Raw genomic sequence first — 114,900 nt, forward strand, 5'->3', positions numbered from 1 at the left:
TGGCGTAATTCTGCCGGGCCTGCGTGAGGGATAGATCGGCATTCGGCCCACCTCGCACCTGGTCAGCATATGGGTCATCTTGTCCATCGTCTTCCCAAAAGCAGACTGGGCAGATTTCGTAACCTGCTCGCTCATGAAGGGTGAGGCACCTGCAGCAAGGGCACCGGTAGCTGACCGTTTCGCGGTATGGTTCGTGAATTATCGGATAGTCGAGGTATTCAATTTCGGCCTGAACGGCTGCACTCAGGTCTGCCCAATTGTCATGAGCGGCCTGCATATTCATCCAGATTGCGGCGCCATCGCCAAAAAAAGCACCGAGTTTTTCGGCAATTTCGGGAGTGATTGCCGCCTCTTCTTTCAGTATGCTTTCCAGTTCGGTTGCGGATATGCTGATGAGCTGAGATAGCTCAGAAATTGTTTTACCCGTTTCTGGCAAAACATCTGCCAGAAGTGCGCCGGGATGGGATGGGCGACGGGTCAAATTACACCTATCTCTCGCTGAGTGTAGTGCCGATTGCATCCAGCGCATCTTGCGCATGAACGCCAAGCCTAAAGAGCGCGGGGTCACCAAGGATCACGGGGTTTTGCATAAGAAATGTCTTGAGAGTTTCCGCGAGAATCTCTGTGGCCTGTTGTGCTTGGTAGTGGTTTGCTGAGTTCAGGGCGCAATCGCTCGCTTGTATCGGACCGTTGAAATCTTCGTATGTTTCCAACGCTTCTAGCCGCTTTTTTTCGGGACTATCCATCTTGGTAATTTTCATTCTACTCTCTAGTCGTTGCTGGGCTAGCTCGTGAGAAAGAGCTCATTGCTCTTTTTCCACAATCGGCTCGTCAAAATCAGCCATCAAAAGCTCATGTTCTTCTTTGAGGCCCTTGGTCAATTCCATGGATTCCGTAAGAATTTTATCGAAATCTTCGTCTGCTTTGACGTTATTGGCAATCCCCGTCAGCATCCTTAGCAATAGTGTTGACGACATCGCTGTTGCTAGCGTCTTAATGAGCGCATGGGAGACCTTCCGTTCAAGAAGGCTGGCACTGCCCTTCTCTGCAATCTCTCTTGCGGCCGGTATGCCCTTAATCGCCTCATTCAATATGGCAGCATGGGAAGATAGTACTTCCTTCCGGTGATCGTCAAAGGTCAGACCCACATGGCACAGCCTACGGATAGCTTCCCCTCTGGACCTGATTCTATTCTTGAACGACCAGTCATCTAACGCCTGCACTTCCGACTCTGTCATCATTATCGGAATGCGCTGGTCTTTAAGCTCTTTTTTCTTTGACATATCAACACCCTCGAAATTTTGTACAAGTTGCACAACTTTCTGGTTGACGCAATTAAAATCCTCATCTTAATAAGTTGTGCAACTTGCGTAACTTTGATGATTGGATTCGTAAGATCATGAAGGAAAAGAAATCGGAAAGAGTTCCGGTCATGCTTGAACCCGGACTGCTCAAACAGATCGATGAATACAGCTTTGAAAACCGTATCCGGACACGAGCGGCAACGATTCGGAAACTGATTCTCGAAGGGATGAATGTTTCAACGGAAAAAGCCGACGCACCTCGAGCCTCGTAAACTCGTGCGCCGGCTTTTTTAAACCCAACGAAAGGTTATGTCATGAAACCTACACTGCAGAATGCTGCTAACGCAAGTGTCGCAAGCGAGGGTTCGCTTTACACGATGGCGAATGATATCTGCCATTTGTCTTACAATCTCACCTGCATGCTGGAAATACTGCAGGAAAAGGCGGACCTTGTCCTTTTTCCCGGAACAACCGCAGAGGGGATCATAGACGGTCCTGTTGCGCAGAATTTCAACCTTATTCGGCCTGAAGAAAAGCGCTCCATCGCCTTCGTGCTGGGTGACTGCCTGAAACGTGCTGAAGAGTTGGATATGGCGGTGGATAAAATGTCCGTGGTGACGGTGCAGTTGGACCGTCCACCGACAAACAAAACTGTGAGCGTGGCTAGTGAAGAATTGGAAAGCGTTATTGCCACATGGCGGGCTGCTCACGAAAAGTGGCGCGAGCGGCTTAGCATAGGGGATGAAGGCGATGGGCCGGAATCCAAATCTGAGGATGTTGCTGCCGAAGCTCTGCTTTCTTTCCAATGCCGCACCCATGCGGATGTCCAGCGTAAGGTATCACTTTTTGCAGGGAGCGATCATTTGGCATCGCTCGGCTTCAGCTATAGCGATTTGTTCCTTCCCAGTCTGATTGTTGCAGAAAGCCAGCCAAACTGAACGCTCTGAGGGGCGGCAGATTTTGCCGCTTTTCCGCTTTGTCATCTGGAAAGAGCGAACTATGAAAAACGAAAAAGACACGCATCTTGGCGTGAAAGAGATTGCCGTTGAACTCGGTTGTTCAACAAAGACCGTTCGGCGCTATCACGCCCTTGGTGTGATCCCCAGCTACCAGCCGCTAGGCAAATTTAGCGCCATCAAAATGACCCGCGTAGACCTGCGCAACTTCATCAACAGGAAGAAGAGGGAACGGCGCTGATGACGAACGCGATGCTCAATATTCGCGTCATCCAGCCCCGAATGCTTTCCCTGAAAATGGCTGCGGATTACCTCGGTATTCCGCAGAAGCGCTTTCCGGTCACCTGCCCCGTGACGCCCATTGCCATGCCGGGCGATGTGAAGCTGTACGATGTGCGTGATCTGGATAAGTGGCTTGATGAACTCAAGGGCGGCGCAGATGCCGCCGATGATGACATTATCGGCAAGCTGGGCGGTACGCGCTTATGACCAAGACGCGCGAAAAACGGGTAAACAAATACGCCGGTTGGAAAATCCAGCGCGACAAGAAGCCTCCGTTTCGTTGGCGTGCTTATCATCGTGCGACCGGACACAAAGTCGATTGCCAGAAATTCGAGGTCTATAGCCTCGCCTTCGACATGGAAGTGCACCGTATCAACAAGCTGTATGAGGTGAAGGCAGCAAAGCCGGGAACGCTCGGCATGCTCATCAAAAAGTATCGCGCTAGCCCGAAGTTTCAGAAGCGAGCGCCGCGCACTCAGTCCGATTACCAGAAGGTTTTCGACTGGCTCCAGCCGATTGAGGACCAGCCCCTTGATTGGTTCACGCGGGGCCGTGTCGCTAAAATTCGCGATCAGGCCGAACAGCAGCATAAGTTTCGCTTCGCAAACTACGTCCGTTCCGTCCTGTCCATCATCTTCGCTTGGGGCATGGAGTACGAGTACGTGAAGGAAAACCCGGTTGAACACGTCAGCCTAGCGGAGCGCCCGAAAGACCTTCCCGATGCAAACCGGCCTTGGACGGATGCGGAGCGTGAGGCCGTCTTGGCAGCGCTGCCGCCTCATATGCTCCTGCCGTTCAGCCTCATGATGTTCTACGGCCTTGATCCGCAGGACGCTTTGGCGCTGCCGAAGACAGCTATTTCAAGCGCGGGAATCGACACCCGCCGCAATAAGACCGGCCAGCCGGTTTACCTCCCGTTGTTTGCGCCAGTCAGAGAGGCGCTGGACGCTTCCCCAGTCCACAGCGCCATTACTCTCTGCGCCAGCAGCCGGGGCCAGCCGTGGACGTACAACGGTTTCAGCACGAATTGGGACCGGATCAAGAAGAAGCTCGAAGAGGCTAGCACCATTCAGCCTGGACTAACCCTCAAGGGGCTTCGTCACACAGTCGGGACGATCCTTGCCGAAATGGGACGCGACAACGCGACTATCGCCCTCGTCTTGGGTCACGCGACCGAAGCCATGGCGAAGCACTATTCCCGCCGTGCCGACAGGTCGAAACAGGCACAGAGTGCGGTGGCCGATTTCGAGGCCGAACTGAACAAACGGAAAACCAAGTCTGTCAAACTTTGAGAAAAAGTTTGTCAAACTGATGCAGAACAGAAAGCGGCAGATGATGGAAAAAGATAGACATAGTAAGGGCTTAGAATGGTGCCCGGAGGCGGATTTGAACCACCGACACGCGGATTTTCAATCCGCTGCTCTACCAACTGAGCTATCCGGGCACTGCAGGTCCTTGAAGAACCTCCGCTTTTGGCGGTCAGGGCTGTTTGGCGCCCCGAAAGTGAGCGGGGTTATAACATCTTGTTCGGACATGGCAAGCGCCATCGCGAAGTTTTTTGACAGTTTTTTCACGGTGCCTGTGGATGGCTGAAATGTGTGCCCTGCAAAGGCCGGATTGCAAGGGAAAATCCGCTATCGGGCATCCGCCGCACCTCACGTATCCGCCCGCAGCCGGGTTCGGGCAAGGCCGATCCGGCCGAACTAGCGCCCGCGTCGGTGGCGGCTATGCCCCTTCGCTGCGCCGGATGGCGAGGCCAAGCGCGAACGGCACCACGGCCACCAGCGCCGCCATCATAGGCGAGGACGCGAAGATGCGGCTTGCGAGCGATGTGACGGCAACGGAGCGCACCACGGTCATCAGGCGGGAATTCTCGCGGTCGCGTTCATGCTGCGGCTGTGCGGGCCTGTGGCCGGAATGCCGGGCAGCCTCCAGCCGTTTGACATCGCGGCGAATCCTGTCGACCTCTTTGCGAAGTTCATCCAGTTCGGCGCGCAGCTTCGGGTCGATGGCATCGGCAGCACGCGTTCTCTTTGCTGCGGGTTTTTCCGCCTTTGCTTCCGCAGTCCTTGCCTCAGCCTCTTCGTCCAGTTCGGCCAGATGGTCATCGAGGTCCGAGGGCTTGTCGAAACCGTGGGATCGCAGTGGTGCTTTCATCGCTGTCTCCTGAGGCGTGCTGATTGCGTGGCGGCAGGCGTTTTGCCCGGTCACGCTTTTCAACGCCTCAGCCCGGCAAAGGATGCACGAAAAGCGATGGCATCCGCATAATAAAACAGGCCCCGAAGGGCCTGTTCCATGGTCCGCCTTGGTGTCTTATGCCGCTTTCGCGGCGCTGGCATAGGGGTCGAAACGACCGTAGAAGGTCTCGCCCTTTGCGGCCATGTCCTTCAGCAGCGGTGTAGGCTTGAAGCGTGGGCCGTAGGCTTCGCTGAGCTTCTCGGCCAGCGCGACGAAGTTCTTCACGCCCATGCCGTCAATGTAGGACAGCGCACCGCCGGTATAGGGCGCGAAGCCGAAACCGAGGATGGAGCCGACATCCGCCTCGCGTGGATCGGTAACGATGCCTTCTTCCACCGTACGGGCGGCTTCCAGCGCCACGGTGACGAGGAAGCGCTGTTTCAGCACCTCCATATCCACGTCCTCAGGCTTCTGCTGGGGATAGAGATCCTTCAGGCCGGGCCAGAGGGATTTCTTGGCGGGCTTTGGCGGGTAATCGTAAAAGCCCTTGGCGTTCTTGCGACCAAAACGGCCCTCGCCTTCCACCAGCTTCTTCACCAGCTCCATATGGCGCGGATCGACAGCCTTTTCGCCGAGATCGGCGACGGTGGCTTTCAGGATCTTGTAGGAAAGATCGATCGCCACCTCGTCATTCAGCGCCAGCGGGCCAACCGGCATGCCGGCGAATTTCGCGGCATTTTCGATCATCGCGGCGGGCACGCCTTCGATCAGCATGTCGTAGCTTTCCGCCATGTAACGTAGCACGCAGCGATTGACGAAGAAGCCGCGCGTATCGTTGACGACGATCGGCGTCTTCTTGATCTTCGCGACATAATCCAGCGCGACGGCGAGTGCCTTGTCGCCGGTTTCCTTGCCGAGGATCACTTCCGTCAGCATCATCTTCTCGACCGGCGAGAAGAAGTGGATGCCGATGAAATCGGTCGGACGCTTGGAGTTCTTCGCCAGCCCGGTGATGGGCAAAGTGGAGGTGTTGGAGGCGAAGATCGCCCCTTCCGGCAGCACGGCTTCCACGGCCTCGATGACCGCCTTCTTCACGTCGCGGTCCTCGAAGACCGCTTCGATGACGAGATCGGCATCGGCGAGCGCCTTGTAATCCGCCGTCGGGGTGACGAGGTCGAGCAAGGCCTTGCCCTCATCCTGCGTCAGCCTGCCCTTGCCGATGGCGGCCTTGACGCTTTCCTCGCAATGGCCCTTGCCCTTGTCGGCCGCTTCCTGATCGCGATCCACCAGCGTGACGGGGATGCCAGCTGCGGCGGTGACATAAGCGACGGCAGCACCCATGAAGCCCGCGCCAACGACGCCGACCTTCCTGAACTCCGTCTTCGGCTGGCCGGCCGGGCGGCGCGCGCCCTTGCCCAGTTCCTGCATGGAAATGAACAGTGAGCGGATCATGCCGAAGGCTTCCTTCGAGCGAAGGATTTCGGTGAAATAACGCTGCTCCACCTTCAGCGCCGTATCGAAGGGCAATTGCAGGCCTTCATAGACGCATTTGAGGATGGCAAGTGCAGCCGGATAGTTGCCGGCGCTTTCACGGCGCAGGATGGCGGGGGCGGCCGGCCAGAGCTGGGCTGCGGCCGGCGTCCAGATGCCGCCACCGGGGGCCTTGAAGCCCTTTTCATCCCAGGGCGCGACCGGCTTCAGGCCGTCCTTGATCATCTGCTTTGCGGTCGCGACCAGCTGATCCGGCTCCACCACCTGATGCACCAGCCCCATGGCCTTGGCACGCGCGCCAGTCAGCGACTGGCCGGTGGTCATCATCTGCAAGGCGGATTGAGCATCCGTCAGGCGCGACACGCGCTGGGTGCCGCCGGCGCCAGGGAAGATGCCGACCTTGACTTCCGGCAGGGCGATCTTGAGGCTCTTGGCGCTGGAGGCCACGCGGCCGTGGCAGGCGAGCGAAAGCTCAAACGCACCGCCCATGCAGGTGCCGTTGATCGCCGAGACCCAAGGCTTGCCATTGGTCTCGATCTTACGGAACAGGCCCGTCATGCGGCCGACCAGTTCGAACAGCTTTGCCGCCGCCTGATCCGGGTTCTTCGCCTTCTCGTCATTGTAGAAGGAGAACATCGACTTGATCATCGAAAGATCGGCGCCGCCGGAAAACGTGCTCTTGCCGGAAGTGAAGACGACGCCCTTGACGGCGCTATCAGCGACAGTCGCGTCAACAATGGCGTTCAGCTCGTCCATCACCCCTGACGTGAAGACGTTCATGGATTTTTCCGGCATGTCCCAGGTGACAAGCGCAATGCCGTCTGCATCCGTCTCGATGGTGAAATTGGTGTAAGTGCTCATTTGGGATTCCTCTTCCCTGAATTTCGCGACGCGGCGAACTCTACCTTTACGTCATGGTCGGGCTTGACCCGACCATCCAGCACCTCTGGCATGGATCCTCGGGTCAAGCCCGAGGATGACGGAAGCGGGAGTGTTGCCGCTGCCTTAAACGCGCTCGATAACCGTCGCCGTGCCCATGCCCGCGCCGATGCAGAGCGTGACGAGCGCGGTGTTGAGATCGCGCCGCTCCAGCTCGTCCAGCACCGTGCCGAGGATCATCGCGCCGGTTGCACCGAGCGGATGGCCCATGGCGATGGCGCCGCCATTGACGTTCATCTTGCCATGGTCGATGTCGAAGGCCTGCATGTAACGCAGCACGACGGCCGCAAAGGCCTCGTTGAGTTCGAAAAGATCGATATCGGCAATCGACATTCCGGTCTTTTTCAGAAGCTTTTCGGTGACGTCCACCGGGCCGGTCAGCATCAGCGCCGGATCGGAGCCGATATTGGCGAAAGCCCTGATACGAGCACGCGGTTTGACACCCATCGCCTCGCCGCCAGCCCTGGAGCCGACCAGCACGGCGGCAGCACCATCAACGATGCCGGAGGAGTTGCCGGCATGGTGCACGTAGTTGATCCGCTCCACTTCCGGATGTGCCATGATGCCGACAGCTTCGAAGCCGCCCATTTCGCCCGGCATCTGGAAGGAGGGGTTGAGAGAAGCCAGCGCCTGCATGTCCGTGCCGGGACGCATATGTTCGTCGCGGTCCAGGATGGTCAGGCCGTTCTGGTCCTTCACCGGAACGACTGATTTGTTGAAATAGCCCTTGTCCCAGGCATGCGCCGCGCGCTTCTGGCTTTCGACGGCATAGGCGTCCACATCGTCGCGGGAGAAACCATATTTGGTGGCGATGAGATCGGCCGACACGCCCTGCGGCATGAAGAAGGCCGGGAAGTTGACCGAGGGGTCCATGTACCAGGCGCCACCCGACATGCCCATGCCGACGCGCGACATGCTTTCCACGCCGCCGGCGATGACGATATCGTCCGAACCGGCCTTGACCTTGCCGGCCGCGAAGTTGATGGCATCGAGACCCGAGGCGCAGAAACGCGAGATCTGCATGCCCGGCGCCCTGTTGGAATAACCGGCCTCGAAGGCGGCCGCCTTCGGGATCACCGCGCCGGCATCCATGACAGGATCGACGCAGCCCATGATGATGTCATCGACAGCAGAGGTGTCGAGCCCGTTGCGGTCGCGGATGGCTTCCAGCGTCTTGGCGGCAAGGCGAACGGAAGGCACCTCATGCAGGCTGCCATCCTTCTTGCCGCGTCCGCGCGGGGTGCGGACATGGTCGTAGATAAATACGTCGGTCATAAACTCTCTCCCTGTGGCGCTATGAACGCCAGATGTCTCAGAATGCTTCCGCAGCCAGTTCCATCATGGTGTCCGCGCCGGTTTCGATGCGGGCCTTGCGCAGCGCCGTTTCCGGCATGATGCGCTCCATATAAAACTTCGCCGTGACAAGCTTGGTCTTGAGGTAATCCTCGTCCGAAGCGCTGCCTGCCGCAAGCGCCTCACTCGCGGCTTTCGCCATGCGCGCCTGCATGTAACCCAGCACCACGATGCCAAAGAGGTGCATGTAGTCGGTCGAGCCGGCGCCGGCATTGTCGGGCTTGGCCATGGCGTTCTGCATGAACCACATGGTTGCGGCCTGCAGGTCGTTCAAGCCCTTCTTCAAGCCCTTGGTGTAAAGGCTGAGCTTTTCGTCGGCACGGTTCTCCTCGCAGAAATCGCCGATTTCCTTGAACAGCGCCATGACGGCGCGGCCGCCATTCATGCCGAGCTTGCGGCCGACCAGATCGAGCGCCTGAATGCCGTTCGCACCTTCATAGATCATGGTGATACGCGCATCGCGGACATATTGGCTCATGCCATGTTCCTCGATGTAGCCATGGCCGCCGAAGACCTGCTGCGCCATCACGGCATGGTCGAAGCCCTTGTCGGTCAAGACACCTTTCAGGATCGGCGTGACGAGGCCGAGCAGGTCATCCGCCGCCTGCCGCTGTTTCTCGTCAGCGGCACGGTGGGCGATATCGGATTGCAGCGCGGTCCACAGAAGGAAGGCGCGGCCGGCCTCATTGTAGGCCTTGATGGTCATCAGCGTGCGGCGGATATCGGGGTGCACGATGATCGGATCGGCCTTCTTGTCCGGGAACTTGGCACCGGACAGCGAGCGGCCCTGAATACGCTCGCGGGCATATTCGACGGCGTTCTGATAGGCGATCTCGCCTACCGAAAGCCCCTGCAGGCCGACACCGAGGCGGGCCTCGTTCATCATCACGAACATGGCCGAGAGGCCCTTGTTCTCCGCGCCGAGCAGATAACCCGTCGCCTCATCGTAGTTCATGACGCAGGTGGCATTGCCATGAATACCCATCTTGTGTTCGATGGCACCACAGGTAACGCCGTTGCGTTCACCGGGGGTGCCGTCTTCCTTGACGAGGAATTTCGGCACGATGAACAGCGAAATGCCCTTGGTGCCTTCAGGCGCGCCCTCGATGCGGGCGATCACCAGATGGACGATATTTTCCGTCATGGAATGTTCACCGGCGGAGATGAAGATTTTCTGTCCGGAAATTTTGTAGCTGCCGTCAGCCTGCGGCACCGCCTTGGTGCGCAGAAGGCCGAGATCGGTACCACAATGGGGTTCGGTAAGGTTCATGGTGCCGGACCAGGTGCCTCCCACCATCTTCGGCAGGTAGGTGTCCTTCTGCGCCTGCGTGCCGTGCACGAGAATGGCGGCAATCGCACCCTGCGTCAGGCCGGGATACATCATCAGCGACAGGTTCGCAGAAGACATATATTCGCCGATAGCGGCATGCAGCGTATAGGGCAGCCCCTGCCCGCCGAATTCCGGCGGAACGGCAAGGCCGATCCAGCCGCCTTCGCAATAGGCGTCATACGCATCCTTGAAACCATCGGGAACGGAGACGGAGCCGTCATCGGCGCGCTTGCAGCCCTCTTGGTCGCCGGAAAGGTTGAGCGGGAAAAGCCGCTCTTCGGCAAGCTTCGCTGCCTCGCCGGTGATGGCCTCGATCATATCGGGGGTTGCATCTTCGAAGCCGGGCAGGTTGTTATACCGCTCCAGGCCGAGAACGTCGTTCAGGATAAAAAGCGTGTCTTTGACTGGGGCCTTGTAAACAGGCATTACCGATGTTCCTCCGCATCGTGGGCGCCGGAGCCAATCCGGCCGATATGGCATGACAATATTTGACGTGCGCGTAAACGTCAAACAAATTTCCGCGGAATATCGCCCTCCCTTTTTGGCAAAACCAATGCCCGGCCCGGCGCCAACTCGGTCCCCGCCATAAAAGTTAAAAAATTCCGACCATAGTTAACCACTTCTTTACCACGTTTCGTGAATTCTCCCGACAAGAGGTAACTGCTTCGTACTCCGGCGCATTTTCCTCAATGGGGGCAAATGGCGGCTCTGGAATTGCTGCATGTTGCGGCGACGGCGTGTCCAGACAGGCAACGTCGCGACAGATAACCGGGCACGGCGGGCGGAAGCGAAGCGAGCGAAAAGATGAACGGATTGCGATCGAAAACCCAACAGCCAAGCGACAGATCGTCTCTTGATGCTCTCAATCGCACCATTGAAGGCCTTGAAGCCCGTATCGAAGGGCTGATGAGCCAGAAGTTTCCGCGCGACCCGCGGGCCGCAAGCACCCAGCCGGAAGCGAAAAGCGAGGCCTATGCCGCGCCGCGTGAACCCCGCGCCGCCGTCACGCCGCCGCAGCTCGACCCCGTCAACGAAATCCGTCAGCGCCAGCGCCTGCTCGAAGCAAGTTTCCAGCGCCCGCAGGAACCCGCCACCCGACCGGAACGGACGATTACCCGGCCGCTCGCGCCGGAATATCGCCAGAGAGAGCCTCAGCAGGCCGCCGCTCCCGCGCCGCGTGCCCGCGCCATTCCGCCCTATCAGGAACAGCAGCGCAATGACGCAGCCCTGCAGGAGATCGCGCAGGCGCTCGTCAATCTGCGTCATGAGCTGAAGCACGACATTGCCGAGGGCGTTGCCCGCGAAGCGCAGGGCCTGCGCGCCGAAATACGCAATATCCGCGCGGTGGCGGAAGACCAGCAATTCATCGGCGACCTGCGCGATGACATCGCACGGCTTGCCGGCAGCATCGACCAGCTCGGCAATCTGGCATCTCCTGACGCCTATGGGCTGCGCAACGAATTCGAGGACCTGCGCCTCACCATCGACCAACTTGCGCGCGAAGACAGCGTGCACCGGATCGAAAGCCGCTGGAACAATGTGGAAGACACGCTGCGCGGTTTCGACGCGGCCTCCTTGCAGGATGAGATCGTTTCGCTCGCCTATCGTCTCGATGACATCAAGACGCAGCTCGGCGGCATGAGCAACAATCCCGCCGTGCGCGTGCTCGAGGAAAAGCTCATCACCATTGCCAGCGCCGTGGAGCAGCTCGGCAAGCATATGCAGCCCAACGAAGCCGCCTTTACCGAGCAGTTTTCCGGCCTCGACCAGCGGCTGGACGAAATCAGCCGTGCCATTGCCGCAACCGGCACGCGCGCCAATGCACAGGCAACGGATAATGCGCTGGCGCAGCGGCTAGAAAACCGGCTGAACGGCCTTGCCGAACAGCTCGGCGACATCAATCGCCTCGCTGCCGCCAAGCCGGAACCGGCGCTCGATCTCACCACCCGCCTCGAAGCGCTCTCCGGCAAGATCGATGAGCTCAGCACCGCCCGCGACGCCGCCCAGTTGCACGACCGGCTGGACCAGCTGTCATTGCTGCTGGAGCGCTCGCAGCGCCCCACCCAGCAGGCGGAGCTGACGTCCTTCCTCAGCGATATCTCCCGCAAGATCGATGCGCTGGATCACGGTGCCGTCAATGACGGTCTGGCCGAACGGCTCGACCTGCTCTCCCGGCGGATCGAAGACCTCGATTATCGTTACAGCCAGCCGCAATCGGCTTCGGGCCTGAGTGAAAGCGCCTTTTCCCGTCTGGAAGAGCGGCTCGGCACTATCGCCGCCCGTCTGGACGAAACCGCCCATGCCGCACCAGCCGACAGCCATGCGCTGGCAAGCCTCGAAAACCAGATCGCCCATCTGTCCACGCTGATCAGCCAGCCGGTGCAGATGCAGGCAGCCGGCATGTCGCCGGAACTCGACGCGCGCATGGCGGCGATCGAAGACTATATGGCGTCGAACGACGAATATATCATCGAAGCGGCGCGGCAGGCAGCCGAGGCCGTTCTCGACGCCTATACCCGTAATAATCTCTCGGCCGGCGCAAACCTCGCCGACATGACGATGCTGACCGATCTTGCGACCGATCTGCGCAGCCTCGAAGCCTTGAGCCGCAACACCGAAGAGCGCACGCACCGCACCTTCGAGGCGCTGCATGAGACGCTGGTGCAGATTGCCGGCCGTCTGGACAATCTCGACAGCGCGCCTGCCTACCGCCAGGACGCTTCCCGCAACGTCGCGCAGCACACGGTTGCCGCCAGCCGTGAAGACGTGACCATGCCGGCCGCCGTTTTCCCGGAAGAAGGCTATATCGCCGAAGAGCAGGCCATTCTCGATGATGTCAGCGAAAACGACGCGACCGCGATCGTACCGCCGGCTGCTGCCAAGCCAGCAAAGGCGGAAAAAAAGAGCCTGCTCGCCGGCCTGACGAAACGTTTCAAGACAAGCACGGCGAAGCCCGCAAAGGCCAAGGAAGAACCCGTATCGGCCTCCTCCGCCCGCACGCAGGTGGAACCCGCCCCTTCGCTCGATCCGATCGATGTTCTGCCGGCTGGCCAGGAGAACGAACTTCTGGAGCCTGGTTCGGGTGCACCCGATATCAAGAAAATCCTCGAACGCGTGCGCGCCAGCCAGGTCGCCGCCACCGGCAAGGCCGCGGATGCGGAAGGACGGACGGATTTCATCGCCGCCGCCCGCCGCGCCGCCCAGGCCGCCGCCATGGAAACATCGCCGGAGAAGCTGGACACCGGCAAGAAGAGCCGCAAGGCCGATACGTCGGCGCTTTCGCGCTATCGTCGCCCGCTGCTGCTCGGTATCGGCGCCATTCTTCTGGCGATGATGGCCATGCCGCTCGTCAAGACGCTGATCGGCGGCGCGGAAGCCCCCGCGCCGGTCATCGAGCACAAGATGGAGAATGGCCCGGTTTCCGCTCTTCCCGAAACCGGCAACAAGGCCGTGACCGTTCCGTCCGATCTTGCCATCGAGCCGGAACAGGCCGCATCGGCAGACAGCATTGAAAACGCCGCGCCGGCGCAAAACACCATCGACAACCGCACCATCGGCGGTGCGCCGCTGCCGGATGAGCCACCGGTTGCCGATGTTCCCGCCGTGGACCCCGCAAAGTCCGACACGGTCGCGCAGACTGAACTGCCGAAACCGGCTGCGGTTGCCACCACGACTATTCCTGCGCAGGACGCCATTGCGGTTCCCGCCGGTATCGAACCCGCATCGCTTGCCGAAGCGGCCGCCAAGGGCGACACCCAGGCGCTGTTCGAGATCGCGGCACGCTACACTGACGGCCGCGGTGTTACCGCCGACCGTGCGGAAGCGGCAAAGTGGTACAAGCTGGCGGCCGATCGTGGCCTTGCCCCCGCGCAATATCGTCTCGCCAACCTTTATGAGAAGGCGAACGGCGTTGAGCGCAACCTTACGGAAGCGAAGCGCTATTACACGCTGGCTGCCGAGCAGGGCAATGCCGGCGCCATGCACAATCTCGCGGTCCTGCTCGCCTCCGACGCGGCCGGCCAGCCGGATTTCACCGCCGCCGCCCAATGGTTCATCAAGGCATCCGAACTCGGCGTTCGTGACAGCCAGTTCAACCTCGCCATCCTCTACGCCCGCGGCAGCGGCGTGAAGCAGGACATCGAGGAATCCTACAAGTGGTTCGCCATCGCCGCCAAGGATGGCGATGCGGACGCCGCCCAGAAGCGCGACGAGGTTGCGGGAGCAATGAACCCGCAGCAGCTTCAGAGCGCCAAGGCCAAGGTGGACAGCTGGAAGGTCAAGTCGCTTTCGGAAGACGCCAACAGCGTCAATCCGCCTGAGGAATGGGCCGGCAAGGAGGGCGTGAAGACCGCCTCCGTGGATATGGAAAAGGCGATCCGCAACATTCAGGCGATCCTGAACAAGAACGGTTTCGATGCCGGCCAGCCGGATGGCAAGCTTGGCAAGAACACTGTTACGGCCATCAAGGACTTCCAGAAGTCCGTGGGCCAGACGCCGGACGGGCGCATCACCAACGAGCTGGTGACCGCGCTGCTCTCCCGCAACAAATAAGCCTTGAAGAACCGGTGAAGCGGCCCCCTGGCCGCTTTTGCCCTACCCGCCGCAGGAATGTGGCTGGTTGCCGACACACGGCCGCTATCTTTCCAAATTATCAACGTATTTACCGTTGAATGTTGACAGGTCAGGCCCTCGCGGGCATGACGGATGAAGGCCGGGGATATCCGGTCTTTTCAGACAGAAAGTGTAAATCGCGGCGCGGCCCCCTCACCCGGACAGGCCCTGTCGCCCGGAACCATTTGCCCGAGGTCCGAGCCGTGACTGTCTATCTGCCGATCGCAGAACTGTCGGTGAATATTTTCATCATTCTCGGCATGGGCGCGGCCGTCGGTTTTCTGTCTGGCATGTTCGGTGTGGGCGGTGGCTTTCTGATCACCCCGCTTTTGATCTTCTACAATATTCCGCCCGTAGTCGCCGTGGCAACCGGCGCGAACCAGGTGGTTGCCTCCTCCGTTTCCGGCTCGATCACGCATTTCCGGCGCGGCACGCTGGACGTCAAGCTGGGCAGCGTGCTGCTTGTCGGCGGTCTGGTCGGGGCGACGGTCGGCGTGTGGATATTCTCCTTCCTGCGCAGCATCGGCCAGCTCGATCTCATCGTTTCACTGCTCTATGTCATCCTGCTCGGCACCGTTGGCGGGCTGATGCTGAAGGAGAGCATTTCGGCGCTGCGCCGCGCCGCACGCAATGAAACGGTGACGCTGCGCCGGCCGGGTCACCACAACTGGGTGCATCGTCTGCCGCTGAAAATGCGGTTCAAGAAATCGAAGATCTATCTCAGCATCATCCCCATCGTCGCCCTCGGCTTCGGCATTGGCATCCTCACCTCGATCATGGGTGTCGGCGGCGGCTTCATCATGGTGCCGGCGATGATCTATCTGCTGCGCATCCCCACCAGCGTGGTTGTCGGCACCTCGCTGTTCCAGATCATCTTCGTGACCGCCTATACGACCGTCGTTCAGGCCGCGACCAACTATTCCGTCGATGTGGTGCTGGCCTTCATCCTGATGGTGGCGGGCGTCATCGGTGCGCAATATGGCGTGCGCGTCGGACAGAAACTGCGCGGCGAACAGCTGCGCGCGCTGCTTGCCCTTCTCGTCCTCGCCGTCGCGCTTCGCCTTGCCGTATCGCTGGTGGTGCGGCCGGAGGACCTGTTTTCCGTGGCCGTAGGGGGGCTCGGCTATTGACCTTCCGCCCGCTGCTTGCCGCGCTTCTTCTGCTGCCCTTCCTTGCCCTTGGCGAAACAGCCTCGGCGCAGACACCGCCGCTTGCCCTGCCGCCCGGTCCGCAACAACGGCCATTGCAGGAAAACATTGAAATCGGCGCATCGACGACCGAAATTCCCATCGCATCTGATTTTCGCGGGGCGGATTTCACCCTCTTCGGCGCGCTCAACAATACCGATCAGCTACTGCTGGCCATCGGGCAGTATGATATCGTCGTGACGCTGGAAGGGCCAAGCGACTATATGACCGTGCGCAAGAAAGAGCGTGTGGCAGGCATCTGGATCAATACCAGCGCCATCACCTTCACGCCGCTGCCGGAATCCTATTCCATGGCCAGCACGCGCAATATCAGCGACATAGCCTCCCCCGGAACACTGCGCGCCATGGGGCTCGGCGTTGACCATCTTTCGCTCAAGAGCGCGGTTTTCTCCGGCGTGCCCGACAATGTCTTCGATTTTCAGGAAGCCTATCGTCGGCTCAAGCTCTCAAGCGGCATCTATCGCAATGATACAACCGGGGTGCGGCTGGAACGCACCGGCCTGTTCTGGGCGACGCTTCGCCTGCCCGCCAACGTGCCGAACGGCGTGCACACCGCCCGCGCCTATCTCTTCAAGAGCGGCAAATTCATCGCCCAGCGCGAATTGAAACTGCGCGTCGTCAAGACCGGCATGGAGCAGGCGATCACCGATGCGGCGCATCAGACACCGCTTGCCTATGGCGCGCTCTGCGTTCTGCTCGCCGTTGTGACCGGCTGGGGCGCCAGCATCATCTTCCGCAAGGACTGATCGTTTTCATCCCGCAAAATCGGGCGCAGGCCGTCCTTCCCGCCAAAGATAGCATTCGCTTCCGTCATCGCTTTGCGGTAAAATTCAAGGCGTTACAATCACGCACGCAGGTTATGGCGGTAGGTGCGATTGTAACCGGGATGAAAAGGAGAAATGTCATGTTCAAGCACATTCTCATTCCCACCGATGGCTCGCCGCTGGCGCAGATCGCAATCGACCAAGGGTTCGCTCTCGCCAAGGAGGCAGGCGCAAAAGTGACCGTCGTGACGGTATCGGAACCCTTTCACGTAATTGCCAGCGATGTCGAGGACATTGCCGCCATTGCCGAAGAAGAATTCCACCGCTGCGAGGAAGCGGAACATCTGCTGCGGGATACGCAGGCGCAGGCAACGTCCATGGGGCTGGATTGCGAAGCGCTGCTGGCGCGGGCGGGAAGGCCCGACGAGGCGATCATCGAAGCCGCCAACAGGAGCGGTTGCGATCTCATCGCCATGGCCTCACACCGGCGCCGGAGCTTCGTGGAAATGCTGCTCGGCAGCGTCACGGCCAAGGTGTTGAAGAATTCGAAGATACCGGTGCTGGTCTACCGGCAATAGAGCATTTCCAGTAAAAGTGCGTCGCGGTTTTACGTCCGGACAATGCGTAAAACGAAGAGACAACAGCGTCGACGCGCTCAGCCGAGCAGATTTGCAAACCGCACCGAATAGATGCGGTCCCTCCCCATCAGATGCGCGACGAGAGCGGCATGATCGAACAGGCCACGCATGGCCTTATGCCGCAGATCCAGGCCTCCGCTCATCACTCCGAATGCCGGCATCAAGAGGCGCGAACCATCCGTGGCGAAACAGGGGCGCCGCACCGTCTTTTCGCGCCGCCGCACGGTGGCGGAGGGATGGAGATGCCCGGCGATTTCCCCGGCGGCATCGCCCAGCTTCGGCTCGTGGCGGAAAACGAGATTGCCATAAAACATTTCATCCACCGACGAGCCCGGCAGATCGACCGTACCGTCGGGATCATGGTTGCCGTTGATCCATATCCATTCGCGGCCACGGGCCATCTCGCGGATGAGTTCACGCAGCGGCAGCGGCAGGTGCTCGGAGCCGACGCGATCGTGGAAATTGTCGCCGAGGCTGACGACGATCTTCGGGTCATAACGGCTGATGAGGGAGGAGAGAATCTTGAGGGTGGCGATGGTGTCGTAGGGCGGCAGCATGCGCCCGCGCCGGGCAAAGGCCGCGCCCTTTTCCAGATGCAGATCGGAGACGACGAGCAGTGACAGGTCCGGCAGGTAGAGCCCGCCCAAAGGATCGCACCAGCCGGCAACGCCATTGATGGCGGTTTCGCTGCCAAGGCATTCGAAGCCATTTGAAAATCGGTCGCTCAATGTCAGCCGGCTCAGCACTTTTGTGATCGTTCCTTCATTGCGTATCTCAGGACATGGCCTCGGCGATCAGCTCGTCGGCAGCTTCGGCCAGCACATCGTCCATCGCCTCGCCCGCCACCGTCTCGCGGCCGATTTCCAGCATCACCGGAACGGCAAGCGGCGAGACATGCTCAAGCGCGCGGTGGGTGGTGTGGCCCTTGATTCGTTTCAGCATATCGCCAAGACGGCCAATGTCCAAAAGTCCCGCCGCCGCGTCGCGCCGCGTGGCCTCAAGCAGAATATGGTCCGGCTCATGGCTGCGAAGAACGTCATAAATAAGATCGGCGGAGACCGTGACCTGCCGGCCGGTCTTTTCCTTGCCGGGATGACGGCGTTCGATCAGCCCGGAAATGACGGCGCAGTTGCGGAAGGTGCGTTTCAGCATGAAGGATTCGTCGAGCCACGCTTCCAGATCGTCGCCCAGCATGTCCTCATCGAGAAGGTCGGCCAGCGACAGGCGTCGGGATTTCAGCCGCATGCCGATATCCTCCATGGCCCAGATGGCGAGTGAATAATCGGTGGCGACGAAACCCATCGGCTTGGCGCCCGCCCGTTCCAGCCGCCGCGTCAAAAGCATACCGAGCGTCTGGTGCGCCAGCCGTCCCTCGAAGGGATACATGACCATGAAGAAGCGTTTACGGAAGGGAAAGGTCTCGACCAGCAGCTCTTCACGCTTGGGAATGATCGACTTTTCCTTCTGGATCGCCAGCCAGTCGCGGACCTGATCCGGCAGCGCATGCCAGCGGGCAGGATCGGAAAGCATCGAGCGCACCTGATCCGCGAGGTAGGTGGACAGCGGAAACTTGCCGCCGGCATAGGAGGGTATCTTCGGGTCCATGGAGAAGGCCTGCGACACCAGACATTCATTCTCTCTGATGCCTTCGAACCGCAGTACCTTGCCGGCGAATAGAAACGTATCACCCTGCACCAGCTGCTCGAGGAAATATTCCTCGACCTTGCCGAGCGACATGCCGCCACGCCCGACCGTGCCCTTGGCATTACGCTTGACCATGCGGACATTCAGTTCCGCCGCCTCGACGATGGTGCCGAGGTTGAGGCGATATTGCTGCGCGACCGCGGGATTGGAGACACGCCAGCGGCCATCCTTCATCTGGCGGATGCGGGCATAACGTTCATAGGTGCGCAGCGCATAACCGCCTGTCGCGGTAAAATCTACCACCCGGTCGAAAGTGGCGCGCGGCAGGTCGGCATAGGGCGAGGCGCTCGTTACTTCACGATAAAGCTCATCCGCATCGAAGGGTTCGGCACAGGCCATGCCAAGCACATGCTGGGCGAGAACATCGAGCGCGCCTTCGGCAATCGGCGGGGTATCCTGCGCGCCGATGTAATTGGCATCCAGCGCTGCCCGACACTCCATCACCTCGAACCGGTTGGCGGGAACGAGGATCGCCTTTGACGGCTCGTCCATGCGGTGGTTGGCGCGACCGATGCGCTGTGCAAGGCGGCTTGCGCCCTTCGGCGCGCCGACATGCGCAACCAGATCGACATCGCCCCAGTCTATGCCGAGATCGAGCGTGGAGGTGGCGACGACGGCGCGTAGCCGGTTTTCGGCCATGGCCGCCTCGACCCGGCGGCGTTGGGCCGTGTCCAGTGAGCCATGATGCAGCGCGATCGGCAAATTGTCGTCATTGATGGTCCAGAGTTCCTGAAAGATCAGCTCCGCCTGGGAGCGGGTGTTGACGAAGATCAGCGTTGTCTGATGCTCCTTCAACGCCACGTATAAATCCTTCATGGCGTAACGCGCCGAATGGCCGGACCATGGAATTCGTTCTTCCGTATGCAGGATGGAAATATCCGGCTTTGCCCCGCCTTCGACCGTGATAAGCCCGGCGGCCGGCTCGCCCTGCCCCTGCGGCGCCAGATAACGGCGTAGATCCATCGGCTCCGCCACCGTGGCCGAAAGGCCGATGAAGCGCACGTGCGGAGCGTGCCGGCGCACCCGGGCAAGCGCCAGCGACAGCAGATGGCCGCGCTTGGAGGTGACGAGCGAATGCAATTCGTCGAGCACCACATATTTCAGGTCGCGGAAAAACCGTTCGGCCTCCCTGTTGGCGAGCAGCAAGGAAACCTGCTCCGGCGTCGTCAGGAGAATATCCGGCGGCTTGATCTTCTGTCGCTGGCGTTTGCCCTGCGGCGTATCGCCTGTCCGGGTTTCGATGGAAATCGGCAGGCCCATTTCGGAAACGGGTCTGGTGAGATTGCGTTCGATATCCACCGCCAGCGCCTTCAAAGGCGAGATATAGAGCGTGTGCAAGCCGACAAAACCGGAACCGGGCGGAACCTTGCCGCGTTCGGCAAGATCGGTAAGCGAGGCCATGAAACCGCCCAACGTCTTGCCGGCGCCCGTCGGCGCAATCAGCAGCATGTTCTCACCGCCGCGCACCCGGGCCATCAGCTCCAGCTGATGGGCGCGCGGAGACCATCCCTTTTCTGCAAACCATTTCTGGAATGGAAGGGGCAGGGTGCCGACATGCGTGCCGGAAGTTGGGGATTCGGCGTGTTTCACCCCTGCAAGGTAGTGAAAAACCTGCGAAAAAGAAGAGCGTAACGCCTCCGCTTGACAGGAAAACAGAATCGTGGATAAATAATATCCACGATAGTCAGGCAATAGCGTGGGAAAGACCGATGAAACTCGGAGACGGCGTTGAACAGGCCATTCACAGCGTGGGCATGCTGGCGGGGCTTTCCGAAGGTGGTGTGCTGTCGGCAGCAGCGCTCGCGGAATTCCACGGCGTTTCCACGAGCTATCTTCTGAAGCACCTGCAGTCGCTGTCCAATGCCGGGATTGTCGCCACCGTGCCGGGGCCGAAGGGCGGTTACCGTCTGGCCCGGGCGACCGACAGGATCACCCTGCTTGATATCGTGCTGGCTGTGGAAGGGCCGCAGCCTGCCTTCCGCTGCGCCGAAATCCGCCAGCGCGGGCCGAACCCCTTGCCGGGGCGTTATTTCACCAAGCCCTGCGGCATCAATGCCGCGATGCTGAAGGCGGAAAAGGCCTATCGCGCCGAACTTGCCAAAGCCACCATCGCCGACATTCTGAGCGATCTTGCCGCCAACGACGATGGCGGAATTGCCGCGCGCGGCTGCGCCTTTCTGGAGATGAACGAGCGCAAGACGACGGCGCGCTAAAGACCGCAGAACGACCTATCGAAACACCGGAAAGCAGGACAGCTTTCCGGAGCGACCACCCGTGACTTGAAACAGACCTGACCGAAGGAGAAACCCATGAAAACCCGTCTCAACTATGCCAAGGCATCCCCCGAAGCCTTCAAGGCCGTTATGGCGCTTGAAAACTATGTTCAGGGCAGCGGCCTTGAGCGCCGCTTCATTCACCTCATCAAGCTGCGCGCCTCGATCATCAACGGCTGCGCTTTCTGCGTGGACATGCATGTGAAAGAAAGCCGTCATGACGGGCTTTCTGAACAGTGGATCAACCTGATGAGTGTGTGGCGCGAATCCCCCGTTTATACCGAGCAGGAACGGGCGCTGCTCGGCTGGGTGGATGCGGTGACGAAAATTGCCGAAACCGGCGCGCCGGATGACGCCTTCGAGACCCTGAAGGCGCATTTTTCCGAGGAAGACATCGTGAAGATCACGGTTGCGATCGGCACGATCAACACCTGGAACCGCATCGCCGTTGGTTTCCGTTCGCAGCATCCGGTCGAAGCCGCCGCAAAGGCAGCCTGAACCAGCTTGACCACATCGAACGACCGCTACATGGCGATGTAGCGGTCGTTTCTATGATTGACGGCGAGCGTGAGGTTCATGACCAGCGCGCCGAGAATGGAGCAGAGGATAATGAAAGGCGTCGCGACGAAGAAGGAGCAGGCCAGCACCATGCCATCAAAGGCAAGCTGCACGAGGCCGGCGCGCCAGCCGAAACGATCCTGAAGATAAAGCGCCAATATGCCGAAGCCGCCGAGGCTGGTGCGATGGCGAAACAGCGCCAGCATGCCGGCGGCGACCGTCAATCCGCCGAAGAGTGCAGCGGCAATCGGATTGATGCTCTCAAAAGCGAAAAAGCCCGGCATATATTCCGACAGCAGCGCCGTCATGGCGATGGCGCAGAAGGTCTTCACCGTAAAGGCAAGGCCGAGACGGCGGAAGGCGAGATAATAAAACGGCAGGTTGGTGAGAAAAAACACCGCGCCGAAGCTGAAGCCAGTGGCGTAATGCGCCAGAAACGCGAGCCCCACCACACCGCCGGTGAGAAGGCCTGCTGCGGAAAACAGCGTGACACCGAGTGAAATCAGCATGCTGCCCGCCAGAATGGCCTGCGCATCTTCCAGTAGCGAATGGCGATCTGGCGCGGACGTCCAAAGGTTCAATCGCCTGCGCGCAGTGGTGTCGTCCATGCATTTTCCCCTGACTTTCGATCTGCCCAGCTATTGCGCCGAAGCCCGACGAATTTCAAGCGCTCAAACTTAACGCAGGACGATGTATCTGTCCGAGCGGTGGTTGATGGCGAGGAACATGTTGAGGACAAAAGCGCCGACAATCGAATAGACGACCGTGGCGGGATCGATGACGAGGAAGGCACAGAGCATGACAAAGGCGTCGAAAGCCAGCTGGATAAGGCCGGCGCGAATGCCGAAACGATCCTGAATATAGATGGCGAGAATACCGATGCCGCCAAGGCTGGCGCGGTGGCGATAAAGCGCCAGCAACCCATAACCCAGAAGCAGACCACCGAGCAGCGCCGCCCAGAGCGGATTGATGCTGTCGATGACCATCCAGCGCGCCTCCACTTCCGTCAGCACTGACACGAGGCCGATGGCGATGAAGGTCTTGAAGGAAAAGGCGAGACCGAGGCGACGGAACGACAGATAATAGAAGGGCAGATTGACGAGGAAGAACAGCAGGCCAAAGCTGATGCCGAAGGCATAATGAAGGAGAAAGGCGACACCGGCCGTGCCGCCGGTCAAAAGGCCGACCTTGTTCAGAAGATAAAAGCCGAGCGCCGAGACGATGGCACCGGTGACGATGCCCTGTACGTCTTCCACCGGCGCATGCCTGGCCGGATCGGAACTCCACATGCCGTAAACGCTTCTCGTTGTGCTCACGCTTTTTCCCTCAGGTTTCCGGCATATTTTGCACTGCAAAAAACAGCCGATCAAGATGGATACGTAAGCAAGCCTGACCTATCGTGAAAAAGGCAAGAAACGGAATGTTCAGGCTTTGGCGCGGGCAAGAAAGAGAATGCCGGAAAGGGGTTTTCCGGCATCCTTGCGAATGGTGGTTTTGCGGATTTCGATGGGAGAAAAGCCCGTCCGCTCAAGAAGATCGATCACGTAGCTTTTGGAGTGTGCGTAACGAAGGGATTCCCGCAACACGAAACCTTCCTCGTCCCCCGCATCCTCCACCGAAAAGGCAAAGAAGCCTGATGGCGCGAGCAGGGCAGAAACAAGCGGCATGACGGTTTCAAGGCTGCCGAGATACATCATCACATCGGCAGCGGCGACGAGATCGGCACGGTGTTCCGCCAGCGCCGGGGTGAACAGTCCCGAGGCCTCCGCCTCCAGCGAAAGATCGGCCTGGCCGAGATGGTCGTAGAGACCCTTTTCGTCGGCCTTGGCCAGCATGTTCTGGGAGATATCGAAACCCTCGAGCCGTTTTGCCAGAGAGCGGATTTCGATGCCAAGGAGACCGGTGCCGCAGCCAATATCGACGATGGTGTCGAAGGCGCCGCCTGTAGCCGCCTTGGCGATCAGCTCCGCCAGCTTTTGCGGCACGCTGTAATCCAGCTTCTCGACAAGCGAGGTTTCGAAACGATCGGCATAATCGTCGAACAACCCTTCCACGTAGCGGCTCGGCGGCTGTTCCGGTGTTTCCGCGGCGCCGAGAACCGCGAGCTTCAGTTCGGCTGCAAACAGTCCTTCCGCATCCAGCTCGGCGACTTTCTCGTAAGCCGTCACTGCCTTTGCGGTCTCCCCCGCCTTTTCGTGGTATTCTCCGAAGCGAAACCAGCCCGCCGTCCACCGTGGCGCAAGTTCAAGCGCCTGCTCCATGAGTTCGGCGGCGGCGGGATAGTCACCGCCTTCCGCCAACATGCGGGCATAGTCCGCCCGGCGGTCGGCAATGACGTCACCGGAAGAAAACTGGTTTGGGGCCATTCATGATTTCCTGAGAAGATGCTGGCTGTCATTTATCAAGCCATAAAAAAACTCAAGTCCTATTTCATGGCCCCTGCGTGGAATTGGCGAATATGGCGCGATATAGTGCGTGAAAACTTGCATCACGGCGGTGCGCCCCATATGTCAGGACAAAACAGGAGACTTGCTGATGGCCGGTGAGGTCAATAAAATGCTGGGTGATACGGTGGCCCGCACCGTGGTGAAGCTGCTCGTCGTTTCATTGCTCGTCGGCTTTCTGATGGCGATCTTCGGGCTGACGCCGTGGAACATCATCTATGGCGCACGCGATTTCATCGTCGATCTGTGGCGCAGCGGTTTCCATGCGCTGGGCGCCATCGGTGACTATCTGATCCTGGGCGCCACGATCGTCATTCCCGTTTTCATCATCCTGCGCCTCCTGAGCTATCGCCGCTGACATGACCGACACTTCACTTCAGACGCTTACCCGGCGCGGCTTCGTGCTGATTTCCGCCGGTTCCGTCCTTTCCGCCTGCGTTTCCATGCCCACCAACAAGGGTCTGCCTTCAGGCACCCGAGACGAGACGACAGCGGCGCTTCCGATGGTCAACGATCTGCGCCGCTCAAAGGGGCTTTCGCCGCTTTCCATCAATGGGGCGGCAAGCGGTGCCGCCGCCTATCAGGCCGGCCGCATGGTCAAGGCGCAGAAGATGGCGCATCTGATAGGTTTGACCGATAGTTTCCTCATCCGCATGAAGGACGGCAATGTGCCGCTTCCGGCAGCGGAAAACGTGGCGGCCGGGCAGGACAGCGTGGAGCGTGTCGTCAAGGCCTGGATCGGCTCGCAGCACCATCTCGAAAACATGCTCGGGCCTTATAACGGCCTTGGCGTCGCTGTCGCCTATGATGCCGCCAGCCGCAACCGGCCCTATTGGGCGATGGTGCTCTGCGCCTGAGATAGAAGGGGTGGGAAACCACCCGCCTCCCTCATTCCTGTGACGAGCACGGGATGAGGATAGAGAGCCCTGACGGGCACGCTGCCTAGACCTCCGGGTCGCACTCAGCCGAGCGCGCGATCCGCCCAGCGGTCCACTGTACTGTCACGCAGGTCACGGATGGAGTCGGCACCCTCGCGGGCGACCAGCTTCGACAGGCCCTTGACGATGGCCGATGGCAGGCCGGGGCCTTCATAGACCATGCAGGAATAAAGCTGCACGAGATCGGCCCCTGCCCTCACCTTTTCCAAAGCCGTTTCCGCAGATGAAACGCCACCAACGCCGATGATCGGCAAATTGGCGCCGACGCGACGGCGCATCTTGGCGAGAACCGTGGTGGAAAGCTCGAAGAGCGGCTTGCCCGACAGCCCGCCGGCCTCACCTTTGTGCGGACCGGGCCGCAGACCCTCGCGCGAAAGCGTGGTGTTGGAGACGATCAGACCATCGAGATCGTGGGCGAGCGCTTCTTCGGCAACATCGTCCAGCCCTTCTTCCGTCAGATCGGGCGCGATCTTGAGGAAGACGGGGATGCGTTTGCCGAGGCGCTCCGCTTCCGCCTTGCGGCGTTCCAGCACGGCCGACAGGAGTGCGGCAAGGCTTTCACGTGCCTGCAGGTCACGGAGGCCGGGCGTGTTGGGCGATGAAATATTGACGGTGAAATAGGATGCGACCGAATAAAACGCCTCGATGCCCTGCACATAATCGGCGATGCGGTCTTCGCTATCCTTGTTGGCGCCGATATTGACGCCGACGATGCCACGCAGACGCGCCTGCTTAAGGCGCTCCAGCGCCGCGGCATGGCCTTCATTGTTGAAACCGAGGCGATTGATGACGCCCTCATCCTCAACCAGGCGGAAGATGCGCGGCTTGGGATTGCCGGATTGCGCCCGCGGCGTGACGGTGCCGATTTCGGTAAAGCCGAAACCGAGCCTCAGAAGCGGGCCCGGCACTTCCGCATTCTTGTCATACCCCGCCGCCATGCCGAGCGGATTGGGGAAGACAAGGCCCGCCACCGTCTGCTGCAGGCGCGGATCGTGCGGCACCATGCAGGTGGGCAGGAAACCGCTTTTCAGCGCCGCGACGGAGAGCCCATGCGCCTTTTCCGGATCGATGAGAAACAGGCCCTTGCGGCCAACAGAGGAAAATAATCCGTTCATCACAAAATCTCCGGAAACTGGTGCTGGCCATCATGATCGAGTGAGAGCGGCGTTTCCCAAAGCACGGCGCTTAAGGGAAGCGGGGCGTAGAGATGCGGAAAAAGATCGCCGCCCCTGGATGGTTCATAGACCAGCTTGTCGCCAAGCGCTGCGCCGTCGACGGCGATCAGAAGCAGATCGACCTGGCCGGAAAAATGCCGCGCGGCGGTCTCTGCCACCTGTTTTGCCGTCGAGAAATGAATGAAACCGTCGGTCAGATCGATGGCCGCGCCTTCGAAGACACCTTTTGCCCTGGCGGCACTCCACAACGTCTCCGGCACGATTTTATAGATGATCGCGGGCGTTTCCTGCATGGCGTTCTCCAAGGCTTTCCAGCGCTTTCCTGTCCGGGCGGTTTGCCGCAAAGCTTGAAGATTGTCCACAGTTTCCACGGCATTTTTATTGCGGAAGCCCTGAAAGGCCGCCTGTCCACAAGCTTTTCCTTGTAATGCCGGAGCGATTGGCGCAACCTTCGGCGGAGGAGCCGGCCGTGTTTCGACCACCGGCAAGGGAGTGAGCCAATCGCTGAAAAAGAACCGCATAACGCCCTTGGGAGGGGGCCAGAATGTCGGAACTTGTCATTATCATCGCAGATGACCACCCGCTTTTTCGCGGTGCCCTGAAACAGGCCGTATCCGGTCTCGACGGGCAACAGACCATCATCGAGGCCGGGGATTTCGAGGCTGCCCGACGTGCAGCCGCAGCGCGCAACGACGCCGATCTCATGCTTCTCGATCTCGCCATGCCGGGGGTCAGCGGATTTTCAGGCCTGATGGCGCTGAGAGCGGAATTTTCCAGCCTGCCGATCGTCATCGTTTCGGCCACGGATGATGCCACCACCGTGCGCCGGTCGATCGAACTCGGCGCTTCCGGTTTCGTCTCGAAATCATCGGGCATTGACGATATTCGCGACGGCATTCGTGCGGTTATGGAAGGTGATGTCTGGATACCGGCGGGTCACCATGGCGAGAAGGAGCAGGATCCCGACGTGGCCGACCTCATCGGCCGGCTCAGAACGCTGACACCGCAGCAGAGCCGGGTGCTCGGCATGCTGGCCGAAGGGCTGCTGAACAAGCAGATCGCCTATGAACTCAATGTTTCCGAGGCCACCATCAAGGCACATGTCTCGGCTATCCTGCTGAAGCTCAAGGTCGACAGCCGCACGCAGGCGGTCATCCAGCTCGCCAAGATAAATACATCGGCCATGGTGGCTTAGGGCAAGGATTTTATTCCTTTCATTCCTTTACTCCTGACCGGATTTGGGCTAGATTGCGGTCAGTAAACGACAGGAGCTTTCCGCTATCGGCTCCATTTGCGGGCTTTCTATCATGCTGTCACACGAGACGATCTGGAGCGCCATCGATACGCTTGCCGAACGCCATCAGCTGACGCCTTCGGCATTGGCGAAGCGCGCCGGCCTCGATCCCACCTCGTTCAATAAATCGAAACGCTTCGGGCCGGATGGCCGCAAACGTTGGCCCTCGACGGAATCCGTCTCCAAGGTGCTGGAGGCGACGGGAGCCAGTGTCGACCAGTTTTTCGGTTATGCTTTCAGCAGGGCGCAGACGATGCAACCTTCCGGTGTGGACAATGCCATTCCCCTGCTTGGTTTTGCGCAGGCCGGTTCCGGCGGCTTTTTCGATGATGGCGGTTTTCCGGCGGGTCAAGGCTGGGATGTGGTGGAGTTTCCCTCTTCTCCCGAACGCAAGCAGGGCGTCTACGCGCTGGAAGTGCAGGGCGAGAGCATGATGCCGCTTTACCGCGATGGTGACATCCTCATCGTGGAGCCCGGTGCGCAGGTGCGGCGCGGTGACCGCGTGGTGTTGAAAAGCCGCGATGGCGAAGTGATGGCCAAGGTACTGGCGCGGCAAAGCCCCAAAAACATCGAGCTTCTTTCGCTCAACCCCGAACATCCCAATCGCAGCTTCGACATGGCCGATGTGGAATGGATCGCCCGCATCATCTGGGCCAGCCAGTAGCCCGCAATCGCGGGCATGGGTTTCCCGGCATCGCTCGGGCAAGGCGCGCCGAGACCATTGCTTTAAAGGCCGAATGTCCTTGCGGCGGCATCGACCGTCATGATCTTCGCACCGCCAGACACCGCTTTGCGGACGAGGCCCTCAAATCGGCCTTCCGGGCAACCGTAGAAGCTTGGTGTCTGCGAAACATCATGGGTGAAGATGATGAGCCAGCCGCCCTTTTGCAAAACATCCTCAAGCCAGTGGTCGGCGGCGTCGAGGTAGTTTTGATCCGCACGCAACTCGACGGCCGCAAGATTATACGGATCGACGCTGCCGCGATTGATGCCCGGCATGATGCCGCGCGCGGTTCTGAACCGGCGCCGCAAGAGCGGCTGCATGAGCGGTGAGGCCATGCCGAAGGGAACGGAGAAATTCCGCCCGTGACGGCTTCCATCAAAGGATCCCAGCACGCTGTCATTACGATCGAGATCCGCCTCAAGCCCCCGTCGTGAAAAACTCGAGAGTTTGCGATGGGAAAAGGTGTGGCAGGCAAGCTCATGACCGGCCGCCGCCAGTTCCGAGCAACCTTTCGCGGAAATCATCTCCTGCTGTTCATCATATTTGTCGATGAACACGCCGGCGATGTAAAACGTCCCGCAAACGCCCTCCTTTTCCAGAATGCGCGCACCCTCTGTCCAGGCGGTTGCCGGCACATCGTCGAATGTGAAGGACACGATCGGTTCGGACGTTTCGATCCGCGCCTGCGGTCCCGGAAAATACCGCACCAGCCGGTTATTGATCCGGTCTGCAAAAGTCCCGATTTTTTGTGTCATACAAAGCCCCCCGGCCTGTCTGCAAATTACTGCCCCTGTTCAAGTATGTCGTAGGCCTGATGCCTCAAACAATAGACTGCGATCAGCAGAGAAGACCAAATAGGCCCGGTTCCGGTAAAGAAATTACTCTCAAGACACGAAGAAAGCAGCGCATACACCCAAATTCGTGCAAAAAGTCGGGTCAGCCCCGGATCCGTGCCCTTGACCACCGCCGTACGGAAATCATTTGCCGGTATGATGACCAACCACAGAACGGTAAGAATGAAGGCCGGCAAGCCGCCATTCAGCAGGCTTTCGACATAGCCATTATGGGCATGGAAAGCGGTGACCGCCCAGGTGCCGGCAATATCGGCCTGCGACAGCAAACGGTCGCTCGTCCAGAAAGCCTGAAACCCCTGCCCGAAGATCGGCGATTGCGCGAAGGTGTCGAAGGATAGGCGCCATATGTCCGTCCGCCCGGTGAAGGTGGAATCGATGCCTAGGCTTTCGACAAAATTCTGTATGCTCGGAAAATAGGTGGAGCCAACCGCGACGATGTTGAGGAAGGCCAGAAGACCGCCGATCATCAGCAAGGTGCGGTGGGCATGCCGTTCCATGATCCAGACCAGCGCCAGGGTGACGGGCAAAAGCATGGCCGCCGTTTTTCCGTTAGTCTTCCAGAGAAAGAACCCGGCCAGCAGCGTAATCGCAATGCCGCCCAGCACCGACCAGGCGTTGCGCAGGTAAAGCCCGATCATGAAAAGAATGATCATGGCCGGAGCGGCTGCGTTCTTGTGATTGAAGATGCCACGCCAATCGCCGGCGAGCGCCTTCTCATCAAGGTCGTAGGGCTGGTGGATCGAGCGCGAACTCAGGAAGATCACGCCGAGATAGCAAAGCGCCAGCAAAATGAGGGCGAAGATGGCCATCATCCGGTCGAACTGCCGCCGGTCGCGCGGCATGACGACCAGAACGCTGGTGATGAAACATAAAAGTGCGGTGAAGATCAGGCGTTGCAGCGACGTGCCGGGTTCAGCACCCAGCACCGAGCAGATGACCAGCCAGAAAAACAGCAGGAGAATGGGCAAGCGGGGCCGCAGGAGAAGGCCAGTCAGCCGGTGGCGCAGCGCAAAAACCCCCAGCATGCCCGCAATCATCAGCCCGGTCAGCTGGTTTGCTGCTGCGTGAGGCACGGGGGGAGCGGCAAGATTTTCGAAGGGGGCTACGGAAATCCAGATATAGAGCATGGTGACGACGAAAAAAATCGCGTCGCGACGGCCACCCGACAGGGAGATGGCGCTGCTCTCGGAAGCAATGGACCGCGTATCAGCCAAACGCGGCATGGTCGCGTGCACCGGAACTGGACAATCGGATCATGGGCCTGCCTTGTGACGAACAACGAAACCCTTCTAAAACAGGGCCATGTCCAAATAACCATAAACAGTCATTATCATCATTATTGTGCAATTGCTTTAACCCTCTCTTACCTCAAGAAGGCTAAGACAGGAGAAACTGTCATTCATTCGGGTTATCGGTGTCGGATTATTGCCCGGTCGCCGGCCTTTCAGTTCGTCACATTTCAAAACAGGACAGTTCCTTTTTGAATTCGCCCGGTAATGCCGGAAAAAATGGAGAATGAGGTGTCGTTCAATACGCCGCGGCTCGGCCATCTAGTCAGATTGGGATTGACCTATATGGCATCCGGCGGGGCGCTCCTCATGTCAAGCGCCGCCCAGCTTCTGACCTTTGCACTGCTTGCCCGCCATCTCGGTGTCGAACAATTCGCGCTTTACGCCTCCATTACCGCCGTCACCAATCTCGGCGTCCAGATCTGCGGCATCGGTTCGCAGGAATCGCTGATCCGCCGTGTTGCGCAGGATCGCAGCATGTTTCCCGTCATGCTCGGCCACAGCTATCTCCTGAGTGCTGCGACCGGCGTGGTACTGACGATCATCGGCATGGTGACGATCCCGGTGTTTTTCCCGACCTCGGAAACATTGCTGCACACGCTGATCACCACTTTCCTGATCCTGTTCACCAACCTCGTTCTCCTGAAGGTCATCTCGCTTTCCACGCAGAGCTTCATCGCCCATTCCGACTTCGGCTCGGCCAACAAGCTGGAAGTGATGTTCGCTGTCGCCCGCACCATTGCCGCCGTGGTGGCCTGCCTCATCTTCAAGGTGGAAACGGTTGAGGCCTGGGCGCTGTGGAACCTTGCCGCCCACACCATTGCGGCCATGGTTTCCGTCAAGGCGATCGCGAGACTCGGCAGGCCGGTATTCCGGATCGTCCGTGAGGAAATCCGCATCGGCATCCTGTTTTCCACCCAGTTCCTGTTCAAGGCCGTGCGCGGCAATGCCGATATTCTGGTTCTCGGCGCCATTGCCAGCGCCGAGGTGCTGGGCAGCTATTCCATCGCCCGGCGCATTCTCGATAGTTCCTATCTCTCCGTCGAGGCCCTCAACCGGCTGATCTATCCGGGCTCGGCCTCCGCTGCCCTGCAGGGCATTACCAAGACCATAGAGCGTGCCTATAACGTACTGAAGGCGGCGCTTTTCATCGCAACGGGCAGCGCGCTCGTCATTTTCATCATCGCACCCTTCCTGCCGCTTTTGTTCGGCGACGAATATGTCTCGCTGCCCATCATCACCCGCGTGCTTTGCTGGGCCGTCCTGCCCATGGCCGTTGCGGCCACCGCGCTCGAGGCGCTCGGCGCTTCCGGGCGGCAGGATATTCGCGCCAAGATTTGGAACAGCGGCAATCTCATCGGCTCCGTCGTCGTCGCCTTCTTCACCTGGTCCTTCAGCATTTCGGGAACGATCGGCAGCTATTTCATGGTGGAAACCGCCATCGCCGCCGCCGTGTGGATTGCGCTTCTGCGCCTGCGACGCAACGAAGAGGTTTTCGCGCCAGCCAAATAAAGGCCGGTGTCAGGGCCGGTCCGGACAGGCCGGCTCCCTCTAATAGAGCCCATAGGGGAAATAACGCCGGTAGATTTCTTCCAGCCGGCCGTTTCGCGAAAGGGCGGCCAGCGCCTGATCGAAAGCCGGCACCAGTACGTTATCCGGATCGACCGTCATGATGGACAGGCCTTCGCCGAGAAACCGGTCAGACATGTAAGGACCACCGAAGAGCGCGCAGCAGCCTTCGGACGCACTTCCCGAAACCCAGAAAGACAGGCGCAGACCGTCGGCGAAGATCGCGTCCACCTTGCCTGCCTTCAACGCCTCATACATGGGTTCGTAGCCATCGAAACTCTCGGCCGTGGCTTTTGGAAAAAACGCTTTCAGCATCTGTTCGTGCCGGGAGCTGCCAACCACACCCACCTTCTTTCCCGAAAGCGCATCCGCCCCGGAGCCGGTGAATTTTGACGTCTTGTTCACGGCAAGACGGGCGGGCAGCAGCAGATAGGGCCGCGAGAAGGTAAAGCTCTTGCGCAGATCGGCAGTGGTGGCGAGGCCGGAAATCACTGCTTCGCCCTCTCCCATTTCAAGAGCCGCTTCCAGCTCGTCAAACGGCAGCGCCTGCACCTGGCATTTGCTTTCCACCTTCAGCTGGGCGCAGATTTCCCGCACCAGATCGACATGAAAACCCGCAAGCCGGCCTTCCTGATCGGTAAAATTGAAAGGCGGGAAATCAACCGACATCAGAAACCTGATGCGGGGAACGGAGGAAAGATCGCCACCCGGAAACCGCTCCTGCGCGTCGAACAACACCGGCATGCGATTTCCATCCGACAGGCCTTCCGCATGGGCTTCACTAAAATAACCAACAAATTGCAAAGCGAAAGCTAAAGTAAATACAAGACCTATATTCCGCGTTACATTCGTTATTCTCATCTATACTATCCGTGAAAGGAAGTGGGGCGTCGCCATGAGGGCGGCGGCGATGCATGGATTATTTTAGGCACTATACACGAGAATCATTTCGCACGACGCCGGCCGGACGAAAAATTGCATTTTCGGGCACCGACGAAAATCCACTCTGGAGTGCCCCCGAACAGGATGAGGCGAGGCAGACCCGTTTTCTCTTCTCACTGGGATTCGGCAAACCCTATGTCGACGCCTTCAGGCAGCGGGCGCTGGAAAACGGCTCGACCGTGGAAGACGAATTGCTGGCAAGCGGCCTCGTCACGACGGAAGCCTATTACGGTGCTTTCGCCAGATTTCTGCGCTTGCCATTCACCCCGGCAATCGGCCCGGAACGGGTGGCGGATCTGAATGATCTGGACACTCAACTCACCGAACCGAGGTTTTTGCGGCTGACGCCACTGAACGGTAAAACAGTGCTGCTGATCGTGCCGGAACTTGCCCGGATGGAATTGCTGAAAAACATGCTGGAACAATATCCGCATCTTTCAGACGAACTTGCCGTGACCACACCGCAGGCCATGCGCAGCGCAATCTGGAAAGCGGGCGAGGCGCGCCGTTCGGCGGAAACCCGGCAGCGGCTTTTCAACACTGCGCCACAACATTCCGCCAGGATCACGCTGCACGGCCAGCAGGGTTTTGTGGGCGGCGTTCTCGCCACCCTGCTCATCCTGTCGCTGCTGTTTTACACGCAGGCGGCATTGCTCTATCTCCACGTCACCCTGACGATGCTTTACCTCTGCACCCTGCTTTTCCGGCTGCTTGCACTCCTGCATAGCCCTGCCGAAAACGACGCGGCAACCGTCTTGCCTCTCCCGCAGGAGAGCGAATTGCCGATCTATACCGTTCTGGTGGCGCTTTACCGCGAAGAGGCTGTCATCGGGCAGCTCATCGGGGCATTGGAGCGCCTGGACTGGCCCCGATCCCGGCTCGACATCAAGCTGATATGCGAGGCCGACGACGGTGCAACCATCGAGGCGATCGAGCGGATAAATCCTGGCCCGCATATGGAGCTCGTCAGGGTGCCTTCCTCCCTGCCGCGCACCAAACCAAAGGCCCTGACCTATGCTCTCTCCGGCGCGCGCGGCACCTTCGTTGTCGTCTATGACGCGGAAGACCGGCCACACCCGCAGCAATTGCGCGAAGCCCATGCCGCCTTCCGGGATCAGCCGGACGATGTCGCCTGCCTGCAGGCGCCGCTTATCATCACCAATGCCTCCTCCTCCTGGCTCAGCGCCTGTTTCGCGTTGGAATATTCGGGTCTCTTCCGCTGCATGTTACCCGCCCTCGCCGCCCGTGGACTACCGCTGCCGCTTGGCGGTACCTCCAATCATTTCCGCACCGCCGCGTTGCGGCGGGTCGGTGCCTGGGACCCCTACAATGTGACGGAAGATGCCGATCTGGGCCTCAGGCTGCACCGGCTCGGTTATCGCTGCGGCGTCATCCGGCGGCAGACGCTGGAGGATGCGCCGACTGCGCTGCCCGTCTGGCTGAACCAGCGCACGCGCTGGTACAAAGGCTGGCTGCAAAGCTGGCTGGTGATGACCCGTGCGCCTTTTGCGACCGCGCGCCACATGGGGTGGATTGCCTATATGGTCTTTCAGCTGCTGATCGGCGGCATGCTTCTGTCGTCGCTGGCCCATCCCTTGCTCTTCGTTGCCCTGGCTTTCATGGCCATGGCCATCCGGGAAAATGGCGCGGATATGCTGCTCTCTTCGCAGGGCCTTCTGTTTGCCGTCGATGTGCTGAATATTGCCGGAAGCTACACGATCTTCGTGCTGATGGGGCGGAGCAGAATGATCGGTTATGAAAGGCGACGGGTCGGAAGGCGCTGGCTGGCCATACCCTTATATTGGCTGATGCTGTCCGTCGCGGCCTGGCGCGCGGTGGTGGAGCTCAAAACCAGCCCCTTCGTCTGGAACAAGACGCCACATGTGCCGTCTGCCAGGAACAGCGCCTGACCCGGCACACGATAGCAACCAGGCGGTCCCGATACCTCTTGCGGCCGGCCTCGCGAGCCTCTTTGCAACTTGCGGCGCACGGGACGACCATTTGCAGGGCGCTTCAGACCTTGCATGCCGCAACCATCGACATATGCATATCCAAACGCCTTGCCGAACGAAGCTCCTCCTCCGGCAAGGTCCGTCATTCCATGATCAAGCGACCGAACGGCTTTATCTGGCGACGAGCTTGTTCTTGATCAGGCCGACGATGATCTGGACGATCAGACCACCGACACCGCCGCCAACGAGCTGACCGGCAATAGCGCCGATATCCACACCGCCTGCTGCCGCATCTCCGGCCGCCCCAAGCAGCGATCCAAGCACGGTTCCGCCACCGACGCCACCAATGGCGCCGGCAATCAGGTTACCGAGCGAACCAAGATCGGAATCCTTCACTATCTTTCCGCCGGCCGTGCCGCCAACCGCACCACCGACGATCTGGGCCAATATCGAAGCAAGATCCATGTCATCCTCCTCAGTCGTTTCCCCGACCATTCGGGAAAACAAAGCCTCTTATTCAGGTCTGCGCAGGCTGGACAGAACCGGCATGGCCGGTCTTTTCTTCCTCGCCGAAAATTTTCCAGACCACAGCGCCAATGGCGCCGCCAAGGATCGGAGCGAGCCAGAACAGCCAGAGCTGCTGCAGCGCCCACCCGCCCACGAACAAGGCCTGCCCCGTCGAGCGGGCCGGATTGACCGATGTGTTGGTGACCGGAATGGAAATCAGATGAATAAGGGTAAGGGCAAGACCGATGGCGATCGGCGCGAAGCCGGCCGGAACCCTGCCATGCGTCGACCCCAGAATGACGATCAGGAAAAACGCCGTCAGGATGACCTCGATCAGCAGCGCCGATACGAGCGAATATCCACCCGGAGAATGTTCGCCATAACCATTGGCGGCAAAACCGCCGAGTTCAGCCCCCGCCTTGCCGGTGAGGATGACATAAAGCGCCGCAGCCGCGACGACCGCGCCCAGAACCTGCGCCACAATATAGGGCACGAGGCTCGCTGCCGGGAATTTGCCGGCAACGGTGAGACCGACGGAAACCGCCGGATTGAAATGACCGCCTGAAATGCCGCCAACCGCATAGGCCATGGTCAGAACCGTCAGGCCAAAAGCGAAAGCGACACCAAGGAAACCAATGCCGAGTTCAGGAAAAGCAGCGGCAAAAACCGCACTGCCGCAGCCCCCGAACACGAGCCAGAAAGTACCCAGAAATTCCGAAAGAAGCTTGCGACTCATAACACCCATCCCACAATGCTACGTCTGCATCAACTATTACGTGCAATTTAATCGTAGTCAAGCAAAATTGCATATTTACGCGGCTGCCAAGAGCGAATCCGTCCCGATATGGCGCGGCTTTCCTCGGCCTCTGTTCGCTCGTCGGCGCCCTGAAACGTTTCGAGAATATATCGCAAACCGAGATCGGCAGAACTTAACAACTTCAGGTTCAGGCAAGCCCGATTGCGTACTCAACCTTTACAAATTGGTGGACTTGAGTCGATGCGCTTCGGGGCTTGGGCAAGGAAATCATCCGTTGGCTGTTGAGAGGTTGGACTTAACCTTTAGGATTTTTCAGACATGACGTCGATTATTTCTTCCCTGAATGTCAATCAGATCAAATATCTTTCGACAGCGGCGGTCGCAGCCTGGACGACCGAAGACGTGGCATCGCTTTCCACGGCTCAGATCAGATCCCTCTCCTCGGCTCAGCTTGCAGCATTGGATACAGAGGATGTCAAAGTTCTCGATTCCCGACAGTTGAGCGCCATTTCGCAAGGCGCCATAGTTGGTTTGACGCTGGATCAACTGAACATCCTCGATCAATACGCCATCACCAGTCTCAATACGGGGCAGATTTCCGCACTCACCGCCACGCAGCTTGATGCCCTGACCACAGATCAGGTCGAGGCTTTGACCTCATCCCAGGTGGGTGCCCTCAACGCGACCCAACTTGCCGCTCTGAGCGCGCAGGATATCGCAACCTTCTCGACCGCAGACATTGCAGCGATCAAGGCTAAAGCCATGCCAGGCTTGAGCACGGAAGCGATAACGGAGCTTACGCCAGATCAGATCGCTACCCTCAGCACGAGCGCAATAGCAAGTCTGACGACCACTCAAATCGCGGCCTTGAGACCGGATCAGGTCGAAGCCCTGTCTCCGATACAGGTCAAGGTGTTGAATTCGATGCAACTCGCGGCCTTGAGTGCGGAGGACATAGCAACCTTCTCCACCGCCGATATCGCGGCAATTACGGGCAGAGCCGTATTGGGCCTGAGCACGGAGGTGATCGCGGGGCTTAGCTCAGATCAGACTGCTGCCCTGAACACGGGCGCGGTTGCGACCCTGACGACCAGCCAGATCGAAGTCTTGAGCCCCGATCAGATCGCCGCGTTGACGACGGCTCAGATTGCCGCACTCAAAACGACGCAGATCGCGGCCTTGAGCACGCGCCAGATCGAAGCCCTCTCGCCGGCGCAGGTGACGTCGCTGAGTGCGACGCAACTTGCGGCCCTTGGCGCCGAAGATATAGCGACATTCTCCACCGCCGATATCGCCGCAATTACGGCTAAAGCGATACTCCGCTTGAGCACTGCGGCGATCGCCGCGCTCAGCTCAGATCAGATCGCTGTATTGACGACCGCCCAGTTGAGTGCCCTCGGCGCAGCACAGTTCCAGGCCTTCGCTGACCAGATAGACACCCTGTCGACTGCTCAGATTGCCGCCCTGAGTATCAGCGCGATCGCAAGCCTGACAGTCGATCAGATCGAAGCCTTGAGCACCGATCAGGCCGAGGCTCTGTCCTCGGCACAAGTGAGAGCACTGACTTCGACACAACTCGCGGCCTTGAGTGTGGAGGACCTGGCGACATTCTCGACCGCCGATATAGCAGCAATCACAAATAAAGCCGTGCCGGGCTTGAGCACGGATGTCATTGCGGCACTTACAAATGGCCAGATCGCGGCCCTCAGCACCAATGCGATAACAGGCCTGACGACCGATCAGATTGAAGCCCTGAGCGGTAACCAGGTCGGCCTTCTCTCCGCCGCGCAGCTTAAGACATTGAGTGCGGCACAAGTTGCAGCCCTGGACAACGATATTACGGCTCTGTCAACCAGCCAAACCGCCATGTTAAGCGTAGCGGGCATCAAGGGTCTGACCACCGATCAGATTGCAGCCTTGAACGCCGGTCAGTTTTCGGCCTTGACCACCGTCCAGATCGGGATTCTCAGCTCGGGACAGATTGCGGCAATGAGCACGGACACCATAGCGTCGCTTTCCGCAATCCAGATTGCGGCAATCAGCGCCTCCAGCGTCTCGGGACTTTCGAGCAACCAGATCAGCGCTTTGAGCACTGATCAGATTTCGCGCCTGTCGACCAAGCAGATAGCAAGCTTGAGCTCGGCGCAAATTGCCGCCCTGAGCACAGATGACATAGCGGCTCTGTCAAAAGCCCAGATCGCCTCCCTGAGCGCCGCGGGCATTGCGGGACTGAGCTCCCGGCAACTGGCGGCTTTCAGCGCCAGTCAGGCAGAAGCGCTGACGAGCGCACAGGTCCTCAATCTCGACGCCACGCAGGTTTCGGCGCTGGGACCGGACGGTCTGGCGAAATTCACACTTAGGGAGATTGCCGCCATCAGTTCGAAGGCTATCCCGGGATTGTCGGCAGAGACCATAGCCTCCCTGACGACAGCTCAGATTGCGGCCCTGAATATGGAAAGCATCAATGCGCTGAGCACCGCGCAGATCGCCGCTTTGAGTACCGCCCAGGTAGCAGCGTTGACCAATGCACAGGTCAGCGCTCTCAGCGCAAAACAGATCGCGGCCCTGAGCGCGGACGACATTGCAACCTTCTCGACCAAGGACATTGCGGCGATCAGTTCCAGTGCGATCCAGGGTTTGTCCGCTGAGACAATAGCCTCCATGGCAGCAAGTCAGATATCGGCTCTGAACACGCAAAGCATCAGTGTCCTGAGTACTGCACAGATCGCCGCCTTGAGTACCGCTCAGGTCGAGGCCTTAACCACCGCCCAGGTGGGCGCTCTTAGCGCAAAACAGATCGCGGCACTCAGCGCGGACGACATTGCAACCTTCTCCACCAAGGACATTGCGGCGATCAGCCCCAGCACGATCCAGGGCCTATCGACAGCAACGATCGCTTCGCTAACAGCAGCCCAGATCGCAGCGCTGAGTAAGTCTGCCATTGCTGGACTGAGCACCGGACAGGTCGCCGCCCTCACCAGCGGTCAGATGGAGGCCCTCACCAGTGTCCAGATCAGTGCCCTCACCTCTAGGCAGATCGGAGTGCTGAGCACGGATGACATCGCCTCGCTCTCGGCAACCCAGATCGCCGCGCTCAGTGCTGCGGGCATGTCAGGTCTGACCACCGATCAGATTGCGGCCCTCACCAGCGATCAGGTCGAGGCTCTGACCAGCGCCCAGATCGGTGCGCTCAGCTCGAAACAGATTGCAATTTTCGATACCGGTGAGTTGAGTACCTTCACCACCGCCGAGCTGGCTGCAATCAGTTCGAATGCGATCCCGGGCCTGTCGACAGCTACAATCGCCTCGCTGACGACTGCGCAGATTGCAGCACTAAGCGCGACAGCGGTATCGGGCATGACCAATGATCAGATCGCAGCACTCGAGCCCGATCAAATGGCCGCCCTGACCAACACCCAGGTCAGCGCCCTCACCTCCAAACAGATCACGGCGCTGAGCACGGACGACATCGCCTCGCTCTCGTCGACCCAGATCGCCGCCCTCGGCACTGCGGGCATAACGGGCCTGACGGTGGATCAGATCGCGGCCCTCAACATCGATCAGGTGGAAGCTCTGACAAGTGCCCAGATCGGCGCTCTCAGCTCGAAACAGATTGCCGCCCTTGGCCCCGATGCTCTAAGCACGTTCACAACCGCTGAGCTGACCGCAATTAGCTCGAATGCAATCCCGGGCTTGTCGACAGCAGCGATTGCCTCGCTGACGACGGGTCAGATCGCGGCCTTGGGAACGGCTGCAATAGCAAGCCTGACCGCAGGCCAGATTGACGCACTTAGTACCGATCAGGTGGATGCCCTGAGCAGCGCCCAGGTCGGCGCCCTCACCTCCAAACAGATTGCGGCGCTGAGCACAGCAGATATAGGCTTGCTCTCAGCAACCCAGATTGCTGCCCTCGGGACGGCAGGCATAGCTGGCCTGACCACCGATCAGATCGCAGCCCTCAGCACCCATCAGGTGAGCGCTCTGACAAGCGCCCAGATTGGCGCGCTCAACTCAACACAGCTGGCGGCGCTGAGCACCGATGATCTGAACACCTTCACCACCACGGAACTGGCTGCAATCGGCATGAATGCGATCGCGGGCTTGTCGGCAGAGACTATCGCGTCGCTGACGGCGGCGCAGACCGCGGCACTCAGCACCGCAGCAATAGCGGGCCTGAGCACCGGACAGGTCGACGCCTTGACCAGCGGTCAAGTGGGTGCCCTGACCAACGCCCAAGTCGGCGCGCTTACCGCCAGACAGATTGCGGCACTGAATACCGCCGACATCGCCTCGTTTTCAACAAGCCAGATCGCCGCTCTGGACGCCAAGGCTGTGGCAGGCCTTGGCAGCGCACAGACCAGCGCAATGAGTGTTGGGCAGGTCGAAGCATTCTCCGCCGGTCACATAGCATCATTGAGTTCGGATGCGCTTAAGGGCCTGTCTGCGGCCATGCTGGACACCTTCTCGCCGGAGGAGCTCGCCGCAATCGGCCCGAGCGCGATAAAGGGATTGTCTACGACCTTCATCGCCACCCTTTCGTCCTCCGAGGTTGCAGCCTTGAGTACAGCGGGCGTCGCCGGATTGACCGGTGACCAGATCAGCGCTCTCGGCAAGGACCAGATCCAGGCGCTCTCCACCGGCCAGATCGCCGCACTGAGTTCGTCCGCGCTTTCCGGGCTGACGATAGAGGGTCTGAAAACATTCTCGACCGAAGAACTCGCCGCGATCAGTTCGACGGCGATCAGGGGCCTGTCCGCCACCGTTGTAGCGTCCCTGTCGTCTGAGGAGATAGCCGCTTTGACGACAAGCCAGGTCGCTTCGCTGGGTTACGGCCAGGTGGCAGCAATGGGTTCTGCGCAAATCGGCGCGCTGTCAATTTCACAGGTCGCTGCCCTTAAATCAATGCAGGCAGCGGCGCTTGGCGGAGACGACCTCGCCGCATTTTCCGCCGAGCAGATCATCAGCTTGAGTTCAAACGCGATCTCCGGACTGAGCACCAGTGCGCTCGCCGCCTTGACGGCCTCCCAGGCGGCCGCCTTCACTCCAGGCCAGATCGCCGCCATGACGCCGACGCAGGTGGCGGCACTGAATAGCGACGAACTGGCAGACAGCCCCGCCCAGAGTATCGCGCCCTCCACTTCAACCGATGAGCCGAGCGTCGCTGCAGCCATTTTGTCCTATCTGGACGTCTGATTTTCGCGCATGAGACGCGCGGTGGAGACTGTTATTCTTGTTGGAAGATCACTGCGCGTGGATCGAGATCTCGTTAAGCGCCTAGCCAATCAAGGAATGGGGCCATCCGCTATACCTGCTTCGAGCGGTCGCTCGAAGCAGGTATAGCGGCCCCACAGATAATGGTGGCATGCACGTTGGGTCAAAAAGAGAAGAACCAAGTCGATAGATGGAATAGACGGTTATAGGCCGAATATCCGCTGGCAGGTCGATTCCGTGCCTGAAAGCAGGCTGCCGCCATCTGTGGCGATGCCCATATCGTGCCGTGCATTGATCGCTGTTACCGTCCTGCTTTTATCTCGACGGTGATCGCACAACTTTTCTCCGCGTCCTGCGCCGGAGCTCCCGTCAGGTCCTTCTCCACCCCGCCGTTGCAATAGCGTGCCGAAACACTTGACCGAAGGTGGCGAGAGTTGCCCGCAAATTTCCGGCGCGGCCTCCCTCGCTCGCGTTTTTCGATGTCCGAAAAACGCTGAATTTCACTATTTGCACGCGCCAGGTGAAAACGCTGAAAAATCAGCGCCTATTGGACGTCATTGTTCCTGTTGGAAAGGTCACTGGAGCGGGTGAAGGGAATCGAACCCTCGTATTCAGCTTGGGAAGCTGCTGCTCTACCATTGAGCTACACCCGCGCGCGGACTAAGACATCGGATAGTTCCGAGCGGGTGTCAAGCACCCGCCGGGTTCATTGTTCGGCGCGAAAATGCTTGGAGAGCTTCAGCCCCTGGGCCTGATAATTGGAGCCGAGGCCAGTGCCATAGAGACCCTCCGGTTTCTCAAACATGTGCTCGTAAACCAGACGGCCGACGATCTGGCCGTGTTCGAGGATGAAGGGCACTTCGTGGCTGCGGACCTCAAGCACGGCGCGGCTGCCTGTGCCGCCGGCCTGCGCGTGGCCGAAGCCGGGATCGAAGAAGCCGGCATAGTGCACGCGGAATTCGCCCACCAGCGGATCGAAAGGGGTCATTTCGGCGGCATAAAGCGGCGGCACATGCACGGCTTCGCGTGAAACGAGGATATAGAACTCATCGGGATCGAGGATCAGTTCCGCACGGCCGCGGGCGAAGAGCGGCTCCCAGAAATCGAGGACGTCGTGCTGGGCCTTCTTGTCGACATCCACCACCGCCGTGTGATGTTTGCCGCGATAGCCGATCAGCCCGTTCTCACCGAAACCCTTGAGGTCGATCGACAGCGCAATGCCGCCGCCCGTCACGTTCGGGTTTTCACTCGCCACCAGCGTTTCTGTCTCGTGCAGCTTCAGCAGTTCACTTTCATTGAGAAGTGCGTGGCCGATGCGGAAGCGGATCTGTGACAGGCGGGAGCCGCGACGCACGACGATGGGGAAAGTGCGCGGGCTGATTTCCAGATAAAGCGGGCCCGTATAACCAGCCGGGATCTTGTCGAATTCCTGTGCATTGTCGGTCATCACGCGGGTGAAGATGTCGAGACGGCCGGTCGAGCTTTTCGGATTGGCCGAGGCCGACATGTCCGCCGGCAGATCAAGGCTTTCCATCAGGGGAACGATATAGACACAACCGGTTTCCAGCACCGCGCCCTGGCTGAGATCGACCTCGTGCAGGCTGAGACGATTGAGCTTGTTGATGACACGGGTTCCGGGGCCGGGCATGAAGCTTGCGCGGACGCGATAGGCCTTCGAGCCAAGCCTGAGATCGAGGCTGGCGGGCTGCACCTGGTCGACATCGAGATCGGCCTCGCTTTTCAGCTTGCCGCCCGCAAACAGCGCCCGGATTGCGCCATCCGCCAAAATGCCCGTGGTTCTCGTCATGGTCATCATTCCTTTTTACGGCGACAAAACCAAAAGGAAAGCATTGACGCAAGCCGGTAACGGCAGTATGGCAAGCTTATCCCGTGGTGATTTGGCCGGTCGGCTTGCAGCCACGTTAAACAAGTGGCTAAAAAGACCGGGTGCTAGGAACCGGTCTGCTTTTGCGGCCGGTTTTTTTGTTTTGAAGGTGATCACATGAGCAATAAATGGCGCCCGGCAACCCAGCTCGTTCACGGCGGTACGCTACGCTCACCCTATGGTGAAACGTCGGAAGCGATCTATCTGACCCAGGGTTTCGTTTACGAGAACTCCGAAGCCGCCGAAGCGCGTTTCAAGGGTGAAACGGACGGCTTCATCTACGCCCGCTACGCCAGCCCCACCAATGACATGTTCGAAAAGCGCATGTGCCTGCTGGAAGGCGCCGAAGACGCCCGCGCACTTGCGTCGGGCATGGCCGCCGTCACCGCCGCCATCATGTGCCAGTTGCGCGCCGGCGACCATATCGTCGCTGCACGCGCCCTTTTTGGCTCCTGCCGCTGGGTGGTTGAAACACTTGCGCCGAAATATGGCATCGAATGCACGCTGATCGACGGACGTGATCTCGGCAATTGGGAAAAGGCAATCCAGCCGAACACCAAGCTGTTCTTCCTCGAAAGCCCGACCAATCCGACGCTCGAAGTCGTGGATATTGCCGGTGTGGCGAAGCTCGCCAACCAGATCGGCGCCAAGGTGGTGGTCGACAACGTCTTCGCGACGCCGCTCTTCCAGAAGCCGCTCGAACTCGGCGCCCATATCGTCGTTTATTCGGCCACCAAGCACATTGACGGCCAGGGCCGCTGCCTCGGCGGCGTGATCCTTTCCGACAAGAAGTGGATCGAAGAAGAGCTGCAGGATTATTTCCGCCATACGGGCCCGGCCATGTCGCCCTTCAACGCCTGGACGCTTCTGAAGGGCATCGAGACCCTGCCGTTGCGCGTGAAACAGCAGACGGCCAATGCCTCGAAGATCGCCGATTTCCTCGCCGATAACGGCAAGGTCGCCAAGGTCATCTATCCCGGCCGCGCCGATCACCCGCAGGCTGATATCATCGCCCGGCAGATGTCCGGCGGCTCCACCCTGGTGGCCTTCGAACTGAAGGGCGGCAAGGAAGCGGCCTTCAAGCTGCAGAACGCGCTTGAGATCGTGAAGATTTCCAACAATCTCGGCGATGCCAAGAGCCTCATCACCCATCCCGGCACGACGACGCACAAGAACCTCTCCGACGAGGCGCGTGCCGAACTCGGCATTTCCGGCGGCACGCTCCGCCTTTCCTGCGGCATCGAGGATACCGACGATCTGCTGGAAGATCTGGCAAAGGGTCTTGCGGCCGTTTCCGGCTGAAAATTCAATCCGCAAATCGCCATGGCCTGACCGCGTGTCGGGCCATGGTTTGCCCAAGCGGCCGGAAAAGCCCGCATCAGGCAACCAATATTTACCTTTATCGTTATCCCTAACGGTGGAAAACAGCGCAACAGGAGACGCCCCCTGCCCGTCAAGTCATTCATTTTCTTGACGATAGCCAGAGCCTATAGTGTAGGATGCGGCGGCAGGCATAATATCGAGGTGTGGCGCGTATGTATCGTGCTCTGACAAGGGATATCGAGGTAACGGTCGATCCGTATTATCTCGAGGAACAATCCGACCCGGATGACGATCGTTACGTCTGGGGCTACAAAGTCGTGATCGCGAACAATTCCGATGTCCCGGTGAAACTCGTGAACCGTTATTGGCATATTACCGATCAGAACGGACAGGTGGACGAGGTCTACGGGCCGGGCGTCGTGGGCGAACAGCCGCAGCTCAAACCCGGCGACAGCTATGAATACTCTTCCGGCTGCCCGCTGGATACGCCGTCAGGCCTGATGTTTGGCCATTATGAAATGGAAACGGAAAATGGCGAGGTGTTCAACGTCACCATACCCGCCTTTTCGCTGGATTCACCCGGCCTGATGCGCGTTCTGAACTGACGACATCCACCCGCCAAAGGAAAAGCCGCGCCTCTTAGAGCGCGGCTTTCGATTCAGGCATTCTCAAAAGATTCAGGCGTTCTCGAATTCGCTGACATCATAGCGATAGGTGGTGGAGCAGAACTCGCAGGTTACGGCAATGGCGCCGTCTTCCTCGCTCGCCTTGATCTCCTCGGCGGTGAAGCCGGAGAGCACACCTTTGATCTTGTCCCGCGAGCAGCTGCAGCGGTCGAAAATGGCCTGCGGATCATAGATGCGCACGCCGCTTTCATGGAAAAGCCTGTAGAGCAGGCGTTCCACCGGCACCTGCGGATCGGTCAGTTCGTCAGTATCCACCGTGTTCAGCAGGGTTACGGCTTCAGTCCAGGCATCGTCCTCCTGCACCTCGTGGCCGCCCTCGTCACCATCGCCACCGTGCAGGTCGCGCATGCGCAACCGCTCGGGGGCCTGTGGCAGGAACTGCGCGATCAAGCCACCTGCACGCCAGCCGTGGCGCGGCTTGCCTTCACCGTCGCGGTCGAAGAACTCGGCGACGCCAAGGCGCACGCGGGTGGGAAGCTGTTCCGACTGGCGGAAATAGACCCCGGCAATGTCTTCCAGCGAAGAGCCATCCAGCGGCACGATGCCCTGATAGGGCTGCATGCCCATACCCTGATCGATGGTGAAGGCGAGAATACCGTTGCCCAGCAATTGCTCCGGCGAGGTTGCACCGGCCGCAACCGCTTCCGCCAGCCGCTCCTCATCAAAACGGGCATAAGCGCGCATGCTGTCCGGCGCGGAGAAATCGGCAACCAGCAGGTCAACCGGGCCGTCGCCCTTGGTCTGGACGGTCAGCTTGCCGGAAAACTTCAGCGAGGTGCCGATCAGCGCCGTCAGAACCGTCGCTTCCGCCAGAAGGCGGGCAACCGCAGCGGGATAATCGTGCCGTTCGAGGATGGCGTTCAGCAGCGGCCCGACCTGTACGGCGCGGCCGCGCACATCCAGACCTTCGACCTGAAAGGGCACAACCTTGTCGTCGCCAGCAAAATCGAGATCGTCCAGTTCAACCGTTACATCTGCCATGTGATACTCCTTGGCGCAGCCGTGGCGCCGCTACCGTCCAAAAGTCCGGCTTTTAAATGTGGTTTTTTCGCTTGTCGCACAGAGACCCGGGAAGCGAAACCGCTTCCGGAGAAAAACGTGCAAATCGTGATGACGGCCCGCCAGCAAACCGACGAGCCTTTTCGAAGTCCCACAGATGGTAATCGGTGCGTATAAGTTCAAGCACCCGGCCCGACGATGATCAAGACCGGGTGAATTCCTCAGATCACGCCCATGCACCAGGCGATGACGGACTTCTGTGCGTGGAGACGGTTTTCCGCCTCATCGAAGACCACCGATTGCGGGCCGTCGATCACGGCATCCGTCACTTCTTCACCGCGATGCGCCGGCAGGCAGTGCATGAACAATGCGTCCTTTTCCGCCTTGGCCATCAGCGCCTCATTGACCTGATAGGGCTGGAAGATGTTGTGGCCACGCGCCTTGTGCTCCTGGTTCATGGACACCCAGGTATCGGTGACAACGCAATCCGCACCCGCAACCGCCTTTTCCGCGTCATGATACAGCGCGATCTCGCCGCCATTGTTGCGAGCCCAGTTCAGGAACTTGTCATGCGGTTCGGATCCCATCGGCACCGCCATCGTCATGCGGTAACCGAAGCGTGCCGAGCCCTCGACAAAGGAGTGCAGCACGTTGTTGCCGTCACCCGTCCAGGCGATGGTCTTGCCTTTGACCGGACCGCGATGTTCTTCGAACGTCATGATATCCGCCATGATCTGGCAGGGATGGGTATCATCCGTCAGGCCATTGATGACCGGAACCGTTGCGTGTTCGGCAAGCTCGAGCAGGCGTGAATGGTCCGTGGTGCGGATCATGATGGCATCCACGTAACGCGACAGCACCTTCGCGGTATCGCCGATCGTTTCCGCACGACCGAGCTGCATTTCCGTACCAGAGAGAAAAAGGGTCTCGCCGCCCAGCTGGCGCATGCCGACATCGAAGGAAACGCGGGTGCGGGTGGAGGGCTTTTCAAAGATCATTGCCAGCATCTTGCCGGCAAGCGGCTTTTCCGCCGTTCCGGCCTTCGTGGCGACCTTGCGTGCGCGCGCATCGTCAAGAATTGCCCGCAGATCCTGCGAGCCGACGGCCGACAGGTCGAGAAAATGTTTAGGTGAAGCCATTTCAAACTGTCCCATGCTCGCGAGCCTCCGGGAAGAGGCCCGCCCTTTATTGTTTCCTCAGGCGATTTTCGCCTGCTTCGCGGTCAGGGATGCGGCTGCCGCTTCCACGCGTGCCAGACCTTCGCGGGCCTCTTCCGCCGTGGTGACGAGCGGCGGCAGCAGGCGGATGACGTTGTCTCCCGCCGGTACGCCGAGCAGATGTTCCGCACGCATGGCCTGCAGCAATTCGCCCGAGGGAACCCGGGCCTTGATGCCGAGAAGCAAGCCTTCGCCGCGAATTTCCTCGATCACATCCGGATAACGATCCTTCAGCGAGGCAAGACCCTGGCGGAAGACCAGCGCGACATCACGGACCTTTTCGAGAAAGCCTTCGGAGAGAACGACGTCGAGAACAGCATTGCCGACCGCCATGGCCAGCGGATTGCCGCCATAGGTGGTGCCATGCACGCCGGCCGTCATGCCGGAAGCGGCATCCGCCGTGGCAAGGCAGGCACCGAGCGGGAAACCGCCACCGATACCCTTGGCAACCGCCATGATGTCAGGCGCAACACCGGTCTGCTCATAGGCGAAGAGTTTGCCCGTGCGGCCGACGCCGGTCTGGACCTCATCGAAAATCAGCAGCATGCCATGCTCGTCGCAAAGCGAACGCAGCAGCTGGAGGAATTCCTTGCTGGGCGCGCGGATACCGCCCTCACCCTGAATGGGCTCGATCAGAAGTGCGGCCGTCTCCTGCGTGATGGCGGCCTTCAGCGCGTCGACATCGCCGAACGGCACCTGGTCGAAGCCTTCGACCTTGGGACCGAAACCTTCGAGATATTTCTGCTGGCCACCGGCGGCGATCGTCGCCAGCGTGCGGCCATGGAAGGCGCCTTCGAAGGTGACGATGCGAAACTTTTCCGGGTGACCCTTGGAATAATGATAACGGCGCGCGGTCTTGATCGCGCATTCCAGCGCTTCCGCGCCGGAATTGGTGAAGAAGACCTTGTCCGCGAATGTCGCTTCCGTCAGGCGCTTTGCGAGTTTTTCCTGTCCGGGCACTTCATAAAGGTTGGAGACGTGCCAGACCTTTTCGGCCTGGGTCTTGATCGCTTCCACGAGGTGCGGATGGGCGTGGCCCAGCGAATTGACCGCGACGCCGGCCGCAAAATCCAGATATCGCTCGCCGCTTTCCGTGAACAGCCAGACACCCTCGCCTCGCTCGAAGCGCAGGGGGGCTCTTGCAAACGTATCGAACAATGGCGCGGCGGCTTCGGCCATGGCTGTATCACTCCTTGCGCGGATGCGCTGTCAGACGGTTGTCAATAGGCTGGCGAGGTTATCCCCCGCCTGAAAATCAAAAATGCCGCCTTGCGGCGGCACCGGCACTATTGTCACTTCGCCTGCCGATGTCAACAAAAGTCCGCATTTCCCGGGCGTCTCAAGCACTAGTAGACGGTGGCGAATGAGCCCCAAGGTGTTGCCTTTCAGACTCAACTCGCCAGCAAGTTGGGGAAAACCGGAAAATCGATTCCAGATGATTCCCCCGACTCTTGCCACGGAGTCGGGCTGGCACTAGGTTAATCGCTAATTACTAGACTGCATTGCGGCGGAACTAGTCACCGAAAATCTGGCGGAAACCACGCTTGCGGCACGCCCGCGGGGCGGAGAGGGATTCTGCCGAAAATACACGCGAAAAGCGGAGAAGCGGCATGAACTGGACAGACGAGCGAGTCGAGAAACTCAAGAAATTGTGGTCCGAGGGGCTTAGCGCCAGCCAGATAGCAGCACAGCTGGGCGGTGTCAGCCGTAATGCCGTGATCGGCAAGGTCCACCGTCTCAATCTGCCGGGACGCGTCAAGGCCGGCGGCCCTGTCACTTCGGCGCGTTCCGCGCCCAAGCGCACGGCCGCCCCTGCTCCCCGCGCGACAAATTTCGCGACCCGCGTCAACGCGACGCCCGCACGGGTCTTGAGCCGCTCCAACGCGGCAACGGCACTGCATGAGGAAATCGATATCGAGACCGCCGAAGTTCTCGACTATGTTCCCTCCAGAAACGTCGTAACGCCGATTTCCCGTCGCCTGACACTGACGGAACTGACGGAACGCACCTGCAAGTGGCCGGTCGGCGATCCGCTCAAGGACGATTTTCATTTTTGCGGTTGTGAAGCACTGGAATCTTCACCCTATTGCAAGTTCCATGCAAAGCTCGCCTACCAGCCGGTGAGCGAGCGTCGCAAAGCTTGAGTGTTGCGGCACGCATTTGACACTCAAAAACTACGGGCCTTCGGGCCCGTTTTTTTATGACATAAAGTCAGAGGTTCTTTGCGGTCTCGGAATCAACCCAAGGGCAGATATCCCGCACCTCGCCTTCCTGAAAACCGGGCATGTTCCACTGTCGGCCGGTTTGAATTTCTGGACAGGGTACACGACTTTGGTCCTTGCGGAGTTTCAGCCATATCGCGACGTGGCGTGCCCAAACAAAGCGTAACGTCGTCCTTGCGATGAGGGATTGCACCAGACACTCCGGCGTCATCCTTGGGCGTGTCGCGAGGATCCGCAACCTTTGATTTTTTGACGCGCATATCCTCCGGGAGGCGTTCGCCATCAACTGCAGGCGGTCTAGAAACCGGATGGCAGCGGTGTGATCCGACAATCCGGATTTACACCGCATTTAAAGCCCCCTGAGTACGATGCCCGCTTTTGAAAAGATCCATAGTCAAAAAGCCCGAAACCGTTTCCGGTTTCGGGCTTCTAAATTTTCGGTTGCACTATCGGCCTTGGCGAAACTGTGCCGTTTGGTCTGGCTCAGGCTTCCATCGAATATCCGGCACCACGCACGGTGCGGATGACATCCTGCATATGCGAAAAATTGAGCGCCTTGCGCAGGCGTCCGACATGAACGTCGACAGTGCGCTCGTCGACATAGATATCGTGGCCCCAGACGCCATCCAGCAACTGCGAACGGGAAAACACCCGGCCCGGAGAGGTCATCAGGAACTCCAGCAGGCGGAACTCCGTCGGGCCGAGGCGCACTTCGCGGCTTTTGCGGTGAACGCGATGGGTCTCGCGATCCAGCTCGATATCACCGCATTTCAGCACCGAGGACAGAACCTCGGGACGCGCCCGGCGCAGCATGGCCTTGACGCGGGCCATGAGTTCCGGCGTCGAGAACGGCTTGACGACATAATCGTCAGCGCCGGTGGCGAGGCCGCGAACCCTCTCGCTTTCCTCGCCGCGCGCGGTCAGCATGATGATGGGCAGGCGTTCGGTTTCCGGCCGCATTCTCAAACGCCGGCACAGCTCGATGCCGGAAACACCGGGCAACATCCAATCCAGAATGAGAAGGTCCGGAATACGCTCCTGCAGCCGGATTTCCGCCTCGTCGCCACGGGGTATCGTGTCGACGTCATATCCCTCAGCCTCGAGATTGTAACGAAGCAGGACGCTCAACGCCTCCTCGTCTTCCACAACTGCAATCTTGGGCACCATATGCTAACTCCGCAAGCCTTCGCCTGTCTGTTACTCGGTCACCGAACCGAGCGTGTTGGAACTGTCGTCCTTCGGACGCTCGCCCTCCGGCTGGCTGCCGGTGGTCATGTAATAGATCGTCTCGGCGATATTGGTGGCGTGGTCGCCGATACGCTCGATGTTCTTGGCGCAGAAGAGAAGATGCGTGCAGGTGGTGATGTTGCGCGGATCTTCCATCATGTAGGTCAGAAGCTCACGGAAGAGCGACGTATACATGGCGTCGATTTCCTCGTCGCGCTCGCGGATGGCATTGGCCTTCTCGGCGGAGCGGGTGGAATAGACGTCAAGCACTTCCTTGAGCTGTACCAGCGCTAGTTCCGACAGGTGCTCGATGCCGCGGGCGAGCTTGCGCGGCACGCCGGTTCCGGCAACCGCGATCACGCGCTTGGCGGTGTTCTTGCCAAGATCGCCAACGCGCTCCAGATCAGCTGCGATACGCAGGGTGCCGATGATCTCGCGAAGGTCGGCCGCCATCGGCTGGCGTCTGGCGATGGTGACGATGGCCTTGTCGCCGATCTCGCGCTCGGAATGATCGAGGATCGCGTCGTCGGAAATGACCTTCTGGGCAAGTGCGGCATCGGAATTGACGAGCGCACGCACGGCGTCGGCGCACATCTGTTCCGCAAGACCGCCCATTTCGGCGATGCGACGTGTGAGGAATTTCAATTCGTCGTCATAGGCCGACAGAATATGCGAATGGGTCGTTGTCTGTGTCATGGTCTAGTCCTCCGGCTTGGCCTTCATGCGCGTGCCCGGAAGCGGGCACGGCAGAGGCACCAGTCTTGTTCGGTTTCGAGAAAGCGCTGGCCAGGATCAGCCGAAGCGGCCCATGATGTAATCCTGCGTGCGCTGGTCGTCCGGATTGGTGAACATCTTGTCGGTTTCGTTTTCTTCGACAAGATGACCAAGGTGGAACATGGCCGTGCGCTGGGAAACACGTGCCGCCTGCTGCATGGAGTGCGTGACGATGACGATCGTGTAATTCGTCCGCAGTTCGTGGATCAGTTCCTCGACCTTTGCAGTCGCGATCGGGTCAAGCGCTGAACAGGGTTCGTCCATCAGGATCACTTCCGGGCTGACGGCAACCGCGCGTGCGATGCACAGACGCTGCTGCTGGCCACCGGAAAGACCCGTGCCGGATTCGTGCAGACGATCCTTCACCTCGTTCCAGAGACCCGCCTTCTGCAGGCTCTGTTCGACGATCTGGTCCATATCCGCCTTGTTGCGGGCAAGCCCGTGGATGCGCGGACCGTAGGAAATGTTTTCGTAGATCGACTTCGGGAAGGGGTTCGGCTTCTGGAACACCATGCCGACGCGGGCACGCAATTCCACGACGTCAATCTGCTGATCGTAGATATCGTCGGTGTCGAGCGTGATCTTGCCGGTGACCCGGCAGCCGTCGATCGTATCGTTCATACGGTTCAGGGTACGCAGGAAGGTGGACTTGCCGCAGCCGGACGGGCCGATCAGCGCGGTCACCGTATTTTCCCGAACGTTGAGGTTCACGTCGTAAAGCGCGCGCTTTTCGCCGTAATAAACCGAAACGTCCTTGCCAATCATCTTGTATGAAACTTCATTCATTTTCTTGTCCAGCGCCTTTTCAACTGCTGCTTCCGACAACATGTTCATTGCTCAATCTCCCTCTACCAGCGCCGCTCGAAGCGGCGACGCAACAGGATTGCGCCAACATTCATGACGATGAGGAACAAAAGCAGGATGATGATAGCGCCGGATGTCCTTTCGACAAAGGCGCGTTCGGCTTCGTTCGCCCACATGTAAATCTGCACCGGCAGGGCCGTGGACGGATCCATCGGCGTTGTCGGGTAATTCGCGACGAATGCCACCATGCCGATCAGGAGCAGCGGCGCCGTTTCGCCCAGTGCGTGGGCGAGGCCGATGATGGTGCCGGTCAGGATGCCAGGCATGGCGAGCGGCAGCACATGGTGGAAGATCGTCTGCATCTTGGAAGCGCCGAGACCGAGTGCGGCGGCGCGGATCGACGGCGGCACGGCCTTCAATGCGGCACGGGTCGCGATGATGATCGTCGGCAGCGTCATCAGCGTCAGGACAAGACCGCCGACCAGCGAAGCCGAGCGCGGAAAGCCCATGAAGTTGATGAAGACCGAGAGACCGAGCAGACCGTAAACGATCGAGGGAACGGCCGCGAGATTGTTGATATTCACCTCGATGAGATCCGTCAGACGGTTCTTCGGGGCAAATTCCTCAAGATAGATGGAGGCTGCAACACCGATCGGCAAGGACAGCACCAGGACGATCATCATCATATAGAAGGAGCCGATGAGCGCCACGCCGACACCCGCCGCTTCCGGACGGCTCGATGCGCCGTTAACAAAGATGCCGGTGTTGAAATGTTTGCCGAGCTGGCCGCTTTCGGCCAGCTGGTTCATCCAGCCGAGCTGCTGGTTCGAGATGCGGCGGTTCGCTTCATCCGCAGTCAGATCGACCTGGCCCTTGAAGGCACTGTCGACATCACCCGACGCCAGAAGCGTAACGGTGCGCGTGGTGCCGATGACGGCGGGATCGGCGACGACGATGTCACGCAGCTGCGTGCGCACGCTGTCCGAGATCATGACGTTGACGGCGCGAAGGCCGGCGCGGTCGGTCGGCGCAACGCCGAGAACCTTGGCAACCGCATCGCGGGCGATGACGGGGTAATTGGCCGTCATCAGCTTTGCGGGATTTGTGGCACGCTCATTCTTCGGATCGATGATCTGTTCCGAAAACTCGACCGGAACGGTGATCATCGTCTGCTGGAAGGCGGTGTGGCCCTTGGATACGACCGACCAGAGCAGCAGGAAGAGGAAGATGAGGCCGAAAGAAATCGCTGCCATTCCGTAGGCACGGAAGCGACGTTCGGCGGCATAGCGGCGCTTGATACCGATATCACGGCGCGTGGCCTTGTTCACGGCGCTGGCGCCGGCTGCGGGAGAGACGATGTCGGTCATTCATATTGCTCCCGGTATTTGCGCACGATGTAAAGCGCGTAGATATTCAGGCAAAGCGTGATGGCGAAAAGCGTGATGCCGAGCGCGAAAGCGACCAGCGTCTGCGGCGAGGTGAATTCAAGGTCGCCGGTAAGCTGGCTGACGATCTTGACCGTGACGGTGGTCATGGGCTCGAAAGGATTGAGCTGCAGGCGCGCCGCGACACCCGCCGCGAGAACCACGATCATGGTCTCGCCTATGGCGCGCGAGGCCGTCATCAGTACGGCGCCGACGATGCCGGGAAGAGCGGCGGGAACGATGACCTTCTTGATGGTTTCGGACCGGGTGGCGCCGAGGCCGAGCGAGCCGTCGCGCAGCGAGCGCGGCACGGCGGTGATGATGTCATCCGACAGCGACGAGACATAGGGGATCAGCATGATGCCCATGACGAAGCCAGCGGTGATGACGCTCTGCGCCTGGATGAAATTGGCGTAGTCACCCGTCGCCAGGCCGTTGATCTGCGCGGAGATGTCTCTGAGGAAAGGACCGACCGTCGTCAGCGCGAAGAAGCCGTAGACGATGGTGGGGATGCCTGCGAGCACTTCGAGCAGCGGCTTTGCCACCGCGCGAAAGCGCGGCGAGGCATATTCCGACATGTAGATCGCCGAGAACAGGCCGACGGGAACTGCGACCAGCATGGCGACGAGGCCGATATAGAGCGTGCCGGCGAGCAGCGGGATCAGGCCGAACTGACCGGAGGAGTCCGTCGCACCGGCTGCCGCAAACCGCGGATCCCACACGGTTCCGAAGAAGAACTGGTGCGCAGGGACCATGGTGAAGAACTGGATCGCCTCCGTCAGCATCGAGAGCACGATGCCGATGGTGGTGAGGATGGCGATGGACGAGGCGACGAGCAGCGCCGCGAGAATGACCTTCTCCACCTGGTTGCGCGCCCTGAAGCGCGGGGCGATCGCCCGCAGCGCATAGGCAGCACCGCCAAGCGCGACCAGAAGCACCGTCGCAATCATCGCGATGCGGCTGGTGGAAGTCATGGCGTTGAGCGCTTTGGCGGCATCGACCATGAACCGCTCGGGATCACCGGCGATCGCGACACCCTTTGATGCCAGAAGCGGCCGGACCGCAGCCGTGTCCGCCTCAACCTGCGCGGTTTCCTCCGGCGTCAGCCGCTGAAGGCCGCGGGCGATGGAGGTCACCATGCCATAGGTCAGGCTCTGCTGTGCCTCGGATTGCGCCCGGATATCCTCCGGGAAATTGCCGCGCACCGCAGAGGTGACGAGCAACGGGCTGACGACCAGCCAGGCACAGAGGATGAACGCCGCGGGCAAGACAGCCCAGACGACCGCGTAAGAGCCGTGATAACCGGCACGGGAATGCATGCTGGAGGGGCGACCACCAGACAGGACAACAGCGCGGCGACTGCCGAGCAGATAGCTGCCGATGCCGATGAGCGCCAGTATCAGCAAAAGGATCGATGTGTTCATTAGAGTTCCCTCGGCGTGCCTCAAGAGCACGGTGCGATATCGGGCAAATCAAAAAGTCATCAAAACGAGACCGCTGGACCATCCGGAGATGCTTGCCGCCTGACTGTAATAAAGTCTGGCAAGCGTCAAGGTTGATACATCCTATCCATCTGTAATCCATTAATAATCATGTGGATGGCGATGGATGGGAACTGTCAACCGGAGACAATCGCCGAGGCGGAATGGCACCGAAGCGGAACGAGGGGTGCGGCAGGCCGCACCCCTCTTTCTTTATTACATCGAAGCGCCGGCAGCGAACTTGGCGCGGATTTCTTCACGCTCTTTGTCCGGAGCGGCAACGAGGCCGTAGTTTGCGAGCGGGGAGTCGGGGCCGATCATTTCGTCAGAAACGAAGAACTCGACATATTCCTTGAGGCCCGGGATAACGCCCAGGTGAGCCTTCTTCACGTAGAAGAACAGCGGGCGGGAAACCGGGTACTTGCCGCTGGCAACGGTTTCCGTGGACGGAACGACGCCGGAAACAGTCGCAACCTTCAGGCGGTCAGCGTTGTTTTCATAGAAAGCGAGGCCGAAAACGCCGAGGCCGGTCTTGTTGGCGTCGATACGGGCCAGCGTTTCGGTGTAGTCGCCGTCGATGTCGACTGCAGCGCCGTCCTTACGGACTGCAACGCACTTGGCAGCAGCCTGCTTGGCATCGGTGATCAGCTTCTTGATGGCGTCGGTGGCGCCAGCTTCCTTGCAGCCGTCAGCCATGATCTTCTCTTCGAAGACTTCGCGCGTGCCGTGCTTGGAACCCGGGATGTAAGCAGCGATCGCTACGTCCGGCAGTTCCTTGTTGATTTCGGACCACTTCTTGTAAGGGTTGGCAACGAGCTTGTCGTCCTTAACGATTTCAGCGGCGAGAGCGAGGTAAAGGTCCTTCGGCTCAAGCTTGATGTCCTTGTTGGAGGAGTCCATTGCAAAGACGATACCGTCGTAACCGATCTTCACTTCCTGAACGTCGGCAACGCCAGCAGCCTTACAAGCAGCCAGTTCGTCGCTCTTGATCTTGCGCGAAGCGTTGGCAACGTCGATCGTGCCTTCACCGACGCCGGAGCAGAATGCCTTCAGACCACCGCCCGTGCCGCCGGATTCAACGACCGGAGCCTTGAAGTTCGGGAAGGTCTCGGCAAAGGTTTCGGCAACGATCTTGGCGTAGGGCAGAACCGTGGAGGAACCAGCAACCTGGATCTGGTCGCGAGCAGCGGCGGCGCCAGCGAAGGCGACAGAAGCCACCAGGGCTGCTGCGGAAAATTTAGCGAAGTTCATTTGTCTCTCCCGTCGTGGGCTTTGTTGTGGACGCAGCCGATAGCGACACTCGCTCTTAGCTTGCGCTCGGCGACCTTTTCTTAACCACCGTAGCCACATCCTTTTATGTCACTTCAGTGAAAGATTTGTGACAACCTAAATTATTGATTTAATTTATAAAGTTTTGTGATATTAAAAGCCGCAACGTCCTTTATGTCAAAATCTGACGGTGAAGTCCGTGCCATTGCCCAGTTCCGATTTAATAATGAGGCGGGCGCGGTGGCGGGTGAGGATGTGCTTGACGATGGCAAGCCCCAGCCCCGTTCCCTTTTTCGAGCGGCTGTCGGCGACGCTGACGCGATAAAAACGCTCGGTCAGGCGCGGCACGTGTTCGGCGGGAATGCCCGGTCCCTTGTCGATGACGCTGACCTCAACCGGCTTGCCGGGTTCGGCCCGCAGCCAGACATCCACGACCTTGCCTTCCTGGCCATATTTACAAGCATTTTCAACGAGATTCTGGAAGACCTGCACCAGCTCGTCGCGATCCCCCTGCACTTCCGCCGGGCGGTCGGGCAGATGCAGCGTGATGGTCACATCCAGCTCGTCGGCAAGCGGCAGCAGCGCATCGCGCACATGGCCGATGACGGGCACAAGATCGACCTTCTGGTCCGGCGCGATGTTTGCCCGCAATTCCAGCCGCGAAAGGGACATGAGATCGTCCACCAGCCTGCTCATGCGGGTTGCCTGGTCCAGCATGATGGCAAGGAAGCGCTCCTGCGCCTTTGGGTCGCTGCGCGCCGGCCCCTGCATGGTTTCGATGAAACCGCGCAGGGAGGCGAGCGGCGTGCGCAATTCGTGGCTCGCATTGGCGACGAAGTCGCTGCGCATACGGTCGATGCGGCGAAGCTCCGAGACGTCACGGAACGACAGGATGTAGAATGGCGGGCCTGCCCCCTCGCCCACATCCGCACGGGCGATGCGAACGATGAAGACCCGTTCGGAGGGAAAACGCTCCGAATGTTCGACCTGGTTGGGCTGGCCGGTGGTGATGGTTTCGCGGATGACATCCAGCAGGCCGGGCGAGCGCAGCCTTGCAGAAATATGCGCGCCGGCGGGCAGCTGGCCGAAAGCGCGTTCGGCCGCACCGTTCTGGAACAGGACGCTGGCATTCTTGTCGAGGATGAAAACGGGCGTGTCCAGCACTGCGAGGCCTGCCCTCACACCGGAAACAACGCTTTCACTCGGCGCTTCCGGCTCGTCCGTTTCCTCGCCCCTATTTCCGTTCTTTTCGGAAACCGTGGCTGGCCGGTCCCGAACGGTGAGAATGGCAATGATGGCGCAGAACCACAGGGCGGCGGGCATATAGGGCGTGTTGAGCTCCGCAACCGCCACGACGGCAAGCATGCTGACGATGAGAAGGGGCAACCAGTTCCGCCCGAGCTTTCTTCCCAGGAGCCTTAGTCCACCATCGCCTTCCGTGACTGCCATTTCAGCCTGCTTTCCATTCTCTGTCTGACAGCGCATCGAAATCTCATAGGCCAGCTTTATGACAGAGATTCATCATCGCGCATTTTCCACAACGTATATGCGCAAAATCGCAGCCGCAATCGTCACCGCCGCCACAGCCCCGCCAACCGGTCCTCTTTCACTTGAATTCCGGCAATGGATGTGAACTCATTGGCGGCGAGTTGCCTTTACACAACAACAGCCGGAGGAAACCATGGCCGAAGAAACGAAGAAGCGGACGGTCGAAATCACCATTGGCGGCAAGCTGCGCAGCTTCGATATCGACGATCCGGTTCTTCCCGACTGGGTGGAGGAAAAGAAACTTTCTGCCGGCGATTTTCCCTACGACAAGAAGATGAAGCGGGAGGATTACGACGCCACCCTGGAGGCGCTGCAGGTGGAGCTGGTCAAGGTGCAGTTCTGGCTGCAGGCCACCGGCAAAAAGGTCATGGCGGTTTTCGAGGGCCGCGATGCGGCGGGCAAGGGCGGCGCGATCTTCGCGACCCGGGCCTATCTCAACCCCCGCTATGCCCGCGTGGTGGCGCTGACCAAACCAACGGAAACCGAGCGCGGCCAATTGTATTTCCAGCGCTATATCTCGCATTTTCCGACCGCCGGCGAATTCGTCCTCTTCGACCGTTCCTGGTATAACCGCGCCGGCGTGGAGCCCGTCATGGGTTTCTGCACCCCGGATGAACACAGGCGCTTCCTCAAGGAAACCCCGCGTCTGGAAAAGATGCTGGTCCATGAAGACATCCATCTTTTCAAGTTCTGGCTCGACATCGGCCGCGAAACGCAGATCGACCGTTTCCATGACCGCCGCCACAGCCCGCTGAAATGCTGGAAGCTTTCGGACATGGATATTGCCGCGCTGACGAAATGGGACGACTACACGCAAAAACGCGACGAGATGCTGGAAAAGACCCACACCGATGCCGCCCCCTGGACGGTGGTGCGCGCCAATGACAAGCGCCGGGCGCGGGTGAACCTCATTCGCCATATTCTCCTGGCGCTCGATTATGAGGGCAAGGACAAGGAGGCAATCGGTAAAATCGACGACAAGATTGTCGGATCGGGACCGAATTTTCTCAAATAGAAGCGGAAACCACGACGGGCGCCCTATTCGAGGCGCCTGTCCCTTCCCTTACTGGCCCGGCAGGATGCGCACGGAATAAAGATTGATCGGGCGGCCGCTGCCGTCGATATCGCTGTTGATGAAAATCTTGCCCGGCGCATTCGGCGACAGCGAACGCTCGAATGTTGCGTTGAGCAGCATGTCGGCACGCTCGGCCGTGGCGGTGAAGCGGTGGCGGGCGCAATCACCCAGCGTAGCGAAATTACAGGAGACGGATACCTGCGTCTGGCGATCGCTGGAGGATTGCAGCGTGATCGAGATGGTCGAGGACTTGCCTGCCATATCGCGCATCACCTCCACCGGAACCTCGACGCTGACGGCGCCATCCTGTGCCACGCTTCTCGAAGTCACCCGTATTGCCTTGCCGGCGGGCGTGGCGATGTTTTCGACATTGGCGCGCGGGCCGGCCGAAACGCCGGAACTGCCCCGCTCGGCATTGAAGACCTCGACCCAGTCATCGGAAAAGCCCCGGCCTGCCGAAAGGCTCGGCGCGGGCTCCGTGCCGTTGAAATCCTCCGCCTGCACCTGCGCCGGCGGATTGGGCACGCTGGTATCGCGCTGTTCCGGCGACAGCAGCAGGCCGGAAGAATAAACCCACCAGGCGCCGAAACCGATAAAGGCCAGAAGCGTCACATAGATGAAAAGCCGGGCAAACAGGCCACGGCGCTTGCGGCGGCCAACCGCGCCTTCCGGACGGAAAGCAAGCGACACATCGGCCGCGCTGGAGCCCCGCTTCGGCGGCTTTCCATTGCGCCGCGTCGCATTCAGCGGCTCCGGAGCAGCGGCAGCGGCACCCGGCCGCACCTCGCGCGTTTCCCCGCGCAGTTCCGGCTCGACGGCCATATTGTCGTGATGGGGGGCCTGCGAAACCGGATCAACCGAGTGATCGTCCTGCGCCGGACTTTCCGGCACAGGCGGGCGCAATTGCTGCTCCACCCTGTCCAGGAGACGGTTGCGCTCTTCATTTTCGATGAGATGGATCAGGCTTTCGAGCCGCTGGCGCTGCTGGGAGACGACCTGCGGATCGTCTATGCCCTGCTTGCGCAGGCCCGCTTCCAGTGCCTGACGGGAGGATTGGTAAATGCGTGCACGAACTTCGGCGTTCGATCTGTCCGATTTTTCCAGAGCATTTCTGATTGCCGTTTCCAGTCCGCTCACGACCGATCCTTGTTCTGTTGCGCTGTGCAAAAATATGCCGCGCTGCGCCATGTCTTCACGATTCGGTAACGGCTATGCCGCCCCTCCGCAAGCGTCGTTTATGATAAAGACCGGATTGCCTTGAGGAAAATCGATCCATTGTGGCGTTACGAACGCAGGTTCGAGAGGTCTGCGCCATGCTGTTTTCGCTTTCAATCCGTCGCCGAACGCGATATTGACTTACGTGCGCGTAAACGTAATTCGTGGGAGGAGACATGCTACCGTCCGTGCTGAAAGACAATCTGCGTCTTCCGGTCATAGCATCACCGCTATTCATCATTTCGCATCCGCAACTGACGCTGGCGCAGTGCAAGGCCGGCGTCATCGGCGCTTTTCCGGCGTTGAACGCGCGGCCTGAAAGCCAGCTCGACGAATGGCTGGCGATGATCACCGAGGAACTGGCCGCGCATAATCGCGCCAATCCCGACCGCCCGGCGGCACCCTTCGCGGTCAACCAGATCGTGCACATGTCCAACCGGCGACTGGAGCACGATCTCGGCCTTTGCGTGAAATACAAGGTGCCGGTGGTGATTTCTTCGCTGGGTGCGGTGCCGGAAGTCAATGCCACCGTGCATTCCTATGGCGGCATCGTGCTGCACGACATCATCAACGATCGCCATGCCCGCTCCGCCATCCGCAAGGGTGCGGATGGGCTGATCGCGGTGGCGGCCGGCGCCGGCGGACATGCGGGCACGCTTTCACCCTTCGCCCTTGTTCAGGAAATCCGCGAATGGTTCGACGGCCCGCTGCTTCTGGCCGGCGCCATCGCCAATGGCGGCTCCATCCTCGCGGCGCAGGCGATGGGTGCGGATATGGCCTATATCGGCTCCCCCTTCATCGCCACCGAAGAGGCACGCGCCTCCGAAGGCTATAAACAGGCGATCGTCGACGCACAGGCGAAGGACATCGTTTATTCGAACTACTTCACCGGCGTGCACGGCAACTATCTGAAAAGCTCTATCCTCGCCTCCGGCATGGACCCCGACAAGCTGCCCGAAGCCGACCCTTCAAAAATGGATTTTGAAACCGCCACCGGCGGTGCCAAGGCGTGGAAGGACATATGGGGCGCTGGCCAAGGCATCGGCGCCGTCAAGGCGGTGGAACCGGTGGCGACACTGGTCGATCGGCTGGCGAGCGAATATGAAGCGGCAAGAAACCGCATCTGCGCAAAAGCCTGACGCCACCTGTAAACAACGGACAGGCAAAGCTTTTTGCGGAAATTTCAAAAGCCATGCATTCAAGGCTTGAAATCCGTCGGCATTGCCTGTATCAGCCCGCCATGAAGCTGATCCGCAACAAACGGATCATGCTCGGGCCGCTTTAGCTCAGTTGGTAGAGCACGTCATTCGTAATGACGGGGTCACGTGTTCGAGTCACGTAAGCGGCACCATTTTCAAACAAAGAAATCCAAATCAAAGCGCTGGCTCCTGAACCTAGTTTCTCTGATGCCTTCGCTGAAGCGAGAGGGCTGACACGATCCGGGTTTCTTGCACGTGCGGCTAAACACGAGATGTCGAACGCAAGCGGCAAATGATGCCCAGCTGAATGTAGGCCTTATCCGCATTTCGATCTTCGGCCCCAATGGCGGCTGGCTAGAACTGCATGAATGGATTGGATTTAAATTAGGACAACTTCAGAAGTTCTGCCACATCTGCGTTTAGAGCCGAAGCGATCTGCTCCACGGTTTCAAGTGTGGCATTTATCTGCCCTGCTTCAACCCGGCTTATATAGGCCTGATCGGCTTCAATGCGCATCGCAAGTTCTTCCTGCGAAATGCCCAGCGCAACCCGCTTTTCCTTTACAGCCAATCCGAAGCGTTTCTTGATCTCCATGAACGGCACAAGGCCGTTGCGTGAAAAATTTCTCCATGTATTTTAATACATATTTGATTTCGAACCACCTGCCACCTATGGCGCAAGATCATGAATGATTGCAATTTTTGGGCGGATTTGCTGGATACATTCCAATCCTCACCGGACTGGATCAAGGCGCTATGGCTATTGATTCCTCCCTGCTTCCTGCTGGCCTTGATAAAAATCCTGACGCGTTATCGCCTCGTCAGCAAGCAGATCAAGGCGAGGCTTGTCGAGGAAATCATTTTGCCTATCGACCGTCAGTCCGATGGCCATATGCAGATTGCCAACCCTCGGCCAGAGATAACCCGAAGGTCACCAGGGCTACTGCTTGATGAAACGTCCACCAGTTCCCGCGATCACCAAAACCTTTGAAACCAAACCGCCCACCACACGTTCTCCGGCAGATCATAAGCAACCGGAAAGCCCTTCATCGTGGACGTCATTCGTATTCTCATCGCCATCATCCTTCCACCCGTCGGCGTGTTTCTTCAGGTCGGGCTTGGCCTGCATTTCTGGCTGAATATTCTTTTGACGCTGTGCGGTTATGTTCCCGGCATTATTCACGCCATCTGGGTGATCCTGCGCAGGTGAAATCCTGCCTGCGGCGATGGGACGCCCGCTACATTTCAGTACGTGATTAAATTCTCAATAGCGGCTGGAACCTCACCTTCTCCTTCACGTTATGGTGATGACAACTGCCAAGGAGAATATCATGAACCAGATCATCTACATCGTCGGCCTCGTCGTCATCGTCCTGGCGATCCTGTCGTTTTTCGGCTTCCGCTGATCCCCGTTGTCAATTCGCCGGCTTGCGCATATCCTAGGCAGCAGTGACACACGACTGCGTTCATGGGTTGCTTCGCTTGTCGGGTGTATTTCGGGATCGCGTTGCTCTGGGAGGTGCACGATGAAGAACGAGAGATGGACAGAACCTGTCGAGGTCAATCTTGAGGCGAATGGCAAGAGTGTCATCGCCGGCCCCTTCGAAGCGCTGACACTATTGACCGAAGGCTGGCCCCAAATTGGCGGATTGAGCTTCGTGAGAGCCAGAAGCGCGTGCCGCGCCGCCCTGGACGGACGCAAATCGCCGGAAGAAGCGCGCAAGTGCTTTACCGATGCGGTTTCCGAGATACAGAAAAACCCGCACTGACAGGCCCAGACGAAAACGGCTCCCGCAAGGGAGCCGTTTCTTTATGGGGTGCACTTCCGCTGGCAAACAGGCGGTGGCGCCTTTTTGAAGCTTACATCCAGTATGGCGATACGCCGTAATAGTCATAGACCTTGCGGTCCTTTGCATAGAGCAGGTCGTCATCGTCAAGATTGGTGAAGTGCGGCGCGTTTTCAATCTGTTCCTTGGTCAGATCGATACGATAACCATCCACTTCCTCGTCATAGTGAAGCTTCTCCCAGGGAAGCGGGTAATAGTCATCACCGATGCCGAGGAAGCCACCAAAGCTCAGCACGGCATAAGCGACCCGCCCGCCGCGTTTTTCCAGAATGATGCGCTGGATCGAACCGATATGCTTGCCGTCAGCGCCATAAACGCGGGTGCCTTCCACCTTGTCGCTGGCGATAAGGTTCGGCGTGTCCTTGACATAGGGGTCCTGTCCGGTGTGGGGTTCCTGATACGACATCTTGTTTCCTCCTTGATTTTCCGCGTTGGTGTCACGTCTGGTAAACCCCGGCACCGGCAAATCGTTCCGAGAGCTTCCCGGCGCTGCGACCGGAATTCCCCTGAAGAAGGACGGAATGAAAAGGCGTCTACTGGCGGATTTTTTGCCAGACGGACGGGGAAACGCCGACCATCTTGCGGAAAACGCGGGAGAAATGCGCCTGATCGGAAAAACCGGCGGCGATGGCGATATCCGTCAGCGCCATGTCGGGCCTCATCATCAGTTCCTTGACGTGATCGATGCGCGCCTGCATCTGCCACTGATGCGGCGGCACACCGGTAGACGCCTTGAAGGCGTGGCTGAAATGGGATTGCGAAAGGTTGGTGAGTTCCGCCAGTTCCTCCAGCCGGATCGACCGCAGGCAATGTTCACGGATATAATCGGTCGCCGCCCTTAATTGCCAGGCGGCAAGTTTGCTGCGCTTCCTGACCGGCTCCCGTTTCACCTTGAGGAAATCCGTCAAGAGCGCGAGCACGAGGCTTTCGCCATAGAGATCGTGCAGCGGATCGGGATTATCGCATTCGGCAGCGATCAGCCGCGCCAGCGCCAGCAGGCGTTCATCCTCGAACATCAGATGCGGATCGAGAAGAGCGTGCGGATCGAAGCCTTGCACCAGCCGTGCACCCAGCAATCCCGCATCGAAATGCAGATCGAGATGGCGCACGAAGGAGACATTGCTGAGTTCGGCATGCACATCCAGATCGGCGGGTACGAAGGAAATCCGGTTCGCCCTGGACGATCCGTAAGTGTCGCGGCGGCAGCGGTTCATCATGAACCGGCCGTCATCCGTCCCGTCCATATCGAGCAGGAAAACGAAACGCGGATCCTTGCCGACATAACGGCCACCCGCCTTCGGCGCGCAGCGCACATCCCAGAGATCGGCGACGATGCCGTTCCACACCCTCGAGCGCGGACCGCCGATAACGGCAAAGCCCTCGATCTCATTTTCCATCCGCACGCGGAAAGCCATGGCCTCTTGATCCCGCAAGGCGCCATGGCGCCACTATAAACATGATAAATCTATTCATGTTTATAGTGGCAAACTATATTTCCCGCAACTGCCGGCCATAGGCCCGCTATCACCACTTCTTGGAAAGCTTGAAGGTGATGGTACGGCTATCGCCCCAGCCGCAGACGGAGACGCCGGCGCAGCTTTTCACATATTCCTTGTCGAAGACATTCGCGACGTTGACTGAGGCCGTCCAGTCGTTCTTCTGATAGCGGATGGCGGCATCGAAGACCGCAGCGTCTGGTACACGCAGCGTGTTTGCCGCATCCGCCCAGGACTTGCCCTGATAACGCACGCCGCCACCGATGCTGAGGCCTTCAAACGTCTCATCGGTGAAGGCGTAGTCTACCCATAGCGACGCGGTGTGAGCGGGCACGATCCACGGCGATTTGCCGATCAGGTTGGGATTGGCATCCTTGGTGATATCGAGATCGGTATAGGAATAGGAGGCGAGCGCCTTCCAGTTATCGTCGAGATTGGCCTTGGCTTCCAACTCGAAGCCGGTGGATTCCACCTGCCCGAACTGGCCGCTCGTGGTTATGCCGCCAGCCGTATAGGAAACGATGGCATTATCCTTGACCAGCTTGAAGATGGAAGCCGTGATGCTGCCGTCGAAGAAGCTCGGCTCGTATTTGATGCCCGCCTCGAACTGGTGCCCTTCCTCCGGGGAAGCCGGGGTGCCGTCGGCAAGCGTATCGATCAGCGGATTGAAGAAGGTGGCTGCCGAAACATAGGGGGTCAGGCCATTGTCGAATTCATAGGCCAGACCGGCACGGCCGCTCAGCGCATCATCATTGGAGCGGCGGGAAACAGCCGCCGGCAGCCGGTTGTTCAGCTCGGTATCGACATAGTCATAACGGCCATTCAGCGTGACCAGCCAGCCATCGCCAAAACGCAGCTGATCCTGGGCATAGATGCCGATCTGCTGTTGGGTGACAATATTGTCGGCATAAACGAAGTTCGTTCCCTGCGTCGAGCCATAAACAGGATTGAGCGCACCGATCGCGTTCGATCCGCAGCAGGCCTGCACCTGGTCCAGCCGGTAATATTTGTAGTCGAGGCCGACCAGCAGCGAATGGCTGATCGCGCCGGTATCGAACTGGCCTTCGAGGCGGTTGTCGACGCCGAAGCTATCGACCTTCGACACACCGTCATAACCGAAGCGGGTCAGCATATAGTCGTTGGTGGCGGGGTCGAGAATCGGCTGGCCGTTGGCATCGGCATTGGCCCAGCCGCCCGCATAGGGCCCGGTCTCGTGCTTGTAGAGATGGCCGTAACGGGCATTCTGGCTGATCTTCCAGCCATTGTCGAATTCGTGGCTGACTTCGTAGCCCACCATCGACTGGTAGACACGGCCATTATCGATGTCCGGTTCGCCATAAAAGGCCTTGCGGTCAAGCTTGCCGAACGGCGCATCGACCACGGTGCCGACATAGGGCAGGAAGCCGTTGCCGACATGGACCTGATCGAGTGCCGAGAAATAACCGTAGAGCGTGGCGCTCGTCTGGGCATCCGGCTCGAAGGTGATCTGCGGCATGATGAAACCGCGCAGATCCTCGGAATAGTCGGTGTAATTGTCGCCGCCCGAGACCTTGCCGGTGACGCGATATTTCCACACGCCCTGCTCATCAACCTTGTCGCCGAGATCGAAACCGAAGAAGGCATTGCCGAAATTGTTGATGCCGATTTCCGTTTCGCGGATCGGCTCGTCCTGGGTGCGCTTGCGGACCAGCTGCACGATACCGCCGGGATTGGCGCCACCATAAAGCACCGAAGCAGGCCCTTTGAGAATCTCCACCCGCTCCAGACCGTAGGCATCCATCTGGAAACCGCCGAAACCATAGCTGAACAGGTTCAGCCCATCGAGGAACACACCGGTCTGGGTTGCCTGGAAACCGCGGATGTAAAACCAGTCCGTATCCGGGTCCGTGCCAAAAGGCTCCGCCGTCACGCCGGGCGTATAACGCAGCACCTCGTCGATTTTGGTCACGGCGCCGCGGTCGTTCATTTCCTGACGGCCGACGACCGATACGGACTGGGGAATGTCTTTCGTTTCCGTCTCGGTTTTCGAACCCGTCGCGCTTTTCTTCGCGACATACCCTCGGACCGGTCCTGTCGCGTTTTCCGCGCCCTGTCCTTCAACGGTAATCTGTTTCAGGACGGTCGTTTCCTGTGCGTGGCCCATCACAGGCCCCATCAGAACAACGGCAGCCGTTCCCAAAGCCAGACGGCTCAAAAACTTCCCATGCAAATTTTTCACGATATGCCCCGAAACAGATAGCGGCCGATGTCCATATCCGACAGGCCGCAACACCTCAATTAAGATGAGTGTTTACATCAGGATTAAGACGGGATGCTTGTCGTTTTCGGGGCGGATTTGAAGCTTATTGGCTTCTCGCACAGCTTCAGACCCGTCATTTATAAGGCAAGGCGTGGATGTCAGCCCTTGCGCCGGCCGATCCGCGCAAGCAGCACCACGGGAAGCATGCCGATGACGACAATCGCCAGTGCTGCGATAGATGCCTCCTCATAGGTGCCGCGCGCCGCTTCGCCATAAAGATGGGTGGCGAAGGTTTCAAAATTGAGCGGTCGAAGGAGAAGCGTGGCGGGAAGTTCCTTGACGCAATCGACGAAGATCAGCAGTGCCGCCGCCGCCAGCGAGGCTTTGGAAAGCGGCAGATGAATCTGGCGGAAGGTCTGGGTCGCGGATCGCCCAAGCGTGCGCGAGGCGTGATCGAAGGATTGTGGGATGCGGCTCAAGCCCGCATCGACACCGCCCGCCGCAATGGTGAGGAAACGAGCGGAATAGGCATAGATGAGGGCCGCGCCACTGCCGATGAAAATCAGGCCGGTGGAAATGCCGAACCAGTCACGCATGGTCTGGTCTACAAAACGGTCGAAACCGCCAAGCGCGATCAGCACGCCGATGGCGATGACCGTGCCGGGGGCCGCATAACCGACCGTCGAGAGGCGGTAGGACCAGAGCGACAGGCGCCCCGGAGCAAGGCGCATGGCATAAGCGACCGCGAGGCCGAGGATCAGGGTGATCAACGTCGCCAGCCCGGCAAAGACGATGGTGTTCACGGCCTCATCGGCAAAACGGGCCGACAGACCACTGAAACGGAACCGCTTCCATGCCTCGATGACGAGATAACTCGCCGGCGCCACGAAGCCGATCAAGACCGGCAGGCTGCCGAGCGTAAAGGCCGCCCAGCCCTTCGGGCCGGTCAGCCGCAGCGGCTCCAGCTCCCGGCTTTTCTGCGCGGAAACCGCATAACGCTGCTTGCGCCGCGCCCAGCGCTCCAGCGCCACGAGGGCGACAACGATGAACAGCATGGAAAGCGCGATCTGCGCCGCACCCGGCAGGTCCGATTTCGTGACCCAGGTGGTGTAGACCGAAACCGTGAGAGTGCGGACGCCCAAAAATTCCGAAGCGCCGATATCGTTCAACGCCTCCATCAGCGCGAGACTGACACCCACCGCGATTGCCGGGCGCGCCAGCGGAACCGCGACCTTGAAAAAGGCCGCACGCCGGGAAACGCCGAGCGTGCGGGCCACTTCCAGCAGGTTACCCGCCTGCGTCAGGAACATGGCGCGCACGGGAATATAGACATAAGGAAACAGCACAAAGCCAAGAAGGACAATGCAGCCTGCGGTCGATCTTATGTCCGGCAGCCGGAATTCGCGCGGGCTGGAATAACCGAGCAGCCACCGTATCGCACCCTGCACCGGCCCGATCGGATGCAGAATATCGAGATAGGCGTAAGCGACGATATAGGTGGGCATGGCCAGCGGCAGCAGCAGCGCCCATTCCAGCACTCTGCGGCCGGGAAAATCATAGGCGGTGACCAGCCAGGCGGCAGAGGTTCCCACCACACCGGCCAGCAGCCCGACACCGGCAAGAAGGATCGCCGTATCCGGCAGGGCCGTCCATAGCACGGTCGCGCCGAGATGGTCCCACAGGCCTTCCGAGCCCTGCACCGCCTGCGAAACAAGTGCCAGAACCGGCACCATGGCGCCACAGACCGCCAGCAACGAAAGGCCCAGCCACCAGAAGGTGGAGGAAAACCTGGCTCTCGCCCGGGGGGTCAATGGCTGGGTGGCGTCTGCGTTCATGTGCTTCTGGAAAATACGCGGAAAGGCGCCCGCGGGTGCGAACGCCTTCCACCTTGTTATCGTCGACTGGACTTACTTGTCGAAACCAACCTTGTCGACCAGCTCGCTCGCCTGCTTGCGGTGCGAGACGATTTCCGTGAGCGGCTTGTTGTCGATCTTCAGCGTTCCGAAGGAAGCGATGATCTCGTTGAGAGCCGCACCCTGCTTGACCGGATATTCGTAGTTGGCTTCGGCATAGATCTTCTGGGCTTCGTCCGAGACGAGATATTCCAGGAGCTTGACGGCTTCCGCCTTGTTCGGAGCGTTCTTGGCCACGGCCGCGCCCGAAATGTTGACCTGAGTGCCGCCATTCTTGAAGGTCGGCAGAACCACCTTGATGGCATCGCCCCACTTCACCTGCTCCTCGCCGCCCTTGCCCGAGCGCATCAGGCCGACATAATAGGAGTTGGCAATGCCGATATCGCAAATGCCACCGAGAATGTCCTTGGCAACGTCACGGTCGCCGCCGCCAGCCTTGCGGGCAAGGTTATCCTTGACGCCGGCAAGCCACTTTTCGGTGTCCGCCGCGCCGTAATGGGCGATGTAATCGGCAAACAGCGCCGTGTTGTAGGGATGCTGGCCGGCGCGGATGCAGACCTTGCCCCTCCACTTCGCATCCGCCAGATCTTCATAATTGAAGGAGGCGAGATCGAGATCCTTCGCCGCATAAAGGACGCGGGCGCGCATGGAAAGCGCGAACCAGTGACCCTTGGCATCGCGAAGCTCAGCCGGAACAGCCTTGGTCAGCGTCTCGGATTCGACCGCCTGGGTGACACCCTTTTCGGCGAGATCAACGAGATTACCAGCATCCACCGTCATCAGAACGTCGGCAGGCGAACTGGCGCCCTCGCTCAGAACGCGCTCAGCAAGACCGTCCTTCAGGAACACGGTGTTGACCTTGACGCCGCTCGACGCGGTGAAGGATTCCAGCAGGGGCTGGATCAGGCCCGGCTCGCGGGTCGTATAGATGTTGAGCTCAGCGGCGTTCACCGTCCCGGCGGCAAAGGCAACCGTGCTGGCAAGCAGGGCAAATCGAGTAAATTTTGTCATATGGTGTCTCCCTCTCCGATAGCGGCAATAGGGGAGCAAACATCATACATGACGGTGCAAATCAAGTTTTATTTCTCGGTTTTTCGCACGTCCTTGATCACCAAGAGTTGAAAACAGGGCGGGAATAAAAAGGCCAATCCGCTCATTCAACTTCAGGTAAATATGAGGACCCCCTTGGGATCGATGCCAAAGCGTACGGCCTTGGTTCTGGCGGGCGTGCGCTGCATCGTCCTGACGCGCAGATCGGCGGGCAGTCCAGGCACGGCTATGCCAAGCTGCTCGATCTCGCCGAGGAAGACACGGCTCGATATTTCGCCGGCAATGCCCTCTTTGGCGGCGCCATCCTCGATGATCGAAATCGCATTGGGGCGAACATATGCGACTGCGGCAAGACCATCCGGCAGATCGGAAGCATCGCCCAGCAGCCCGAGCGGCGTCTCGACGCGGCCCTGTTTCACCCGGCCTTCGATCTTGTTGAAGGCGCAGAAAAAATCGGCGGCATAGCGGGTTTTGGGATTGTCGTGGATTTCGTAACCCGTACCACTTTGGACGATGCGCCCGCGCTGCATCAGCACCACACGGTCACCTGCCGATAACGCCTCCTCCGGATCATGGGTKACCATGATCGCCGTGGTGCCCAGTTGCCGCAGAAGGCCGAGCGTTTCCTCACGCACGCTGTCGCGCAATCCACGGTCCAGATTGGAAAAGGGCTCATCCATCAGCAGCAGGCCGGGCTGCGGGGCAAGCGCACGGGCAAGTGCCACGCGCTGCTGCTCGCCACCCGAAAGCGTGTGCGGATAACGTTTAGCCAGATCCTGCAGATGAACATGATCGATCATTTCCGCAGCACGGCGGCGCGCCTCGGCCTTCGGCAGCGACCGGAGACCGAACATGACGTTCTGCTCCACCGTCAGGTGCGGGAACAGCGCGTAATCCTGAAAGACGAAACCAATATTGCGCTTTTCCGGTTCGACAAAGGCAGCAGACCCGGCAACAACATTGCCATTTAAGGAAACGCTGCCGCGATCCGGTGTTTCTACGCCAGCCACAATACGCAGCAAAGTCGATTTTCCACAGCCGGAGCGTCCCACCAGACAAATAATTTCGCCACGTTCAACGGCAAGATCGATATCGGACAGAACATCCGTATCGCCAAATCTTTTTCCCACCGATTTCAGTTCAAGCGCTGCGCTGCCTGCCATTTCCAATCCTGCCCTGCTTTGCGAATTATGTTGATCGCTCAAATCAGGATTAAAGTCAAAAAAGTCGGGAAAATGTGTTTCCCTTCACGAGTTGGCGAGATGTGCGGCAGCAATATTGACGTTTACGTTAGAGTTAAATAGGCTTTACCGATGTGATGGACGCCAAGGGATTACGCGTCTATCATTCGTTACCGGGGAGCGAGAGGAGCGGTCGATCCGGTGACGCCACATGAGGTTCCCTCAGCCCGGCAGGTTGTGCCGGCTGATGCGGGAGCCTCGTGACTATCAGGCAGCACAAAGCGCCCCCTCGTGTTCCATGGAACGCGCGGCGCGACAAAGACTCTGGGAGGAGCAGCATGAGTGAATTGTCCCTGGGACATCCGGAAAATGTCGGTGTTACCAAGCGCTGGCTGGCATCCTATCCGCCGGGCGTGCCTTCAGAGATTCCCGCCTCGGCAAATGCCTCCCTCGTCGACCTTCTCGAAAAGAGCTGCAAGCAATTTGCCGACCGCAAGGCCTTTTCCAGCATGGGAAAATCCCTGACCTACCGGGAGCTCGACGTCGACACCCGCGCGGTCGCCGCCTGGCTGCAATCCAGAGGACTGGAAAAAGGCGACCGGGTTGCGGTGATGATGCCGAACATCCTGCAAAATCCCGTCGCGGTTTATGGAATTTTGCGGGCGGGCATGGTCGTGGTCAATGTCAATCCGCTCTACACACCACGCGAACTGGAACATCAGCTCAAGGATTCCGGCGCAAAAGCCCTGTTCGTGCTGGAGAACTTCGCCCATGTGGCGCAACAGGCGGTGCCAAAAACCGCCGTCCGGCATGTGGTCGTCGCGGCGATGGGTGATCTTCTCGGCCTCAAGGGACATATCGTCAATCTGGTGGTTCGCAAGGTCAAGAAACTGGTACCTGCCTATGCCATTCCCGGCTCCATCAGCTTCAAGGCCATGCTGAAGGAAGGCCAGGGGTCCTCCCTAAAACCGGTCAGCCTTACGGCGCAGGACATCGCCTTCCTGCAATATACCGGTGGAACGACGGGCGTATCCAAGGGCGCGGTTCTCACCCATGCCAATCTTCTCGCCAACAAGGCGCAGATCAGCCTGTGGCTGGACGCCGCCTTCAACGGCCACAAGGACCGCCCGGAGGTTCTGAACTTCATCTGCGCGCTGCCGCTGTGCCACATCTTCGCGCTGACGGTGAATTCGCTGATGGGCATTGCGCTTGGCGGCCACAACCTGCTGATCGCCAATCCGCGCGATATTCCCGGCTTCGTAAAGGAGCTGTCGCATTTTCGTCCGCATGTTTTTCCCGGCATCAATACGCTTTTCAATGCGCTGATGAACAATGAGGATTTCCGCAAGCTCGACCTGTCGACGCTCATTCTGGTTCTCGGCGGCGGCATGGCCGTGCAGAGACCCGTCGCGGAACGCTGGCTTTCCATCGTCGGCTGCCCGATTGCCGAAGGTTACGGTCTTTCCGAGACATCGCCGGTGGCAACGGTCAATCGCCTCGATTCCCGGGAATTCAGCGGCACCATCGGCCTGCCCATCTCCTCGACCGAAATCGACATTCGCGACGAGGACGGCAACAGCCTGCCGACCGGCGAAGTCGGTGAAATCTGCATTCGCGGACCGCAGGTCATGGCCGGTTATTGGCAGCGGCCCGATGAGACGGCAAAAGCCATGACGGCGGACGGTTTCTTCCGCTCGGGCGACATGGGGTTCATGGATGAACGCGGTTACACCAAGATCGTCGACCGCAAGAAGGACATGATCCTCGTCTCCGGTTTCAACGTCTATCCGAACGAGGTCGAGGAAGTGGCCGCCAGCCATCCGGGCGTGCTGGAATGCGCCGCGATCGGCGTTCCGGACGAACATTCCGGCGAAACCGTCAAGCTTTTCGTCGTCAAGAAGGACCAGGCGCTCACGGAAGCCGAACTCAAGGCCTTCTGCGCCAAGAACCTGACGAACTACAAGCGGCCGAAGATCATCGAGTTCCGCACCGAGCTGCCGAAATCGAACGTCGGCAAGATTTTGCGGCGCGAATTGCGCAACCTGAACTGAACGAAGGGAGAGCCGGCCGACCGGCTCTTTTCTTTTATCGAAGTCGCCTTGATTTGGCCGCTGGAAAAAGAATAGTTTCCTCATCCTTCCACGGAAGCCGAGGAGCACAAGATGCAGGCCACCATCGAAAAACTGAAAGCAACGGCAAGCAGCACAGCCGCAACCGATCTTCGCGCCGCCTTTGCGGCCGACGACAAGAGATTCAGCCGTTTCAGCGCGCAGTTCGATGACCTTCTGATGGATTATTCCAAATGCGCCGTGAACGAGGAGATCGTAACCCTTCTCGAACAGCTCGCGCGCGAGGGCGGTGTCGAGGCCAAGCGTGAGGAAATGTTCTCCGGCAAGGCCATCAACTTCACCGAAGACCGCGCCGTGCTGCATACCGCACTGCGCAACCGCTCCAACACACCGGTTCTCGTGGATGGCAAGGATGTGATGCCGGATGTGAACGGCGTTCTCGCCGCCATGGGCAAGTTTGCCGATGCCATTCGTTCCGGTTCGCTCAAGGGCGCGACGGGCAAAAAAATCACCGACGTCATCAATATCGGCATTGGCGGCTCCGACCTCGGCCCGGTGATGGCGACGCTCGCGCTCGCACCTTTCCATGACGGCCCACGCGCGCATTTCGTTTCCAATATCGATGGCGCACATATTGCCGATACGCTGAAGCTCATCGACCCGGAAACTTCGCTCTTCATCGTGGCGTCGAAGACCTTCACCACCATCGAAACGATGACGAATGCCGCCACCGCGCGCCGCTTCATCGCCGAAAAGCTGGGTGAAAACGCGGTCAAGCACCACTTCGCCGCCGTTTCCACCGCGCTGGAAAAGGTCGCCGCCTTCGGTATCGAAAGCGATCGCATCTTCGGTTTCTGGGACTGGGTTGGCGGACGTTATTCGATCTGGTCGGCCATCGGCCTGCCGCTGATGATCGCCATCGGGCCGGACAATTTCGGCAAGTTCCTGGATGGCGCACATGCCATGGATCGCCACTTCCGCGAGGCGCCGATCCGCGAAAACCTGCCGATGCTGCTCGGCCTCATCGGTTTTTATAACCGCAACGTACTGAACTATCCGACACGAGCGATCCTGCCCTATGATCAGCGCCTGTCGCGTTTCCCGGCCTATCTTCAGCAGCTGGACATGGAATCGAACGGCAAGGGCGTGACCATTGACGGCACGCCGGTCGAAGGCCAGTCCGGCCCGGTCGTCTGGGGCGAGCCCGGCACCAACGGCCAGCACGCCTTCTACCAGCTGATCCACCAGGGCACGAGCGTCATCCCCGCGGAATTCATGATCGCCGCCAATGGTTTCGAGCCGGAACTGCGCCACCAGCACCAGCTTCTCATCGCCAATTGCCTCGCGCAGTCGGAAGCGCTGATGAAAGGACGCACGCTTGCCGAGGCCAAAGCCCAGCTCACCTCCAAGGGCATGGAAGACAAACTGGCCGATTTCATCGCGCCGCACCGCGTCTTCACCGGCAACCGCCCCTCCATCACCTTCGTTTACGACAGGCTGACGCCTTTCGCACTCGGCCGCCTCATCGCGCTTTACGAACACCGCGTTTTCGTGGAAGGCGTGCTGTTCCGCATCAACTCCTTCGACCAGTGGGGCGTGGAGCTTGGCAAGGAACTGGCAACGGGCCTGCTTCCCGTCGTCGAAGGCAAGGAAAGTGCCGCCGGCCATGACAGCTCGACACAGGGGCTGGTGAAGACGCTTGCCGGTCTGGCTGGATAAAACTCAGCCGCCACGATCTTGCGAGAGCCGGAAGGAAACTTCCGGCTTTTTTTAATACAGCATGGATGGGATGTCGTTTTGGAGGTGCCTATGCCGTTCCGGCCGGGAAAGGATTTCCTGAAGTTTCATGATCTGCCCGCGGGTGCGGTCCTGTCGATCATGGACCGTGCCGGTAGTCTGGCCGGGCACTGGTCGACGGCCACCATGCCACAAACTCTCAAGGGAAAGCGCGTCGGGCTGATCGTTGACGACACCGGCTGGCGCAATACCGCAGCCTTCGATCTTGGTATTCAGGCGATGGGCGGCATTTGCGTCACCATTCCAATCAGCTTTAATGGCCGCGAAGAAATTGTCGATCTGGCGGGCTATCTCGACAATTGGTTCGACCTGCTGATTGTCCGCACGAAAGAACTCTCGACCCTGCGAGCACTTGCAGCCGAAATGAGTGCACCCGTCATTAACGCGCGGACCAGGTCCAATCATCCATGCGAAACGCTTGGCGATTTGGCCTACGTCAAAAGTGTGAGGGGCCGTATAGACGACCTCAAAATTGTGGGTGTGGCGCCGGATGCCAATATTCTACGCTCATGGGTAGAGGCCTCGATATCCCTGCCGATTCAGGTCACGCAGGTCTATCCCGATCAATGGCATGTCACCGATCCCGCGCTCACCAATTCAAACTTCAGAACAAGCTCCGACATCAGGAGTTGCTCGACGCGGATGTGATCATTACCGATTCCTGGCCTGCCGGATCGGATCACGATCTTGCCGCTTTTAGCATATCCGCGTCTCTTCTCGACAGGATGAGGCCTGACACGATCTTTTTGCCCTGCCCGCCGGTCGCCCGTGGACAGGAAGTAACTGCAGACGCCATGCTGCACCCGGCCTGCCAAAGCCGGGCCGCCAAGGCCTATCTTCTGCATGCGCAGAACGCCCTGATGGAATTTCTTTTGACCTGAGACGGCGCTGCGTCTTCAAATATAAAGTGCTGCCATCTTCCGCCACGCACCGGCACGATGGGCACGCCCTTCCCAGACATGCAGCTGATGTCCCACCTGCTTGTCTGAAAGCAGGCGGCTCAGATGATGGTTGTTGTCCAGAAACGGGTCGGCATCGCCGATGGTGAAGACCATGTCGATGCGGCGCAGCTGTTCCAGCCGGAAGGGGCAGGCAAGGCCGGGCAGAAAGTGGCTCGGCATGTGGAAATAGACATCGTCGTCATAATAGCCGTCGAACAGATCACCGAAGGATTCCACCTTCATCGTCAGGTCATAACGGCCGGAAAAGGCGACGAGCTTGGTGAAGAGATGTGGGTGGCGGAAAACGAGGCTCGCCGCCTGAAAGGCACCGAGGCTGCAACCCTGCACGATCGTGTCGCCGTCCGGGTTTTTCTCCGCCATCAGCGGCAGCACTTCATTGAGAATATAGGCCTCAAGTGCCGCATGACGGCGCACACGGTCGGCGGGGTGGTTATGGCCCGCGTAAAAACTTTCCCGTGCCAGACCCTCGATACAATAAAGCTGGAGGTGGCCGGCCTCCAGCTTGTCGGAAAGGCTCGCGACGATGCCCAATTCCTCATATTCGAAGAAGCGCCCGTCGCGTGTCGGGAACATCAGCACCTTCGCGCCGGCATGACCGAATATCAGGAGCTCCATGTCGCGATGGAGCCTGTGACTATACCAGCGGAGATATTCGCGTTTCATGGCACCTTGAAAAACCGTCTGACCTTGTCCTTATGGACCGCATCTTGCGATGCGCTATCAGCGTAATCGAAATGGCCCGCGTCTAGGATGAAGATTTCATTAAATTTTGATTGCGGCAAAGCATTGGCCACCGCGAACTGGCAGGGCGGTGCGACTGCCGGATCAAAAAGCGCGGGCGCGACCAGCATCGGCACCTTTATTCGGGCTGCGGCACAGGCAGCATCGAACAGGCGCAGGGTTTCGAGCACATTGGCGTGGGTCTTCTGATAGGTCTGGACCGCATCCGCGCTGCCGACGGTAGGCAGCGTCAGCCAGAACGGCCGGTGGCCAAAGGTCGGCACCACCAGATGGCCCCGATCTATACGCGCGTCGAAAGGGATGGCCAGGGTGCCGATGCCGCCGCCGAAGCTGATGCCGCTATACCCCACCTGCCCTTCCAGCCAGGGATAAAGGCTGACAAGCGTCGAAACGGCGACCCACAGATCATCGACGCAACCGCCGATGATATAATCATCCTTCCTGTCGATATTGTAGAGGACATGAAGGGCCGGATCGGACGAAATCGGCGGACATGCACTGAGCGAAAGCCCGCGAAAGCAGGGAAACAATACGGCCGTTTCCTCCACCGGCACATCGAAATCCGGAGCCTCACGGCCGCCATAACCGTGCCCGACGACGAGGCCGCGCCGCACCTGCCCCTCGCGCGGCAAAAACAGCCATCCGCCGATACGGAAGCCGTCGGTGGATGTGTAGGAAAGATCGAGGACCTGCCAGCGGGGGTGGGTTAACTTGCTCCTGCGCAGCACCGGCCGCGGATCTGTTGCGAGCGCACGGCGATAGCGCTTCTTCCAGAAATCATCAAAACCCGGCGGCGCTTCCGGTGGGGTAATGGCGAGCAATTGCTCGCGCTGCATGCCATAGCTGGGGTCGAAATCGAAAGGATGGGTTTTGGGAACGCTCATGCGATGCTTGTTTCGTGAAAAAACAGCGGACACAAGCTTGATAATCGCGAAATAACGGTTTTTTACGGCTTTAGCGCCGGGAAGAGTGTTGAACCACCTTTTCAAAATGGTTCAACCGTGCCCTTCACAAACCGATTTCATGCGCGAAGGGCGGATTTGCGCCTGCGCGCGAAACGGTGACCGCTGCGGCTTTCGCGCCCAGCGCCAAAGCCTTCCTGATCTGTTCTTCGCTCAGCGACGCCACCTGCGCCTTGGTCAGCAGGCCTTGCATTTTCAGCGAAGCGAGAATGCCGGCATCGAAGGTATCTCCGGCGCCGACCGTATCGACCACCTCTACCCGTTCGGAGGCAACTTCCACCTTGAGATTGGCGCTGTAACCGACGGCACCCTTGGCACCACGGGTGACGACGACCAGTTTTGCGCCATGGTGCAGCCAATGACGGGCAAGCGTATCCTCGTCGCCTTCCAGACCGAACCAAGCCAGGTCCTCATCCGAGAATTTGACGATATCCGACATGGCCGCCATGCGGCGGATGCGGGCCATATGGGACTGCTTGTCCTTGATGAAACCGGGGCGGATATTCGGATCGAGCGAGATGACACGGGTCTCGTGTTCGCGCGTCATCAGCGCTTCATAGGTGCTGCCGCAGGGTTCCGGGATGAGGCTGATGGCACCGAAATGCAGCGCTTCGCAATCGGCGCCCAATGCCGGAAGTTCGGCTTCGGTGATCATCCGGCCGGCGGTGTTCTCGTCGTAAAAGGCATAGGTCGCGTGGCCATCCACCAGCTTGACGAAGGCGATGGTGGTGGGGCGCGAAAGGGTGGCGCAATAGCTGAAATCCACCTTGCTGGCGCGCAGGGTCTCGCGCAGGATATCGCCCATCATGTCATCGGAAAGACCGGTGAAGAAAGCGGCCGGAACGCCGAGACGCCCCAGCGCAATTGCCGTGTTGAAGACCGCTCCGCCGGCATAGGGGGCAAAACCCGCCTCGCCCAGCGTCGTCTGCCGGGGCAGCATGTCGATCAGGGCTTCACCACAACACAGGATCATTACGGTCCTCCTCAAAACAGCAAATCAAATGGACTTAAATCGATTTAGACGAAGATCGATCGGAAGGCCAGCCACAAAGCCTGGCTGGCCGCATCCGAAATTAAGATTGCGGCAATTCGCTGACACCGCCACGCTTTGCAGACCAGGGCAGCGGATTATCAAGGAAGGCCTCGACCTCGGACAGGGTCTTTTCATCGAACAGTTTTTCAGCCCGGGCGACCGCCAGAACGTCGCGCCAGGTCGTCAAGTAATGCAGCTTGACATTGCCATTGGCGAAACGTGCTTCGGCCTCTTCAAAGATGCCGTAATAAAACAGCGCGATGCCGTGATCGACAATGCCGCCCGCCGCGCGGATGGCATCGATGAAAGTGAACATCGAGCCGCCGGCCGTCGTCAGATCCTCGATGACGAGAACGCGGGCACCTTCCGGCATATGACCTTCGATCTGGGCGTTGCGGCCATGGCCTTTCGGCTTCTTGCGGCAATAGATCATCGGCAGGCCGAGGCGCTCGGCAAGGAAAGCCGCAAAGGGAATGCCCGCCGTTTCACCGCCCGCGACACAGTCGAATTTCTCGAAACCCGCTTCGCGCATCACCGCCGCAGCTGCGAAATCCATCGCCGCCGAGCGGATGCGGGGGAAGGAGATGAGCTTGCGCATATCGATATAGACCGGGCTCTTCATGCCCGAAGCGAAGGTATAGGGGCTTTCGGAGTTGAAATGGACCGCCTTGATTTCCCACAACATCTTCGCAACCAGTTCCGCGACGACGGTGCGGTCGGTGAATGTGAAATGGTTCATAGGCGTTCTCCTTTTTCGGCCCTGGTTTATCGCTTCCGAGAACCCGGATCGGTTTTCGGAAAGCACAACGTCTCTGTTCAGCATTGCAGATATCCGCAGGCGGCGCCGGTTGGCGAATGCCTGTAGACCATAACAAAACCGCCGGCAGTGCCGGCGGTCATAAAAATCAGCTTACATCCCAATGAAGCGGGAACATCGGATCAAATACCGTCACCGGCCCGGCGCCCGTTTCGATCTTGGCGGGAAAGGCCACCGCTTCCTCGCGCTTGACCAGCGTGATCGTCTCCTCATTCGGCGCCAGCCCATACCAGGCGGGACCGTTGAGCGAAGCGAAGGCTTCCAGTTGATCGAGGGCGTTTTCATCCTCGAAGACATGGGCAAGGCAGCTCATGGTGTTGATGGAAGTATAGATGCCGGCGCAACCGCAGGCGCATTCCTTCAACGGGTCCACATGCGGAGCGGAATCCGTGCCGAGGAAGAAGCGCGCATCGCCCGACGTTGCGGCAGCCCGTAGCGCGAGCCGGTGCTCCTCGCGCTTGGCGACGGGCAGGCAATAATAATGCGGCTTGATACCGCCGACGAGAATGGCGTTGCGGTTGATGATGAGGTGATGGGTGGTGATGGAGCCTGCCAGATTGGCCTTGGACGACTTGATGTAATCCACACCGTCGCGGGTGGTGATGTGCTCCATCGTCACCTTAAGTTCCGGCAGGCGCTGGCGCAGTGGCTCCAGAACCGTATCGATGAAGGCTTTCTCCCGGTCGAAAATATCGACTTCCGGTGTCGTCACCTCGCCATGCACGCAGAGCGGCAGGCCGATCTTCGCCATGCGCTCCAGAACCGGCATGGCCCTGTTGAAATCACGCACACCGCCATGGGAATTGGTCGTCGCACCCGCAGGATAGAGCTTCACGGCGGTGATGAGGCCGCTCTTCTTGCCCTCCTCCACGTCGTCGGCTTCAGTATCCTCGGTGAGATAGAGGGTCATCAGCGGCTCGAAACGATCGCCTGCCGGGATCGCCTTGACGATGCGTTCGCGATAGGCGCGGGCATCGGCGGTGGTAACGACCGGCGGCACCAGGTTCGGCATGATGATGGCACGAGCGAAATGGCGGCTCGTATCCCCAATCACGCCTTCCAGCATGGCGCCATCGCGAAGGTGCAGGTGCCAGTCATCAGGGCGGCGCAGGGTGAGCGACTTCATCGGTTTACCTCGGAGCATGATGGAATTGGCGCCCGCTTAGCATCTTTTGCCGCGGGAAAACAGCCGCCAAAGACCATCGGGCGGCTGTAAATTTCATTTTTTTGAAGCCCGCCTCAGATGTTGCCCGCTTCCGGACCCCAGACATCGGTCATGGCGAAACCATCAGCCAGCGGATCGAAGGGATCGAGGCCGACCTGATGCAGACCAAAGGTGAAGCCGCGCCCGGCAATGGTGGGAATGACGGCAGGACGGCCCGCCACCTCGGTGACGGCGGAAAGGCCGACATCGAATTCCGAACCGATGATCGAGCGGGATTTATATTCGTCTCCCACCTTCACCTTGCCGCGCGCATAAAGCGTGGCGAGATTGGCGGAATTGCCCGTGCCGCAAGGCGACCGATCCGCGCGGCCCGGCCACATGGTGGTGCAGGTGCGGATGGAGCCATCGGCATCCACATCACGGAACATGACGTAAGCGACACCCGATATTGCGGGGATTTCCGGATGAACGACGGTCATTTCACGGTTGACGAGGTCCTTCAGAGTCATACCCGCGGCAACGAGTTTTGCCGCATTGGCCTTCTCGATGGTGAGACCGATCTGGCGCACATCGACCAGCGCGTAAAAAATGCCACCGTAGGAAATGTCCATCGTTACCTTGCCCCATTCGGGCGTGTCGATGCTGACATCCAGCTCATGCACGAAAGAGGGAACCATGGTCAGCTTGACCTTTTCGCAGCGCCCGTCGCGGCAGGTGGCCGTGGCTTTCACGAGGCCGGCCGCCGTTTCCAGAATGATGACGGTTTCCGGCTCCTGCATCTCCACCATGCCGCTTTCCAGAAGCGCAGTCGTGGCGCAGATGGAATTCGAGCCTGAGCTCGCATGGGCCTGATCCGGCTGCAGAATGACGAAGGCGGCGTGCGCATCCGGATGTTTCGGCGGCAGGAGAAGATTGACCGAGCCCATGGGCGTGCCGCGCGGCTCCAGCGTCAGGAAGCGGCGCAGCGCCTCTCCCTGCGGATCCGTATTCATCCAGTGAAGTTGCTCGGCCACCGTGTTACCGGGAATTTTCGGCGCCCCGCCGGTGACGACACGGCCGATTTCGCCTTCGCAATGGACATCGAGAAGCTGGAGGGTGCGTTTCCAACGCATGGGGTCTTACTCCGGAAGGTGGTTTATCGTCCCGACCATACAGATAAAAATACAAGCTGTATACAAACCTCAGCGAGCGGGATGACGAAAACGCTGAGGGTTTTCGTCATCTAGCGATTACGGCATTCCGCCCGTTTGCGATTGGCGGCTGCCTCGCAGTTCAGTTGTGACTGTTGCAATGCCTGATCGTCCACCACGGAACCCGCCGTATCCCCCACCGATCCGACGGTATTTTCAACGGAGCGGCCGAGCCGTTCCACCTGCCGGCCATAATTTTCCCGCGTGCGCGGATCGAAGACCGCAATCGGTGCACTGACCACCACACTGGCGGCCGTTCCAACGGTTTGCGCAGCACCGATGCTGACTGCGCCCAGAGCCTCACCCAGCCCGACATCGGAATCCGTCACCGTCTGGCCGGCAATGAGGCGGTCGCCGATAAGGCGGACGACCTCGGGGCTTTCGGCAAATTTGCCGTGGTTCAGGCGGTCGCCGGATTGCAGCTTGGTGAGATCGAGAACGGTGATGCCGGCTTTTTCCAGCTCGCTGCGATAGGGCTCGACGGATGGGTCGATCTGGCCGAGACGATCGACATTACCGGAAATGCGGCGGGACAGGCTGAGCGCACGGTCATCCTGCGAAACGAACAGAGTGAATTTCGGTGGCGCCTTGCCAAGGCTTGCAAATTGCCGGCTGAACACATCCACATCCAGATCCGGCGCAGCCAGAATGACATTGCCGATCTTCGGATCGACGCGGCCATTGCGGATGGCCATCTGGCGCAGGGCCTCCACCGCAAGCCAGGTGCCCATGGAATGGGCCATGACCGTAACCTCACCGATGGACTTGTCCCTGGCAAGACGCGTCAGCATCTCCTCCAGCGCATCACGCGAGTAGTTGGTGCTTTCCTTGTCGTAATTATAGTCGAAAATACTGGCCCGCGACGGCCAGGTGAAAACCACCGGCACGACATCCGTACCGGAATCATGGACGATCTGGGCAAAGCGATAGACGGATTCCTCGTAACGGTTGTTGAAACCATGCACGAAGACCAGCACACGGCGGTCCTTCTTGATATGCCGGTTGATCCAGCTTCTGGTCTCTGCTTCAGAGCGAATAGGCTCCAGCGCCACCGTGGTGAAATCCTTCAGCGGGTTCGGCGGCAGCTTCTTCGGCCATTGCACCTGGCCGACCTTGCGGTTGGCGTTGGGCGGAATGGAAACCGTCACCGCATCGACCTTGAGCCCCGTTCCCCGCTCGCCGCCAAAAAGCACGGCAGGATTTTCCGATGGCGCACGGGTGGTAGCGACGAGAAGATTGACCGGCGTCGTACCCGCCACGGTCTGCCCCGTCGGCGTCATGACCCCGATGGGCCGCCCACCGCAACCGGCGAGCAGGGCGACAATCGCGATTACGGCCACGAAGCGAATGGGCATCACATCACTCTCCTACAACCCAGAGGCAGCCAGATAGCAGCCGGGGGAGAGGATTTTCTACCGGAGGCGGAACTGCCGCGCCAGCAACCACAGCGGAACGGCGAGCACTTTCCGCCGCGGTGTGTCCAAACGGACCCAATTGCCCCGCGTTTGAACCGGCAATCGGACAGCTCGTCAAATAGCGGCCTATTGCTGCGGTAGCATCGTGCCCCTTTCGCGCAGCGCACTATGCCAGGACAGAGCCTCTTCGATGAGATGCGGCGTGTGCCCGCCCCGCGCCGCCGCGCGCTGGTAATAATCCGTCAGGGCATCGCGATAATCGGGATGTACACAATTGGCGATGATGACCGCCGCACGCTCGCGGGGAGCAAGACCGCGCAGATCGGCAAGGCCCGTTTCAGTGACGAGAATATCGACATCATGTTCCGTATGGTCGACATGGCTGACCATGGGCACGACGCTGGAAATGGCGCCGCCCTTGGCGATCGACTTGGTGACGAAGATCGACATATAGGCGTTGCGGGCGAAATCGCCGGAGCCGCCAATACCGTTCATCATATGGGTTCCGCCGACATGGGTGGAATTGACGTTTCCGTAAATATCAAATTCCAGCGCCGTATTGATGCCGATGATACCGAGGCGACGGATGACTTCCGGGTGGTTGCTGACCTCCTGCGGACGCAGGATCAGCCTGCTTTTGTAATCCGCAAGCCGCGGCATGACCTTTTCGTTCATGGCGGAAGAGAGCGTGATCGACGAACCCGAGGCGAAGGTGAGCTTGCCCGCATCGAACAGTTCGAAGGTCGAATCCTGCAGAACCTCCGAATACATTTTCAGATCATGAAACGACGTGTCGATGAAACCATGCATCACGGCATTGGCGATGGTGCCGATGCCGGCCTGTAGCGGCTGGAGTTCGTGGGTCATGCGGCCATGACGGACCTCGTTCAGCAGGAACTCGGTGAGATGGCTGGCAATCGCCTTCGTCTCATCATCAGGCGGCAGCACCGTCGAAAAACTGTCGCTCTTGTCGCTCAGAACGATGGCGGCGATCTTTTCCGGCGGCACCGGAATGAAGGGCAGGCCCACACGGCTATCCGTCGCCACAACGGGAATGGGCATGCGGGTCGGGCGCTTGGCGGGAATGAAGATGTCGTGCAACCCCTCCAGCACCTCGGGCTGCGACAGGTTGATCTCGACGATGACCTTATCGGCCAGAATGGCAAAACTCGCGGAATTACCGACCGAGGTGGTGGGCACGATGCCGCCTTCCGCGGTGATCGCCACCGCCTCGACGATGGCGATATCGACCCCGTGGATCTGGCCGCCGCGCAATTGCTCGACCGTTTCGGACAGGTGCTGATCGATGAACATCACCCTGCCGTCATTGATCGCCTTGCGCAGAGCCGGATCGGACTGGAACGGCATGCGCCGTGCCAGCATGCCGGCCTCCACCATGGTCTTGTCGAGATCGTTGCCGAGGGAAGCGCCAGTCATCAGGGTGATTTTCATGGGATTCGTCTTGGCGCGTTCGGCCAGCACCAGCGGCACGGCCTTCGCTTCTCCTGCGCGCGTAAAGCCGCTCATGCCGACGGTCATGCCGTCCTGAATGAGACTGGCGGCCTCTTCGGCACTGACGATCCTGTTCAAGAGGGACGCGTTGCGGATACGCTTTTCAAGCATGCACTTCTCCATGATCTGTCATCACGATGGCACGGCATTCGGGTGGCCACCTCGCGGCGACTATGGCGTGCAGTTTCATCGATGAAACTGACATAGATCAAGGGTGCGAACGGAACCAAGCCTTCTACGCATCAAATCCCGTTCAACCAAGCATAAGTGGCGCATCGGCGCGACAGGCTGCGAGGTCTTCATCCCATCGCAGCCTTACCGAACGGGAAACGGGTTTCACCGCGCCTGGCTGTCCGCTTTGGGAAAGGCAATGGGGCGAACCTCGCCCCGTCGCATCACGAAGAATGGATGGCGGTCAGGGACCTTCGCAGACGGGTGCCTGACCGAGCACGATCTGCCCTACTTCGGCATCATAGGCACGCAGCCCGAATGTACCGAGAGTAATGACCCGGTAACAGGGACTACCGCCCGTCCATAGCGGATCGACAACATCGATATCGGTGATGAAACGATGGGCGCAGGCCTGGCCGGAACTATAGGCAATGCCTTCGGCCGTCGTGCCGGCCATCGGCACATGGATATGACCAAAAATGATATGGCGTATACCGGCGGGATGGGCGGCGAGGCGGCGTATGACAGCGCCGTCATCATGCATGCCGATATGTTCGAAATGCCGGATACCGCACTCCATCGGCGGGTGATGAATGAAAACCGTCGCTGGCAGATCGCCTGCACTTTCCAGAGCGCTCTCCAGCCATACCAAGCGGTCCGCACCGTACATGCCGCCGATGACATCGGCTTCGTGGCTGTCAAGGAACAGCAGCCGGCCGAATTCGGTATCGATGAAGGACTGGATATAGCCATTGCCGTCACGCGGCTGTTCCGGGAACGCCGCCACGAACTCCGGCCGGCGGTCGTGATTGCCGAGCATCAACCGTGTCGGGATGGAAACGTGTGTGAGAATATCGCGCAGCAGCTCGTAGGCTTCCGGCTCGCCGTAATTGCAAAGATCGCCCGTCATCACCAGAAGATCGGCGTCGGCGTGCTTTTCGATAATATCGGCGACAGCGGCGCGCAGTTGTTTTTCCGGGTCGACGCCGTTTATCGCGATGCCCGGCGGCAGAAGATGGGTGTCGGTGATCTGGATGATCTTCATTGTCGGTCTTTCTGCGTAAAATGGCTGCGGGAACGGATTTCCCCGCAGCCTTTTCGATGCTTGACTTATTTCATCAGGCCGTTGGTCTGCTCGACGATCTGCTTGAGACCGGCTTCCGGCGTTACTTCACCGCGCATGACGGTGCCGATAATGTCGCGCTGCGTACGCCAGATGCGGACGGAATCGCCGCCCGGATAACCGGCCCAGGGCAGAGAACGGTCAGCCTGGAGCGAGGCGGTTTTCACATTCGGGTTCTCGGCATAATAGGGAGCGAGGAAGTCCGGGCCGGTTGCCTGCTTGTTGGTCGGCAGATAGCCGGTGATGCGAACGATGGTGTTCTGCGCTTCCGGACCGGTGACCCACTTCAGATATTTCCAGGCAGCGTCCTGCTTGGCCTTCTCCTGCGTCAGGATAACGGCAGAGTTACCGCCGGTCGGCACGCCGCCCTTTTCCTTGTTGTCGAGCGGGAAGGTTGCCGTCTTCAGCTTGAAGCGGTCGCCAACCAGACCCTGGATTGTCTGCACGTGAGCAGGCGTCGAGAAGATGAAGCCGGTGAGGCCTGCGCCGAACTGCTGGCGGGACTGATCCCAGTCGAGCAGGTTCTGGCCGCCTTCGGTCACGAACTGACGGGCCATCTTCAGGGCGTTGAGACCGATTTCATTGTCGAAAGCAACGGTCTTGGTCTTTTCATCAACGAGCTTGCCGCCCTGTTCGAAGACGAGTGCCTGCCACAACCAGTCATCCGGCCAGCCATTGATGTCGTAGCTCATGCCGGCAAACTTCGGGTCGAGAGCCTTGATCTTCTTGGCGAGAGCGATGAGCTCCGGGAAGGTCGTCGGCATCTTGTCCGGGTCGCCACCAGCCTTGGAAACGAGATCGGAGTTGATGTAGATGATCGGCGAGGAAGCATTGACCGGCAGGCCGTACTGCTTGCCGTCGATCTGGCCGAGGGCGGCCATCTTCGGGCTGTAGTTCTTGTCGAGGAAAGCCTGGCCGCCTTCAGCCCGGATGAACGGGCCGAGATCGGTGATCTGGTTGCGGGGAGCGAGCGTGTGAACAAGTTCCGCCGTCAGGTTGTAACCCGAGAAATAAACGTCCGGCAGATTGCCAGTGACAGCCGAGCGCAGAACCTGCTGCTGGCCTTCATTATAACCGGCGGCCGGAGCGAGGAAGTTGATCTTTACATCCGGGTTCCGCTTCATGAATTCATCGGCCAGCGGCTGATGGAATTTCGTGAAGCCCGGCAGGTTGTAAAGAACGTTGAGCGTGATTTCGTTGGCCAGAACCGGCTGTGCGAGGCCCGCAAAAGCCATGCCAAGGGCCAGACCGCCCATTACAGCGCGTCGGTTGAGTTTCATGTCAGTCTCCAGAGAGGTTTGAGAGGAAGAGGTCCGAACGGCGTTACTTGACGCCGGTCATCGTAATACCGGCGATGAAATGCCGCCGTGCGAGGAGGAAGCACAGCACCATCGGCGCGGTAATCATTGTGGCGCCCGCCATCAGTGCACCGTAATTCGCGCCGGATTCGACATCGGCGAAGAACATCATGCCAAGCGGTGGCGGGGCGAGATTGGTGTCGGAGATCACAATCATCGGCCAGTAGAGATCGTTCCAGTGGGCAACGAGCGAGAAGACCGAGAAGGCGGCGAGCGAGGGAAGCGAGCCGCGCAGGACCAGCCCCCAGCAAATCTCCATTTCCGAGAAACCGTCCATGCGCGCCGCCTCGATGATTTCATCCGGGTAGCTGCGGAAGGACTGGTTGAACAGGAAGATGGCGAAGACCGAAAGGAAGAACGGCATCATCATCGCGAAATAGGTGTTCAGCAGCTGTGTTGTCGCCAGACCCACAAAAAGCGGCAGGGCCAGTGCCTGAATGGGGACGCAGAGCGCCGCGATCACCAGCGCCAGCAGCAGCTTGCGCCCCGGAAACCGGAGTTTCGCCAGCGCATAGGCGGCCGGAACCGCCGTCAGGACCTGAATGATGAGGATACCGAAGCAGACGATCACGCCGTTGAGCATGAACCGCGCCATGGGCACCTGCCCCGCAGCACGGGAATAATTTTCCAGCGCATCGAATTTTTCAGGGATCGGCCAGAGCGAAACGTTGAATATTTCGGCCGGTGAGCGGATGGACGTCAGGAACATCCAGTAGAACGGCAGCAGCATCACGAAAGCGCCGAGCGCGAGCACGAGATGCGGGAGATATTTGCGAAGCGCGGCCATCAGTAGTGCACCTTCCGGTCCATATGCAGCGTCTGGCCGATCGAAAGAACCAGTACGATTGCAAGGAAGATCATCGTCAACGCGGCGGCATAACCGGTGTTGGAATATTCGAACCCTTCCAGATAGAGATCGAACAACAGGGTTTCCGAACCGAAGCGGCCCTTGGTCAGCACGGCCACCGTCTCAAACACCTTGAAGGCAGAGATGGAGGTCGTCACCATCACGAACATCGTCGTCGGCCCGAGCATCGGCCATGTAACCGTCAGGAACCGGTCGACCGGGTTCTTGGCGCCATCGAGCCGCGCGGCCTCGTGAAGGTCCTTCGAAATGGCTGTGAGGCCGGCGAGGAACAGCACCATGTTGAAGCCGAGAACCTGCCAGATGCCCATTATCGCCATGGTGGGAATGAGCAGGACGGGGTTGGAGAGAAACGCGACGGGCTCGAAACCCAGCCATTTGATCGCCGCATTCACCGGGCCGAGCGAGGGGTGCAGCAGGAATTGCCACACGGTCGCCATGGCGACGAGCGTTGCGGTGACGGGAAGGAAATAGGCCACTTCCCAGAAGCCGCGGCTTCGCTTGCGGTTATAAACGAGCAGGGCCACGCCGAGCGCCAGAAACACACCGAATGGAATGACGATGACCGCATAAATGGCCGTATTCATGAGCGCGCGCAGGAAGACCGGATCCTGAAACGCCTTGATGAAATTGCCGAGACCTACAAAGCGGGTGGAGAGCGCGCCGAGCTGATAATCGGTGAGGGAGAAAACGGCGAGAACGAACATCGGAACGATATAGGTCGCCAGGAGCAGCAGGCTTGCCGGCGCAGCAAACATCAGGCCGCGCCAGACCATGCGCCTGTCCGCCCTCGACAGGCGCGGACGGGCTTTTGCACGCCCGGCGGTGGAAAAATCGACCGCCGTCATGCCGGCACCCGTTCACGCACCGTGACCTTGCGACGCAGGCCGTCGGCTGCGAAAAGATGCGCGCGCTCGGGTGCAAAACCGAGGGTCATCACACCATTGCCATCGGCGCCGAGTACCTCGCCCGCGCCCTGACGCAGGGTGATGGCAACCGTCTCGTCGTTCAAAAGACGGCAGCTGACGAAACGGTCCGCGCCGTGGGTTTCGCTGCGCACCACCCGCACGGCGAGACCTTCTTCGCCCGGACGCAGATCTTCTGCGCGCAGGCCGAGCGTCGCCGGGCCGGCATCGCGGCCGGCAGCCTCGAGACCAAGATCGCGACCGAAGGCCGTCACGCTGCCGGTGGTATCAATTTCGACCGGCAGCAGGTTGATCGAAGGCGTGCCGATAAAACGCGCGACCGTCAATGTCGCCGGTTTCCGGTAAAGTTCATCCGGCGTGCCGAGCTGCTCGATGCGACCTTCCGACATCAGCGCGATGCGATCGGACATGGTCATGGCTTCGATCTGGTCGTGGGTGACATAGATGAAGGTAGCGCCAAGCCGGCGGTGCAGGCCTGCCAGTTCCTCGCGCATATGGGCGCGAAGCTTGGCATCGAGGTTGGAAAGCGGCTCGTCCATCAGAAAGGCGGCAGGCGAGCGCACCAGTGCCCGGGCCAGCGCAACACGCTGGCGCTGGCCGCCAGAAAGCTGAGCCGGCTTACGATCCAGCAGATGCGCGATCTGCAGCGTCTCGGCCGCCTGCTCGACGGCGGCATCGATCTGCTTCAATGTTTCCTCAGGAGCTGCAAACCGTCCGACCAGCGGCAGGCGTGCGGCGAAAGGCAGGCGCCGCATGCGTAGCGGCGTCGCGATATTCTGACGCACGCTCATATGCGGATAAAGCGCGTAAGACTGGAACACCATCGCCAGATTGCGGTCGCTCGGATCAATCTCCGTCACATCCTGTCCGCCAATGGAGACCGAACCACGATCCGGCGTTTCCAGCCCCGCGATGATGCGCAGAAGCGTGGACTTACCACAACCCGACATGCCAACGAGGGACAAAAACTCTCCGGGACGGATGGAGAGATCGATTTCTTTCAGAACATCGTCGGCGCCAAAGCCTTTGCCGATGCCCGAAAGCTCAAGTGATTGTGGCGTCATTCTGCGCTCCTTTTCTGAAGCGCATATGCTTATATTGTATGACAATATGACGAAGGTTTGCGGAAACTTCGATGACACTCGAAACCCCGGCAATCCCGGCTCATCGCAAGACCTTACGATACAGGCCTTCACCGAAACCCCCTAATATACAGGGGTTCATATCGGAATATTCCGAGCCCGAATGGATGGGTCGAAAAACCGGGTTGGCTGTTCCGATTTCCCCGTCATTTTAAACGACAGCGAGAATCACATGTGCCTGAATTTTCGCGGCAACTTCACCACCGCCATGGCGCGCCTCAATGGCGGCCGCGGCGTAATCGGTCGCGGCGTCCAGCTTTCCGGGCGCTCTGGCCTCTATTTCCGTGCGAAGAAGGGTTCCCTGACAATAGGCTATTGCCGGAATGCGCGGCGAAGAGGCACGGCTTTGCGCCGCCACCGTCTCCATCGTCACGCGGGAAAAACCAGCATCGGCCAGCTCGCGGCGGATCAATGCCGTATCGTGATAGCCATGCGGCGTGCGGGCCATGAAGCGCGGCGGGTCATTGGGGAACAGTTGCGCAAGGGCGTTTGTCACATCATTCGCGAAGTGATTTTCCTCGATACGGTCCCACACATTGAACAGATAATGTCCGCCGGGCTTTAACACCCGCTTTGCCTCGCGATAGGCCGCCGGGCGGTCACTAAAAAACATCGCACCAAACTGACAGAAAACGAGATCGAAAGCCGCGTCTTCGAAAGGCAGCTCCTGGGCATCCGCCTGCTGCCATTTCATCCGGATGTCCGGCACTTGCCGCGACGCCGCAAAATCCAGCATCGGCTGGTTGAGATCGGTGACGACATAATTGGCGGCAGGCGACAAACGCGGCGCCAACTCCCGCGTGACCGCCCCGGTGCCGGCGGCGATTTCCAGAACATCGATCGGCATCAAGGCCGCCGCCCGCCGCGCCAGATCGGCAGCGAATGGCGCAAAAATCAACGGCACCATATAGCGGTCGTAATTTTTCGGAATCGAACCCGCAAACACCTTGTCCGCTTCCAACATGGCTTTCACCCCAGGCCATCTGATGACCGGAGGATTTTAACACATATTCGCAAAGTTCGGAATTCGTTCGGTCTTGCAGGGCGAGAAGCAGACAAGACATCTGCCGGAACGGGCTCACCGATACCAGCCATGCGACGCGTGAGAAACAGCGACTTTCTCAGGACTACTTTTATGGGAAGAGAAATGGCGCACCCGAAGAGATTCGAACTCCTGACCCCCAGATTCGTAGTCTGGTGCTCTATCCAGCTGAGCTACGGGTGCGTGCCGTTCCGGTCGTTTCCGGTGGCGTGGCGATCCTCTAAAACGTCCTCATTCCGAATGCAAGCGATTTCGCTTCGAAATTGTCATTTTTCCGCAGTAATTCATGTATGTCATTGATTTCAATATATATTCCATAAAGGCCATTTTCCACACACCCTTTGCCGTGTCCTTTCCGGCAGGAATAATGATTGCGGTGGGCCGGTGCGAAGCAGGTTTTTTATGCGGTTCTGGCCGCATGTATGGAAGCGGCGCGGTCGGCGATCTCGATGCGGAACTGAGTGCCGGGGCCGGGCTTTTCAACGAGCGCGATCGTGCCGCCATGGGCCAGCACAAGTTCGCGCGCAATGACGAGACCGAGGCCCGTGCCGCCGGAGCGGGCCGATCCCCGGAACGCGGAAAACAGGTTCTCCTTGGCCTTGCGCGGCATTCCCGGCCCATTGTCGTCGATGACGATGCTGACGACGCTGCCGGCTCGCTGGGCCGAGATGGAAAGATAACGCTGTGCGGTATTCGCCGGGTCGGATTGCAGCGCCTGAACGGCATTGCGACAGAGATTGTGGATCACCCGGAAAAGCTGTTCGGAATCCGCATCCACCGTCAGATCCGGCGGAACGCTGTCCTGAAACTCGATGCCGCTTTCCGGATCGAGCGCCAGAATATCGCGCACATCCCGCACCAGAAGGCTCAAATGCACCGTCTTGCGTTTCGGCGCGCCCTCGGTCGCCTGGCCATAGGCCAGAACCTCACCGGTATAGGCCACCGCACGGTCGATGGTGCGCAGCAGTTTCGGCGCAAAACTGCGGACCATGGGATCCTTTGCATCCACCAGCCGGTCTGACATGAGCTGCGCGGAAGACAGGATATTGCGCATGTCATGGTTGATCTTCGACACGGCCAGGCCGAGATCAACGAGATTTTTCTGCTGTCGCAGGGTTTTCTGCAGTTCAGTCTGCATGTCCGCGAGGTGACGACCCGCAACCGCCAGCTCGTCCACCCCCTCCTCGGGCACGAAAATCCGCTCGGGATTGCCCGGATCCTCCGAGAAATCCTGCATGCCGAGCGTCAGGCGCCGTATCGGCCGGATCATGATGCGGTTGATGGAGATGAAGATCAGGCCAGCGGTGACCAGCGACAGGATGATCGAGATCAGGAAAACGTTGCGGGCATAAGCGAGCATTGCCGCCCGCAGCTTGTTTTCGCCCAGCACCAGTTCGATGATGGTATCGCTGTCGCCCACGACATCGAAAACGCGGATCACGCGGTTGCCGCCGAACAGCAATGTGGAAAAGGCATCCCGAACCGCCTCCACTTGCGAAACATCGGAAAGATCATATTGCTCGTCGACGCCCGGCGGCGTTTCCGCCACGGCGAGCAGCCGCGATGTACCGTCCTTGCGCAGCGCAATAAGCTTCGCGCCCGTCGCCATCAGCGTGTCGTTCTGCACGCTTCGCGGCAATTCCGCCTGCAGACCGTCGATCACGGCACCGGCGGCGGCGGCGGTGTTCAGGCGGTCCCGCAGCCAGGAAAGACGCATATTGGCAACCGAAGGCACGAAGATCAGCACTTCGGCGATCATCACGAAAATGACGGTCAGCAACAGCAGCCGCCCCGAAAGACCGGCGGTCAATCCCGGCATGCAATGCACCGGATCGTCTTGCGTGCGGTCCAAGCTGTCTGCGCCTTTAGAAAACACCGGGCCATGATCCTGTATGCGCGCCGCTGCTTTGCGTGAAACGGCTCGGTTTATATGCAGCAATAATAATAGGACCGAATGGATATTTTTCCAATGCGTTGCAAAACAAACGTCTGCATCACCGCAAAAACAAACGCCGCCCGGCAGGGGCGGCGCTTCAGGTAAAGGGGTTCAAGCGTGAGCAGCAACGGCGCCCGTCAGAATTCCTGCCAGTCCCCCTGAGCCGGGGCAGCAGCCGGCTGGGCATTGAGCGCCCGGCTGACGCTGTTCATCAATCTGCGGGCCGGGGAAGCCACCGCCACCGCCCTGTCGGAAACGGCCACCGGTCGCACCGGCTGCTCGACGCGGGGCGTGCGCTTCACATTCTCCGTGCGCAGATTGTGCTGCGCAGTCTCGGCACCGACATTGAAGCGCGCCACCAGCGTCACGAGGTGGTCCGCCTCGCTGCTCAGCTTGTGGGTCGCGGCCGAGGTCTCTTCCACCATGGCGGCGTTACGCTGCGTCACCTGATCCATCTGGTTGATGGCGGTATTCACCTCATGCAGGCCGGTGGACTGTTCCCTGGCGGCAGTGGCGATCGAATGGATGTGTTCGTTGATCGCCAGGACGCGGGTCTCGATCTCGCCCAGTGCGCTGCCGGTTTTCTGTACCAGCGATACACCGCGCCCGACTTCTTCGCCGGATTTGGTAATCAGCGCCTTGATGTCCTTTGCGGCCGTTGCGGAACGCTGCGCCAGTTCGCGCACTTCCTGGGCGACGACGGCGAAGCCCTTGCCCGCCTCGCCCGCCCGCGCCGCTTCCACGCCGGCGTTCAGCGCCAGCAGGTTGGTCTGGAAGGCAATCTCGTCAATGACATTGATGATCTGGCTGATTTCGCGCGAGGCGTGCTCGATGCGATCCATGGCGGAGACGGCGTCGCGCACGACATTGGCGGATTCTTCCGTCTTCTGCTTCGTTTCAGCCACCATGGTGCTGGCTTCCTGCGCACGATCGGTGGAGTTGCGGACAACGGCGGTGATCTCGTCCAGCGCGGCGGAGGTTTCCTCCAGCGCGGCGGCCTGCTGCTCCGTCCGCTTCGACAGGTCGTCAGCCGCTGAACGCAATTCGCTCGCGTTGCCGCTGATGCCTTCCGTGCTGCCGCGCACCTCGCGCATCGTCTCGCGCAGCTTGGTCAGCGTCTGGTTGACGTTTTCCTTCAGTTCGGCGAACACGCCGCGGAAATCGCCTTCCATCCTCTCCGTCAGATCGCCGCGCGCCAGGCCTTCGATGACACGGCTGGTCTCGGAGACGCCATTATGCACGCCCGTGAGCAGGGCATTGATCGTCGCGGCGAAACGGTTGAGGTTGTCGTCGCCATAATCCTTGTTGATGCGGCGGCTGAAATCGCCTGCGGCCGCGGCGTCGACGACAATGGCCATGCCGGCCTGCAGGTCGTCGCTCTTGGCGCGCATGGCGGATTCCTGCGCATTCATGCGGCGCACTTCGCTGCCGTTCTTCTTGAAGACCTCGACGGCCGCCGCCATTTCGCCGATTTCGTCGTTGCGGCCGAGATAGGGGACTTCCGCCTCCAGATTGCCATCGGCCACCGCGTTCATCACTTCCGAAACCCTGCGAATGGGCGCGCTCAACTGCCGGGCCCCGATATAAAGGCCGAATGCAGCGCCGGCCAATATGCCGCTGCCGGTGACGATGATGACCAGCCAGAAGGACGCCGTCACAAAACCGTCTATGCCGACCTTGACGGCCTGGAGTTCGGCAATGTCGTTCTTCACCACCGCATCGATTTCGGCCTGGTATGCCTTGCGGTTGGCACGGTTCGCCTCGTTGTTGCCCTGCTGATTGGCGGCCTGCGGGCCGGTTTCACGGGCAAGCCGCGCGGTTTCCAACCGGAAGGCCTTGAACTCCTTGAAGCGGTTGGCAAGATTATCGAAGCTCGCCTTCTGCTCCGCCGGAACGAGAGGGGTCCATGTCGCGATCAGCTTCTCCATGGCGTCGAGGTTCTTGACGATGCCGTCCGCAAAGGGTGCCGCTTTTTCGATGTCGGCGGCGGCATAGACCCCACGCGCTTCCATCACAACCGCGGTGACAAGGCGGTTGAGCGCCTCACCCTTATAGGCGCGCTCTGCCGCTTTCTCATATTCGACGGTGCGCACCCGGAACTCGCTGACCGCATAGATGGACAGGCCACCGATGGTACAGGCGACAAGGCTCATCAGCCCGACAAGAAGATTGATACGACCGCGAATTCTCAATTTCGTTCCCCCAACAAAGGCCAGCCGCGCGACGGAAAATGGGAAGCTGGCATAACTTTTCGCATCACAAGATTTATCAATGCTGCGTTAAGAAAGAATTTCGCATTTTAGCAATTGCACGCGGGAATCGGCCTCTGCAGGCCATCGGCGAGGGAGAGAGCGGTGCGTTTTCCGCAAAAGGTGAAGTGCGAAAACCCCTTCGGCAATTGACTTTGCTCGGCCTATGCCCTTATAAGCCGCGCACGCTCGGCCATTGAAAGCTCGCCCAGGCGGGGTTAGCCGTGCAAAAAACGAAACGCTCTTGCAAATAGTTGCAAATTCAAGAAGGGCCGCACACCGCGGTATTAAATAAATGTCGAAGCGTACCTACCAACCGTCCAAGCTTGTTCGCAAGCGTCGTCATGGTTTCCGTGCCCGCATGGCTACCGCCGGCGGCCGCAAGGTTCTCGCAGCCCGCCGTGCGCGCGGCCGCGCACGTCTGTCGGCTTAATTGCCGACATCTGTGGCCCGATGAAAGTCGTGGACACATGAGTGAGACTAAAAAACGACCCGGCCGGCTTAAAAACCGGTCGGAGTTTCTTGCCGTTCAGGCGGGGGAAAAACGGCGGGGAAGCACCTTTCTTGTGGAAGTGCTTGACCGGAAAGCCCCGGAAACCGAGCCTCGCGTCGGTTTTACCGTAACGAAAAGACAAGGCAACGCGGTCGAGCGAAATCGCATGCGCCGCCGTCTCAAGGAAGCCGTCAGGCTTTCTGCCGGGGTCGCAATGAAGCCCGGTCATGACTATGTGATTGTCGCCCGCAGGGACGTGCTCGATACGGCCTTCCCGAAAATTCAGTCTCTCCTCATCGAGCGAATTGAAGGAACGGCGAAACCGAAACGGTCCCAGGAGACCCGCTCCAGGAAAGAATGATGGAAAAGAACCGTAATTACTTCATCGCGATAGCCCTTTCGGTTGTCATCGTCCTCGCCTGGCAATTCCTTTACATGAATCCGCGTATCGAGCAGCAGCGCCGCGCCGAAGAGGCCCGCCAGGCGCAGCAGCAGACGACGCAGCAGCAGGCACCGGCTGCGGCACCAGGTGCTGCCGTTGAAGGCGCACCGCCCGCCTCCTCACCGCAGACCGCCGCCACGGCGACCCGCGAAGAGTCGATTGCAAAAACCCAGCGTGTCGCCATCGACACCAATGCCATCGCCGGCTCGATCAACCTCACCGGCGCGCGCTTTGATGACATCCGGCTCAAGGGCTACCATGAGACCGTCGATGACTCGAGCCCGATCATCACGCTGTTTTCGCCCTCCGACACCAAGGACGGCTACTTCACCGAACTTGGTTACGTTGCCGCGCAGGAAGTCGGCGGCGTTCCCGGCCCGACGACCGTCTGGACGCTCGCAAGCGGCGACAAGCTGACGGAAACCACCCCGGTCACGCTCACCTACACCAATTCCAAGGGCGTGGTTTTCTCGCGTACCGTGTCGATCGACGAACACTACATGATCTCGGTCGCCGACAAGGTCGAGAACCCCGGACAGGCCGCGATCTCGCTCGCCACCTATGGCCGGGTGACGCGCAACAACAAGCCGGCGATTCCCCCGGTCTTCGTCATCCATGAAGGTTTCCTCGGCGTCTCCGGCAAGGACGGCAGCCTGACGGAAGAAAAATACAAGGATGTCGAGGAAGCACCGGTCACGGTGGCCAAGGCAACCGGCGGCTGGCTCGGCATCACCGACAAATATTGGGCCGCGGCCATTGTTCCGCCGCAGACCACGCCGTTCGAAACCCGCTATTCGCATATTACCGGCAATCAGCCGAGCTATCAGGCCGATTTCAAGAGCGACACTATGACGGTCGAACCCGGCCAGTCCATCGAGCTAAAGAGCCTCGTCTTCGCCGGTGCCAAGGAAGTGCCGCTGGTCGACCGTTATGAAACCGAATATTCCATTCCGAAGTTCGACCTTCTGATCGACTGGGGCTGGTTCTACTTCATCACCAAGCCGATGTTCAAAATGATGGATTTCTTCTTCCGTTATTTTGGCAATTTTGGCGTGGCCATCCTGCTCACCACCATCGTCGTCAAGGCCCTCTTCTTCCCGCTCGCCAGCAAGCAATATGCTTCCATGGCGAACATGAAGCGCGTGCAGCCGAAGATGGAGGAGCTGAAGGCCAAGCATGGCGATGACCGCATGGCCATGCAGCAGGCGATGATGCAGCTCTACAAGGAAGAGAAGATCAACCCGGTTGCCGGCTGCTGGCCGATGCTTCTGCAGATCCCGGTCTTCTTCGCGCTATACAAGGTCATCTATGTCACCATCGAAATGCGGCATGCACCGTTCTTCGGCTGGATCCACGACCTTTCCGCGCCCGATCCGACATCGCTGTTCAACCTGTTCGGCCTTCTGCCCTACGACGTTCCGCATTTCCTGATGATCGGCGTCTGGCCGCTGGTCATGGGCATCACCATGTTCCTGCAGATGCGCATGAACCCGACGCCGCCCGATCCGACGCAGGCAATGATCTTCACCTGGATGCCGCTGATCTTCACCTTCATGCTGGCCTCCTTCCCGGCTGGTCTGGTCATCTACTGGGCGTGGAACAACACGCTCTCCATCAGCCAGCAGGCCGTCATCATGAAGCGTCACGGCGCCAAGATCGAACTGTTCGATAATCTCAAAGGGCTGTTCAAGCGAAAGCCGGTGCAATCGAAATGAGTGACACCGGTACGGCAACCGAAAAGCCCCTGTTCGGGCGACCCTGGATTTTCATTCGCGGTGTCCCCGCGATGAAATTCCTGCCGCCCGAGGGCCCGCCGGAGATTGCGTTTGCCGGTCGCTCGAATGTCGGCAAGTCCTCGCTCATCAATGCACTGGTGGGTCACAAGGGGCTTGCCCGCACCTCCAATACGCCCGGCCGCACGCAGGAACTGAACTATTTCGTTCCGGAAGGTTATTCGGGCGAAGCGGGTGACCTGCCGCCGATGGCCCTGGTCGACATGCCCGGTTACGGTTATGCGCAGGCACCCAAGGATCAGGTCGATGCCTGGACCAAGCTCGTCTTCGATTATCTGCGTGGCCGCGCGACGCTGAAGCGCGTTTACGTGCTGATCGATTCCCGCCATGGCCTGAAGAAGAACGACGAAGAGGTTCTGAGCCTGCTCGACAAGGCGGCCGTGTCCTACCAGATCGTGCTGACGAAGACGGACAAGATCAAGGATGCCGGCGTTCCCCGCCTCATCGGTGAAACGCTGGAGAAAATCCGCAAGCGTCCCGCTGCGTATCCGGAAGTTCTCGCCACCTCGTCGGAAAAATCCTTCGGGCTGGACGAGTTGCGCGCGGAGATCATCAGGACGGTCTCGCTCTAATTCCTGTTTCCCGTATTTCCGGACGGAAAACCGGAATGCACTTTTCCTGGAAAGGCTCCAGGCGCTCAGGCGATGGTGAAAAGCAGAACAGCAGTCCACAGCATCGCCGTCAGTGCCAGAAGCCGCCAGAAGCGCACGGAATGCCAGACTTCTGAAAGCATGGCGGTGAACATGCTGCCATTGCGCAGCGGCTGGCTTCTGAAAGGCAGGCCGGGGCGGTTTGGGTCCCGCTCTAGCAGAGCGGCAACCGTCGCGTTTTCGCGATATTCGGTTTCCGCCAGATTATCCCGCCAGCGCCTGACCATGGCGGCAAACTGGCGGTCGCGTTTGACGCGCTTTGCAAGCTCCGCCATGCTTTCCGGCGGCAGAGCACCCAGCACATATTCGCCCGCGAGCACTTCGTCCCGCAAACCGCTTTGCTTGTCTCGATCGGGTGCCGTCATGTGGTCTCTCACTCCTCGGTCGTTCAGGCCGCGCCATTTCCCGGCGCGCGACGTCTCACATCGCCCTGAATTAACCCCTCCCCTTTCCCCAGCAAGGCTGGTCCCATTGGGCCTTTATGTCAATCTCATTACAGAGCTGAAACCGGCAAAAAAAGAAATTTGATCGCTGCCGACACAATAAGGCCAGGAGGTTATTTCATCCGTCGAAAACTTGCTTTAGAGCGATGACAGGCTCTCAGCAGCCGCAACCACAGACCGAGGTTTTTAGATGACTGCTTCCGAAAGCGAAACTCAGGCGCGGCTGCTCGCACAGGCTCTGCCCTTCATGCAGAAATATGAGAACAAGACCATCGTGGTGAAATATGGTGGTCACGCCATGGGGGATTCCACGCTCGGCAAGGCTTTCGCGGAAGACATCGCCCTGTTGAAGCAGTCCGGCATAAACCCCATCGTCGTGCATGGCGGCGGCCCGCAGATCGGCGCGATGCTGTCGAAGATGGGCATTGAATCGAAATTCGAGGGCGGCCTGCGCGTCACCGATGCCAAGACCGTCGAAATTGTTGAAATGGTTCTGGCCGGCTCGATCAACAAGGAAATCGTCGCCCTCATCAACCAGACGGGCGAATGGGCCATCGGTCTGTGCGGCAAGGATGGCAACATGGTCTTCGCCGAAAAGGCGAAAAAGACCGTCATCGATCCCGACAGCAATATCGAGCGCGTGCTCGATCTCGGCTTCGTCGGTGAAGTCGTGGAAGTCGATCGCACCCTGCTCGATCTGCTTGCAAAATCGGAGATGATCCCGGTCATCGCCCCCGTCGCGCCCGGTCGTGATGGCGCCACCTACAATATCAATGCCGACACCTTCGCCGGCGCCATTGCCGGTGCGCTCAACGCCACGCGCCTTCTGTTCCTGACTGACGTGCCGGGTGTTCTCGACAAGAACAAGGAGCTCATCAAGGAACTGACGGTCTCCCAGGCGCGCGCGCTCATCAAGGACGGCACGATTTCCGGCGGCATGATCCCGAAGGTCGAAACCTGCATCGAGGCCATCAAGGCCGGCGTGCAGGGCGTGGTGATCCTCAACGGCAAGACGGCACATTCCGTGCTTCTGGAAATCTTCACGGAAGGCGCCGGCACGCTCATCGTGCCCTGATGCGTTAGAGTGGCGGACGGCAAAACCTGTCCGCCACAATTCGCATTCAGCCGAATGCCAGGAGCGAAAGCACGCCAACGACGATCAGCAGGCAGCCGGAGAGTTCGAGCCGGTTGATCTTCTCCTTGAAGAAAAGCACGGTCGAAGCGAAGGCGAAGAGCATCTCCACCTGCGCCAGAGCCTTCACCACGGCAGCCTGCTGCAGGGTCATCGCCGTGAACCAGCCGAACGAGGCCGTGGCGCCCACGAAACCGACCGCGAGCGACGGTTTCCAGACCCTGGCGATGCGCCGCAATTCTTCCCTCTCGCGCCAGATGATCCAGAGGAACATCGATACCGTCTGCATGACGATGACGACGACGAGGGTAAAGCCCGCCTGCATCATCGCATCCGGGACCGGCAAGCTCGGCGCAAGCGCCAGCGAGGCCGAACGATAGGCAACCGAGGACAGGCCGAAGAATGCCCCGGAGGCAAGGCCAATACCTGCCGTCCGGCTGAAGATCGAGGTGAGAAAGGAAGCGGGCGTCACTTCCGTGCGCGCCACCGAAATCAGCATGACGCCGGCGACCGAGATCGCGATGGCCGCCAATGTGCCGCCATTGACGCTTTCACCGATGAAGATAAGGGCAAACAGGGCCGCCTGCGCCGGCTCGGTGCGGGAATAGGCCGTGCCGACCGCGAAATTGCGGAAAGAGAACAGGTGCACCAGCAGGAAAGTGGCAGCAATCTGCGCCATGGCCCCGACCGTTGCCCACACGGCGAAGGACATGTTCGGCACCGGCAGCGGGCGACCGAGCCCGAAATGCAGAAAAGCGAGATAGGCGAGAGCGAAAGGCATACCGAACACGAAGCGCACGAAGGTTGCGCCCGTGGTGCCCATCATGCCCTTGAGATGCTTCTGCAAAGTCGAGCGCAGGTTCTGCAAGAACGCGCTTGCGAAGGTTATGCCTATCCAGAGTTCCATGGTTTGGCGGTATCATGCGCCAGAGGCCACAGCCAAGCCCGATTTTCCGCTCAATCGTCGTCTTTTCGATTTTCTTCGCCGCTCGAAACGGGCATAAAGCTGCCTATGGACACAAAGCCGAAAAACCTGCCCGACGCCGCCGATTTCGCCCATGTCAGCGAATGGGTCTTCGATCTCGACAACACGCTCTATCCGCATCACGTCAATCTGTTTTCCCAGATCGACCGTAACATGACGGCCTATGTGGCGGAGCTTCTGAAGCTCGACCCCGATGAGGCCCGCGCATTGCAGAAGCGCTATTATCACGACCACGGCACCACGCTTCAGGGCCTGATGATCCATTACGGCATCAGCCCCGACGAGTTTCTGGAACGGGCCCATGCCATCGACTATTCGGCGCTGAAACCCCACCCGGAGCTCGGCGACGCGATCAGGGCTTTGCCGGGCCGCAAGTTCATCCTGACCAATGGCAGCGTCAAACATGCGCAGGCCGCCGCCGGCGCACTCGGCATTCTCGATCATTTCGAGGATATTTTCGATATCGTCGCCGCCGGTTACCTGCCGAAGCCGGCGAGCGCGACCTATGAGAAATTCGCGGCGCTTGCCAAACTCGATATGAAAAAAGCCGCCATGTTTGAGGATCTGCCGCGCAATCTCGCGGCGCCCAAGGCGCTTGGCATGAAGACCGTGCTGCTCGTGCCTTCAAACCTTGAGGGCGTGATCATGGAACGCTGGGAAATCCCGGCCGTGACGGATGAGCATATCGACTACATCACCGACGATCTGGCCGGTTTCCTCACCAAAACCATCGACCGCTGAGCCGTAAACATTACCGAAGCTTCATGCACCTTACGGATGTTTAAGTGGTGAGGCTGAGTGGACGTCACTATCTTTTCTTCAGGGACACCAAAGAAAGGTAATGACGATGACCACACGCAAAATCGCCCTCTCTGCTCTTGGCGCAGCCCTTGTGCTCAGCACGGCCGCAACGGCCAGTTTTGCCGCGCCCGGCAAAGGCCAAAAGGATCGCATGCCGATGCGCCCGGAAGCGGCTTTTGTTCATCTGCTGAAGGTGGCCGACACCAACAAGGACGGCAAGATTTCCAAGGAGGAATTCACCACTCGCCAGGACGCGCTCTTCACCGAGATCGACAAGGACAAGGACGGCTCGATCACGCCGAAGGAAATGCGCGAATATCGCCAGGCGAAGATAGAAGCCTTCCGCGCCGCGCATCCGCGCCCCGAGCGTGAGGAAGCCAAGGCGGATGAAGGCAAGGGCACGGATGGCAAGCGGGCCGAACGTGAACATGGCGGTCGTTTCGGCCATCAGGGTTGGGGCAAGCATGGCGGCAAGGGCGCGGGCTTTGCGCTGATCCGCTGGGCCGATACCGACGAGAACGGTCAGGTCAGCAAGGCTGAATTCACTGCCGCCGGCGAAAAGATGTTCGAGCGGCTGGACAGGAACAAGGACGGCGTCATCTCCATCGACGACATGCCGGACCGCCCGTTCCTCTGATCCTCCAAGCATAAAGCCCGCTTAAAAGCGGGCTTTTTCTGGAATGTTCTAATGCAGGCTGACGGTTCTCAGATCGTCTTCCGCCGCCTTGAAGAAGGTGCTGGACCGATTGTCTGTCAGGAGGATTGGCGTACCATCCGCACCGAACAGTGCCCACAGATCCAGCTGCGGATCGAGATCAGGCGCTTCCGGGAAACAGCGGCTTACGTCTTCCGCACGGATCTTGCGGATATATCCCACTTCTCCTTCGCCGATATGGGCGAGCTGGGACCGTGTGAGACGCGCATGCGCTTCTTTTAAAAGCATATTTCAGCCTCCTTCTTCACGCCGAGCGATTCATGTCCGATTCCGGCGTTCACGTTCTACTCTGAGACGGAAATATTAATTTTCTTTACCACGTTCGAAATTTCCGGCCGGACCAGATCGATGGAAAGAAGGCCGTTGCGCAGGCGCGCTTCCCTGACCTGCATGCCATCAGCCAGCACGAAGACCCGCTGGAATTGCCGCGCCGCGATGCCCCGATAGAGAAAATCGCGCTTTTCCTGTTCCTGCTGGCGGCCGCGGATGACGAGCTGGTTGTCAGCCGTCGTCACATCCAGATCATCCTGCGAAAAACCGGCAACCGCGATGGTGATGCGCAGCCGCTCCGGCACATCTTCGCTGCCGGGCAGGCGCTCGATATTGTAGGGAGGATAGCCGTCATTGGCCTTCGCCATGCGCTCCAGCGTTTTTTCCATGGCATCAAAACCCAGCAAAAGCGGGTGGGTGAATGGCGTCATGCGGCTCATATCTCTTTTGTCCTTGCAACCAAGCGACGTTTCGCGGTCCCGCTTCCGGCAACCTCGCCGGTCAATCGAACCGGCAAAGGCAATATGGGAAGCACAACCGGAATACGCAAGGCTGTGCAACGGGCAAAGGGGAACACTTGGGAATGAGGCTTGACAAGTGAGCACCCGCCGCTCGAAAAAAGCGCTCATCTCAACGGCGGGCAAGACATGGCAGAACGCAGAAAAATCATCATCGACACCGATCCGGGCCAGGACGACGCGGCGGCAATCATGCTCGCTTTTGGAAGCCCGGAGGAAATCGACATTCTCGGACTATGCGCCGTCGCCGGCAACGTTCCGCTGAAACTGACCAGCCGCAACATCCGCATCATCTGCGAATTGTGCGGCCGCACCGATATTCCGGTCTATGAGGGCGCGGAGAAGCCCCTGGTGCGCAAGCCCGTCACCGCCGAACATGTTCACGGCAGCACCGGTCTTGACGGCCCGGTTCTCGATGAGCCGACTATGGAAGCGCAAAAGCAGCACGCGGTCGATTTCATCATCGAAACCCTGATGCGGGAACCCGCCGGCACGGTCACGCTCTGCACGCTCGGTGCGCTGACCAATGTGGCGCTGGCGCTCCTGAAGGCGCCGGAAATCGCCGACCGCGTCAAGGAACTGGTGATGATGGGCGGTGGCTTCTTCGAAGGTGGCAACATCACGCCGGCGGCGGAATTCAACATCTATGTGGATCCGCAGGCCGCCGATATCGTTTTCCGCTCCGGCATGCCTGTTGTCATGATGCCGCTTGACGTCACCCACAAACTGCTGACCACCAAGGCGCGCGTCAGCCGCATTCGTGACATCGGCACGCGCCCGGCCATCGCCATGGCGGAAATGCTGGAATTCTTCGAGCGTTTCGACATCGAGAAATACGGTTCGGATGGCGGCCCGCTGCATGATCCGAGCGTCATTGCCTATCTCCTCAAGCCCGAACTGTTTCAGGGCCGTGAGTGCAATGTCGAGATCGAGGTCCATTCCGAGCTGACCATGGGCATGACGGTGGTGGACTGGTGGGGGGTGACGGACCGCCCCGCCAATGCCCGCGTCATGCGCAACGTGGATTCGGACGGTTTCTTTGAGTTGCTGACCGAACGTTTCGCCCGGCTCTGATCCGGACAGGGACAAAAAGGGCCGCTGGAAAAACCAGCGGCCCTTTTTATTTTCGGCGAGAATGGCGGATCAGAATTCCGTCCAGTCATCCTGCGCCAGCGCGTTTGCACCGCTGGTTCTCGGGCGGGCACGGGATGCCGCAGCGTGGGCCTTTGCCGGAGCAACCGGCGCACGCATTGCCGCCGCCGTGGCGCGCAATTGCTGGCTGGAATGGCCGCCGGAGACCGCGAAACCGGCAACGAGCGATTTCAGGGTTTCGGCTTCGCTGTTCAGCGTCACGCTGGCCGCCGTCGTTTCCTCCACCATCGCCGCATTCTGCTGGGTGACCTGATCCATCTGGGTAACGGCGGAGTTGATTTCCTTCAGGCCAACCGCCTGCTCGCTGGCCGAGGCCGATATCTGGCGGATGAGCTGGTTGATCTGCAGAACCTGATCGGCGATCTTTTTCATCGTCTCACCGGCCTTGCCGACCAGCTGGACGCCCTCGCCCACCTGCGTGGCCGACGTGTTGATCAGACCCTTGATCTCCTTGGCGGCGGTGGCGGAGCGTTGCGCGAGTTCGCGCACTTCCTGTGCGACGACCGCAAAGCCCTTGCCCGCATCGCCCGCGCGGGCCGCTTCGACGCCGGCATTCAGCGCCAGAAGATTGGTCTGGAAGGCAATCTCGTCGATCACCCCGATGATACGGGAGATTTCCGCCGAGGATTGCGCGATGCCCTGCATGGAGTTCACGGCCTGCTGCACGACCTCGCCAGACTTGCCGGCGTCATCGCAGGCATGGCTGACGGCGCCAGCCGCCTCTGCGGCGTTTTCCGCGCTGGAATTGACCTGGGCGGTCAGCTCGTTGAGGGCCGCTGCGGTTTCCTCGAGGCTTGCAGCCTGCTGCTCCGTGCGATGCGAGAGATCGCTGGCGGCACGGGTAATCTCGCCGGTGCCATTGCCGATGCTGACGACGGTTGCGTTGACGGTGGACACCGTTTCCTCGAGGCTGGCGAGCGCCGAGTTGAAGTCGGCGCGCAGCTTCGCATATTCGCCCGGGAATTCGTCCTCGATACGGTAGGTCAGATTGCCCTGCGAGAGCGCGTTAAGGCCTGCACCGAGCACGCCAACGATGTGCTGCTGCATGCGGCTGTTTTCATTACGTTCGAATTCAGACCGCTGGCGCTCCGTCTCCGCGTGCCCCCGCTGGGTTTCGGCTTCGGCTTCCATCTCGCGGATACCGGCAAGCTTGGCGCGGAAACCTTCGAGCGCCGTTGCAACGGCGCCGGTTTCATCCCGGCGGTCCTGGCCCGATACCGGCACGTCATAGCGGCCATCGCTGAGCGTGCGGACGTCGGAGACCAGCGAGGCGAGCGGGTTACCGACAAAATACCGGACAGCGAAATAAAGCGCGGCGATGACGGCGGCGAGGATGACGATCGCGCCGATGATCATCAGATAGGTCTGCTCCTGAACCGGTGCATTCAGCGCCTGATGCGGAATATCCACCAGCACCACCCAGGTCGCATTGAGGCCCGGAACGGCGAAGGGATAGACAAGACGGTTATAGGGTGCGTCCGTATCGAGGCCGAGATTTTCGATGAGGCCCTGCTTGCCGGAGGTAATCGCCGCCTGAACGGTGCTTGCGCCATCTCCGTCATAGGCTTTCATGTTCTGCTCAGGCGTGGGCGGCACCAGCCACTGGCCGCCCTGGGAAACGAGCGTAACGCGGCCGGTCTCGAAAGGATGCAGCGCCTGCAGCTTCTGCGACAGCGAGGCCAGCGAAATATCGACACCCGCCACACCGATCATCTTGCCGTCCGACATGACGGGATAGGCAAGCGAGGTCATGGTGGTGGGCACTTCCGTGCCCTGGGCGAGATAGGGCTGGGTGATGGCGCCCTTGCCGGATTTGGAGGCCAGCGCATACCATTCAGCCGCATAGTCGTTGTCGAAGGTCGAGAACTGGATATCGCCCTTCTGGGTCTTCGACCAGTAGGGAGCGAAAGCACCGTTTTTATTGGTACCGAGATCGAGCCGGTCGGCGATCTCCTTGCTCTGTCCGTCGAAGAGGCCAAGCTGCTCGCAGAACCAGCTTCCGAAAGCGAAGGCATTCTGCTCGACATTGGCCTTCAGGATATTGACGATGCCGGGACGGTCCATCGATTTTGCCTGATGGGCGCGACCAATGACGCCAGCCATGGAGCGTGCAGCACTGCCGAGTTCGCCGACATCGGCAGCAATGACGTTGGCGATGGCGCGCGCCTCGGTGTTGGCCTGCTCCATGGTCAGCGCATGGACACGCTCGCTGGTCTGGGAAATAAGGAAGGAATTCGATGCGATGAGAACCGTGGTGATGGCGCAACCGGTCACAAGGATCAGTTTCGTCGCAAGCGACTTCACTTTGAAATTGAACATTTTGGCCTCGATCAAATCGCCAACTCGAAAAGGCTGGCGTCAACGGATGAAAATCTCCGTCATGGAGGCCCGTCCAGAATGGGACAGTGTGCTGCATCGCGACGAGGCAAAATTAGAGTAAGATTGCTAATTAAGCCCTAAAATTACTTCGTCGCGTAAGCAAGAAATCAGTGTTCGTAGTAGTCGGAAATGATTTTCCAGGCGTCATCCGCCGTCTCGGCGAAATGCAACAAATCCATGTCCTCGGGCGCGATGGTTCCGAAATCCGCAAGGAATTCGAAATTGATGACCGATCGCCAGAATTTCTCACCGAAGAGGATGAGCGGAATGGGTTCCATGCGCTTCGTCTGGATCAGGGTCAGCGCCTCGAACAGTTCGTCCAGCGTACCGAAACCGCCGGGGAAAATCACAACGGCCTTCGCCCGCATCAGGAAATGCATCTTGCGGATGGCGAAATAGTGGAAGTTGAAGCTCAGCTCCGGCGTGACATAGGCGTTCGGCGCCTGCTCATGCGGCAGGACGATGTTGAGGCCGATCGAAGGGCCACCGACATCGGCCGCACCGCGATTGCCCGCTTCCATGACGCCGGGACCGCCGCCGGTAACAACGACATATTCGAGGTGGGCGGATTTAGCGGCATAATCCGTGCAGAGCCGGGCGAACTTGCGCGCCTCGTCATAATAGACGGAGGATTGCTCCAGATTGCGCTTTTGCGTTTCGTTACGCGCCGCCCAGGCCTCGCCGCCGGGTTCGGGAATACGGGCGCCGCCGAACATGACGACGGTGGATTTGATGCCGCGTTCGGTGAGCGCCATTTCCGTCTTCAGAAGCTCGAGCTGCAGCCTGACGGGGCGCAATTCCTCACGGCAGAGGAAATCCATGTCCACATAGGCCAGCCGGTAGGACGGGGAAGCCGACTGCGGCGTTTTCGGCACGACCTCGGCCTGCTGCTTGTCCACAGCACTGCGCTTCAACGGGTCCCATACCCCGTCCTTGCGCCGCAACTTGCCGTTTTTCAGTCGTGTCATTTCCATGCCTTTCGTCTGACGCGCCAAATCACCCAAATCACATTGACGCCTTTCCAACACTCCCTTAGATCAAATGGCCAAAGCCTTCCAGCGGCGCGGGACCTTCCGTGACCAAGACCACACGCGACTTTAAGGAATTTTCCATGAGCCTTACGGATCTCTCTTCCCTCGAAACCATCATCGAAACCGCCTTTGACAACCGTGACGGTGTGAACGTATCGACGAAGGGCGAGGTTCGCGACGCCGTGGACACATCTCTTCAACTTCTCGATAGCGGCAAGGCACGCGTGGCCGAAAAGCAGGCTGACGGAAGCTGGAAGGTGAACCAGTGGCTGAAAAAGGCCGTGCTTCTGTCCTTCCGCCTGAACGATATGGAGATCGTTACCGGCGGACCGGGCGAATCCACCTGGTGGGACAAGGTGCCGTCGAAGTTCGAGAACTGGGGTGAAAACCAGTTCCGCGCCGCCGGCTTCCGCGCAGTGCCGAATGCCGTTGTGCGCCGCTCCGCCTATGTCGCCAAGAACGTCGTGCTGATGCCCTCCTTCGTCAATCTCGGCGCCTATGTCGATGAAGGCACGATGGTCGATACCTGGGCAACCGTAGGCTCCTGCGCGCAGATCGGCAAGAATGTGCACCTTTCCGGCGGCGTTGGCATCGGCGGCGTTCTGGAGCCGCTGCAGGCCGGCCCAACCATCATCGAGGATAATTGCTTCATCGGCGCCCGTTCGGAAGTCGTGGAAGGCTGCATCGTGCGTGAAGGTGCGGTTCTCGGCATGGGCGTCTTCATCGGCAAGTCGACCAAGATCGTCGATCGCGCCACCGGCGAGATCACCTATGGCGAAGTGCCGCCCTATTCCGTCGTCGTTGCCGGCACCATGCCGGGCAAGCCTTTCCCGAACGGCGAACCGGGTCCGAGCCTCTATTGCGCCGTGATCGTCAAGCGCGTCGATGAAAAGACCCGCTCCAAGACCGGCATCAACGAGCTTCTGCGCGACTGATAAAAGCGACTGCCATGACCACGACCGATCCCGTTGCCAATCTCGCCGCCCTCATCCGTTGCCCTTCGGTGACGCCTGAGGAAGGCGGCGCGCTTTCCCTGCTTGATACGCTGCTTTCGCCGCTCGGCTTTGCGGTAGAGCGTGTGATGGCGACAGAGGCGGGAACGCCTGACGTGGAAAATCTCTACGCCCGGCTTGGCACCGAAGGTCCGCATCTGATGTTTGCGGGCCATACGGATGTCGTTCCCGTGGGCGACGAGGCCGCATGGAGCCATCCGCCCTTTGCTGCTGACATCGCCGGTGGCGAGATGTATGGCCGCGGCGCGGTGGACATGAAGGGCGGGATTGCCTGTTTTGTGGCCGCCATTGCCCGCCATATCGAAAAACATGGCAAACCGCAGGGCTCCGTCTCCTTCCTGATCACCGGCGATGAGGAAGGCCCGTCGATCAACGGCACCTCCAAGCTTCTGGAATGGGCTGCTGCAAAGGGAGAGACGTGGGACGCCTGTGTCGTAGGCGAGCCGACCAATCCCGACCAGCTGGGCGACATGATCAAGATCGGCCGCCGGGGCTCGCTCTCGGGCGGCATCACCGTTCATGGTGTCCAGGGCCATGCCGCTTATCCGCATCTCGCCGACAACCCCGTTCGCGGGTTGTTGCAGCTCACCCATGCGCTGATGCATCCGGCATTCGATCACGGCACGGATGATTTCCAGCCATCCAATCTGGAAGTGACAACCGTCGACACCGGCAATGCCGCGACCAATGTCATTCCGGCGCGGGCGACCGCGGCCTTCAACATTCGTTTCAACGACACCTGGACGGCGGAAAGCCTGCGGACGGAAATCATCCGCCGCCTTGATGCCGCTGCGGCTGAAGGTGAACTTCGCCCGGACCGGGCACCGGTGAAATATGAACTCGTCTGGGCGGACCGCCCGAGCCATGTATTCCTGACCCGCAACAACGCGCTCATCTCGTCGCTCTCCGGCGCGGTTGAAGCCGTGACCGGCAAGGAGCCGAAGCTTTCGACCACCGGCGGCACCTCGGATGCGCGCTTCATCAAGGATTATTGCCCGGTGGTGGAATTCGGTCTCGTCGGGCAGACCATGCATATGGTCGACGAACGCGTGGCCGTTGCCGATCTCGAGACGCTGACGCGCATTTACGAGACCTTTATCAAACGCTGGTTCGCCCATGCCGACGGCAAGTGAAGTAAGGCTTTATCTGGCCGGCCTGTGGCTTCTGCTGCTCGGCGACCATAATGGCGCACGTTATCTTGACCTGACCGAGCGCGGCATGGCGCGATCCTTCTATTCCGCTCTGTGGTGCCTGCCGGCCATGCTGGTTTCCTGGCTTTGGCTGCGCGCCGCCTTTCTCGCCGGCTATCCGCCCGGAACGGGAACCGGATTCATCTTCTTCTTCCGCCTTGCCATGGTCGAGGCCATCTGCTGGATCGTGCCGCTGCTTTTGATCGGCATGTTGCTCTACGCCTTCGGAGCAAGGGAAAAATTCGCGCCGCTCGTCACTACCATGAACTGGCTGTCGTTGCCCTTTTCCTACGCCAATGCGGTCCTGATCCTGATCGCATTCTTCCTGCCGCCGTTGCAGGGGCTGGTCGCCATTCTCTGGCTGGCACTGCTTTTGTCGCTGGTCTTCGCCTTTTCGCGGATCGTGCGGTTCTTCATCCGCGACCAGTCGCTACTGGTCTCGGCGATCGTCATGACGCTTCTGGTGCCTGCCATCCTGCTATCGGAAGCATTGCAGCGTTTTCTCGGCGTTTACCCCGCCTGACAGACGGCGCGGAGATCAGTCCTCGTCTTCGGTCATTTCGGCTTCGGCACGGCGACGCGGCGGAATGACGTCGGGATAATCGACCTGCATGAAATAAAGACCGTCCGGCGGCGCCACGGGGCCGCAGGCCTTGCGATCCCGCGCCTCCAGCGCGGCGCGCACATCGTCCGGGGTCATCGTGCCTTCGCCCGCCAGTTTCAACGTGCCGGCGAAAGAGCGTATCTGATTGTGCAGGAAACTCTGTGCCGTCGCACGAATCTCGATGAGGTCGCCGTTGCGCGTCACATCCAGCCGGTCGAGCGTGCGGACCGGGCTGTTCGCCTGACAATGGACAGAGCGGAAGGTGGTGAAATCATGCCGGCCGACAAGCATCTGCGCAGCTTCATGCATACGCTCGTGGTCCATGTCCTTCGATACCCACCATGCCCGCTTGTGCTCCAGCGCCAACCGGGATTTGCGGCAAATGATGCGGTAGAGATAATGGCGGCGCAGCGCCGAAAAACGGGCGTCGAAATCCTCGCTCACGGCGGCAGCATCGAGAACAGCCACGGCCTCACCCGCCATGGCCAGATGCGCATTCACGGCATTGCGGAGTTTGTAGGGCTCCCAATCGCGGGAAAGATCGACGTGGATGACCTGCCCAACCGCATGCACACCGGAATCGGTACGGCCCGCGCCACGAATGGAAACGCTTTCCCCGGTCAGCGACCGGACGGCAGCCTCCAGCGCGCCCTGAACGGAAGGGCCGTTTTCCTGTCTCTGCCAGCCGTAATAGGGCGTGCCGTCATATTCGATGGTCATGCGGAAGCGTGGCATCAGCCGAGCCTCGTTGTGGGCGGAACCGGCGTGCCGCGCACGAAATCGGCCGCCGACATGGGTTTTCCACCCGCCTTCTGCAAGCGGATGAGACGCACGGCGCCGCTGCCGCAGGCAATGGTGAGGGCGTCATCCAGCGCAGCGCCCGCTTCGCCCATGCCGCTTGCCAGTCCGGAGGCAAGAACCTTCACGCGCTCCGCCCTGCCGCCGATTTCCATTTCCAGCCATGCACCAGGAAACGGCGAAAGGCCGCGAATGTGATTGTGCACATCCTGCGCCGGTCTCGAGAAATCGATGCGGGTTTCGCCCTTGTCGATCTTCGCGGCGTAAAGCACACCCTCTTCCGCCTGCGCGGCGAGGGGCAGGTCGCCGGCCTCAAGCTTGTCCATCGCCTGCCGCATCAGCCGCGCACCCGCCAGCATCAGGCTGTCATGCAATTCACCGGCCGTCATGTTGTCGCCAATCGCGATCTTCGCGGTCAACGCGACAGGGCCGGTGTCCAGCCCCTTTTCCATTTTCATGACCATCATGCCGGTTTCGGCGTCACCTGCCATGATCGCCCGCTGGATGGGGGCAGCGCCGCGCCAGCGCGGCAGCAGGGAAGCGTGACCATTGTAGCAGCCAAGACGCGTGCCGGAGAGGATCGCCTCGGGCAACAGGAGCCCATAAGCCACGACGACCGCCACATCGGCGTTGAAATCCCGGAATTGCTGACGATCTTCCTCAGCCTTGAAATTCACCGGCGTCAGCACCGGCAGGCCCAGCAATTCGGCCGCCTGATGGACCGGGGACTTCTGCAGATCAAGACCACGGCGGCCGCCGGGACGCGGCGGCTGGGTGTAGACGGCAACGATTTCGTGGCCCGCTTCCACCAATGCACGCAATGTGGGAACGGAAAAATCCGGCGTGCCCATAAAAATGATGCGAAGAGCCATCGTCGCCCCCTGCCCTGTCGTCCATTCCGACCCCAAAAGGACGGATCAGATCTTTGCGCGGGCCGCTTTCGTGAATTTCTTGATGACCATGTCGCGCTTCAACCGCGAAATATGGTCGATGAAGAGAACGCCGTTCAGGTGGTCGATCTCATGCTGCAGGCAGGTCGCGAGCAGACCATCCGCCTCGACCGTCTGCTGCTTGCCGTCACGGCCGACATATTGCACCGTGAGCGACGCGGGACGTTCCACCTCGGCATAATAGTCAGGGATGGAGAGGCAGCCTTCCTCATAGGTCGAGATATCGTCCGACACCTTGAGGATTTCCGGATTGATGAAGACGATCGGGGTCTTTTCCTCGCCCTCACGCGCAACATCGATCACCAGCATGCGGCGCGGCACGCCGATCTGAATGGCGGCGAGGCCGATACCCGGCGCATCATACATGGTTTCCAGCATGTCGTCGGCAAGGCGCAGCACCTCGGCATCCACCTGTTCGATGGGCTTGGATTGCTGGCGCAGCACGGGATCGGGCAAAATGATAAGCGGTTTGATGGTCATGGCTTCCCATAACGTATCTCTCGCGCCGAGGAAATAAAAAACACGAAGGTGAAACCGCCTGCGGCACCCGCCCTGCCCGACTCATTTCCGCCGCAGGAATGTTCTTGTTTTGATCTTCCGAATCACAAGAAACCTGCTAGATTTAGTCATGAGCATAGATTTCTCCGTTCTCCTCAATCCCGCACTACGGGCCGGCTCCGTCGATATCAGCTTCGGCGCGCTGCTTGCGGCTCTGGTTTTCGGCCTGGTCATCACATGGCTGGTTACGACAAACCGTACCAAAAAAGCGGGAGCCGATGGCGAAATCTCCGATCTCCTGAAAACGCAGTCCGAATTGCATGGCCGGATCGCGGCCATGGCGGAAACGCTTGGCACACGCCAAACCGAGATGAGCCAGACGCTGAACCAGCGCCTTGACGGCATGTCGCAGCGCCTTGGCGAAACGCTGACGGAGCAGACCCGGTCAACCCATGAGAATCTGAGCCGCCTGCAGGAGCGTCTGGCTGTCATCGATGCCGCGCAAGGCAATATTCAGGATCTCGCGAAAGACGTCGTCGGGCTTCAGGCGATCCTCTCCAACAAGCAGACGCGCGGTGCCTTCGGACAGGCGCGCATGGAAACGCTGATCGCCGATGCGCTTCCTGCCGGGGCCTTCCAGCTTCAGCCGACGCTTTCCAACGGTTACCGGCCGGACTGCACCATCAAGATGCCGAACAATGCCCCGCCACTCGTCATCGATGCCAAGTTTCCGCTGGAGGCCTGGAACGCGATCAAGGCGGATGAGACACCCGAAACCAAACGCGCCGCCGTGCAGCAGTTCCGCCGCGATATGGAGGTACATATTCGCGACGTGGCCGAGAAATACCTCATTCGCGGCGAGACGCAGGATACGGCCTTTATCTTCGTACCGTCCGAATCGATCTTCGCGGACATTCACCAGCATTTCGAATATCTGGTGCAGCGCGCCCACCGCGCCCGCGTCGTCATCGTATCGCCCTCGCTGCTGATGCTGTCTGTGCAGGTCATCCAGTCTGTTTTGAAAGACCAGCGCATGCGCGAGCAGGCGCATCTCATTCAGGGCGAAGTGGCGCTGCTCATGGACGATGTGCGGCGGCTGGATGACCGGACGCGCAAGCTGCAGGCCCATTTCGGGCTGGCTCAGAAGGACGTCGACATGATGCTGATCTCCTCCGACAAGGTGCTGGCACGCGGCCAGAAAATCGAGGGTCTCGATTTTTCACCGACGGAAAAGGAAGCTTCGCATGGCG

The 114,900-nt window shown here is 59.6% G+C and carries 103 protein-coding genes, 4 tRNA genes, 2 pseudogenes and 1 riboswitch (1 of these 110 only partly in view); of the genes and pseudogenes, 43 read left to right on the forward strand and 66 right to left on the reverse strand.

Features of this window, described 5'->3' with window-relative positions; genetic code table 11:
• The 3 genes from QD336_RS05250 to QD336_RS05260 form a co-directional block, all read right to left on the reverse strand.
• On the reverse strand, positions 1-481 hold a 481-nt coding region (locus QD336_RS05250), incomplete at its 3' end, for a HigA family addiction module antitoxin (protein ID WP_499169703.1).
• Positions 482-488: 7 nt separating this feature from the next.
• Complete coding sequence (locus QD336_RS05255) at positions 489-761, reverse strand: hypothetical protein (protein WP_499169704.1); 273 nt, start codon at positions 759-761, stop codon at positions 489-491.
• A 42-nt stretch (positions 762-803) separates the two neighbouring features.
• Complete coding sequence (locus QD336_RS05260) at positions 804-1,283, reverse strand: hypothetical protein (RefSeq protein ID WP_499169705.1); 480 nt, start codon at positions 1,281-1,283, stop codon at positions 804-806.
• A 116-nt stretch (positions 1,284-1,399) separates the two neighbouring features.
• On the opposite strand from QD336_RS05260, the gene QD336_RS05265 reads away from it, so the two are divergent.
• The 5 genes from QD336_RS05265 to QD336_RS05285 all read left to right on the forward strand — a co-directional run bounded on the left by QD336_RS05265 (position 1,400) and on the right by QD336_RS05285 (position 3,834).
• On the forward strand, positions 1,400-1,576 hold the full coding sequence (locus tag QD336_RS05265; RefSeq protein ID WP_499169706.1) for a hypothetical protein: 177 nt from the start codon (positions 1,400-1,402) through the stop codon (positions 1,574-1,576).
• A gap of 42 nt (positions 1,577-1,618) precedes the next feature.
• Positions 1,619-2,242 carry a hypothetical protein gene (locus QD336_RS05270; protein ID WP_499169707.1) on the forward strand — a complete coding sequence of 208 codons (624 nt, stop codon included), beginning with the start codon at positions 1,619-1,621 and terminating at the stop codon, positions 2,240-2,242.
• A gap of 61 nt (positions 2,243-2,303) precedes the next feature.
• A complete protein-coding gene (locus QD336_RS05275) occupies positions 2,304-2,501 on the forward strand; it encodes a helix-turn-helix transcriptional regulator (protein WP_499169708.1) in 198 nt (65 codons plus the stop codon).
• Complete coding sequence (locus tag QD336_RS05280; RefSeq protein ID WP_499169709.1) at positions 2,501-2,749, forward strand: hypothetical protein; 249 nt, start codon at positions 2,501-2,503, stop codon at positions 2,747-2,749. The genes QD336_RS05275 and QD336_RS05280 overlap by 1 nt, the downstream gene beginning before the upstream one ends.
• Positions 2,746-3,834: a tyrosine-type recombinase/integrase gene (locus QD336_RS05285; protein ID WP_499169710.1), complete on the forward strand. Its 1,089-nt coding sequence runs from the start codon at positions 2,746-2,748 to the stop codon at positions 3,832-3,834. The genes QD336_RS05280 and QD336_RS05285 overlap by 4 nt, the downstream gene beginning before the upstream one ends.
• A gap of 76 nt (positions 3,835-3,910) precedes the next feature.
• Here the strand turns inward: QD336_RS05285 and QD336_RS05290 are convergent.
• The 5 genes from QD336_RS05290 to QD336_RS05310 all read right to left on the reverse strand — a co-directional run bounded on the left by QD336_RS05290 (position 3,911) and on the right by QD336_RS05310 (position 10,259).
• A tRNA-Phe gene (locus QD336_RS05290) sits at positions 3,911-3,986 on the reverse strand.
• Positions 3,987-4,267: 281 nt separating this feature from the next.
• On the reverse strand, positions 4,268-4,699 hold the full coding sequence (locus tag QD336_RS05295; RefSeq protein WP_499169712.1) for a hypothetical protein: 432 nt from the start codon (positions 4,697-4,699) through the stop codon (positions 4,268-4,270).
• A 156-nt stretch (positions 4,700-4,855) separates the two neighbouring features.
• Positions 4,856-7,072, reverse strand: a complete 2,217-nt coding sequence (locus QD336_RS05300) for a 3-hydroxyacyl-CoA dehydrogenase NAD-binding domain-containing protein (RefSeq protein WP_499169713.1) — start codon at positions 7,070-7,072, stop codon at positions 4,856-4,858.
• 144 nt (positions 7,073-7,216) lie between these two features.
• Positions 7,217-8,425, reverse strand: coding sequence for an acetyl-CoA C-acetyltransferase (locus QD336_RS05305; RefSeq protein WP_269341888.1), 1,209 nt, complete (start codon positions 8,423-8,425; stop codon positions 7,217-7,219).
• A 37-nt stretch (positions 8,426-8,462) separates the two neighbouring features.
• Positions 8,463-10,259 (reverse strand): acyl-CoA dehydrogenase C-terminal domain-containing protein, encoded by a 1,797-nt coding sequence (locus QD336_RS05310; RefSeq protein ID WP_269341886.1) that lies wholly within the window; start codon positions 10,257-10,259, stop codon positions 8,463-8,465.
• 378 nt (positions 10,260-10,637) lie between these two features.
• On the opposite strand from QD336_RS05310, the gene podJ reads away from it, so the two are divergent.
• The 4 genes from podJ to QD336_RS05330 all read left to right on the forward strand — a co-directional run bounded on the left by podJ (position 10,638) and on the right by QD336_RS05330 (position 16,994).
• Positions 10,638-14,384, forward strand: coding sequence for a cell division protein PodJ (gene podJ / locus QD336_RS05315; RefSeq protein WP_499169714.1), 3,747 nt, complete (start codon positions 10,638-10,640; stop codon positions 14,382-14,384).
• Between the two features lie 263 nt (positions 14,385-14,647).
• The gene (locus QD336_RS05320) at positions 14,648-15,574 is read left to right on the forward strand and encodes a sulfite exporter TauE/SafE family protein (RefSeq protein WP_269341882.1); all 927 of its coding nucleotides are present in this window, start codon (positions 14,648-14,650) and stop codon (positions 15,572-15,574) included.
• Positions 15,571-16,398 carry a TIGR02186 family protein gene (locus tag QD336_RS05325; RefSeq protein ID WP_269341881.1) on the forward strand — a complete coding sequence of 276 codons (828 nt, stop codon included), beginning with the start codon at positions 15,571-15,573 and terminating at the stop codon, positions 16,396-16,398. The genes QD336_RS05320 and QD336_RS05325 overlap by 4 nt, the downstream gene beginning before the upstream one ends.
• A 158-nt stretch (positions 16,399-16,556) precedes the next feature.
• On the forward strand, positions 16,557-16,994 hold the full coding sequence (locus tag QD336_RS05330) for a universal stress protein (protein ID WP_003522788.1): 438 nt from the start codon (positions 16,557-16,559) through the stop codon (positions 16,992-16,994).
• A 77-nt stretch (positions 16,995-17,071) separates the two neighbouring features.
• Here QD336_RS05330 and pdeM read toward each other — a convergent pair whose 3' ends face one another.
• Positions 17,072-17,800 (reverse strand): ligase-associated DNA damage response endonuclease PdeM, encoded by a 729-nt coding sequence (gene pdeM / locus QD336_RS05335; protein WP_499169716.1) that lies wholly within the window; start codon positions 17,798-17,800, stop codon positions 17,072-17,074.
• Positions 17,801-17,828: 28 nt separating this feature from the next.
• Positions 17,829-20,348 (reverse strand): ligase-associated DNA damage response DEXH box helicase, encoded by a 2,520-nt coding sequence (locus QD336_RS05340; RefSeq protein WP_499169717.1) that lies wholly within the window; start codon positions 20,346-20,348, stop codon positions 17,829-17,831.
• A 119-nt stretch (positions 20,349-20,467) separates the two neighbouring features.
• Between QD336_RS05340 and QD336_RS05345 the strand changes: the two genes are divergently transcribed.
• Complete coding sequence (locus QD336_RS05345; protein ID WP_269341873.1) at positions 20,468-20,971, forward strand: RrF2 family transcriptional regulator; 504 nt, start codon at positions 20,468-20,470, stop codon at positions 20,969-20,971.
• Positions 20,972-21,067: 96 nt separating this feature from the next.
• Positions 21,068-21,529, forward strand: coding sequence for a carboxymuconolactone decarboxylase family protein (locus tag QD336_RS05350; protein ID WP_499169718.1), 462 nt, complete (start codon positions 21,068-21,070; stop codon positions 21,527-21,529).
• 26 nt (positions 21,530-21,555) lie between these two features.
• On the opposite strand, the gene QD336_RS05355 is transcribed toward QD336_RS05350, so the two are convergent.
• The 3 genes from QD336_RS05355 to QD336_RS05365 form a co-directional block, all read right to left on the reverse strand.
• Positions 21,556-22,197: a YitT family protein gene (locus QD336_RS05355; RefSeq protein ID WP_269341869.1), complete on the reverse strand. Its 642-nt coding sequence runs from the start codon at positions 22,195-22,197 to the stop codon at positions 21,556-21,558.
• Positions 22,198-22,266: 69 nt separating this feature from the next.
• Positions 22,267-22,878 carry a YitT family protein gene (locus tag QD336_RS05360; RefSeq protein WP_499170022.1) on the reverse strand — a complete coding sequence of 204 codons (612 nt, stop codon included), beginning with the start codon at positions 22,876-22,878 and terminating at the stop codon, positions 22,267-22,269.
• A 135-nt stretch (positions 22,879-23,013) separates the two neighbouring features.
• Complete coding sequence (locus QD336_RS05365) at positions 23,014-23,955, reverse strand: class I SAM-dependent methyltransferase (RefSeq protein ID WP_499169720.1); 942 nt, start codon at positions 23,953-23,955, stop codon at positions 23,014-23,016.
• 169 nt (positions 23,956-24,124) lie between these two features.
• Here QD336_RS05365 and QD336_RS05370 point away from each other — a divergent pair, with 169 nt between their 5' ends.
• The gene (locus tag QD336_RS05370; protein WP_269341865.1) at positions 24,125-24,391 is read left to right on the forward strand and encodes a DUF6460 domain-containing protein; all 267 of its coding nucleotides are present in this window, start codon (positions 24,125-24,127) and stop codon (positions 24,389-24,391) included.
• A 1-nt stretch (position 24,392) separates the two neighbouring features.
• Positions 24,393-24,890 (forward strand): CAP domain-containing protein, encoded by a 498-nt coding sequence (locus QD336_RS05375; protein ID WP_269341864.1) that lies wholly within the window; start codon positions 24,393-24,395, stop codon positions 24,888-24,890.
• Between the two features lie 104 nt (positions 24,891-24,994).
• On the opposite strand, the gene QD336_RS05380 is transcribed toward QD336_RS05375, so the two are convergent.
• On the reverse strand, positions 24,995-26,086 hold the full coding sequence (locus tag QD336_RS05380; RefSeq protein ID WP_499169721.1) for a quinone-dependent dihydroorotate dehydrogenase: 1,092 nt from the start codon (positions 26,084-26,086) through the stop codon (positions 24,995-24,997).
• Positions 26,086-26,439: a DUF952 domain-containing protein gene (locus QD336_RS05385; RefSeq protein ID WP_269341860.1), complete on the reverse strand. Its 354-nt coding sequence runs from the start codon at positions 26,437-26,439 to the stop codon at positions 26,086-26,088. The genes QD336_RS05380 and QD336_RS05385 overlap by 1 nt, the downstream gene beginning before the upstream one ends.
• Positions 26,440-26,690: 251 nt before the next feature.
• Here QD336_RS05385 and QD336_RS05390 point away from each other — a divergent pair, with 251 nt between their 5' ends.
• Together QD336_RS05390 and QD336_RS05395 are read left to right on the forward strand one after the other, a co-directional pair.
• Positions 26,691-27,341: a response regulator gene (locus QD336_RS05390; protein ID WP_499169722.1), complete on the forward strand. Its 651-nt coding sequence runs from the start codon at positions 26,691-26,693 to the stop codon at positions 27,339-27,341.
• 112 nt (positions 27,342-27,453) lie between these two features.
• Entirely contained in the window at positions 27,454-28,104 is a 651-nt protein-coding gene (locus QD336_RS05395) for a S24 family peptidase (protein WP_499169723.1), read from the forward strand.
• 62 nt (positions 28,105-28,166) lie between these two features.
• On the opposite strand, the gene QD336_RS05400 is transcribed toward QD336_RS05395, so the two are convergent.
• The gene (locus tag QD336_RS05400; RefSeq protein ID WP_499169725.1) at positions 28,167-28,919 is read right to left on the reverse strand and encodes a polysaccharide deacetylase family protein; all 753 of its coding nucleotides are present in this window, start codon (positions 28,917-28,919) and stop codon (positions 28,167-28,169) included.
• Between the two features lie 26 nt (positions 28,920-28,945).
• A complete protein-coding gene (uppY, locus tag QD336_RS05405; RefSeq protein ID WP_269341855.1) occupies positions 28,946-30,241 on the reverse strand; it encodes a Wzy-type polysaccharide biosynthesis protein UppY in 1,296 nt (431 codons plus the stop codon).
• Positions 30,242-30,526: 285 nt separating this feature from the next.
• On the opposite strand from uppY, the gene uppX reads away from it, so the two are divergent.
• Positions 30,527-31,819 carry a Wzx-type polysaccharide biosynthesis protein UppX gene (uppX, locus tag QD336_RS05410; RefSeq protein WP_499169726.1) on the forward strand — a complete coding sequence of 431 codons (1,293 nt, stop codon included), beginning with the start codon at positions 30,527-30,529 and terminating at the stop codon, positions 31,817-31,819.
• 39 nt (positions 31,820-31,858) lie between these two features.
• On the opposite strand, the gene QD336_RS05415 is transcribed toward uppX, so the two are convergent.
• Positions 31,859-32,620, reverse strand: a complete 762-nt coding sequence (locus QD336_RS05415) for a transporter substrate-binding domain-containing protein (protein ID WP_499169727.1) — start codon at positions 32,618-32,620, stop codon at positions 31,859-31,861.
• Positions 32,621-32,790: 170 nt separating this feature from the next.
• Between QD336_RS05415 and QD336_RS05420 the strand changes: the two genes are divergently transcribed.
• Positions 32,791-34,728, forward strand: coding sequence for a glycosyltransferase family 2 protein (locus QD336_RS05420; RefSeq protein WP_499169728.1), 1,938 nt, complete (start codon positions 32,791-32,793; stop codon positions 34,726-34,728).
• Between the two features lie 213 nt (positions 34,729-34,941).
• Here the strand turns inward: QD336_RS05420 and QD336_RS05425 are convergent, their stop codons facing one another.
• Together QD336_RS05425 and aqpZ are read right to left on the reverse strand one after the other, a co-directional pair.
• Positions 34,942-35,235 (reverse strand): hypothetical protein, encoded by a 294-nt coding sequence (locus tag QD336_RS05425; protein WP_269341849.1) that lies wholly within the window; start codon positions 35,233-35,235, stop codon positions 34,942-34,944.
• Positions 35,236-35,287: 52 nt separating this feature from the next.
• Positions 35,288-36,013 (reverse strand): aquaporin Z, encoded by a 726-nt coding sequence (gene aqpZ / locus QD336_RS05430; RefSeq protein ID WP_499169729.1) that lies wholly within the window; start codon positions 36,011-36,013, stop codon positions 35,288-35,290.
• Positions 36,014-36,352: 339 nt separating this feature from the next.
• Here aqpZ and QD336_RS05435 point away from each other — a divergent pair, with 339 nt between their 5' ends.
• Positions 36,353-41,227 carry a beta strand repeat-containing protein gene (locus QD336_RS05435; RefSeq protein WP_499169731.1) on the forward strand — a complete coding sequence of 1,625 codons (4,875 nt, stop codon included), beginning with the start codon at positions 36,353-36,355 and terminating at the stop codon, positions 41,225-41,227.
• 597 nt (positions 41,228-41,824) lie between these two features.
• On the opposite strand, the gene QD336_RS05440 is transcribed toward QD336_RS05435, so the two are convergent.
• Positions 41,825-41,898 (reverse strand) — tRNA-Gly (locus QD336_RS05440).
• 53 nt (positions 41,899-41,951) lie between these two features.
• Positions 41,952-43,052: a 2'-deoxycytidine 5'-triphosphate deaminase gene (locus tag QD336_RS05445; RefSeq protein WP_269341830.1), complete on the reverse strand. Its 1,101-nt coding sequence runs from the start codon at positions 43,050-43,052 to the stop codon at positions 41,952-41,954.
• A 73-nt stretch (positions 43,053-43,125) separates the two neighbouring features.
• Positions 43,126-43,204, forward strand: a riboswitch (SAM riboswitch).
• A gap of 43 nt (positions 43,205-43,247) precedes the next feature.
• On the opposite strand from QD336_RS05445, the gene QD336_RS05450 reads away from it, so the two are divergent.
• Positions 43,248-44,432, forward strand: a complete 1,185-nt coding sequence (locus QD336_RS05450) for an O-succinylhomoserine sulfhydrylase (RefSeq protein ID WP_269341828.1) — start codon at positions 43,248-43,250, stop codon at positions 44,430-44,432.
• 233 nt (positions 44,433-44,665) lie between these two features.
• Complete coding sequence (gene apaG / locus QD336_RS05455) at positions 44,666-45,058, forward strand: Co2+/Mg2+ efflux facilitator ApaG/CorD (protein WP_010970890.1); 393 nt, start codon at positions 44,666-44,668, stop codon at positions 45,056-45,058.
• Positions 45,059-45,130: 72 nt separating this feature from the next.
• Here apaG and QD336_RS05460 read toward each other — a convergent pair whose 3' ends face one another.
• From QD336_RS05460 to QD336_RS05470, 3 genes are all read right to left on the reverse strand, one after another.
• Positions 45,131-46,120, reverse strand: coding sequence for an Hsp33 family molecular chaperone (locus QD336_RS05460; protein WP_499169733.1), 990 nt, complete (start codon positions 46,118-46,120; stop codon positions 45,131-45,133).
• Positions 46,121-46,359: 239 nt separating this feature from the next.
• Entirely contained in the window at positions 46,360-47,277 is a 918-nt protein-coding gene (argF, locus tag QD336_RS05465; RefSeq protein WP_269341822.1) for an ornithine carbamoyltransferase, read from the reverse strand.
• 57 nt (positions 47,278-47,334) lie between these two features.
• The gene (locus QD336_RS05470; protein WP_269341820.1) at positions 47,335-48,534 is read right to left on the reverse strand and encodes an aspartate aminotransferase family protein; all 1,200 of its coding nucleotides are present in this window, start codon (positions 48,532-48,534) and stop codon (positions 47,335-47,337) included.
• A 431-nt stretch (positions 48,535-48,965) separates the two neighbouring features.
• On the opposite strand from QD336_RS05470, the gene QD336_RS05475 reads away from it, so the two are divergent.
• Positions 48,966-49,499 carry a GcrA family cell cycle regulator gene (locus QD336_RS05475; RefSeq protein ID WP_269341819.1) on the forward strand — a complete coding sequence of 178 codons (534 nt, stop codon included), beginning with the start codon at positions 48,966-48,968 and terminating at the stop codon, positions 49,497-49,499.
• Between the two features lie 561 nt (positions 49,500-50,060).
• Here the strand turns inward: QD336_RS05475 and phoB are convergent.
• The 7 genes from phoB to phoR all read right to left on the reverse strand — a co-directional run bounded on the left by phoB (position 50,061) and on the right by phoR (position 58,005).
• Positions 50,061-50,744 carry a phosphate regulon transcriptional regulator PhoB gene (phoB, locus tag QD336_RS05480; protein WP_003493692.1) on the reverse strand — a complete coding sequence of 228 codons (684 nt, stop codon included), beginning with the start codon at positions 50,742-50,744 and terminating at the stop codon, positions 50,061-50,063.
• A gap of 30 nt (positions 50,745-50,774) precedes the next feature.
• Positions 50,775-51,500, reverse strand: a complete 726-nt coding sequence (phoU, locus tag QD336_RS05485) for a phosphate signaling complex protein PhoU (RefSeq protein ID WP_077985368.1) — start codon at positions 51,498-51,500, stop codon at positions 50,775-50,777.
• A gap of 96 nt (positions 51,501-51,596) precedes the next feature.
• A complete protein-coding gene (gene pstB, locus QD336_RS05490; protein ID WP_269341816.1) occupies positions 51,597-52,412 on the reverse strand; it encodes a phosphate ABC transporter ATP-binding protein PstB in 816 nt (271 codons plus the stop codon).
• Between the two features lie 14 nt (positions 52,413-52,426).
• Positions 52,427-53,749 (reverse strand): phosphate ABC transporter permease PstA, encoded by a 1,323-nt coding sequence (pstA, locus tag QD336_RS05495; protein ID WP_269341815.1) that lies wholly within the window; start codon positions 53,747-53,749, stop codon positions 52,427-52,429.
• Positions 53,746-55,230, reverse strand: a complete 1,485-nt coding sequence (gene pstC, locus QD336_RS05500; RefSeq protein WP_499169735.1) for a phosphate ABC transporter permease subunit PstC — start codon at positions 55,228-55,230, stop codon at positions 53,746-53,748. Before pstC ends, pstA begins: the two co-directional genes overlap by 4 nt.
• A gap of 273 nt (positions 55,231-55,503) precedes the next feature.
• Complete coding sequence (locus QD336_RS05505; RefSeq protein WP_499169737.1) at positions 55,504-56,538, reverse strand: substrate-binding domain-containing protein; 1,035 nt, start codon at positions 56,536-56,538, stop codon at positions 55,504-55,506.
• A gap of 195 nt (positions 56,539-56,733) precedes the next feature.
• On the reverse strand, positions 56,734-58,005 hold the full coding sequence (phoR, locus tag QD336_RS05510) for a phosphate regulon sensor histidine kinase PhoR (protein ID WP_269341809.1): 1,272 nt from the start codon (positions 58,003-58,005) through the stop codon (positions 56,734-56,736).
• Positions 58,006-58,237: 232 nt separating this feature from the next.
• On the opposite strand from phoR, the gene ppk2 reads away from it, so the two are divergent.
• Entirely contained in the window at positions 58,238-59,119 is an 882-nt protein-coding gene (gene ppk2 / locus QD336_RS05515; protein WP_269341807.1) for a polyphosphate kinase 2, read from the forward strand.
• Between the two features lie 48 nt (positions 59,120-59,167).
• Here the strand turns inward: ppk2 and QD336_RS05520 are convergent, their stop codons facing one another.
• Positions 59,168-60,316, reverse strand: coding sequence for a hypothetical protein (locus QD336_RS05520; protein ID WP_499169738.1), 1,149 nt, complete (start codon positions 60,314-60,316; stop codon positions 59,168-59,170).
• Positions 60,317-60,570: 254 nt separating this feature from the next.
• On the opposite strand from QD336_RS05520, the gene QD336_RS05525 reads away from it, so the two are divergent.
• From QD336_RS05525 to QD336_RS05535, 3 genes and pseudogenes are all read left to right on the forward strand, one after another.
• Entirely contained in the window at positions 60,571-61,533 is a 963-nt protein-coding gene (locus tag QD336_RS05525; protein WP_499169739.1) for an NAD(P)H-dependent flavin oxidoreductase, read from the forward strand.
• A gap of 136 nt (positions 61,534-61,669) precedes the next feature.
• Positions 61,670-61,745, forward strand: a tRNA-Thr gene (locus QD336_RS05530).
• 54 nt (positions 61,746-61,799) lie between these two features.
• A pseudogene (locus QD336_RS05535) lies at positions 61,800-61,889 on the forward strand (type II toxin-antitoxin system HicB family antitoxin); the annotation flags it as partial.
• A gap of 88 nt (positions 61,890-61,977) precedes the next feature.
• Here the strand turns inward: QD336_RS05535 and QD336_RS05540 are convergent.
• Positions 61,978-62,187 carry a helix-turn-helix domain-containing protein gene (locus tag QD336_RS05540; RefSeq protein WP_499169740.1) on the reverse strand — a complete coding sequence of 70 codons (210 nt, stop codon included), beginning with the start codon at positions 62,185-62,187 and terminating at the stop codon, positions 61,978-61,980.
• A gap of 90 nt (positions 62,188-62,277) precedes the next feature.
• Between QD336_RS05540 and QD336_RS05545 the strand changes: the two genes are divergently transcribed.
• The 3 genes from QD336_RS05545 (at position 62,278) to QD336_RS05555 (ending at position 63,361) form a co-directional block, all read left to right on the forward strand.
• A complete protein-coding gene (locus QD336_RS05545; RefSeq protein ID WP_499169741.1) occupies positions 62,278-62,583 on the forward strand; it encodes a hypothetical protein in 306 nt (101 codons plus the stop codon).
• Between the two features lie 60 nt (positions 62,584-62,643).
• Positions 62,644-62,802 carry a YqaE/Pmp3 family membrane protein gene (locus tag QD336_RS05550; RefSeq protein ID WP_020811433.1) on the forward strand — a complete coding sequence of 53 codons (159 nt, stop codon included), beginning with the start codon at positions 62,644-62,646 and terminating at the stop codon, positions 62,800-62,802.
• A 316-nt stretch (positions 62,803-63,118) separates the two neighbouring features.
• Positions 63,119-63,361 carry a DUF982 domain-containing protein gene (locus tag QD336_RS05555; RefSeq protein WP_269341798.1) on the forward strand — a complete coding sequence of 81 codons (243 nt, stop codon included), beginning with the start codon at positions 63,119-63,121 and terminating at the stop codon, positions 63,359-63,361.
• A 91-nt stretch (positions 63,362-63,452) separates the two neighbouring features.
• Here QD336_RS05555 and QD336_RS05560 read toward each other — a convergent pair whose 3' ends face one another.
• From QD336_RS05560 to QD336_RS05585, 6 genes are all read right to left on the reverse strand, one after another.
• Positions 63,453-63,845 carry a PRC-barrel domain-containing protein gene (locus tag QD336_RS05560; RefSeq protein WP_269341796.1) on the reverse strand — a complete coding sequence of 131 codons (393 nt, stop codon included), beginning with the start codon at positions 63,843-63,845 and terminating at the stop codon, positions 63,453-63,455.
• Between the two features lie 127 nt (positions 63,846-63,972).
• Positions 63,973-64,854, reverse strand: a complete 882-nt coding sequence (locus QD336_RS05565) for a helix-turn-helix transcriptional regulator (RefSeq protein ID WP_269341794.1) — start codon at positions 64,852-64,854, stop codon at positions 63,973-63,975.
• Positions 64,855-64,963: 109 nt separating this feature from the next.
• Positions 64,964-67,153 (reverse strand): TonB-dependent siderophore receptor, encoded by a 2,190-nt coding sequence (locus tag QD336_RS05570; protein ID WP_499169743.1) that lies wholly within the window; start codon positions 67,151-67,153, stop codon positions 64,964-64,966.
• Between the two features lie 179 nt (positions 67,154-67,332).
• The gene (locus tag QD336_RS05575) at positions 67,333-69,009 is read right to left on the reverse strand and encodes an ABC transporter permease (RefSeq protein WP_499169744.1); all 1,677 of its coding nucleotides are present in this window, start codon (positions 69,007-69,009) and stop codon (positions 67,333-67,335) included.
• Between the two features lie 72 nt (positions 69,010-69,081).
• The gene (locus QD336_RS05580; RefSeq protein WP_499169745.1) at positions 69,082-70,098 is read right to left on the reverse strand and encodes an extracellular solute-binding protein; all 1,017 of its coding nucleotides are present in this window, start codon (positions 70,096-70,098) and stop codon (positions 69,082-69,084) included.
• 152 nt (positions 70,099-70,250) lie between these two features.
• Positions 70,251-71,300, reverse strand: coding sequence for an ABC transporter ATP-binding protein (locus tag QD336_RS05585; protein WP_269341786.1), 1,050 nt, complete (start codon positions 71,298-71,300; stop codon positions 70,251-70,253).
• Between the two features lie 356 nt (positions 71,301-71,656).
• Here QD336_RS05585 and QD336_RS05590 point away from each other — a divergent pair, with 356 nt between their 5' ends.
• The 3 genes and pseudogenes from QD336_RS05590 (at position 71,657) to QD336_RS05600 (ending at position 76,065) form a co-directional block, all read left to right on the forward strand.
• Positions 71,657-73,369, forward strand: coding sequence for a long-chain fatty acid--CoA ligase (locus QD336_RS05590; RefSeq protein ID WP_499169747.1), 1,713 nt, complete (start codon positions 71,657-71,659; stop codon positions 73,367-73,369).
• Positions 73,370-73,480: 111 nt separating this feature from the next.
• The gene (gene pgi, locus QD336_RS05595) at positions 73,481-75,106 is read left to right on the forward strand and encodes a glucose-6-phosphate isomerase (protein WP_499169748.1); all 1,626 of its coding nucleotides are present in this window, start codon (positions 73,481-73,483) and stop codon (positions 75,104-75,106) included.
• Between the two features lie 90 nt (positions 75,107-75,196).
• Positions 75,197-76,065, forward strand: a pseudogene (locus QD336_RS05600) (Rossmann-fold NAD(P)-binding domain-containing protein).
• Positions 76,066-76,080: 15 nt separating this feature from the next.
• Here QD336_RS05600 and QD336_RS05605 read toward each other — a convergent pair.
• The 17 genes from QD336_RS05605 to QD336_RS05685 all read right to left on the reverse strand — a co-directional run bounded on the left by QD336_RS05605 (position 76,081) and on the right by QD336_RS05685 (position 95,736).
• The gene (locus QD336_RS05605) at positions 76,081-76,809 is read right to left on the reverse strand and encodes an esterase family protein (protein ID WP_499169749.1); all 729 of its coding nucleotides are present in this window, start codon (positions 76,807-76,809) and stop codon (positions 76,081-76,083) included.
• Positions 76,806-77,771 (reverse strand): acetylxylan esterase, encoded by a 966-nt coding sequence (locus tag QD336_RS05610; RefSeq protein WP_499169750.1) that lies wholly within the window; start codon positions 77,769-77,771, stop codon positions 76,806-76,808. The genes QD336_RS05605 and QD336_RS05610 overlap by 4 nt, the downstream gene beginning before the upstream one ends.
• 124 nt (positions 77,772-77,895) lie before the next feature.
• Positions 77,896-78,822, reverse strand: a complete 927-nt coding sequence (locus QD336_RS05615; protein WP_269341775.1) for a carbohydrate kinase family protein — start codon at positions 78,820-78,822, stop codon at positions 77,896-77,898.
• Positions 78,823-78,922: 100 nt separating this feature from the next.
• Positions 78,923-79,621, reverse strand: a complete 699-nt coding sequence (locus QD336_RS05620) for an orotate phosphoribosyltransferase (protein ID WP_269341773.1) — start codon at positions 79,619-79,621, stop codon at positions 78,923-78,925.
• Between the two features lie 166 nt (positions 79,622-79,787).
• Positions 79,788-80,825, reverse strand: coding sequence for a dihydroorotase (gene pyrC, locus QD336_RS05625; RefSeq protein ID WP_269341771.1), 1,038 nt, complete (start codon positions 80,823-80,825; stop codon positions 79,788-79,790).
• Between the two features lie 113 nt (positions 80,826-80,938).
• Positions 80,939-81,976 carry a 4-hydroxyproline epimerase gene (locus QD336_RS05630; protein ID WP_269341770.1) on the reverse strand — a complete coding sequence of 346 codons (1,038 nt, stop codon included), beginning with the start codon at positions 81,974-81,976 and terminating at the stop codon, positions 80,939-80,941.
• Between the two features lie 110 nt (positions 81,977-82,086).
• Positions 82,087-83,409 carry an alpha/beta hydrolase gene (locus QD336_RS05635; RefSeq protein WP_499169751.1) on the reverse strand — a complete coding sequence of 441 codons (1,323 nt, stop codon included), beginning with the start codon at positions 83,407-83,409 and terminating at the stop codon, positions 82,087-82,089.
• 186 nt (positions 83,410-83,595) lie between these two features.
• A complete protein-coding gene (scpC, locus tag QD336_RS05640; protein WP_499169753.1) occupies positions 83,596-85,092 on the reverse strand; it encodes a succinyl-CoA:acetate CoA-transferase ScpC in 1,497 nt (498 codons plus the stop codon).
• Between the two features lie 304 nt (positions 85,093-85,396).
• Positions 85,397-86,197, reverse strand: coding sequence for a phosphodiesterase (locus tag QD336_RS05645; RefSeq protein WP_269341766.1), 801 nt, complete (start codon positions 86,195-86,197; stop codon positions 85,397-85,399).
• A gap of 65 nt (positions 86,198-86,262) precedes the next feature.
• Positions 86,263-87,555 (reverse strand): ABC transporter substrate-binding protein, encoded by a 1,293-nt coding sequence (locus QD336_RS05650; RefSeq protein WP_499169754.1) that lies wholly within the window; start codon positions 87,553-87,555, stop codon positions 86,263-86,265.
• A 43-nt stretch (positions 87,556-87,598) separates the two neighbouring features.
• Complete coding sequence (locus QD336_RS05655; RefSeq protein ID WP_499169756.1) at positions 87,599-88,420, reverse strand: carbohydrate ABC transporter permease; 822 nt, start codon at positions 88,418-88,420, stop codon at positions 87,599-87,601.
• Entirely contained in the window at positions 88,420-89,346 is a 927-nt protein-coding gene (locus QD336_RS05660; RefSeq protein WP_499169758.1) for a carbohydrate ABC transporter permease, read from the reverse strand. The genes QD336_RS05655 and QD336_RS05660 overlap by 1 nt, the downstream gene beginning before the upstream one ends.
• Positions 89,343-90,488, reverse strand: coding sequence for an ABC transporter ATP-binding protein (locus QD336_RS05665; RefSeq protein ID WP_499169759.1), 1,146 nt, complete (start codon positions 90,486-90,488; stop codon positions 89,343-89,345). Before QD336_RS05665 ends, QD336_RS05660 begins: the two co-directional genes overlap by 4 nt.
• A gap of 229 nt (positions 90,489-90,717) precedes the next feature.
• The gene (locus QD336_RS05670) at positions 90,718-91,530 is read right to left on the reverse strand and encodes a class I SAM-dependent methyltransferase (RefSeq protein ID WP_499169760.1); all 813 of its coding nucleotides are present in this window, start codon (positions 91,528-91,530) and stop codon (positions 90,718-90,720) included.
• Between the two features lie 184 nt (positions 91,531-91,714).
• Positions 91,715-91,791: transfer RNA gene (locus tag QD336_RS05675), tRNA-Arg, on the reverse strand.
• A gap of 217 nt (positions 91,792-92,008) precedes the next feature.
• Entirely contained in the window at positions 92,009-93,427 is a 1,419-nt protein-coding gene (locus QD336_RS05680) for a sensor histidine kinase (RefSeq protein ID WP_499170023.1), read from the reverse strand.
• 254 nt (positions 93,428-93,681) lie between these two features.
• Positions 93,682-95,736, reverse strand: coding sequence for a methyl-accepting chemotaxis protein (locus QD336_RS05685; protein WP_499169762.1), 2,055 nt, complete (start codon positions 95,734-95,736; stop codon positions 93,682-93,684).
• Positions 95,737-96,088: 352 nt separating this feature from the next.
• On the opposite strand from QD336_RS05685, the gene rpmH reads away from it, so the two are divergent.
• From rpmH to yihA, 4 genes are read left to right on the forward strand one after another with little or no spacing between them, the layout of a single operon-like run.
• Complete coding sequence (gene rpmH, locus QD336_RS05690; protein ID WP_003493611.1) at positions 96,089-96,226, forward strand: 50S ribosomal protein L34; 138 nt, start codon at positions 96,089-96,091, stop codon at positions 96,224-96,226.
• A gap of 37 nt (positions 96,227-96,263) precedes the next feature.
• Positions 96,264-96,647 carry a ribonuclease P protein component gene (rnpA, locus tag QD336_RS05695; RefSeq protein WP_269342419.1) on the forward strand — a complete coding sequence of 128 codons (384 nt, stop codon included), beginning with the start codon at positions 96,264-96,266 and terminating at the stop codon, positions 96,645-96,647.
• Complete coding sequence (gene yidC, locus QD336_RS05700) at positions 96,647-98,443, forward strand: membrane protein insertase YidC (protein ID WP_499169763.1); 1,797 nt, start codon at positions 96,647-96,649, stop codon at positions 98,441-98,443. Before rnpA ends, yidC begins: the two co-directional genes overlap by 1 nt.
• Positions 98,440-99,093 carry a ribosome biogenesis GTP-binding protein YihA/YsxC gene (gene yihA / locus QD336_RS05705; RefSeq protein WP_499169765.1) on the forward strand — a complete coding sequence of 218 codons (654 nt, stop codon included), beginning with the start codon at positions 98,440-98,442 and terminating at the stop codon, positions 99,091-99,093. Before yidC ends, yihA begins: the two co-directional genes overlap by 4 nt.
• A gap of 65 nt (positions 99,094-99,158) precedes the next feature.
• Here yihA and QD336_RS05710 read toward each other — a convergent pair whose 3' ends face one another.
• Positions 99,159-99,536, reverse strand: a complete 378-nt coding sequence (locus QD336_RS05710; protein WP_269341751.1) for a hypothetical protein — start codon at positions 99,534-99,536, stop codon at positions 99,159-99,161.
• Between the two features lie 268 nt (positions 99,537-99,804).
• Here QD336_RS05710 and argB point away from each other — a divergent pair, with 268 nt between their 5' ends.
• Complete coding sequence (gene argB, locus QD336_RS05715) at positions 99,805-100,689, forward strand: acetylglutamate kinase (protein ID WP_499169766.1); 885 nt, start codon at positions 99,805-99,807, stop codon at positions 100,687-100,689.
• Between the two features lie 46 nt (positions 100,690-100,735).
• Here the strand turns inward: argB and QD336_RS05720 are convergent, their stop codons facing one another.
• Entirely contained in the window at positions 100,736-101,653 is a 918-nt protein-coding gene (locus QD336_RS05720; RefSeq protein WP_499169767.1) for an EamA family transporter, read from the reverse strand.
• A 105-nt stretch (positions 101,654-101,758) separates the two neighbouring features.
• Here QD336_RS05720 and QD336_RS05725 point away from each other — a divergent pair, with 105 nt between their 5' ends.
• Complete coding sequence (locus QD336_RS05725; protein ID WP_269341746.1) at positions 101,759-102,472, forward strand: pyrimidine 5'-nucleotidase; 714 nt, start codon at positions 101,759-101,761, stop codon at positions 102,470-102,472.
• A gap of 100 nt (positions 102,473-102,572) precedes the next feature.
• On the forward strand, positions 102,573-103,169 hold the full coding sequence (locus QD336_RS05730) for an EF-hand domain-containing protein (RefSeq protein ID WP_269341745.1): 597 nt from the start codon (positions 102,573-102,575) through the stop codon (positions 103,167-103,169).
• A gap of 48 nt (positions 103,170-103,217) precedes the next feature.
• Here QD336_RS05730 and QD336_RS05735 read toward each other — a convergent pair whose 3' ends face one another.
• Together QD336_RS05735 and QD336_RS05740 are read right to left on the reverse strand one after the other, a co-directional pair.
• Positions 103,218-103,475, reverse strand: coding sequence for a BQ00720 family protein (locus tag QD336_RS05735; RefSeq protein WP_269341744.1), 258 nt, complete (start codon positions 103,473-103,475; stop codon positions 103,218-103,220).
• Between the two features lie 56 nt (positions 103,476-103,531).
• Entirely contained in the window at positions 103,532-103,957 is a 426-nt protein-coding gene (locus tag QD336_RS05740) for an Hsp20 family protein (RefSeq protein WP_060722839.1), read from the reverse strand.
• Positions 103,958-104,164: 207 nt separating this feature from the next.
• On the opposite strand from QD336_RS05740, the gene QD336_RS05745 reads away from it, so the two are divergent.
• Positions 104,165-105,109 (forward strand): nucleoside hydrolase, encoded by a 945-nt coding sequence (locus QD336_RS05745; RefSeq protein ID WP_269341741.1) that lies wholly within the window; start codon positions 104,165-104,167, stop codon positions 105,107-105,109.
• A gap of 69 nt (positions 105,110-105,178) precedes the next feature.
• Here QD336_RS05745 and QD336_RS05750 read toward each other — a convergent pair whose 3' ends face one another.
• Positions 105,179-107,506 carry a methyl-accepting chemotaxis protein gene (locus tag QD336_RS05750; RefSeq protein WP_269341739.1) on the reverse strand — a complete coding sequence of 776 codons (2,328 nt, stop codon included), beginning with the start codon at positions 107,504-107,506 and terminating at the stop codon, positions 105,179-105,181.
• Between the two features lie 167 nt (positions 107,507-107,673).
• Positions 107,674-108,540, reverse strand: coding sequence for an LOG family protein (locus tag QD336_RS05755; protein WP_499169769.1), 867 nt, complete (start codon positions 108,538-108,540; stop codon positions 107,674-107,676).
• 137 nt (positions 108,541-108,677) lie between these two features.
• On the opposite strand from QD336_RS05755, the gene dapD reads away from it, so the two are divergent.
• Genes dapD through QD336_RS05770 form a run of 3 tightly spaced genes read left to right on the forward strand, consistent with a single transcriptional unit; the run spans position 108,678 to position 111,323 of the window.
• A complete protein-coding gene (gene dapD, locus QD336_RS05760) occupies positions 108,678-109,532 on the forward strand; it encodes a 2,3,4,5-tetrahydropyridine-2,6-dicarboxylate N-succinyltransferase (protein WP_269341737.1) in 855 nt (284 codons plus the stop codon).
• Positions 109,533-109,546: 14 nt separating this feature from the next.
• A complete protein-coding gene (gene dapE, locus QD336_RS05765; protein WP_499169770.1) occupies positions 109,547-110,743 on the forward strand; it encodes a succinyl-diaminopimelate desuccinylase in 1,197 nt (398 codons plus the stop codon).
• Positions 110,727-111,323 carry a hypothetical protein gene (locus QD336_RS05770; RefSeq protein WP_269341733.1) on the forward strand — a complete coding sequence of 199 codons (597 nt, stop codon included), beginning with the start codon at positions 110,727-110,729 and terminating at the stop codon, positions 111,321-111,323. Before dapE ends, QD336_RS05770 begins: the two co-directional genes overlap by 17 nt.
• Positions 111,324-111,338: 15 nt before the next feature.
• On the opposite strand, the gene truA is transcribed toward QD336_RS05770, so the two are convergent.
• Genes truA through def form a run of 3 tightly spaced genes read right to left on the reverse strand, consistent with a single transcriptional unit; the run spans position 111,339 to position 113,632 of the window.
• On the reverse strand, positions 111,339-112,139 hold the full coding sequence (truA, locus tag QD336_RS05775; RefSeq protein ID WP_269341731.1) for a tRNA pseudouridine(38-40) synthase TruA: 801 nt from the start codon (positions 112,137-112,139) through the stop codon (positions 111,339-111,341).
• The gene (fmt, locus tag QD336_RS05780) at positions 112,139-113,074 is read right to left on the reverse strand and encodes a methionyl-tRNA formyltransferase (RefSeq protein ID WP_499169773.1); all 936 of its coding nucleotides are present in this window, start codon (positions 113,072-113,074) and stop codon (positions 112,139-112,141) included. The genes truA and fmt overlap by 1 nt, the downstream gene beginning before the upstream one ends.
• A 45-nt stretch (positions 113,075-113,119) precedes the next feature.
• Positions 113,120-113,632: a peptide deformylase gene (gene def, locus QD336_RS05785; protein ID WP_269341727.1), complete on the reverse strand. Its 513-nt coding sequence runs from the start codon at positions 113,630-113,632 to the stop codon at positions 113,120-113,122.
• Between the two features lie 148 nt (positions 113,633-113,780).
• Here def and QD336_RS05790 point away from each other — a divergent pair, with 148 nt between their 5' ends.
• Positions 113,781-114,900 carry the 5' portion of a DNA recombination protein RmuC gene (locus QD336_RS05790; RefSeq protein WP_499169774.1) on the forward strand. It continues 74 nt past the right edge of the window, so the window shows 1,120 of its 1,194 coding nt (coding positions 1-1,120); its start codon is at positions 113,781-113,783; its stop codon lies off the right edge, out of view.

Origin of the sequence: Rhizobium sp. BR 250 (assembly GCF_047445855.1) — a bacterium.
Classification (GTDB): domain Bacteria; phylum Pseudomonadota; class Alphaproteobacteria; order Rhizobiales; family Rhizobiaceae; genus Agrobacterium; species Agrobacterium tumefaciens_I.

Excerpts from the sequence above, each read along its gene's own strand:
- QD336_RS05255 (WP_499169704.1), bottom strand. The coding sequence starts at position 761 with ATGAAAATTACCAAGATGGATAGTCCCGAAAAAAAGCGGCTAGAAGCG.
- QD336_RS05260 (WP_499169705.1), bottom strand. The coding sequence starts at position 1,283 with ATGTCAAAGAAAAAAGAGCTTAAAGACCAGCGCATTCCGATAATGATG.
- QD336_RS05265 (WP_499169706.1), top strand. The coding sequence starts at position 1,400 with ATGAAGGAAAAGAAATCGGAAAGAGTTCCGGTCATGCTTGAACCCGGA.
- QD336_RS05270 (WP_499169707.1), top strand. The coding sequence starts at position 1,619 with ATGAAACCTACACTGCAGAATGCTGCTAACGCAAGTGTCGCAAGCGAG.
- QD336_RS05275 (WP_499169708.1), top strand. The coding sequence starts at position 2,304 with ATGAAAAACGAAAAAGACACGCATCTTGGCGTGAAAGAGATTGCCGTT.
- QD336_RS05280 (WP_499169709.1), top strand. The coding sequence starts at position 2,501 with ATGACGAACGCGATGCTCAATATTCGCGTCATCCAGCCCCGAATGCTT.
- QD336_RS05285 (WP_499169710.1), top strand. The coding sequence starts at position 2,746 with ATGACCAAGACGCGCGAAAAACGGGTAAACAAATACGCCGGTTGGAAA.
- QD336_RS05295 (WP_499169712.1), bottom strand. The coding sequence starts at position 4,699 with ATGAAAGCACCACTGCGATCCCACGGTTTCGACAAGCCCTCGGACCTC.
- QD336_RS05300 (WP_499169713.1), bottom strand. The coding sequence starts at position 7,072 with ATGAGCACTTACACCAATTTCACCATCGAGACGGATGCAGACGGCATT.
- QD336_RS05305 (WP_269341888.1), bottom strand. The coding sequence starts at position 8,425 with ATGACCGACGTATTTATCTACGACCATGTCCGCACCCCGCGCGGACGC.
- QD336_RS05310 (WP_269341886.1), bottom strand. The coding sequence starts at position 10,259 with ATGCCTGTTTACAAGGCCCCAGTCAAAGACACGCTTTTTATCCTGAAC.
- podJ (WP_499169714.1), top strand. The coding sequence starts at position 10,638 with ATGAACGGATTGCGATCGAAAACCCAACAGCCAAGCGACAGATCGTCT.
- QD336_RS05330 (WP_003522788.1), top strand. The coding sequence starts at position 16,557 with ATGTTCAAGCACATTCTCATTCCCACCGATGGCTCGCCGCTGGCGCAG.
- QD336_RS05345 (WP_269341873.1), top strand. The coding sequence starts at position 20,468 with ATGAAACTCGGAGACGGCGTTGAACAGGCCATTCACAGCGTGGGCATG.
- QD336_RS05350 (WP_499169718.1), top strand. The coding sequence starts at position 21,068 with ATGAAAACCCGTCTCAACTATGCCAAGGCATCCCCCGAAGCCTTCAAG.
- QD336_RS05355 (WP_269341869.1), bottom strand. The coding sequence starts at position 22,197 with ATGGACGACACCACTGCGCGCAGGCGATTGAACCTTTGGACGTCCGCG.
- QD336_RS05360 (WP_499170022.1), bottom strand. The coding sequence starts at position 22,878 with ATGTGGAGTTCCGATCCGGCCAGGCATGCGCCGGTGGAAGACGTACAG.
- QD336_RS05365 (WP_499169720.1), bottom strand. The coding sequence starts at position 23,955 with ATGGCCCCAAACCAGTTTTCTTCCGGTGACGTCATTGCCGACCGCCGG.
- QD336_RS05370 (WP_269341865.1), top strand. The coding sequence starts at position 24,125 with ATGGCCGGTGAGGTCAATAAAATGCTGGGTGATACGGTGGCCCGCACC.
- QD336_RS05375 (WP_269341864.1), top strand. The coding sequence starts at position 24,393 with ATGACCGACACTTCACTTCAGACGCTTACCCGGCGCGGCTTCGTGCTG.
- QD336_RS05380 (WP_499169721.1), bottom strand. The coding sequence starts at position 26,086 with ATGAACGGATTATTTTCCTCTGTTGGCCGCAAGGGCCTGTTTCTCATC.
- QD336_RS05385 (WP_269341860.1), bottom strand. The coding sequence starts at position 26,439 with ATGCAGGAAACGCCCGCGATCATCTATAAAATCGTGCCGGAGACGTTG.
- QD336_RS05390 (WP_499169722.1), top strand. The coding sequence starts at position 26,691 with ATGTCGGAACTTGTCATTATCATCGCAGATGACCACCCGCTTTTTCGC.
- QD336_RS05395 (WP_499169723.1), top strand. The coding sequence starts at position 27,454 with ATGCTGTCACACGAGACGATCTGGAGCGCCATCGATACGCTTGCCGAA.
- QD336_RS05400 (WP_499169725.1), bottom strand. The coding sequence starts at position 28,919 with ATGACACAAAAAATCGGGACTTTTGCAGACCGGATCAATAACCGGCTG.
- uppY (WP_269341855.1), bottom strand. The coding sequence starts at position 30,241 with ATGCCGCGTTTGGCTGATACGCGGTCCATTGCTTCCGAGAGCAGCGCC.
- uppX (WP_499169726.1), top strand. The coding sequence starts at position 30,527 with ATGGAGAATGAGGTGTCGTTCAATACGCCGCGGCTCGGCCATCTAGTC.
- QD336_RS05415 (WP_499169727.1), bottom strand. The coding sequence starts at position 32,620 with ATGCCGGTGTTGTTCGACGCGCAGGAGCGGTTTCCGGGTGGCGATCTT.
- QD336_RS05420 (WP_499169728.1), top strand. The coding sequence starts at position 32,791 with ATGGATTATTTTAGGCACTATACACGAGAATCATTTCGCACGACGCCG.
- QD336_RS05425 (WP_269341849.1), bottom strand. The coding sequence starts at position 35,235 with ATGGATCTTGCTTCGATATTGGCCCAGATCGTCGGTGGTGCGGTTGGC.
- aqpZ (WP_499169729.1), bottom strand. The coding sequence starts at position 36,013 with ATGAGTCGCAAGCTTCTTTCGGAATTTCTGGGTACTTTCTGGCTCGTG.
- QD336_RS05435 (WP_499169731.1), top strand. The coding sequence starts at position 36,353 with ATGACGTCGATTATTTCTTCCCTGAATGTCAATCAGATCAAATATCTT.
- QD336_RS05445 (WP_269341830.1), bottom strand. The coding sequence starts at position 43,052 with ATGACGAGAACCACGGGCATTTTGGCGGATGGCGCAATCCGGGCGCTG.
- QD336_RS05450 (WP_269341828.1), top strand. The coding sequence starts at position 43,248 with ATGAGCAATAAATGGCGCCCGGCAACCCAGCTCGTTCACGGCGGTACG.
- apaG (WP_010970890.1), top strand. The coding sequence starts at position 44,666 with ATGTATCGTGCTCTGACAAGGGATATCGAGGTAACGGTCGATCCGTAT.
- QD336_RS05460 (WP_499169733.1), bottom strand. The coding sequence starts at position 46,120 with ATGGCAGATGTAACGGTTGAACTGGACGATCTCGATTTTGCTGGCGAC.
- argF (WP_269341822.1), bottom strand. The coding sequence starts at position 47,277 with ATGGCTTCACCTAAACATTTTCTCGACCTGTCGGCCGTCGGCTCGCAG.
- QD336_RS05470 (WP_269341820.1), bottom strand. The coding sequence starts at position 48,534 with ATGGCCGAAGCCGCCGCGCCATTGTTCGATACGTTTGCAAGAGCCCCC.
- QD336_RS05475 (WP_269341819.1), top strand. The coding sequence starts at position 48,966 with ATGAACTGGACAGACGAGCGAGTCGAGAAACTCAAGAAATTGTGGTCC.
- phoB (WP_003493692.1), bottom strand. The coding sequence starts at position 50,744 with ATGGTGCCCAAGATTGCAGTTGTGGAAGACGAGGAGGCGTTGAGCGTC.
- phoU (WP_077985368.1), bottom strand. The coding sequence starts at position 51,500 with ATGACACAGACAACGACCCATTCGCATATTCTGTCGGCCTATGACGAC.
- pstB (WP_269341816.1), bottom strand. The coding sequence starts at position 52,412 with ATGAACATGTTGTCGGAAGCAGCAGTTGAAAAGGCGCTGGACAAGAAA.
- pstA (WP_269341815.1), bottom strand. The coding sequence starts at position 53,749 with ATGACCGACATCGTCTCTCCCGCAGCCGGCGCCAGCGCCGTGAACAAG.
- pstC (WP_499169735.1), bottom strand. The coding sequence starts at position 55,230 with ATGAACACATCGATCCTTTTGCTGATACTGGCGCTCATCGGCATCGGC.
- QD336_RS05505 (WP_499169737.1), bottom strand. The coding sequence starts at position 56,538 with ATGAACTTCGCTAAATTTTCCGCAGCAGCCCTGGTGGCTTCTGTCGCC.
- phoR (WP_269341809.1), bottom strand. The coding sequence starts at position 58,005 with ATGGCAGTCACGGAAGGCGATGGTGGACTAAGGCTCCTGGGAAGAAAG.
- ppk2 (WP_269341807.1), top strand. The coding sequence starts at position 58,238 with ATGGCCGAAGAAACGAAGAAGCGGACGGTCGAAATCACCATTGGCGGC.
- QD336_RS05525 (WP_499169739.1), top strand. The coding sequence starts at position 60,571 with ATGCTACCGTCCGTGCTGAAAGACAATCTGCGTCTTCCGGTCATAGCA.
- QD336_RS05540 (WP_499169740.1), bottom strand. The coding sequence starts at position 62,187 with ATGGAGATCAAGAAACGCTTCGGATTGGCTGTAAAGGAAAAGCGGGTT.
- QD336_RS05545 (WP_499169741.1), top strand. The coding sequence starts at position 62,278 with ATGAATGATTGCAATTTTTGGGCGGATTTGCTGGATACATTCCAATCC.
- QD336_RS05555 (WP_269341798.1), top strand. The coding sequence starts at position 63,119 with ATGAAGAACGAGAGATGGACAGAACCTGTCGAGGTCAATCTTGAGGCG.
- QD336_RS05560 (WP_269341796.1), bottom strand. The coding sequence starts at position 63,845 with ATGTCGTATCAGGAACCCCACACCGGACAGGACCCCTATGTCAAGGAC.
- QD336_RS05565 (WP_269341794.1), bottom strand. The coding sequence starts at position 64,854 with ATGGCTTTCCGCGTGCGGATGGAAAATGAGATCGAGGGCTTTGCCGTT.
- QD336_RS05575 (WP_499169744.1), bottom strand. The coding sequence starts at position 69,009 with ATGAACGCAGACGCCACCCAGCCATTGACCCCCCGGGCGAGAGCCAGG.
- QD336_RS05580 (WP_499169745.1), bottom strand. The coding sequence starts at position 70,098 with ATGACAAAATTTACTCGATTTGCCCTGCTTGCCAGCACGGTTGCCTTT.
- QD336_RS05590 (WP_499169747.1), top strand. The coding sequence starts at position 71,657 with ATGAGTGAATTGTCCCTGGGACATCCGGAAAATGTCGGTGTTACCAAG.
- pgi (WP_499169748.1), top strand. The coding sequence starts at position 73,481 with ATGCAGGCCACCATCGAAAAACTGAAAGCAACGGCAAGCAGCACAGCC.
- QD336_RS05605 (WP_499169749.1), bottom strand. The coding sequence starts at position 76,809 with ATGAAACGCGAATATCTCCGCTGGTATAGTCACAGGCTCCATCGCGAC.
- QD336_RS05610 (WP_499169750.1), bottom strand. The coding sequence starts at position 77,771 with ATGAGCGTTCCCAAAACCCATCCTTTCGATTTCGACCCCAGCTATGGC.
- QD336_RS05615 (WP_269341775.1), bottom strand. The coding sequence starts at position 78,822 with ATGATCCTGTGTTGTGGTGAAGCCCTGATCGACATGCTGCCCCGGCAG.
- QD336_RS05620 (WP_269341773.1), bottom strand. The coding sequence starts at position 79,621 with ATGAACCATTTCACATTCACCGACCGCACCGTCGTCGCGGAACTGGTT.
- pyrC (WP_269341771.1), bottom strand. The coding sequence starts at position 80,825 with ATGAAGTCGCTCACCCTGCGCCGCCCTGATGACTGGCACCTGCACCTT.
- QD336_RS05630 (WP_269341770.1), bottom strand. The coding sequence starts at position 81,976 with ATGCGTTGGAAACGCACCCTCCAGCTTCTCGATGTCCATTGCGAAGGC.
- QD336_RS05635 (WP_499169751.1), bottom strand. The coding sequence starts at position 83,409 with ATGCCCATTCGCTTCGTGGCCGTAATCGCGATTGTCGCCCTGCTCGCC.
- scpC (WP_499169753.1), bottom strand. The coding sequence starts at position 85,092 with ATGCTTGAAAAGCGTATCCGCAACGCGTCCCTCTTGAACAGGATCGTC.
- QD336_RS05645 (WP_269341766.1), bottom strand. The coding sequence starts at position 86,197 with ATGAAGATCATCCAGATCACCGACACCCATCTTCTGCCGCCGGGCATC.
- QD336_RS05650 (WP_499169754.1), bottom strand. The coding sequence starts at position 87,555 with ATGAAACTCAACCGACGCGCTGTAATGGGCGGTCTGGCCCTTGGCATG.
- QD336_RS05655 (WP_499169756.1), bottom strand. The coding sequence starts at position 88,420 with ATGGCCGCGCTTCGCAAATATCTCCCGCATCTCGTGCTCGCGCTCGGC.
- QD336_RS05660 (WP_499169758.1), bottom strand. The coding sequence starts at position 89,346 with ATGACGGCGGTCGATTTTTCCACCGCCGGGCGTGCAAAAGCCCGTCCG.
- QD336_RS05665 (WP_499169759.1), bottom strand. The coding sequence starts at position 90,488 with ATGACGCCACAATCACTTGAGCTTTCGGGCATCGGCAAAGGCTTTGGC.
- QD336_RS05670 (WP_499169760.1), bottom strand. The coding sequence starts at position 91,530 with ATGTTGGAAGCGGACAAGGTGTTTGCGGGTTCGATTCCGAAAAATTAC.
- QD336_RS05680 (WP_499170023.1), bottom strand. The coding sequence starts at position 93,427 with ATGCCGGGATTGACCGCCGGTCTTTCGGGGCGGCTGCTGTTGCTGACC.
- rpmH (WP_003493611.1), top strand. The coding sequence starts at position 96,089 with ATGTCGAAGCGTACCTACCAACCGTCCAAGCTTGTTCGCAAGCGTCGT.
- rnpA (WP_269342419.1), top strand. The coding sequence starts at position 96,264 with ATGAGTGAGACTAAAAAACGACCCGGCCGGCTTAAAAACCGGTCGGAG.
- yidC (WP_499169763.1), top strand. The coding sequence starts at position 96,647 with ATGGAAAAGAACCGTAATTACTTCATCGCGATAGCCCTTTCGGTTGTC.
- yihA (WP_499169765.1), top strand. The coding sequence starts at position 98,440 with ATGAGTGACACCGGTACGGCAACCGAAAAGCCCCTGTTCGGGCGACCC.
- QD336_RS05710 (WP_269341751.1), bottom strand. The coding sequence starts at position 99,536 with ATGACGGCACCCGATCGAGACAAGCAAAGCGGTTTGCGGGACGAAGTG.
- argB (WP_499169766.1), top strand. The coding sequence starts at position 99,805 with ATGACTGCTTCCGAAAGCGAAACTCAGGCGCGGCTGCTCGCACAGGCT.
- QD336_RS05720 (WP_499169767.1), bottom strand. The coding sequence starts at position 101,653 with ATGGAACTCTGGATAGGCATAACCTTCGCAAGCGCGTTCTTGCAGAAC.
- QD336_RS05725 (WP_269341746.1), top strand. The coding sequence starts at position 101,759 with ATGGACACAAAGCCGAAAAACCTGCCCGACGCCGCCGATTTCGCCCAT.
- QD336_RS05730 (WP_269341745.1), top strand. The coding sequence starts at position 102,573 with ATGACGATGACCACACGCAAAATCGCCCTCTCTGCTCTTGGCGCAGCC.
- QD336_RS05735 (WP_269341744.1), bottom strand. The coding sequence starts at position 103,475 with ATGCTTTTAAAAGAAGCGCATGCGCGTCTCACACGGTCCCAGCTCGCC.
- QD336_RS05740 (WP_060722839.1), bottom strand. The coding sequence starts at position 103,957 with ATGAGCCGCATGACGCCATTCACCCACCCGCTTTTGCTGGGTTTTGAT.
- QD336_RS05745 (WP_269341741.1), top strand. The coding sequence starts at position 104,165 with ATGGCAGAACGCAGAAAAATCATCATCGACACCGATCCGGGCCAGGAC.
- QD336_RS05750 (WP_269341739.1), bottom strand. The coding sequence starts at position 107,506 with ATGTTCAATTTCAAAGTGAAGTCGCTTGCGACGAAACTGATCCTTGTG.
- QD336_RS05755 (WP_499169769.1), bottom strand. The coding sequence starts at position 108,540 with ATGGAAATGACACGACTGAAAAACGGCAAGTTGCGGCGCAAGGACGGG.
- dapD (WP_269341737.1), top strand. The coding sequence starts at position 108,678 with ATGAGCCTTACGGATCTCTCTTCCCTCGAAACCATCATCGAAACCGCC.
- dapE (WP_499169770.1), top strand. The coding sequence starts at position 109,547 with ATGACCACGACCGATCCCGTTGCCAATCTCGCCGCCCTCATCCGTTGC.
- QD336_RS05770 (WP_269341733.1), top strand. The coding sequence starts at position 110,727 with ATGCCGACGGCAAGTGAAGTAAGGCTTTATCTGGCCGGCCTGTGGCTT.
- truA (WP_269341731.1), bottom strand. The coding sequence starts at position 112,139 with ATGCCACGCTTCCGCATGACCATCGAATATGACGGCACGCCCTATTAC.
- fmt (WP_499169773.1), bottom strand. The coding sequence starts at position 113,074 with ATGGCTCTTCGCATCATTTTTATGGGCACGCCGGATTTTTCCGTTCCC.
- def (WP_269341727.1), bottom strand. The coding sequence starts at position 113,632 with ATGACCATCAAACCGCTTATCATTTTGCCCGATCCCGTGCTGCGCCAG.